Here is a 111,973-nt window from a genome sequence, read left to right on the forward strand (position 1 = left end):
CCTTGTTCAGTTCGAGTTCTTGGCGGAACCCGAAGATGATCAAGCGGTGGCCGTGCCCATGTCAAAGCCCAGGCGCCTCCTGGTTAAAACACCAGGTGGACGAAAGCGCCGTTCATCGTTTTCGGAGCGTGCAACCCTGGTCGGGCTGACCGCGTATTGAACGCGAAGCAGCACGAGCTTGGGGGACCGGAGTGCGACGGGACGAGGAGTTCTCGGAGTTCTTCACGAGCAGGTTCGACTGGGCCAGGCGCACGGCGTACGCGCTGTGCGGCGACTGGTCGGAGGCGGAAGAGCTCGCGCAGAACACGTTCGTGAAGGCGTACGCGAAGTGGTCGAGCGTGCGGCGGGAGAGTGCGGACGCCTACGTCCGCACGATCCTCACGCGGTTGTTCCTGGACACCAGGCGGCGGGTGCGCGGACGTGAGCACCCGGTCGCCGACGTGCCGGAACACGGCGTCGGCGGCGGCTTCACCGAGCAGGACTCCCGGTTGCACGACGCGTTGCAGCGGGTTCCGCCCAAGCAGCGAGCTGTGCTCGTGCTGCGGTATGTGCACGACCTGTCCATCGAGCAGACGGCCGCTGAGCTGGGCTGTTCACAGGGCAACGTGAAGAGTCAGACAGCCAGGGGACTGGCGACGCTCCGCGAGGCGTACGGCAGCCCGGTCAACTCGGAGAGTGTGCGATGACTGTGGAAGAAGAGCTGCGCGGGGCTCTCGACGTTCCCGTGCCACCGGCCACCACGACCCTGGAAGGCGTGCTGAGGCGGGGAAGGCGCCGGCTGTTCGTCCGGCGTGCGGGCGCGGTGCTCGGCACGCTGGCGGTCGTCGCGATCATGGGTTTCGGCAGCGTCGTCTGGAACTGGAACCAGGCCAGACCGATGACACCGGGCGGCAGTCCGGGGGACTGGCCACGTGCGTCCGGGCTGGTGCGGAAGCCTGCCGACCCGCAGCACACGAACGGCGAGTGCGACCCCCAGATGCCGACCGCGCTGATGGCTCGCGGGTTCGGCGCGGAGAGGTTCAGCACCGACCAGCTCCGCACGTGGCGGGACAAGGCGCAGGAGGTGCTTCCGTCGCTGGCGCTCGGTGCACAGGCCGTCCGGGACGACCTCAACATGTACGAGTACGAGGTCACCGATGAGGGCGGCACCGGCAGCCTGCGGCTGTCCGCCGGGTTCTTCGCCGGCAGCCCGAGCAAGGCGGCGGACGAAGCGATGTGGGTGGCGGGGGGCTGCCAGGCGCCGCGTCGTGTGACCGCTCGGGACGGCACCGTCTACCAGCTGTACGACGTGGTCTCCTCCACGCTGTGGGACACGACTTCCCAGAAGTCGGCGCCCGCGAAGATGCAGACCCTGCACGTCTACCGGCCAGACGGTGCCGCCTTCCGGATCGACCAGCTCAGCGTGGTTCCGACGAACCTCGACAAGAGGCGGGAGTCGCTGCCGCTGACCGAGAGCCAGCTCGTGAGGCTCGGGCCCGCCATCGCGGGGGTGGCCTGAGGGTGGGCCATGCCGGAGGTTCACGTCCGTGCAACCTGCGGCATGGCACCATCTACGGCGTGACTGTTCCAAGCGTGGAGATCGCCGACGTTCCGGCGCAGCTGCCCGAGGACGCCGTCCTGCTGGACGTGCGCGAGCAGGACGAGTGGGACGCGGGCCATGCGCCCGGCGCGCTGCACATCCCCATGAGCGAGATCGGTGCGCGGCTCGACGAGGTGCCGAACGACGTGCAGCTCTACGTCGTGTGCCGCGCCGGTGGCCGCTCCGCCCGCGTGACCCAGTACCTCAACGAGAACGGCTGGGAGGCCGTCAACGTCGAGGGCGGCATGCAGCACTGGGAGGCCTCCGGTCGCCCGCTCGAAGGCGGCGTCGACGGCATGGAACCCGAGGTCATCTGATCGTGCAGCCGTTGCAGCCGATGCGCGTGGACTGGGTGGCGACTGCGCCGCCCGGTGCGTACCCGCAGCCCTCGCGGCGGTCGCAGCGGCTGTCCTACAGCGGTCCGCCGAACTACCCGGTCCCGCCGCGCTGGGGTTTCCCGCTGCTCGCGTGGCGCTGGCCGACGGCCGTGCCGGGCACCGTCGAGCAGTCCGACTCGGTCGACGGCGTGCGCCGCCTCGGCCGGACCGCGCAGAACTCGCTCTGGCTGCTCGCCGCCGTCGCGGTGTGGGGCGTGTTCGCCGAGAGCTGGCGCTACGTCCTGGTCGCGATGAGCCGTTACGGCGCGCTCTCCGCCGGCGTGGTCAGCGCGTCCGACGCGATGGTGGTGACCGCCTCGGCGATCACGCTCGTCGGCTGCCTGCTGTCGTTGGTGCTCACGCTGCTGTGGGTGCGGCGCGCGCGGAACGTGGCCGCGACCCTCGTGGGCTACGGGCCGTCGCGCTCGGACGAGCAGGCCCTGATCGGGTTGATCGTGCCCGGCGTGAACCTCGTCGTGCCGGGCTCGGTGCTCGCCGAGCTCGAACACGCCGTCGCCCGCAGGCCCGCCGACGAACGGCCTCGGCCGTCGAAGCTCCTGCGCTGGTGGTGGGGCCTGTGGGTGGCGTCCGGCCTGCTGTTCGTGACCACGATCCTGTGGTCGTTCCGCGGCAGCACCCAGGCGCTGGCCGACGGGGTGCTGCTGCACGCGTTCAGCGACCTGGTGCTGGCCGGGGTCGCCGTGACCACGGCGCTCGTCGTCCGGAGGATCACCACGCTGCTGCTGCCGGTGGACGCCGCGTCGGTGCGGCTGATGCGCGTTCTCGAGGTGAAGGACGCTCCCGAGCCGCCGCTGCGGTCGTTCCGTGCGTCGGGCTCGCCCCGGTAAGCCTTTCGCGTGATCTTTCGTGAGATTCTCACTTCAGCGATCTCACTGACGATCATCGAAGGATGCGCAAGCGTCAGCCGCCTTTCCGCCGCCGCAAGCTGGCCAAGAAACTGCGGAAGATGCGCCTTGATGCCCGGATGAGCATCCAGGAGGCGGCGAAGGCTCTCGACAAGGACGTCCAGGCGCTCTACCGCATCGAGGCTGCGGAGACCCGCGTCGACGTGCACCTGGTGCGGTCGATGATGGATCTCTACGACTCATACGAGCCCGATCTGCTCGACCAGGTGCGCGACGCGCTGAAGGCAGGCTGGTGGCGTGCCTTCGGTGTGGACGACCAGGGATATCTCGATGTCGAGACCGAAGCGGCGATGATCAGAGAGATCGCCCTGCTGACGATCCCCGGATTGCTCCAGACGGAGGCTTACACACGGGCGCTCTTCGACGCGTACCACCGCGAGCACAGCAAGGAGTGGCAGGACAACCAGGTCGCGGTTCGGCAGTTCCGGCAGCGGCGGCTCACCGATCCCGACAATCTGCTGGTACTAGATGCCGTCATAGACGAGGCGGCGTTGAGAAAGCTCGTCGGGGGGCCTGTTGTGATGCGGGCACAGCTTCTCCACCTGATCGACATGGCTGCGTTGCCCAACGTCACGTTGAGAGTGCTTCCGGCCGATCTGGGCGCCCATGACGGGATGAGTGGCGGATTCACCCTGCTGAGCTTTCCCGACCAAGATGATTCCGACCTCCTTTACATCTCCTACGCGACCGGTGCGATGCATATTGAGAACGAGGAGGAGCTGAAGGCGGCTAGGCTGACGTTCGACCACTTGGCGGCCAGGGCGTTGTCGCCCGCCGAATCGGTGGCCTTGATCGAGCGGACGCTGGCCGAGTGAAGGGTGTCCACTGTGGACTTTTCTGGTGCCGAATGGCGCAAGAGCAGCCGAAGCGGTGCCGCGGGCAACGACAACTGCGTCGAGGTGGCGTTCGCCGGCCCCGCCGTAGGTGTGCGTGACTCCAAGAGCCCCGACTCCGGCGTCCTCGTGTTCTCGGCTGTTCAGTGGGCGTTCTTCCTCAGGGGCTTCCAGGCCTGACCCATCGGTGCCAGGTTGGGTGGATGCGGACACTCATCGGGGCTCTGGTGATCGCAATGGCCACACCGGGCGCCGCTCAGGCCCATCACCGGGATTTCGACCTGCAGGCCCACCGCGGAGGCATCGGTCTCACGGTGGAGAGCACGCTCAAGGCGTTCGGCAAGGCGCTCGAACTGGGCGTGACGACGCTGGAGCTCGACCTGCAGATCACCAGGGACGGCCGCGAGGTCATCACCCACGACCGGAAGACCAATCCGGCGAAGTGCCTCGACACCTCGCCCGCGTTTCCCGGTGACCCGGAGTTCCCCTACGCCGGCAAGTACGTGAAGGACCTGACGTTCGCGCAGGTCCGCACCCTCGACTGCGGCAGCACCAGGTGGTCGCAGTACCCGGACCAGGAGCTCTCGCCCGGTGCGAAGATGCCGACGCTGGCCGAGCTGTTCGACCTGGCGCGCAGGCACCACGCGTGGGGGATCCGCTTCAACATCGAGACCAAGGTCGAGGCCGCCGCGCCGGACGAGACGGCGCCGCGCGAGCAGTTCGTGCAGCGCGCGGTCCGCGAGATCCGGCGCAGCGGCTTCCTGGCCAACGTGACCATCCAGTCGTTCGACTGGGGCACGTTGATGAGGATGCGCGAGGTCGAGCCGCGGTTGTCGTTGGTGGCGTTGACCCAGCCGGAGTTCCTGCGGCCCGGCTCGCCGTGGACCGGTGGCCTGAACCTGGACGACTTCGGTGGCAGCGTTGCCAGGGCAGTGAAGAGCTTCGGCGCGAAGGCCCTGTCCCCGGTGCACACGATGACCACGAAGGACCTGGTCACCGAAGCCCACGGACAGGGCCTCGCGGTGGTTCCGTGGACCGTCGACGACGAGCCGCGGATGAACGAGCTGATCGACACCGGGATCGACGGCCTGATCACCGACTACCCGGACCGGTTGCGGAAGGTGCTCGGGGAGCGCGGGTTCAAGCTCCCCAAGCGGTATCCGAGGCGTTAGTTGATCGCGACCGGGTTGGCGGAGTGGTTGCCGGTCTGGAGACCACCGCGCTGTCCGGTCGTGATGCCGCACAACGCCGCTTCGCTCAGCCCCGCGGTCGAGGCCTGCGCGGAGGACAGCGAGTTGCCCGCGGCCTGGCCGTCGATCGTGACCCCGCTCGGGTAGAGCTTGCTGTCGGCCTCACGGCAGACGAGCACGATCACCTTGAACGTCCGCGGGTTCGTGAACGAGAGGTTCTTCGTCTCGCCTCGGGTGACGGTGAAGGTGTACGGCAGCGTCGCGTCCTTCACGTAGCCGGTCGGGGTGGTCGTCTCGTCGATCGTGTACGTGCCGGCGGGCAGGTTCGCGAACGGCGGCTGGCAGACACCGGCGGCGTCGGTGGTGCACGAGCCGATCGTGGTCGTGCCCTGGTACAGCGTGAAGACCGCGCCCGGTACGGCTGCTCCGGCGTCGTCCTTCTTCTGCACGTTCACGGTCGCCGGACGGGCCGGGTCGGTGTACGTCACCGTCTTGTTCTCACCGGCGGCGATGCTGAACGTGTCCGGCAGGTTCGCCGGCTTGTCATAACCGGCCGGAACCGTTGTCTCGTCGAGGGTGTAGGTGCCGACGGGGAGGTTTTGGAACGTGGGGTCGCACGAGCCGTTGGCCTGCACGGTGCAGGTGCCGACGACGGTGCCGCCCGTGCCGGTGCCGTTGTACAGCGTGAAGACGGCGCCTGCCTGGCTGCCGCCGTCGCTGCCGAGCTTGGTCACGGCGACGGAACCGCAGTTGCGGATGTTGACGTTGCCCGGACCCACGAGGTCCTTCATCTGCGCGGTCGACGACTGGCCCGAGCTGCGGCTCACGGCGTAGGCCTTGCCGAAGCCCTCGCACACGCCGGGTGCGAAGACGCCGGCGGCGGTGAGGTTGATGCCCGCCTCGCCGAACTCGTGCAGGCCGAGCGTCTCGGTGGCCGGTGCGACGGTGTCCTGCGCGGTGGAGCCGGTGTTGACGGCTGCCTCGGCGACGCCGCTGGACAGCGTGGTCGCGACGCCCCAGCACGGCGCTGTGTCACTGCCGACCTCGCACGCGCCGGAGGTGATCCAGCGGGACAGCTTCAGTGCCGGAGTGCCGCCGCCCTCGAAGTCGTAGACGATCAGCATGTCACCCGCGGTCCGCTGCACGAGACCTCCGGACCCGGTGCCGCAGGACGTCACGCCCTTGTTGAACTCGAACGCCACGTGAGCGGACGGCGACGTGGTGTTCTGCGGAATGCGGACCCACGCGAGGGTCAGGAACACGTCGCTGCCGACGGTCTTGCTCGCGACGTAGACGCGCTTCAGGTCGTCCTTGTTGGACGCCTTGGCCGTGATGACGGACGGACAGATGTCGTCCTGCTTGGTACCACCGGCGAAGCCGGAGTCGGTGGTGGTCGCCTGCCGGTCCTCCAGGCCGGTGAAGGCCCAGCCGGAGACGGTCTTGTTCGCGGTTCTCGTACCCGCGGTCCCTGTCCAGGTGGTGGGCGAGAAGCTGTTCCAGTCGAAGTTGACGGGTGCCTGCGGGGCGAGGTTCGCGTCGTCGTCCTCGAAGCCGGCGGCGGTGCCGACCGGGCCGGCTACGGCGACCCCGGCGGGGCCCAGCAGGCCGAGAACAAAGGCGGACACCGCAGCGCCCGCGATCATCAAACGTCTGCGCATGGGGTTCTCCAGCGCGCGGGGACGCGGGCCCGGTCCCCGCACCGCGCCGACGTCCAGTGGACGGGTTGGCGGCCGAGCGGGAGAGTTGGTGCGGCGATCAACGGTCGAGCGGGGCCGAATCATCAGGGTAAACACGCGGATCGGCAACTGCTCCGCCGCTGACTCATTCAAGGCCGATGTACTGGCCGAAGTGCTCGGGTCGAGCGGCTACTTTCCGTTACTGAGCGGCAGGGATCGCAGGCCGCGGATGACGAACTCCGCACGCCGGGTCGGTTCCTCTGCCAGCACCGCGCCGGGCAGCTTGCGGTGCAACGACGACAGCGCCGCCTCCACCTCGATCCGGGCCAGCGGCGCGCCCAGGCAGTAGTGGATGCCCATGCCGAACCCGAGGTGCTGGTTCTTCTCGCGGCCGACGTCGAGCGTGTCGGGGTTCTCGAAGACCAGCGGGTCGCGGGCGGCGGCACCGAGCAGCGCGGCGATCTTCTCGCCCGGCTCGACGACGTGACCGGCGATCTCGACGCGTTCGGTGGCGGTGCGCTCGAAGAGCTGCAACGGCGAGTCGTAGCGGATGAGCTCCTCGACGGCCGTGGGCATGATCTCCGGAGAAAGGCGTTCCCACTGCGAACGGTGCCGCATGAGCGCGAAGACGCCGTTGCCGATGACGTTGACGGTGGCCTCGTGGCCCGCCATGAGCAGCAGCACGGCGGTGGCGACGAGCTCGTCCTCGGTGAGTCTGGCGCCGTCGGTGTCGGTGACGGCGACCAGGTCTGACACGAGGTCGGAGCCGGGGTTCGTGCGGCGCAATGCGATCAGCTCGCGCAGGTAGGCGACGAACTCCGCGGCGGCGCGCTCGGCGGCTTGCTGCTGTTCCGGAGGCAGGCCGTACTCGTACATCTTCACGATGGCGTTCGACCACGGCTGCAGCAGGTAGCGGTCCTGGCCGGGCACGCCGAGCAGTTCGGCGATCACCTCGACCGGCAGCGGCGCGGCGACGTGGGCGAGCAGGTCGGCCTGGCCCTGGTCGTCGATCTTCGCGACCAGCTCGTCGACCAGCCGGTCGGCGAGCTCGGCGACCCACGGGCGGAGGCGTTCGACGTGACCGCGGCCGAACGCGGCCGCGACCAGCCGGCGCAGGCGGGTGTGCGTGGGCGGCTCGTTCTCCAGCAGTGAGTTGCGGTGCAGGAGGTTGAACGCCATGAACTGTTCGACCGGCTTCACGTCCGACCAGATCCGGCCCAGCGAGCGGTGCCGCAGGACGGCGGAACAGGCGGCGTGGGACACGGCGACGGCGACGCCCATCTGCTCGTGGTGATGCACCTCACCGGCTTCGCGCAGGGCGGCGAAGACCGGGTACGGGTCGGCGATGAACGCGGGATCGCGCTGGTCGAACGTCACAAGGCGGGACGGTAAGTCGCGTTTCGCGTTTCGTCCACGTCCGTTTGATTGATGACTCAAATTGTTGCGCAGGAACTATCGTTCGGCTTGTGCAGCAGCTGCCATCGATCGTCGCGCACCGCGGCGCGTCCACGGACCGTCCCGAGCACACCATCGGCGCCTACGAGCTGGCCTTGAAGGAGGGTGCGGACGGGCTGGAGTGCGACATCCGGCTGTCGAAGGACGGCGAAATCGTGTGTGTGCACGACCGCACGCTCGCGCGCACGTCCAACGGCCGTGGCACGGTCAGCGCTCTCACTCTGAGCGAGCTCCAGCAGTTCGACTACGGCAGCTGGCACCGGCACGGCCAGCCGGCCGAGCTGCTCGTGCTCGACCAGCTGCTGGAGCTGGTGAAGGGCACGAACGTGCAGCTCTTCATCGAGACCAAGCACCCGGTCCGGTACCGCAACGAGGTCGAGCGCAAGCTCGTCGAGGCGCTGAAGAAGCACGGGCTGGACAGCCAGATCGTGATGATGTCGTTCTCGCCGACCGCGGTGAAGGCGTTCCGCGAGCAGGCCCCGGACATCCGCACGGTCCTGCTGCTCGACCGCCTCGGCCGCTACCGCAGCGGCGCGCTGCCGTCGTTCGCCGACTACACCGGACCCGGCGTGCACGTGCTGCGCAACGACCCCGGTTACGTCGACCGGGCACGCCGGGCGGGCCACGAGACCTACGTGTGGACCGTGGACCGCGCGGAGGACGTCGCGCTGTGCCGTGACCTGGGGGTCCGCTACCTCGCGACGAACGCCCCGGCGAACAGCCGCCGCCTGCTGACGGCTAACTTGGCGACCTGACAAGCCTGGAACACGAGGAGGGCCAAAGGTGGCCAAGCGGACCGCGGTCAAGGACGCCCCGAAGGACGGGATCAACCCGAAGCAGCCCTGCCCGTGCGGCTCCGGCAAGCGCTACAAGGCCTGCCACGGCGCGCCCGGCGGTGCGACCGACGTGATCGTGTCCCGGCCGTTCGAGGGCCTGGCCGCCGAGTGCGAGCTGATCGCGCTGCGCGAGTTCGTCCCGTCGGCCGTCGCGAAGCTGCCGGTCAAGGACGGCCGCGAGGTCACGCTGGCCACGGTGCTGCCGATGGCCGCCGCCGGACTGATCCGCGGCGACGACGTGCCGTTCGTGGGCCTGCAGGTGCAGACGCGGTCCGGCGACATCAGCCGCGACCTGGCCCGTGCGCTGCAGTGGGCGCAGCAGGCGAAGACCGGTGACGTGCTCCCGGTCGTCGGTCCCGACAACGGCGAGAACCCCGGCCGCCTGCAGGACCTGCTCGACGCCGAGGCCGAGATCGTGCCCGAGCTGCACACCGACTTCCTCTGGTGGATGCCGGAGGGCACCGAGCCGACCGGTGACGTGGCGCTGTCGCTGGAGCGCGCGAACGCCGCGATCCTGCCGACCGAACGCCTCGACGCCCCCGGTGTGAAGGCCGCCTACTGGGTCGACGCGGGCGACAAGGCGCACCTGCGCTGGGTCCGCCCGGAGCCGGAGGAGAAGCTGCTGCCCGCGATGGCCCGGCTGGCCGCCCGCGGCGAGCTGGACCTCGGCGAGGGCTCCCGCTACGCCGGTTCGTTCCGCGCGCACGGCCTGCTCGTGCCGGTCTGGGACCTCGACCGCGAGATGCACGCCCGCGAGTGGGCCGAGCCGGCCGAGGCGCTGGGCAAGCGCTTGCTGGAGGCGCTGGCGTCCGACGAGCCGCTGACCGACGCCGAACGCCGGGCCCGTGACGGCCTGCGCGGCCGCCAGATCACGCTCCGGTGACGTTGTCCACAGGGTTGTCCACAAGGAGCTGTGGATAAGTGCTGTTGCACATCATCTCGAAGGCCGACTGGGCCGCTGCCCAGTCGGCCGGCTCGATCGCGCCCGCCGGTGAGGGGTTCGTGCACTGCTCCGACCGGGGCGTCGCGCACGTGACGGCGAGCAAGTTCTTCCACGGGCAGAGCAGGCTGCTGCTGCTCGAGATCGACCCGAAGCTGCTCGGCGTGCCGGTGCGGTGGGAGGCGGTGGCGGACTCGCCGCTGTGGTTCCCGCACGTCTACGGCCCGGTTCCGGTCGACGCCGTGGTCCGGACGCACGACTTCCCCTGTGCACCGGACGGTTCGTTCGTTCTGCCCGAGGCCGTTGCGGTTCTGTGATTCAGTAAGGCAACCGTTCTGTCCACTCGGGCGTGAACCTCCCGAAGCCAGTTGTTGCTTCGGGGAGGGGGCGTGCCGTGGCGGCGGTGCTGCAGCTGGAGTTGGCCGTCGAACGCGGCGGGGGAAGAGCGGAAGCCGTGGGGGACTTCGCGGAGTTCGTGAGCATGTCCATGCCCGGACTTCTGCGCTACGGGCATGCCCTGACCGGAAAATCCGCACGATGCCGCCGACCTCGTGCAGTCGGTGCTGGAGAAGGTCGGATCGCGCTGGGGGACGGTGCAGCGCAAGGGGGACGACCCGCTCGCCTACGTCCGCAGGGCCATGGCCAACACGCACATCAGCATCTGGCGCCGCCGTCGCCGCGAGAACCTCGTGGCCGAGCTCCCCGAGAGTCCAGCCCTGGCTCCCGAGCTGAGCAGGCTCGACAACGAACCGCTCTGGCAAGCACTGCGCGACCTGCCGCCGCGGCAGTGCGCGGTGATCGTGCTGCGCTACTACGAGAACCTCTCCGAAGCCGAGATCGCGAACGCGCTCGGCATCTCGTGCGGCACGGTCAAGAGCCAGAGCAGCAAGGCGATGGCGAATCTGCGGACACGCCTGGGAAAGGACTGACCGGTGGACGACGACCTCGACGCGGAGTTGCGCAGGCTCTTCAGCGACGATCGACTGGACGTCCACGTGACTCCGGACGCGGTCCTCCGCGGCGCGAATCGCCGACGACGCCGCCGCACGAAAAAATCTTGAGACGCCGATGTCGAGAAGTGGCGAACGGCTCCGTCCCCGTGGTGAAAGCGGCCAAGATGGGTCGCAACAGGACCGAGGGAGACACCCGAGATGGCCAAGTACCTGCTGCTCAAGCACTACCGCGGCGCCCCGGCGGCGGTCAACGACGTGCCGATGGACCAGTGGACGCAGGACGAGATCACCGCGCACGTCCAGTACATGCGGGACTTCGCCGCCAAGCTGGAGGACACCGGTGAGTTCGTCGACGGCCAGGCGCTCGCGATGGAGGGCACGTGGGTCCGCTACGACGGTGAGGGCAAGCCGCCGGTCACCGACGGGCCGTTCGCGGAGACGAAGGACCTCATCGCCGGGTGGATGATCGTCGACGTCGACAGCTACGAGCGGGCGATCGAGCTGGCCGGTGAGCTGTCGGCGGCGCCGGGCAAGGACGGCAAGCCGATCCACGAGTGGCTCGAGGTGCGTCCGTTCTACGGCACTCCGCCGACCATCCCGGAGGTGACATGGACTGGGCACTGCTCAGGAGCCTGACGCCGAGTGTGATCGGGATCCTCGTCCGCCGCGGAGCCGACTTCGCGGCGGCCGAGGACGCCGTCCAGGACGCGCTCGTCGAGGCCGTCCGCGTGTGGCCGGACGATCCGCCGCGGGATCCGAAGGGCTGGCTGGTCACCGCGGCGTGGCGCAAGTTCCTCGACGCGACCCGGGCCGAGACGGCCCGCAGGCGCCGCGAGGAGCACGTCGAACCGGAAGCGGGACCCGTACCCGACACCGACGACACGTTGCAGCTCTACTTCCTGTGCGCGCACCCGTCGTTGACGCCGTCATCGGCGGTGGCGCTCACCCTCAGGGCGGTCGGCGGCCTGACCACCCGGCAGATCGCGCAGGCCTACCTCGTGCCGGAAGCGACGATGGCCCAGCGCATCAGCCGCGCCAAGAAGACGGTCGGCGACGTCCGGTTCGACCAGCCCGGCGACGTCGCGACCGTGCTGCGCGTGCTCTACCTGGTGTTCAACGAGGGCTACTCCGGCGACGTCGACCTGGCCGCGGAGGCCATCAGGCTCACCCGGCAGCTCGCCGCGGTGATCGACCACCCGGAGGTGGCCGGCCTGCTCGCACTCATGCTGCTGCACCACGCCCGGCGGGCCGGCCGGACCGCGGACGACGGCAGCCTCGTCGCGCTCGCCGACCAGGACCGCGCGAAGTGGGACACCCGGCTGATCGCCGAGGGCGTCGAGATCCTGCAGAACGCGCTGGCGAAGGACCAGCTCGGCGAGTTCCAGGCCCAGGCGGCCATCGCGGCACTGCACGCGGACGCGCAGACGCCGGAGGAGACCGACTGGGTGCAGATCGTCGAGTGGTACGACGAGCTCGCGAAACTGACCGGCAGCCCGATCGTGCGGCTCAACCGGGCGGTGGCGGTCGCGGAGGCGGACGGGCCGCGGGCCGGTCTGAAGGCGCTGGCCGAACTCGACGACTCGTTGCCCCGCTACACCGCCGTGGCCGCATACCTCCACGAGCGCGACGGTGACGAACAAACGGCGGCGCGGCTCTACGTCGAGGCGGCCGGGAAAGCGGCGAACCTCGCCGAGCGCGAATACCTCACGCGCCAGGCCGCGCGGCTCAACAGAAAAAGCCCGCCTCACCGGTGAGGGCGAGGCGGGCTCGGAAAATCAGGCACTCGAGCGTGCGGGAGAAAAACTCAGAGGGCGCCACCCGCGGCGGTCGGGGCGCTGGAGTCGCCACCGGTGTCGCCCACGGTTTCGCGAGTGAGGAACGTCTCCACGTAGAACATGTTGCCGTCCGCGCGGTCCATGATCGTGAGCAGCGTCTTCATCGAGGAGACCTCCTCGACCTGTTCCTTGAGGAACCACTGCATGAACTGCTCGCCGATGTAGTCGCCCTCCTCGCGGGCGGCCTTGGCGAGCGCCACGATCTGGTCGGTGACCTGCTGCTCCTGGTGCAGGGCGAGGTCGACGAGGTCGCGCGGCGCCTTGAAGTCGTTGATCGGCGTGTCGGTGCCGGGAATGGCGACCGGGATGTCGTTGTCCATCAGGAACTGGACGATCATCATCGCGTGGTTGCGCTCTTCGAGAGCCTGCTTGTAGAAGTGCGCGGCGAGGCGCGGCAGGTCCTCGTTGTCGAACCACACGGCGAGCGCGATGTACTGCTGCGAAGCGGAGAACTCGTTGCCGACCTGAGCCTGCAGGAGCTCGTGGAACTTCGACTTCTTCAGGGCAATCTTCTTCACGTTCGAGGCCATGCGGAGTACGTTAACCCAAAGAGAGCACACCCGCATTCCAGGAAAAGCTAACCTTTGTTTGGAAAGGTAATCCAAACAAAGGTTAGGCGTCCCTAACGCTTTCGTGCTTCAAACGAGGGGTGCGCGGTCGATCGGGCACGACATGCACCGCGGCCCACCGCGGCCGGAACCCAGTTCCGAGCCGGCGATCCGCAGCACCTCGATGCCGGCCGCCTCCAGGCGCTCGTTCGTCTCGACGTTGCGCTCGTACGCCACGACCAGACCGGGACCGACCGCCAGCGTGTTGTTGCCGTCGTCCCACTGCTCGCGCTCGGCCGTGACCGGGTCGAGGCCCGTGTCGATCACGCGCAGCCGCTCGATGCCCATCGCCTCGGCCGCCGCCTCCAGGAACGGCACCGGACCGCCGACGCGCACGCCGCCGTCACCGTCCAGGCGCATCGGGTACGCGGACAGGCTGTCGCTGATCGCCGGGTACATCACCACGGCGTCGCGGTCGACCATCGTGCAGACGGTGTCGAGGTGCATCGTGGCGCGTTCCTGCGCGATCGGCACCGCCAGCACCGTGTGCGCGAGGCCGTCCGCGAGCGCGGAGCGGGCGAACGACTCCGCGCCCGCGGGGGTCGTGCGCTCACCGACGCCGATGGCGATCACGCCCGGCGCGAGCAGCAGCACGTCGCCGCCCTCCAGCGGGGCCGAGTGGGCGCCGTACGCGCGCCCGGTGCGCCGGAACCGCGGGTGGTAGGCGTAGATCAGGTCGGTGAGCGTCGTCTCGCGGTCGCGGGCGGGCAGCGCGAGTGACGTGATGGCCACGCGGTCGCCGACCCACACCGACGAGTCGCGGGTGAAGAGCAGGTTCGGCAGCGGGTCGACGGCGAAGTCGATCGGCAGGTGCATCTTGCGCACCAGGGACGCGCCCTCGGCGGCGGGCAGCTCCTCGAACGTCATGCCGGTCATCAGCGCCTGCGCCAGCTGCGGGGCCGGCAGCGACGTGAGGTGGCTGCGCAGCGCGTCGGCCAGGTCGATGCCGAGGCGGCGTTCGTTGACCGCGCTGTGGATGCCGGCGATGCGCGCGCGGTTGTCCTCCAGCGCCTGCGTCAGCACGTCCGCGAGCAGCAGGACCTCGACACCGCGGGCGGTCAGCGTCGCGGCGAACGCGTCGTGCTCCTCCTGCGCGCGGCCGACCCACGGCACGCCGTCGAACAGCAGCTGGTCGTTGTTGCGCGGGGTGAGCCTCTTGAGCTCGTTGCCCGGCCGGTGCAGCAGCACCGTGCGCAAGGGGCCGACTTCGCTGTCCACGCGGGGCGAAGCGTCGGGGAGTGCTTCCGTCTCGGCGATCGTGTGCGCAGTCACCGGACGAGCGTAACCCTGAACAGCACAAATCGCCGCTGCGGAGCCTTAACTCGCAACGAATGGTGTGGAATATCGGCGTCTACGATTGAATCATTAAGGCAACCAGCTGACTTTGCCGCGCAACATTGTGTAGCCGATGAACGCAACGACGTCGAGGATCGTGTGAGCGATCACCAACGGCCACAACCGCCTCGTGCGCTGCCAGTGGAAGCCGAACACCAGGCCCATCACCAGGTTGCCGATGAATCCGCCGAAGCCCTGGTAGAGGTGGTACGACCCGCGCAGCACGGCGGCCGCGAGCAGTGCCGTGTACTTCCTCCACCCGAGCTGCTCCAGCCGGGTGATCAGGTACCCGACGACGAGCACCTCCTCCGCCCACGCGTTGCCGGCGGCGGCGAGGATCAGCGCCAGGCTCATCCACCACTGGCTGTCCAAAGTGGACGGCTGCACGGCGAGGTTCAGCCCGAGCCCCCACGCGGCGAAGTAGAACGCGAGACCGGGGATGCCGATGATCGCCGCCAGCCCCAGTGCGCCGAGGGAGTCCGCGAGCTTGCGGGTGCCGTCCAGGCCGATGGCCCTGAGCTTGATCCCGGTGCGCCACAACAGGTACAGGCCGATGCCGCCCCACGCGGCGAGCTGCAGCACACCGAGCAGCTGGGCCACCAGGTCGAGCAGGTCGGCGCGCGCCTGCGGGACGTTGATCGCGACCGACTGCTGCTTGAGCGGGGTCGGCTGCAGCAGGCTGTCGATCAACCGGACGAGGCTGCGCAGACCGGACAGCCCGAGCGTCATGCTGAAGACGATCAGCAGTTCGAGCTGGTAACCGCGCTTGTCCTCGGCAGGAATCAAGGTCACCCGCGCGAGGCTACCTCCGCGTCGGAGGGAACGCGGGGCCCCCGCGTTCCCCTAGCGCTGGTGCAGGAACGGGCAGCCCATCAGCCGCCGCAGCTCACCGGCGAGTTCCCCCGGCGTGCTCACCGGCCTGGCGAACGCGATCCGCACGTCGTGGTCGTCGCACTCGGCCTCGACCCGCAGCCGCAGCCCGAACCGGTCGAGCCCGAGCGGCCGCACGTGACCGTCCCGCAGCTCCTCCGGCAGGTGCCTGGCGAGCTGGCCGACGACGTCGCGGTGTGCGAGCTCCAGGTGCCGCAGCCAGTGGTCCTCGTTGCGGCAGAACGGGTCCGGCGTCGCGCTCGCGAACTGCTCGGTGCGGATCGACGACGTGCCCTCGGCGTCCGCGATCACCATCGACGCCGGGGTGAGCCTGAGCACCGAGGCGCCGTGGCCCGCGTCCAGCAGCCGGTGGTCCGGGCGCGCGTCGGCGACCGCGAGGATCTCGTCGCGCGCCTCCTGGCCGTCCAGCGCGGTGACCCAGCCGGTGAGCCACAGCAGGCCGCGGACGGGTTCGCGCAACGGCAGCGGAGCCTGGTCGGCGATCTCCAGCATCGCCGTCACCTCGGCTCGCGGGGTCTGCCGCAACTGCCCGACCAGCGGGTGTTCGTCGGCGAGCAGCAGGATCGCGGTGCCGCACGGGTGCAGGTGGTGGAACAGCGGACTGGTGCGGGTTCCGGCCTGGGGGAGCAGGGCGGCGACACCACCGCGAGCCGCGATCGTGCGGGCGCGCTCGGCGGCGTGCGGCGCGGGCGGGCGCCTGGTCTGGGTGTCGGTCACCGCTCCACCTCCTCGAAGGTTAGGTAAGCCTAACTTGATTTTGCCCCCGATGGGAAGCGTCACCTGTACGGTGGACGCGTGGTCGCGCCCAACAAGCCGTCCACCGAGGTGACGGCGTTAGACGATCGGTGGACCCGGCACTGCCTCGACCGGGCGAGCCGTCGTGCCCTGACGTGGACGGTGCTGGCCGGCTCGGCGTTCGTCCTCCAGTTCGTGCTGGTACTGGTGTGGTCGTGGTCCTCACCGGTGGCGCTGGTCCTGCTCTTCTTCGCCGCGGCCGTGCTGTGGGTGGTGACGCGTCGCCGTCCGGTGCGTTTACCGGAAGGTGAACCGTGGCATTTCGCCCATGTGCAGTGGGAAGGAGGGCGTCTGGTCGTGCTGTCTTCACCGCCGCTTCTTTTGACTCTCCGCGTCGGTCCTCTTCTGCGTGGACGGATCGCGCGCCATCGGCGCGTGTGGTTCGTTCCGCCGGACTCCGCGGGGAACACGGTCGTCACGTTCCGCGGGGTGCCGCAGCTGATCCCGGCGCGTGTGCAGAGATGATTCCGAAAACGGGCGTTGAGAACTGGACCGAGCTCTGCCTGGCGCGGGCGGACCGCCGCGCGGTGGGGCACATCATCTTCGCCCTCGTGGCGTTCGCTCTCGTGTTGATGATCGGCTGGCTGTGGCTCACCGTGCTGTCCGTCCCGGTGGTGCTGGAGCTGGCGACGCCGGGGTTGCGGCACTTCTTCACCCGGCACGGGACCCTGCAGCTGATCGAGCGGTTCCCGTTCCGCCCGGTGTCGGTGAGCTTCGTGCCCGGCCGGCGCATCGGGCGGCAGGCGTACCTGAAGGTCGACGGCTCGGAGAACAACCTGCGGCTGCCCGAGCTGCCGGAACGGGCGCGCGTGCTCGTGCGGCACACCGGCCGGATGTGGATCGCCGGACCCGACGAACGCGGCCGCCTCGTGGCGATGACGCGTGGACTGGCGTTCTTGGTTCGCGGACGGGTCGTGGAGCGCTAACGGCCCGTTGCGATGCCCTCGGACTCGGCCCACTGCGTGAGGTCGTCCTTGCGCAGCGCGGCCGCCAGCAGTTCGGGGAACTTGTCCGGCGTGCAGGCGAACGCCGGTGCGCCGAGGGCGTGCAGCTTGGCCGCGAGCTCGTGGTCGTAGGCGGGCGTGCCGGAGTCGCTGAGCGCCAACAGGTTCACGACCGTGACGCCGCTCGCGACCAGTTCGCGGACCCGGCGTTGCAGTTCGGTCTCCGAACCGCCCTCGTACAGGTCGCTGATGATCACGATGACCGTGTCGGTGGGCCGGCGCACCAGGGTCTGCGCGTAGGCGACCGCGCGGTTGATGTCCGTGCCGCCGCCGAGCTGGGCGCTGAACAGCAGGTCGACCGGGTCGCTGAGCTGGTCGGTGAGATCCGCGACCTCGGTGTCGAACACGACGAGCTTCGTGGAGATCGAGCGGATGCTCGCCAGCGCCGAACCGAGCACCGCCGCGTGCACCAACGAGTCCGCCATCGAACCGGACTGGTCGACCAGGAGGATCACGTCCCGCATCGCCGCCGTGCGGCTGCGCCTGCGGTGACCGATCAGGTCCTCGACGATCACGGTCTTGTGCTGCGGCTGGTAGTTCTTGAGGTTCGCCTTGATCGTCGTCGCCCAGTCGACGTCCGGCAGCTGCGGGCGGTGGGTGCGCTTCGATCGGTCGACCGCGCCCCGGACGGCCTCGACGAGCCGGTCCCTCAACCGCCTCTCGATGTCCTCGACCACCTTGGCCACCACGGCTTTCGCGGTGTCGCGGGTGCGGGCGGGGATGGCTCTCGACAGCTGCAGCAGGGTGCTGACGAGGTTGACGTCCGGCTCGACGGCCTGCAGCAGTTCCGGTTCGAGCAGGAGCTGCTTGAGACCGAGCTTCTCGACGGCGTCCCGTTGCATCACCTGGACGACGGACGTGGGGAAGTACTTGCGGACGTCACCGAGCCAGCGGTGCAGCTGCGGTGAGCTGGCACCGAGACCGGCGCCTCGGTCGCTGCCACCGCCGTAGAGACCCGTCAGCGCGCCATCACGGCGTTGGTCGTCATCGCCGAGCTGCGCCACGTCCTCCGCGCTCGGGCCGAGGAGCAACCGCCAGCGGCGCAACCGTTCGTCACTCATCTGAGGGCGGCCGCCACTTCTTCGGCCGCACGCACGACGTGTGGACCGACCACGTCCGCGTCGAGCTTTTCCAGCGCCACGACGCCAACGGAGGCGCGGAGTCCCGGGACGCCGCGCACGGGTGCCGCGACGCCGTACGCGTTCGGCTGCAGCTCGCCGGTGGAGACGACCCAGCCGTCCACGGGCTGCGAGATGGCCTTGCCGGCGGCCCCGCGGTGCACCGGGTGACGGGAACCCACCCGGTACGCCACGTGGAAAGCCGTCCACGACGGTTCGACGACGGCGACGGCCTGGGCCTCGCTGCCGTCCGCGACGGTCAGGTGCGCGGTGGCGCCGACCTTCTCGGCGAGCTCCCGCAGCGCCGGGTTGGCGGCCATCCGCAGCTGCGGGAGGACGTTGGAGGCGAGCCGCAGCACGCCCAGGCCCAGCCGGACCTTCGACCCCTCCCGGCGCACCAGACCGCGCGCCTGGAGGGGAACGAGGAGCCGGTAGACCGCGGCCCTGGACGCGCCGATGGCCGTGGCGAGCTCCGAGATCGACGGTGCCTCGGACTCCGCCTCAGCGACAGCCTGGAGGAGCGCCAGACCCCGTTCCAGGGTCAGCGAACTCTCCTTCGTCGCTCCGACCATCACGCACTCCGAACTGTGCCCACCACCTCGGCCAGGCCCACCACCGAGCCGCCTTCGCCGGGAGCCGTCGCGGTCAGCCTGACCGTGTCGCCGTCCTCCAGGAAGGACCTCGTGGAGCCGTCGTCGAGCTTGAACGGTTCCTTGCCGCCCCAGCTGAGTTCGAGGAACGAGCCGCGCTCGTCCTTCTCCGGTCCGGAGACCGTGCCGGAGGCGAACAGATCACCTGGGCGCACGGTAGCGCCGTTCACGGTCATGTGCGCCAGCTGTTGCACAAATGACCACGACATCTCGCGGAACGGTGGCCGCGCGACGATGGTGCCGTTCAGCTCCACCGTGATCGTTATGTCCAGGCCCCAGGGCTGGTCGGTGGTCAGGTAGTCGTGCAGCTTGTTCGGCAGCGGCGGCGTCGGGACGCGTGCAACTGAGAACGCTTCGAGCGGCGTGATCCAGGCGCTGATCGACGTGGCGAACGACTTGGCGAGGAACGGGCCGAGCGGCTGGTACTCCCACGCCTGGATGTCGCGGGCGGACCAGTCGTTGACCAGCGCGACGCCGAAGACGTGCTCGGCGGCCCGGCTCGTGGACACGTTGGCCGCCGGCGGGCCGCCGCAGACGAACCCGACCTCGGCCTCGATGTCCAGCCGCTCGGACGGGCCGAACTTCGGGCCGTCGCTGCCGCGCTTCTGGCCGTTCGGGCGGACGACGTCCGTGCCCGAGACGTACACCGTGCCCGCGCGGCCGTGGTAGCCGATCGGGAGGTGCGTCCAGTTCGGCGTGAGCGCATCACCGTCGGGGCGGAACATCTTCCCGACGTTCTCCGCGTGGTGCCTGCTCGAGTAGAAGTCCACGTAGTCGCCGACCGTGAACGGCAGCTTCGCGGTCTCGATCCCGACGAGCTCGGCGCCCTTCGGTGCCGAGGTCGCGGTGACGATCTCCTTGAGCTTGGCGCGCAGCACGCTCCAGACCGGCCGGCCCGCCCGCAGCAGCGGGTCGAGCGAGTCGCCCTGGACGTACTCGCTGCACTTGCCCAGTGCCAGGCTCTTCAGCAGCAGAGCCTGGTCGCCGACGCGGACGGCCACGCCCCCGTCGACGACGCCGTAGGGGAGGGTCTGCGGTCCGAACGGCTGGTCTTCGGTGAAGTTCGGGTCGCTGATCCAGCTCACAGCAGTCCAAGCTCCTCGAGGTCGGCGATCGGTTCGGCGAGCGAGCACGAGCCGTAGCTCGCGAAGACGCCGCGGACGGCGTGCGCGGCCTGGTCGCTGAGCGCCTTGGCCTCGGCGGTGAGCGCCTCCGCGTCGGTGCTCGCCAGCGCCTCGCGGACGTCACGGCCGGAGAGGCTGCGCGCCGTGGCGACGAGGAGGTTCAGGAAGCCGTGGTGGGTGAAGTTCTGCTCGTCGGTGTAGCGGACGGCCTTGTGCAGACCCGCGGTCGCCTTGAACGCGACACCGCCACCGCTGACGACGGACAGGAAGTCCGCGACCTCGTCGACGCTGGGGAAGTTCTCGGTGCTGAGGCCACCGCAGCGCAGCTTGGGCCAGCTGCCGTGCTCGATCACCCGGCGGACGCCGTCGAGCCACTCGGGCCCGCCGCGGCGTGGTTCCACGACGCGGATGACGTCCTCCGGCACGAACTCGGACACGCGCTCGAGCCACACCTCGTCCACATCGGACGGTGCGGGCATCTCGACCATGCGCAGCGCCAGGAGCTCGCTCCGGCTCTCGACGATGGACACGGCCTTCGGCACGCCGCCGAGGCCCGTGTCGATCACGAGGCTGAGCGCGATCGGCTTCGGCGGCTTGACCTTGATCAGCTCGGTGATCAGCTCGGCGAGGCGGGACGCGGGACACAGGAAGAGGCCCATGACGCCGGACCACTCGCCGACCCGTCCGTCCAGGTGGCCGCGCACCGCGTCGGGCATCGACGCGTTCCCCGGAGGGAACAGCGCGGCATCGTCCACAAGCCTCGCGAGCAGGGGCGGAGTACCGCGCGGACCGGGCGCACGGAGTTCGACAGCGCTTGACACGGCTGACACGCTAGCTGGGTATCGGTAAGTGAACAAAGATGTCCGATAGTCGAACGCCCCAAGAATGGTTCCGGAGACGTCATGGCCTACTACCGCCAGGTCGGGGAGATCCCCCGAAAGCGCCACACCCAGTTCCGCAAACCGGACGGTGGGCTCTACGCGGAAGAGCTGATGGGGGTCGAGGGGTTCTCGGCCGACTCGGCCCTGCTCTACCACCGGTACCTGCCGACCGCGATCGTGAACGCGGAGACGGTCAAGGACGAGCGCGGGACCGTCGCGCCGAACCTGCCGCTCAAGCCCAGGCACTTCAAGACTCAGGACCTGACCTGGGCTTCTGACGAGGTCGACGCGGTCACCGGTCGGCGGAAGCTGTTCGGGAACCCGGACGTGACCATCGGTTTTGTCGTCGCTTCCGTGCCTTCTCCGTTGTACCGCAACGCTTTCGGCGACGAGCTGCTGTACGTGCAGTCCGGTGCCGGGGTCATCGAGACGATCTACGGTGCGCTGTCCGTCGGTGACGGCGACTACGTGGTGATCCCGACCTCGTGCACCTACCGGGTGGTGCCGTCGTCGCCGATGTCGTTGCTCGTGCTGGAGGCGACCGGGCACATCGGGCCGCCTCGCCGGTACCTGTCGGCGAAGGGACAGTTCCTCGAGCACTCGCCGTACTGCGAGCGCGACATCCGCGGTCCCGTCGAGCCGTTGCTGGTCGACGGTGAGGACGTCGACGTGCTCGTGCGGCACCGTGCGGGGCTGACGCGCTTCACCTACGCCAACCACCCGTTCGACGTCGTCGGCTGGGACGGCTGCCTGTACCCGTGGGCGTTCAACATCCGCGACTTCGAACCGATCACCGGCCGCGTGCACCAGCCGCCGCCCGTGCACCAGACGTTCGAGGGCCCGAACTTCGTGGTCTGCTCGTTCTGCCCGCGCAAGGTCGACTACCACCCGCTCGCCGTGCCGGTGCCGTACAACCACGCGAACGTCGACTCGGACGAGCTGATGTTCTACGTCGGCGGCAACTACGAGGCCCGCAAGGGGTCCGGCATCGGCATCGGCTCGATGTCGTTGCACCCCTCGGGTTGCACGCACGGCCCGCAGCCCGGCGCGGTCGAGGCGTCGCTGGGTGTGGACTACTTCGACGAGACCGCGGTCATGGTCGACACGTTCCGGCCGCTGGAGCTGGGCGAGGCCGCGGAGGCCTGCGAGGACCCGTCCTACGCCTGGACGTGGGCCCGCCGCGGTCCGGCCTGATTTTTTGTCAGAGGTCCTCGCTACCGTTGGTTCCTGTGAGGACACGAGCCGTTCCGACGCGCTGGCAGGGCCTGGGCAAGGCCCTGCCGGTGCTGTGGGGCCTCTACACGGGCTCGGGTCCGGTGCCGTACCGCGTGTGCGTCGACCTGGCCGCCGGCTCCGCGAAGTGCACGTGCCCGTCCCGCAAGTTCCCCTGCAAGCACGCCGTGGGCCTGCAGGAGCTCGATCTCCCCGACGCCCCGCCGCCGGACTGGGTGCAGGAGTGGACCACCCGCCGCGCGGCCCGCGAGCTCGACACCTCACCGGAAGCCGTGGCCCGGCGGCAGCGGGCGCGCGAGAAGACCGCCGACCGCAGAGCGCTCGCCATGTCGTCGGGCATCGACGGCCTGCGCGACTGGCTGCGGGACGTGGCGTCCGCCGGCGTGGCGTCGCTGCCGGGCCGTCCCGCGTCCTGGTGGCAGGCCTTCACGGCCCGCATGATCGACGCCCAGGTCCCCGGCGTCGCCGCCGCGGTGACCGAGATCCAGGAGATCGTCGCCCGCTCCGGCCCCCGCTGGACCGCCGACGTGGCCGACCGCCTGGGCGGCCTGCACCTGCTGTGCGCCGTCCAACCGCGCACCCGCCTGGGCGTGACGATCCCCGAGGAGACCGTCCGGGCGTCTCCGGGCATCACCGACCGCTGGGTGGCGCTGCTCCGGCTGGAAACCGACGACGGCCGAGTCCGCACCGTCCGCCAGTGGTGCTGGGGCCGCCAGACCGGCCGCTGGGTCGTCGCCATCCGCCACTCGGCCGTGGGCGCCCCCGTCCCGCTCCTCCCGCACGGCCAGGAGTCCTCGGCCCTGGTCCACCCGTACCCCGGCTCCGACCGAGTGGCCCTGGGCGAGCTCTCCGGCTCCCGCACCCCGGACCCGGTCCCGGCCCCGCAGTCCTGGCGCGCCTCCCTGGCAACGCTGGAACCGATGCTGATGGCCGACCCGTGGCAACGCCTCTTCCCGCTCGGCTGCAGCGCCGTCCGCCTCCACGGGACCGCCCTGGCCGACCAGTCCGGCCACGGCCTCCCAGTCCGCGACGACAGCGGCCTCGACCTGGCCCTCGCCCTGACCGGCGGCGCCCCGTTCGACGCGTGGGGCCTCTGGGACGGCCACGCCCTCCGCCTGGGCGCAATAGCGCTCGACGGCACCCTGGAGGTGGTCGCGTGACCACAACCCCTCCACGGCCCGCTCAGCGCCCAGCACACACCACCGCGACCCGGCCCGCGCCCGCCGTCTCGCCCGCCCAACCCCACCCGCCCGCCGCGGCCGCGCTCGCCCGCATCCCCGAAAGCTCGCACTCGGTCCCGCCTCCCGCAGGCTCCCGGCCCACCCTCCACCGGCTCACCGAGCCCCGCGGCATCCCCGAACAGGCCCCGGAGGCGGTGGCATGAAGGCCGACTGGTCCAAGACCGTCCAAAACCTCCTCATCGGCACCACGAGAGGCGGCGGCGACCCGACCGCCCTGCTCGCCGACTGCGCGGCTCTGGGGGTGGCCGCGTTCGGCGCCACCCTCCCCCAGGAGGTGACCGCGGAGCCGCTGCCCCCGGCCCCGCCCGAACCGGCGGCCTTTCCGCGCCCCGCTGCCAGGGCCGTGCTCGAAGCGATCATGAGCGTTGACGACGAGGTGCTCCTCACCGAGTGGTGTGCTCTCGCCAAGGCCAACCACGTCGTCGCCGAGCACCGCGTGCTCCCGGCCCTGCTGGCCCTGGGCACCGCCCGTCCCGGCCTGCGCGCCGCCGTGGTCGAGGTGCTCGGCACGCGCGGCCGCTGGCTCGCCACCACCCGCGCCGGTTGGTCCTGGGCTTCGGGGGCCGCGCCGCTGGTGGACGAGGTTCCGCTGGCCGAGGTGCTCGACCTGCCCAGCGCGCAACGGGTTCGAGCCCTCCGCCGCAGGCGCAGGACCGATCCCGTTGCGACCAGAGCCTTCATCGCCGCCGAGTTCGAGGCTTCCCGGCGCTCCGCCGACCGGCAGGTTCTGATCAGCGCGCTCGAAACGGCACTGGGCCCCGCCGACGAGGACATCCTCGAAGCCGCCCTCGACGACCGGGCGTCGGCCGTCCACGACGAGGCGCTTCGCCTTCTGCGCAAGCTCCCGGCCTCGGCCCTGGCGGCGCGTGCGGCCGAACGGCTCGGTCAGGGCCTTTGGCTCACCGACGACGGTTTCGACGTCCAGTCGGACGAGCTCTGGACCGCCCAGCCCACCGCGGAAGAGGAGCGCGACCTCATGCGCGACGGGTCCGAGAAGGGCGTGGCCGGCCGGATCCGGGGCGCGGCGGCCAGTGTTGCGCCCGAGTACTGGACGACCCGCCTGCAGACCGACGACCGGGGCGCGGCCCGCGTTCTCCGTCGCGGGCCTTGGGCGGGTGCTCTGCTGCGCGGCATCGCCGACCAGTTGGCCGCCGCCGCCGATCCCCGGCCGTGGGCGGTGGCCGCGGCCGAGACCCTCACCGGCATGGAACAGCTGGAGATGCTCGCCGCCCTGCCCGCCTCCGTGGCGGAGCAGGCGGTCGTGGCCGTGTCGGTGAACTGGCACTACGACCTGCTCGACCACGCCTGCGCCCAGCTGCCGGCGCCGTGGTCGCCGGAGACCACCCGCGCGCTGCTGCACCGGTATGCCGCGCTGCCGGATCCGCGGTGGCGTGCGGGGCGACCGCCGGCCGTGCTGCTGGCCAGGGGTGACGCGGACCTGCTCGGCGCCAACTGGGAGGGGCTCACTCGCCGGTGGCCGGAGAACTCGCTGGAGCTGGAGGTGCTCCGGCTCCGCATCCGCCTGCGCGAGTCGTTCGCCCCAGCCGACGGCGACCTCCCGTGACCGGGCACACTTCGAACCAAGGCAACGCAATCGCAGGAGGCCCAGTGACCGCCGTGCTCAGGCCGACGGCCGAACAGCAGTACGCCGCCGAGCTGGCAGCCGTCGCGGCCCAGGACGACCGTCAGCGGCCGCCCAACTGGAACCTGTCCCCGCAGGCCGTCGTCACGTACGTCCTCGGTGGCACGTTGCCCGACGGCACCGTCATCACGCCGAAGTACGTGGGCGCCAGGAGGCTCGTCGAAGTCGCGGTGGGCACGCTCGTCACGGACCGCGCGTTGCTGCTCGTCGGTGTGCCCGGTACGGCCAAGTCGTGGCTGTCGGAGCACCTCGCCGCGGCGATCAGCGGTGACTCCACGCTCGTCGTGCAGGGCACGGCGGGCACGAGCGAGGACCAGGTCCGCTACGGCTGGAACTACGCCCGTCTCATCGCCGAAGGGCCGAGCGAGAAGGCGCTCGTGCCGAGCCCGGTGCTCAAGGCGATGCAACAGGGCGCGGTGGTCAGGGTCGAGGAGCTGACCCGCATGCCGTCCGAGGTCCAGGACTCGTTCATCACGATCCTGAGCGAGAAGTCGCTGCCGGTTCCGGAGCTCAACACGCAGGTCCAGGCGGTTCCCGGCTTCACGGTCATCGCCACGGCCAACGACCGCGACCGCGGCGTCAACCAGATGTCGAGCGCGCTCGCCCGGCGCTTCAACACCGTCGTGCTGCCGCCGCCCGCGACCGAGGACGCCGAGGTCGAGATCGTCGTGACGCGCGCCCAGCAGCTCGGCAGGGCGTTGCAGCTGCCTGCCGAGCCGCCCGCGCTCGACGAGGTGCGGCGGGTCGTGCGGATCTTCCGCGAGCTGCGCAACGGTTCCACTGTGGACGGTCGCACGCAGCTGAAGAAGCCCAGCGGCAGCCTGTCCACGGCGGAGGCGATCTCGGTCATCGCCAACGGCATGGCGCTCGCCGGCCACTTCGGCGACGGCACGCTGGGTGCCGACGAGCTGGCCAGCGGGCTCATCGGGTCGATCATCAAGGACCGCGTGTCGGACGCGACGGTGTGGCAGGAGTACCTGGAGACGGTGCTGAAGGAGCGCGCCGAGTGGCGTGACCTCTACCGGGCCTGCCTGGACGTGAGCGGTGCCTAGAAATGGACACTGATCCGGTCCTGCTGGGCATCCGGCACCACGGCCCCGGCTCGGCCCGGATGGTCCGCAGGGCGCTCGAACAGATCCGGCCCGCGCTCATCCTGATCGAAGGGCCGCCCGAGGCCGACGCGCTCCTCGACCACGTCCACGCCCTCACCCCGCCCGTGGCGATCCTGCTGCACGACGAGGCGGAGCCGGAGAACGCCGCCTTCTGGCCGTTCGCCGAGTTCTCCCCGGAGTGGCAGGCCCTCCGCCACGCGAGCGAAAACGGCGTCCCGGCGCGGTTCTTCGACCTCCCGGCGGCGGCCTCGATCGGTGACGACGGCCCGAGCGGCAACGTCGACCCCATCGGGCTGCTGGCCGAGGCCGCGGGCTTCGACGACCCGGAACGCTGGTGGGAGGACGTCGTCGAGCACAGCGCGAGCGACCCGATCGACCTGGCCGGCGCCATCGCCGAGGCCATGGTCGCCGTGCGCAGCGAGTTCGAAGACGAAGTCGGCGAGCGCACGCTTAGGCGAGAAGCGTTCATGCGCCAGACGATCCGGAAGGCGCGCAAGGAAACCGACGGTCCGATCGCCGTGGTCTGCGGTGCCTGGCACGTCCCCGCGCTCCTCGCCAGGCCCACCGTCGCGGCCGACACCGCGCTTCTCAAAGGCCTGCGCCGCCGCAAGATCTCCGGCACCTGGGTGCCGTGGAGCCACGGCCAGCTGGCTGCGGAGTCGGGCTACGGAGCGGGCGTCGACTCGCCCGGCTGGTACGCGCATCTCTGGCAGCACCAGGACGACGTGGTCCCGCGCTGGTTCGCCAAAGCCGCCGCCGTGCTGCGCGAAGAAGACCTCCCGGCCTCCACGGCGAGCGCGGTGGAAGCCGTCCGCCTGGCCGAAACCCTTGCGGCACTGAGGGAACGTCCGTCAGCCGGCCTGAGCGAGGTGAACGAGGCGGCGCTGGCCGTCCTCTGCGGCGGCGACGAGGTCCCGCTGCAGCTGGTGCACCGCAAGCTGGTCGTGGGCGAACGTCTCGGCGAGGTGGGCGAAGCGGTTCCGCGTTCGCCGCTGGCCGCGGATCTCCAACGGCTGCAACGGAAGCTCCGCCTCCCCGCGGACGTCCAGCCCAAGCAGCTCAGGCTGGACCTCCGCAAGGACACCGACCGCGAACGCTCGAAACTCCTGCAGCGGCTGGAAGTCCTGGGCGTGCCCTGGGGCAGGCCGGACCGCTCCAACTCGCTCGGTACCTTCGCCGAGGTCTGGCAGCTCCGCTGGGACCCGGTCTTCGCGGTGTCGGTGGCGGTGGCGGCCCGTCACGGCACCACCGTCCACACGGCAGCCGGGAACGTCCTCACGCAGGCAGCGCAGGACGCGACCAGGGTGGCCACGGCCGCGGCCACCCTGAGCAAGGCGGTCGGCTGCGAACTCCCGAAAGCCGTCATCGAGTCCCGCAACGCCCTGGACCGTTGCGCCGCCATGGCCACCGACGCGCTGGAACTCCTCGCGGCCCTCCCGGATCTGGCCAGAACGGTCCGCTACGGCTCGGTCCGCGGCACCGACCCGGAGCTGCTGCGCGTGGCGTTGCACGGTCTGCTGACGCGAGGCTCGGTGGGCCTCCCGCTCGCCTGCCGCAACGTCGACGACGAAACGGCCGAGAACGCACTCGCGATCCTCGACGGCGCCCACGAGGCCACCCGCCTGGCCGCCGACGAGGACCACCAGAAGACCTGGTGGCGAGCCCTGCACGCGCTGGTCAAGGCGGAGGCGCACGGCCTCCCGACCGGCAGGGCCACCCGCCTGCTCTGGGAAGCGGGCGAGCTGACCAGCGACGACGTGGCCGCCAGACTGCACCGAAGTGTCGCCACGGCCTTCGTCGCCGGCTTCCTGCGAGGCTCGGCCACCCTGCTCGCCGCCGACCCGAGGTTGTTCGGTCTCATCGACGAGTGGCTGACGGGCCTGCGCGGCGAGGCGTTCGACGACGCCCTGCCTCTGCTGCGCCGCGCCATCACCGACTTCACGCCCGCCGAGCGGCGCCTGCTCGGCGAACGCGTCGTCGCGGGCGAGACCCCTCAGCCCGCCTCCGACGACGAGTGGGACTCTCGGATCGCGCAACGTCTCGCCGCCCACGTCCGGAGCCTGCTGGCGTGAGTTTGGCGATCGGCGAATCCGCCGATCCCACAGCCGTGACCGCACCGGACGAACAGCGCCTCGACGACTCCCAGGAGCTCATCGACGAGGCCAAGAAGATCGCCCACGACCTCCGCGAGCAGGTCCCGGACACCGCACCGGAACCCCCGGAGGAGGGCTCACCCGCGAACTAGTGGCGAGCCACACCACTAGAGCGACCAGGGCGGCGTGACCTCGGTCCCGTCGGCCAGCGTCCCGATGATCCCGACCGAGGTCGCCACCAGCACCCGAGCCGGCCCGCCGGTCAGCGACAGCTCGGTGTTCGGCTGCACCACGATCGCGTCACCGGGCCCTGCGGTGTGCCCCTGGATCGTCACCGATCCGGACAGCACGTAGAACACCTCCTCCTTCGAGACGGTGTGCGTCTTCCCGTCACCGCCTTCCGGCACGTCAACGGTCCACAACGCGATCTCGGTGCTGCCGCGTGACGGCACGGCCATCGGCCTGAACTCGAACCCGCCGAACTCGTACGGCTCGACGGAATCCCCCGTAACCAGCAAGACAACCTCCCAAGTAGTCAATCAGGTTGTCTAACCATAGAATATGGTCAACCTGGTTGTCCAGTGAGAGGTGCAGATGGAACCGGTGCCGATGTTGCTGGTGATGGCCTACCGCGCCATGGGGGACCAGTTCCACGATCGCCTCAGGCAGATCGGCCTGGAACCGCTGCGGCCCGCACACGGCTACGTCTTCCGGTTCCTCAAGGCGAAGCGCGCCACGACCGTCGACATCGGACAGCACCTCGGCGTCACCAAGCAGGCTGCCGCGAAGATCGTCAACGAGCTCGACGAGTGGGGCTACGTCCTGCGCGAACCGCACCCCACCGACAAGCGGGCGCAGTACGTCACGCTGACGACGAAGGGCCGCGACTACCTGAAGTTCGCGGACAACCTGTGGTCGGACCTGGAGGGTGAGATGGCCGACGCGATCGGCAAGCCGACCGTCGACGCCATCAAGACCGGCCTCACCGCCTACCTGCAGCACGTGCACGGCGACGACCAGCCGGGAATTCGCCCGGTCTGGTGAATGTGATGACTGAACTGTCCCCAATTTGGTGTCGGTGACTCGTGTCAGACTGGCGGTGGCCAACAGGGGAGGCGTGGTGACCGCGCAACCGGAACGGCCGCATCTGTTCACCATTCAGGAATACGTGCAGCTCGGTGAGACTGAAGAGCGCACTGAGCTGGTGGAAGGCCGTCTGATCGTGGCCCCTCGCCCCAAGCGCAGGCACAACCGCGTCTCCTACCTGCTGGCGGCCCAACTGGAGAACCAGCTGCCCAGCGGACTGGAGACTGTGCAGGACGTCGACGTGGACCTGGAGCTGGCTCCTGCCGGCAAGCCGGGGTTCTCCCGCTGCCCGGACTTGCTCGTGGCCACCGAAGCGGCGGGTGAGCGCGTTGATGCCGATCGTCTCCGCCGGCTCTCGTTACACGGACAACGTGACCAAACGGGCCGAGTATGCGAAAGCCGGCATTCCGCATTACTGGATCGTTGACACCACGCCACCTGTTTCGATGATCGTCTGCCATCAAGCAGGGCCGTTCGGGTACCAGGATCCGGGTGACGTCACCGGCAGGTGCCGGATCACCGAGCCGTTCGAGGCAGTCATCGATCTTGAGCAGCTCAACGAGCTCGCCTAGAAGACCTGGGTCAGCGCGATCACGCCGAACGCCGCGAAGATCACCCCGGCCACTCGCTGAATCCAGTGCGTCGGCAACCGTCCGGCGAGCTTCCGCCCCACCAGCACGGCCAGCCCGGCCACCGCCACCAGCGCCAGCCAGGCACCGAGCCCGACGGCCAACGGCGCCTCGTACCGGGCCGTGATCCCCGCCGTCGCGAGCTGCGACGCATCACCCCACTCCGCGGCGAACAGGACGCCGAACGACGTCAGAGCCGCCCGCCAGAACGGCACGTCGGCGCGCACGCCGGCCTCGTCGGCGGAGTCGGAGTCACGTGAGAACCCCTCGCGGAGCAGCATGAACGCGCCCACGCCGAACAGCAGGGCGACCACTCCGGCGACCAGGCGGTCCGGCAGCAGGGTGATGGCCGAGCCGAACGCCGCGCCGACCACCGTCTGCACGGCGAAAGCGGCCGCGACGCCGACGAACACCGGCCAGGCGCGGTAGCGCGTGGTCAGGACCAGGGTCGCGACCATGGTCTTGTCGGGGAGCTCGACGAGGAACACCACCGCGAAGGCGGTGACGAAGGCGAGCAATGAGGTGGCCAAGAAGTCCTCCACGTCCGAGTACGAGCCCGGACGGAGGCGCAACAGACCCCGACCAGGCGTGTTGCAGCCTGGCCGGAGGTCTCGTTCGCCCGCAAAACGGGTGTGGGACCGGATCTGCTCGAAGGCGGATCAGTATGTCGATCACCACGCCACCGGCTGACGACTCCGGTGGGAACTACTCCCCTCTGGCGCATCCATCCTAACCGACGCTTGTCACCCGACCGGGGTGACTTCGCGCACGGGACCTTGGTCCCGAGCCTGGACGGGACCGTCGTACCTGATAGCCGCCGTGATCCACACATACGCTCGTTGACGTGGACGTACTCGAACTCGCGCGGTGGCAGTTCGGCATCACCACCGTCTATCACTTCCTGATGGTGCCGCTGACGATCGGCCTGTCGCTGCTCGTGGCAGCGATGCAGACCGCGTGGGTGCGCACGGGCAACGAACGCTATTACAAGATGACGAAGTTCTGGGGGAAGCTCCTCCTGATCAACTTCGCCATGGGTGTCGTCACGGGCATCGTGCAGGAGTTCCAGTTCGGCATGGCCTGGAGCGCCTACTCGAGGTTCGTGGGTGACGTGTTCGGTGCCCCCCTCGCGATGGAGGGGCTCGTCGCCTTCTTCGTCGAGTCGACGTTCCTGGGGCTGTGGATCTTCGGCTGGGACAAGCTGCCCAAGAAGGTCCACCTCGCCTGCGCCTGGGCGTTCAGCCTCGCCACGATGATCAGCGCGTACTTCATCCTCGCCGCCAACTCGTGGATGCAGCACCCGGTCGGCATCGTCCTGCACGACGGCCGCCCGCGCCTGACCTCGATCTGGGCCGTGTTGACGAACAACACCGTGCTCGCCGCCTTCCCGCACACCATCGCGGGCGCGTTCGCGGTCGCCGCCACGTTCCTCGTGGGCATCGGCGCCTGGCACCTGTGGAAGAAGTCCGACGAGACAGGGGTCTGGCGCAGCTCGCTCAAACTCGGCACGTGGGTCGGCGTGGTGGCCTTCGCGGTGCTCACGATCAGCGGTGACGTGCAGGGCAAGCTGATGTTCCAGCAGCAGCCGATGAAGATGGCCGCCGCGGAAGCGTTGTGCCACACCGAACAGCCCGCGAGCTTCTCGATCTTCGCGATCGGTGACGTCACCAGGCCCGACTGCGAGAACGTCAAGAGCATCACGGTGCCCGCGCTGCTGTCGTTCCTCGCCAACAACGACTTCAGCAGCGAGGTCAAGGGCGTCCAGGACCTCGTCCCGCTCTACCAGCAGAAGTACGGCACGAACTACCCGGTCGACGAGCGGCTGGGTGAGCTCAGCGGCAAACCGATCGACTACGTGCCCGCACTTCCCGTGACGTACTGGGGATTCCGCCTGATGATCGGCTTCGGCGCGATCTCGGCCGCGCTGGGCCTCGTGATGCTGTGGCTCACCCGTGGCGGTCGGGTGCCGCAGGGCAGGTGGTTCCCGATCACCGCGCTCGCCGGCATCGCGACTCCGTTCCTCGCCAACAGCTTCGGCTGGATCTTCACCGAGATGGGACGGCAACCGTTCGTCGTGGCGCCCAACCCGTCCGGTGTGGACGGTGTCTGGATGTTCACCGCGCAGGCGGTCTCGAACAGCGCACCGGGCGAGATCCTCACCTCGCTGATCGCGCTGACCCTGACCTACGGGGCGCTCGCGTGCGTCGAGGTCTACCTGATCCGCAAGTACGTCCGCGGTGGTGTCGCCGGGGTCATCCCCGCGAAAACCGACGACGGCGCGCTGGCGTTCGCGTACTAGGGGAGAAGCTGTGGAAACGCTCTGGTTCTGCGTGATCGCCCTGCTGTGGCTGGGCTACCTGTTCCTCGAAGGATTCGACTTCGGCGTCGGCATGCTGCTGCCGTTCCTCGGCCGCGACAACACCGAGCGCCGGGTGCTGATCAACACCATCGGTCCCGTGTGGGACGGCAACGAGGTGTGGCTCCTCGTCGCGGGCGGTGCCACGTTCGCGGCGTTCCCGGGCTGGTATGCGGCGCTCTTCAGCGCCGCGTACCTCCCGCTCACCCTGTTCCTCCTCGCGCTGATCGGACGCGGTGTCGCGTTCGAGTACCGCGGCAAGGTCGACTCGGAGCGGTGGCGCAAGGTCTGGGACGCGGTGATCTTCGTCGGGTCCTGGGTGGCCGCGCTGGGTGTCGGACTCGTCATCGCCACGACCGTCACGGGTCTGCCGATCGACGCCGCCGGTGACCGGGTGGGCTCGCCGTTCGCGGCGATCCGGCTGGAGACGGTGCTCGGCGGGCTCGCGATCGCCGGCTACGCGCTGGTCCACGGCGCCATCTTCGTGGCGCTCAAGACCGAGGGCGAGATCCGCGAACGTGCGCGTCGGATGGCGTTGACGATGGCACCGGTCGCACTGCTGCCGCTGGTGGCGCTGCTGCTCTACGTCGCGGGGCTGTGGGCGCTTCCGGTGCTGCTGTTCGCGGGGCTCGCCCTGTGGCGGCTCTGGGCAGGCCGCGAAGGACAGTCGTTCGCGTTCATGGGGCTCGCGGTCGCGGCGACCGTCACGGTGCTGTTCGCCTCGCTGTACCCGAACGTGCTGCCGTCCACTTTGGACCCGGCGTACTCGCTCACCGTCGCGGGTTCGGCGTCGAGCCCGTACACGCTGACCGTCATGACGTGGGTGGCGGCGTTCGGCACGCCAGCCGTGCTGATCTACCAGGGCTGGACCTACTGGGTGTTCCGCAAGCGCATCGGCGTGCGGCACATCCCGGCGCACTGAGATGGCACGAGGCCCGCTGGGCGCACTGCCCCAGCTCTCGAAGAACGCCAGGCGCGCCCTCGCAGGGGTGGGCGCCCTGGCGTTCCTCAACGCACTGGCGCTCGTCGCCCAGGCCGTCGCACTGGCGTCGGTGATCACGACCCGCGAGGGCCTGCCACTCCTCGCGGTGGCGGTCGTGGCGCGCGCAGGTCTGTCGTGGGCCACGGAAAGCGCTGCCGCCCGTGCCGCCGCCGGGGCGAAGGAGGAGCTGCGGACCAAGCTGCTCGCCAGGTCGTTCGAACGCGGTCCCGGCTGGATCGCCGACCGCGGCACGGCCGAGCTGTCGGTGCTCGCGACCAAGGGTCTCGACGCGCTCGACGCCTACTTCACCCGCTACCTGCCCGCGCTGGTCACCGCCGTGGTCGTGCCGCCGCTGGTGGGCGCGTGGATCCTCTTCACCGACTGGCCGTCGGCGGTGCTGATCGCGATCACCGTGCCGCTGATCCCGGTCTTCGCCGCGCTGATCGGCTGGTACACCGAGAAGCGCGTGCAGAAGGCCGCCGACGTGACCGAGCTCCTCTCGGCTCAGCTCCTCGAACTTCTCCGCGCGCTCCCGGTTCTCACGGTCTTCGGCCGCGCCAAGCAGCAGGCCGCGGCGGTCCGTCAGATCGGCGAGCAGCACCGCAAGGCCACGATGGGCACGCTCAAGATCGCCTTCCTGAGCGCCCTCGTCCTGGAAATCGCCGCCAGCCTCTCGGTGGCCCTGATCGCGGTGGGCATCGGCATCCGCCTGGTCAACGGCGACCTGACCCTCATGACCGCCTTGGTCGTCCTCATCCTCGCCCCGGAGTGCTACCTCCCGCTCCGCGCAGCGGGCGCCGCCCACCACGCCAGCGAAGACGGCCTAGAAGCCGTCCGCCGAGTAGCCGCCGTCGTTGACGGACCGCACGCGGGGCCCCCGCGTGCGCCAGGAGTGCACGAAAGCTCCCCGCGTGCGCTCAGCGGGAGGGTGTTTGTCGACAATTTGCGGGTGTTGCGGCGTGGTGGGTTCGCGCCGGACGGGGTCAGCTTCGATGTGCGGCCCGGCGAGATCCACCGGTTGGAAGGCGCGAGCGGGGCGGGCAAGTCGACGACGTTCCAGGTGTTGCTCGGGTTTGTGGAACCGACGGACGGCATAGCGTTCGTCGCCGGGGACATCGCGTACGTGCCGCAGAAGTCGGCGTTCGCCGCGGCCACCCCGCGGGCTGAACTGGAGCTGACGGTTCCCGGAGCGGAGGACATCGAGGAAGTTGCGCGTGAGGTCGTGGCCACGCATCTGCTCGACCGGCAGATCACCGACCTCTCGACCGGTGAACGCCAACGCGTCGCAATCGCGCGCGCCCTGCTGAGGGTTCGTCACGGCGCCACGGTTCTGCTGCTCGACGAACCGACCGCGCACCTCGACCCGGTGACAAGTCGCGAAGTCGACAAAGCGATCAAGAAAGCCAGCGCCACGGCCGCCGTCGTCCTCGCCTCGCACCGAGACAAGGCGTCGGACGAGGAGGAGACGTTCTCCAGGGTCGTCACCGAGGAGACGCAGCCCGAACGCCCGAAGCGCCTGCCGATCCCGTGGAAGGGTGCCGGGTTGGGCGTGCTGGCGACGGTCGCGGGCATCGCGCTGACCGCGCTCGCCGCCCACCTGATCGCCCGCGCCGCCGAGATGCCGCCGATCCTGACGCTGTCGGTGCTGGTCGTGGGCGTGCGGACGTTCGCGCTGAGCAAGGGTGTGCTCCGCTACGTCGAGCGCTTGGTCACGCACCACGAGGCGTTCCGGCTCGCGACCGATCTGCGTGCCGAGCTGTGGTTGCGACTCGTTCGCACACAACGCCGTGATGGCTTGCAACGGCTCGTGGAGGACACGGACACCGTTCGCGATCTTGTGCCGCGCGTGCTCGTGCCGCCCGTCGTGGCGATCGGTGCGGGCGTCGCGACGACGATCCTGTTCGCGTTCATCGATCCGATGGCAGCTGTGACGCTGGGCGGTCTGCTGCTCGCGGCCGGTCTGGCCGCCCCGGCCGTCGCCGTCTGGACCGAGCGCCGAGCCAGCACGAAGCTCGCCCGCGGCCGCCGCAAGGTCGCCGCCGACACGATCAACGCGCTCGCCGCGGCACCGGACCTCATCGCGCACGACGCCCACCACCGCGTCCTCGCGCAGCTCCACCGCGAAGACGTCGAGCTGGCGGCACAGACCCGCAAGCAAGCGTTTGGCACGGGCGCGGCCACGGCGATCGTCCTGCTCGCGACCGGTGTCGCTGCCCTCGTCTGCGCCACGACCGGCAACCCGGTGCTCGGCCTGGTCCCGCTCGCCCTCGCCGAACCGCTGGCCGCCCTGCCGCTCGCCGCCCAGCAGCGCAAAGCCCTCCAGGAGGCGAGCGCGCGGCTCCAGTTCGACGCTCCGGAACGCCAGGAGCCGCGCAGGGGCAAGCGGATCAGGCTGGAGAACGTCGACGTCCGCTGGCCCGGCGCGACCGAGCCGACGTTGCGCGACCTCCGCCTCAACATCGAGCCGGGCACGCACGTCGCGATCGTCGGGCCGTCGGGCAGCGGCAAGTCGACGCTGTTCGCGCTGCTCCTGGGCTTCCTGCCGCCGGAACGCGGGATCGTGGAGCTGCCCGACGCGACCTGGTGCCCGCAGGAACCGATGCTGGTCAGCACGACCGTGCGGGAGAACCTGCGGATGTCGGGCCCGCACGACGACGAGCAGCTGCGAAAGGCGCTGGAGCAGGCGTGCCTGCCGGAGTGGACCGACCGGCTCGACACGGTGATCCGGCCTGACCAGGTGTCGGGTGGCGAGGCGCAAAGGCTTGCGCTGGCACGGGCGTTGCTGCACGACGCCGATGTGGTGCTGCTCGACGAGCCCACGGCCCACCTGGACGAACCAACCGCGCGGAAGCTCCTCGACCAGCTCAGGCAGGACCGCAGGACGATCTTGCACATCACCCACCGCCCCGACGAGGCGGCGAGGGCGGACCTCGTGCTGGACCTCGGCGCGCCCGCATACCGTTGAGGACCATGGACCCCTCCCTGGCGCGGCGCGTGCTCGTCGCGTCCACCGAGATCACGTCGGCGGCGCTGGAAGACCCGGAGAACGTGTTGCGGCTCGTGGTGGAGGCGGCCGCGGAGATCGCGGACGCCGACCTCGGGCTCGCCATGCTCGCCACCGGCGACGACGACGGCACGCTCACGGTCGAGGCGTCCAGCGGCGAACCGGTCGTGGCGACGCTGAGCCCGCGCAGTGCCGCCGCGAAGGCCGCGCGCACCGGGGTTCCGGTGATGGCCGACGACGTCACGAGCGACCCGCGCACGGCCCCGTACGTGCCGCAGGCGCTGCGGAGCTACGGGCCGTTCGCGGTGGCGCCGTTCGGCACCTCGGACCGCAAGATCGGCGCTCTGGCCGTTTATCGCCGTAGAGACAAATCGCCGTTCACGCAGGAGACCGTGGACGTGCTGACGGCCTTCGCGGCCCAGGCAGGCCTCGCCGTCGTGCTCGCCGAGGGCTTCACGGCACGGCAGCGCGTCGCGGTCTACGAGGAGCGCGAACGGATCGCCCGCGACCTGCACGACGTGATCATCCAGCGGCTCTACGGCGCCGGCGTGCAGCTCAGCCTGCTGGAACGGCGCCTGGGCAAGAAGCTCGACGCCTCGCAGCGCGCCCGCATCGACGAGGCCGTCGAGCTGGTCGACGACACGATCGCCGAGGTCCGCGCGACCGTCCGCAAGCTGCGCAACACCGACCCGGCCGACTCGGCCGACCTGCTCGACTCGATCAACGCCGAGGTCCGCACGGCCGGCGAGCTGCTCGGATTCTCGCCGCGCCTGCACGTGGCGGGTGATCTGGCGAACGTGCCGCGCCGTCACGCCGACGACGCGCGGGCGGCGTTGCGGGAGGCGTTGTCGAACGTCGTGCGGCACTCAGGAGCAACGCACGTGCAGATCGACGTACGGCGTGATGAGAAGCATCTGCTGCTGCGGGTCGCCGACAACGGGTGCGGCATCCCGTCCGGCGTGACTCAGCGCGGATTGCGGCATCTCGCCGAGCGGGCGAAGTCCGCGAGTGGCGATTTCCGCGTGGTGAGTTCACCGAACGGTACGACGCTCACCTGGTCCGTCCCCGTTTAGCCACCCAGGCGGCGGCTTGCGTGCGCCGTTCCATGCCGAGTTTGGCGAGCACGGACGTCACGTAGTTCTTCACGGTCTTCTCCGCGAGGAAGAGCCGTTCACCGATTTGGCGGTTTGTCAGGCCCTCGCCGATCAGCTCCAGCACGCGCTGTTCCTGATCGGTGAGGCCGACCGGGGCGGGATTGCGCATCCGTTCGAGCACGCGCGCCGTCGTCGCGGGGTCCAGAAGGGACCGTCCAGCCGCGACTTCCCGCACGGCCGTGACCACGTCCTGGCCCCGGACCTGCTTGAGCAGATAGCCGGACGCACCGGCCATGATGGCCCCCACCAGTGCCTCCTCGTCGTCGAACGCGGTCAGCACGAGGCAGCGGATGCCGAGATCGCGCAGCGACCGGCAGAGGTCGACGCCGCTGCCGTCGGGCAGCTGAACGTCCACGACGGCCACATCGGGCGGGGTGTTCTGCGCCCGTGTCACCGCCTCGTTCACCGATCCGGCTTCGGCTATGACCGAGATGTCCGACTCGTCGTCCAACATCTCGCGCAGCCCTCTGCGCACCACTTCGTGATCGTCAACCAACAAAACGCGCACTGGCACGAATCCACCGTACGTCGAATGGCTGTTCCTGAGTACGCCTCGGATTGGCACAGTTCTTGTCATGGCAGAAGGCTCGGTACGACCGGTCGAGGAAGCAGATCGCATAGTTGTCGCCCGATTGGTACTCGAGCTATGGGGAGCACACACAGCCGTCGCGCACGGCGAGGTGTTCTTCCCGGCGAGTCTGCCGGGCTTCCTCGTGGAGAAGCAGGGCCACGTGCTCGGCCTGCTGACCTACGCGGTGGCGAACCACCAGCTGGAGATCGTGACGATCGACGCGCTGCGGCGGGGCCGCGGCGTCGGCACCGCGCTGGTCGACGCCGCGGTTCGCCAGGCGCGCACACTCGGGTGCACTCGGGTGCGGCTGACGACCACGAACGACAACCTCGACGCGTTGCGGTTCTACCAGCGGCGCGGCTTCAAGCTGGTGGCGTTGCGGCCGGACGCGGTGCGCGAGGCGCGCAAGCTCAAGCCGGAGATCCCTGCGGTTGGGGATTACGGCATCCCCATCACAGACGAGTTTGACCTGGAACGATGGGTCGCACCACGCCAGTAGTCCACAGGTGTCCACACCCTTGTCCACAGGGTTGTGCACAAGTCAGACGTGCAGCGGGTTGAACGCCTCGTCCCACGCGGCCGCGACCTGATGCGCGCACGTGGACGGCGCGACGCCTCCCACCCCGGTGCCGAGTCCCGGCATCGCGATGGTGCGGACGGCGTCGCGCACCGGCGTACCGTCGTCGAGGCGACCTTCGAGCCAGAGCCTGAGGACCGCCCTCGCCGCCAGGTACGGGTGCACGGTGTCGACCGGCAGCCGCTCACCGGGCCGCCGCACGGTCGGCGCGCTGATGAGCCACGCCGGTTCGGTCTCGCCGGTCGCCACGATCTGCGCGTCGCCCACCGGCAGCTCACCGCCGTGCAGTGCGAGGACCGCGCTGCGGACGTTGTTCTCGACCTGGGGGAACGCCGTGGCGTAGATGGCGTCGATGCCGCCGCGCATCCAGCCCTGCGAGTTGGCCGGGCTGACGACGGCCTGCGCGGGGATGTCCAGCACGGACCCGCGATGCACCCGCACTCCGGTGCGTCCGTCGGCGACGGCGCGCCAAGCGTTCGCCATCGGTTCGTCGACCGCGCACAACACGAGTTCAGGCGCTAGAGCGGGCACGCCCCAAGCATTCCAGTTCGAACGGTCCTGGCGGAACCCAGGTTTGGCCGCTGACACAGGCGTGATTCGCGCCTCTACTGTGTGCGGGTGCCTCGCATTGCGTACTTCGGACCACAGGGGACCTTCACCGAGCAGGCCGCGCTCCGGTTCGGCTCCGATCTCGTCCCCTTCGAAACGATCCCGCTCGCCGTCGCCGCCGTGCGCAAGGGCGAGACCGACTTCGCGTGCGTGCCCATCGAGAACTCCGTCGAGGGCGCCGTGCCCGCGACGCTCGACGTGCTGATCCGCGACGAGCCGGTGGTCGCCGTCGCCGAGACGGTGCTGGACGTCCGGTTCAGCGTGCTGGTCCGTCCGGGCACGACCGAGATCAGGACCGTCGCCTCGCACCCGCACGCGCTGGCCCAGGTGCGCGACTGGATCGCCGCCGAGCTGCCCGGCGTCACGTCGATCGCCACCTCGTCCACCGCCGCCGCTGCCGCCGCCGTGGCGCGCGGCGAGTTCGACGCCGCCGTGACCGCTCCGGTGGCCGTGAACCACTACGAGCTGGACGAGTACGCCACCGACGTCCTGGACGTGGCCGACGCGCGCACCCGCTTCCTGCTGCTGCGCCGTCCTGGCGCGCTGCCGGAGCCGACCGGCGCGGACCGCACCAGCGTCGTCGTGACCACCCCGAACCGTGTGGGCGTGCTGTCCGAACTGCTCACCGAGCTCGCGTTGCGTGGCATCAATCTCACCGGCCTCGAATCGCGCCCCCAGAAGGGCAAACTGGGCACGTACCGCTTCTACATCGACGTCGAGGGGCACATCGCAGAGCCGAGGATCGGTGACGCGCTGGCCGCGCTGCACCGACACTCGCGCGAGATCCGGTTCCTCGGGTCCTTCCCGAAGGCCGATCACGAGCCCGTCGAGGCTCACAACGACGAGTTCGCCGCAGCAGCCGCTTGGGTCGATGCTGTCAGAAAGGGCGAGCGCGGGTGAGGTTGCTGCTGGTCAGGCACGGTGAAACGGCGTCGAACATCGACCGCAAGCTGGACACGGCCATGCCGGGTCCCCCGCTCACCGAGCTCGGCCACAAGCAGGCCCGCGAACTGGCCGACACCCTCGCCGACGAGAACCTGGTGGCCGTCTACGCCAGCATCGGCCTGCGCGCCCAGCAGACCGCCCTGCCCACCGCCGAACGCTTCGGCCTGCCTGTGCAGATCCTCCACGGCGTCCACGAGATCCAGGTGGGGGCGCTCGAAGGCCGCAACGACCCCGAGGCCTACCAGACCTACCTGGACACCGTGATCAAGTGGGCAGAGGGTGAGCTGGAGGTGCCGTTTCCCGGTGGCGGTGAGACCGGTCGGCAGGTGCTGGACCGCTTCCTCGGCGCCATCGACTCGATCCGGCAGGACGGCACGGTCATGGTCGTGACGCACGGCGGCGCGGGGCGGATGGGCGCGCTGGCGCTGGCGTCGAACGTGCCGGTGGAGCTGGCCGAGAACCTGCTGCCGAACACCGGTGTCGTGGTGCTGGAGAGCGAGGGCGAGGGCTGGGCGTGCCGGTCGTGGGCGGGCGTCGAGATCTAACCCCAGCCCAGCTCGTGCAGCCGCGCGTCGTCCACCCCGAAGTGGTGGGCGATCTCGTGCACCACGGTGATGGTCACCTCCTCCACGACGTCCTCCTCGGAGTCGCAGATGTCGAGGATCGCCTCGCGGTAGATGAAGATGTGGTCGGGCAGCGCGCCGCCGTAGTCGCTGTTGCGCTCGGTCAGCGCGATGCCCTGGTACAGCCCGAGCAGTGACGGTTCGTCCGGGTTTCGGTCCTCGACGAGCACCACCACGTTGTTCATCGCGTGCGTGAACTCGGGCGGGACCAGGTCCAGCGCCTCCTCGACCAGCTCGTCGAAGCGAGCCCGCGTCATCTCGACGGTCATCGGTTCTCGGTGGTCGTGGTGGGTGCGCTCGACGACGAGGGCTTGTCGGGCTTGCCGGACTCCGAGGGCTTGCCGGACTCCGACGGGGGCTTGCCCGACTCGGAGTGCAGCGGGGCGCCGGTGGGCTCGTCCTGCGGCTTGACCGCGGTGGTCTGCGGCGGGTTCGCGGTGGTCAGCGGGGCGCCGTTGGGGTTGCGGACGCTGCCGTTCCACGCCACCAGGTTGTTGCCCTGGGGGACGGCGCCGATCTTGCAGTTGGCCTTGCGGGAGCCGACGGCCCAGCTCTTCTCGGAGCGGGTGTCCCAGGTGACGAGCAGGCCCTTGGCCTTGAGGTCGGCGCCGCCGGTGTAGTCGTTGGCGATCGCGGCGCACTTCTCGGACATCGCGGCGTCCTGCTTCTCCACCGGCATGAACTCGCCCTCGGGGTGCTGGACGACGCCGATGATCTCGAACGCGTGCGGCTGGGCGCAGTCGACCGGGTCGCTGACCGTGTTGTTCTCGCCGAGCGCGAGGCAGACGCCGGGGTCGTAGACGTTCGACTGGTCCTGGGTCTTGGCGCTGCCGAACGACGGCAGGGCCGCTCCGGACGGTGCGGTGACCTGCAGGCCGCAGCGGATCTGGCGGTAGCCGTCGGACCAGCGGTGCTCGTCCGGGTTCAGCGTGCTGACGCCGTACTTGCCCTCCGGGTCGAGCTTGCCGGACATGTAGCTGTTGCCGGTCTGCGCGCACTGCTCCTCCGCGATCTTCTCCCAGGCCTGCGCGTTCGGGAACGGCGCTTCCCTGGGGTACTTCGCGGTGATGTCGGCGGTGCCGGTGACCTCGAACCGGTGCGCGGCGGAGCAGTCGACCTTCTGCGCGTCGGAGAGATCCTTCTTCTCCCAGTTCAGGCACTCGCCGGCGACCGCCTGGTAGGCGGCGTTGACCAGTTCGCGCTTGGACCCGAGCGGGCCTCCTGCCAGCACGGACGTGAACGCTGACAACATCAACAGCACGAACGCGCCCAGGAATGCCCCGAGCATCACAAGCCGCGTGTCGCGGATGTGACCAGCTCGACTCAACCAACGGGCGTTCGCAGACATCTCATCCATGATGCCCGTGCTGTGTGAGACGGCTGTGCGCCGGGTTGGGTGGAGTGTTGCTATTAGGACACTCGTCACTCGATCGACCGTGTTTCAGCTGCTTCGCTCGGTACCTTGCCCGCGGGAGTGGTGATGACTGACAACAACCTGCCAGAACCTGGCCAGCCGACGCCCCAGTCAGGGCAACCGCCGGAGCCGCCCGGTGCACAGCCGCCGCCGTACCAGCCGGCGCCGCAGCCGGCCCCGCAGCCGGGCCCGCCCGTCAAGGGCAGCATCCGGCAGCAGCAGGCCGGTGTGACGCAGCCGCGCCCGCCGTCGGTGGCCGAGCAGCGCGCCCGTGCCGCCGCGGTGAAGGCGCAGGAGGAGCGGTTCGCCGCCGAGTCCGCCGCGTTCGAGAAGAAGCGCAAGACGCGCAAGCGCCTGCTCATCGGTGGCGGTGTCACCGTGGGCATCGTGGCGCTGGTCGCGATCTGGTACGCGGCCGCCAGCCCGTCGAACGTCACGGCGCAGTGCACCGACCAGAACAACGTGATCGTCGACGACGACTACTGCTCCGACACCTACTACCGCAGCCACGGCGGGTACAGCAGCGGCGGCTTCATCTACATCGGCGGCAGCTCGTACCGCTACAACTACGGCGGCTCCGGTGTGGTCGGGCAGAAGGTCACCGGCGGCAGCTACACGATTCCCAAGGGTGCCAACGTCAGCACGAAGTCCGGCACGTCGATCCAGCGCGGCGGCTTCGGCATCAGCAGCGGCTCGTCCAGCAGCGGAGGCTGACCCAGTTGCGTCGTGAAACCTCCCAACCGCGACCGAACTGGCAGCGCACGGTCTCGGACCAGGGCCTGGTCTTCGGCCTGCCCGCCAAGTACGCGAACGGCACCGACCGGCCCTACTGGGACGAGTCCGTGCACTACGTGTTCGAGATGAGCGAGATCCTCTCGCTCGAAGCCGACGTCGAGCTCCTCCACTCCATGTGTCTCGACGCGGTCGACAACGTCGTGCTCACCGAGCGCTACCGGGACTTCGGCATCCCCGAGTGGGTGTGGCCGCACATCGCCGAGTCGTGGCGGCGCCGCGACCCGCACGTCTACGGCCGCTTCGACCTGCGCTACGACGGTTCCGGACCGGCGAAGCTGCTCGAGTACAACGCGGACACGCCCACGTCGCTGCTGGAGGCCGCGTACATCCAGTGGTACTGGAAGACCGACGCCTTCCCGGACGACGACCAGTGGAACTCGCTGCACGAGCGCCTGGTCGAGCGCTGGACCGAGATCGGTGCCAAGCTGCCGTCCGGTGAGCTGCACTTCAGCTGGTCGAGCGCCGACCCGTCCGGCGAGGACCACCTCACCGCCGCGTGCCTGCAGGAGACGGCCGCCGAGGCCGGCCTGAACACCGTGGGCATCGCGATGGAGGACATCGGCTGGGACAGCCTGCTCAACCGGTTCGTCGACCTCGAGGAGGCCCCGATGAACACGGTGTTCAAGCTCTACCCGTGGGAGTGGGTGGTCGAGGAGCAGTTCGGCCGCCACGCCGTCGAGTCGCTGCCCGGCACCCTGTGGATCGAGCCGCTGTGGAAGATGCTGCTCTCCAACAAGGCGCTGCTCGCGATCCTGTGGGAGATGTACCCCGGCCACCCGAACCTGCTCCCGGCCTACCTGAACAACCCCGGCATGCTCACCGAGTACGTGCGCAAGCCGCTGCTCGGCCGCGAGGGGTCGAACATCCAGATCGTCGCCCCCGGCTACGAGACGCAGACCGGTGGTGTGTACGGCAAAGAAGGTTTCGTGTACCAGCTGTTCGACCCGCTTCCGGAGTTCGACGGCTACCGCCCCGCGTTGGGCGCCTGGGTCGTCGGCGACACGTCGGCAGGCCTCGGCATCCGGGAAACGGTCGGTCTCGTGACCGACGATGGCGCGGCGTTCGTGCCGCATCGAATTGTTGAGTAAGTCTCCGAAAGGGAACAGCACATGACGACCACGCTGCTGGCGTTGGATCCCGGTTTCGGCGCGACCCTCGGCCGGAACATCGGCGCGATCGCGCTGTACGCCGTCGTGGGTCTCGTCCTCATGGTGTTCGGCTTCTACGCGATCGACTGGACGACGCCGGGCAAGCTGTCGGCCCTCGTCCGCAACGGTTGCCCGAACGCCGTCATCGTGACCGCCTCCGGTCTGCTGTCGATGGCCTTCATCGTGGTCGTCGCGATCACCAGCTCGGTCGGCAAGCTCGACGAGGGCCTGCTGTCCGCGCTGATCTACGGCCTGGTCGGCATCATCGTGCAGGTCGCCGCGGTGCGCCTGCTCGAGTTCGTGACGCGGCTGGACATCGGCTCCATCATCGAGTCGGACCGGTTCGCGCCCGCCTCGGTCGTCGTCGCGACGGCGCACGTCGCGCTGGGTCTCGTGGTCGCCGTCGCCATCAGCTAGTTCGTCCGCAACGCTTTTCCGCATCCTGAAAGTAACGCGGGGGCCCCGCGTTCCCACTGGGTAACGCGGGGCCCCCGCGTTCCGGATATCCGGATGAGAGGTGCAGCGGGCGGGGACTACCCTTTTCAGGGTGATTGACCTCAAGGTGTTGCGCGAGAACCCGGAGATCGTGCGCGCTTCGCAGCGTGCCCGCGGCGAGGACGAGGGTGTCGTCGACTCCCTGCTGTCCGCGGACGAGCGCCGGCGGACCGCCATCTCCCGCGCGGACACCCTGCGCGCCGAGCAGAAGGTGCTCGGCAAGGAGGTCGGCAAGGCCAAGGGCGACGAGCGCACCGCGCTGCTGGCGAAGGCCAAGGACCTGGCCGCCGAGGTGAAGGCCGCCGAGGCCGAGCAGAACGCCACCGCCGCCGAGGTCGACGAGCTGCTCGCCAAGATCCCGAACCTGGTGCACCCGGACGCGCCGATCGGCGGCGAGGACGACTTCGTGGTCGTCAAGACCGTCGGCGAGCCGCGCGAGTTCGACTTCGAGCCGCAGGACCACCTGGACCTGGGCACCAAGCTCGGCGCGATCGACATGGAGCGCGGTGCCAAGGTCAGCGGCTCGCGGTTCTACTTCCTCAAGGGCGTCGGTGCGCAACTGGAGCTCGCGCTGCTCAACATGGCGGCGCAGCAGGCCACGGCCAACGGCTTCCAGCTCATGATCACGCCCACGCTGGTGCGACCGGAGATCATGGCGGGCACCGGGTTCCTCGGTGCGCACTCCAGCGAGATCTACCACCTGCCGGGCGACGACCTGTACCTGGTCGGCACGTCGGAGGTGCCGCTCGCGGGCTACCACGCGGACGAGATCCTCGACGGAGAACGCCGGTACGCGGGCTGGTCGTCGTGCTACCGGCGCGAGGCCGGGTCGTACGGCAAGGACACCCGCGGCATCATCCGCGTGCACCAGTTCAACAAGGTCGAGATGTTCTCCTACGTGAAGCCGGAGGACGCCGAGGCCGAGCACGCCCGGCTCCTCGCGTGGGAGGAGGAGATGCTCGCCAAGGTCGAGGTGCCCTACCGCGTCATCGACACGGCGACCGGTGACCTCGGCATGTCGGCGCACCGCAAGTTCGACTGCGAGGCGTGGGTGCCGACGCAGCGGAAGTACCGCGAGCTGACCTCGACGTCGAACTGCACCACGTTCCAGGCGCGGCGGTTGAACGTGCGCTACCGGGACGAGAACGGCAAGTCGCAGATCGCCGCGACGCTCAACGGCACGCTGGCGACGACGCGGTGGATCGTGGCGATCCTGGAGAACCACCAGCAGGCCGACGGCTCCGTGGTGGTGCCGCAGGCGCTGCGCCCGTGGATGGGCGGCCTGGAGGTGCTCGAACCGAGGTAGCGGGGGACGACCTCCGGCAAGACCTGCGGCGGCGGCTGCAGCCGACTCGGAGATGACTTGACCGTCATCGACGCGGTGTTTTCGGCTGCGGCCGTCGCGTTGTTCACCGGCTCCACCGCGATCGCGGCCCCGCGCCGACTCGAAGTGCTCCGATAACGGATTGGCCAAGAGCTGTACTCGGGCCGCGATGCTCACCTCTTTTCAAACGACATCCGCATCAGGGGGAAATCGGAGTACGTCGCAGGGAGGCAACGGTGGCATTCGAAGCAGCGGTGGGAGAGGCTGACATCACGCCGGTGTTCCCGCCGTACCCGAGCCTGTGGATGGGCGGATACGGCTGGGGCCCGCGCGGCGACCACGGTGCGATCGCGCGCAGGTTGCGAGCGCAGTGCCTCGTCATCTGGGACGACGGCGCACCCAAAGTGCTGGTGCGTGCGGACCTCATCAGCATCCCGAGGGACGTCCACCAGCTGATCAGGGAAACCCTCGTCGACGAAGGGCTGGTCGCGGCTGCGGACCTCATGCTGGCCGCGAGCCACACGCACTCGGGCCCTCTGTACGGCGACACCCGGCCGAACCCGTTCGTGCTGATGAACCTCACAGATGCCGACATCGCCGCCGTCAACGGCACGACCTCGCTCATCACCGACGCGTTGATCCAGCTGGTCCGCGACACGCTCGCCCTCGACCGGGTCGGAGTCGCGCTGTCCTACGCCGAAGGGGCCGCCACCATCGGCTACAACCGGGTGGGGTTCGACACCGTGCTGGACACCGTGCCGGTGCTGCGCGTCGACACCGTGGACGGCGACCTGTTCGCGGTGGTGTTCGGAGCCGCGTGCCATCCGGTCTCGCGCGGCGACGACGAGGTGTTCGACGGCGACTTCCCGGCTGTCGCGTCGGAGTTCGTCGAACAGGAGCTGGGCGTGCCGGCGCTGTTCCTGCAGGGCGCGTGCGGCGACCAGGAGGCGCTCGACCCGCACTCCCCGTCCATGACCGAACAGCTGGGGGCCGTTCTCGGCCAGGCGGTCGTCGACGTCCTCGAGGAAGGCGAGTTCGGCGATGTCACGGGACCCGTGTCGACAGCGCTGATCGAGGTCGACCTGCCGTTCCAGGTGGACCTCGCCGACCCCGACGTGCAGGGCGTGGTGCGCGCGAAGTACGAGGCCCGTCGAAACGAGCTGGGCCCGCTGGATCCGAACTCGCGGCACGCCACCGTGATGATGCAGCTGATCGACAACGGTGAGCTGCCGACGTCCGTGCCGGCACCGATCCAGCGCTGGCGATTCGGAGGACTGACCATCCTCGCGCTCTCGCACGAGCCGTTGTCCGCGTACCACGTGAAATTGCACAACGCGTTCCCCGGAAACCTGTGGGTCGTGGGCTATGCCAACGAATGCGAGGGCTACATCCCGGACAACGCGACGCAGCGTGCGGGCGGGAGCCTGCACGGCGGCTACGAGGCCGGGTGGAACGAGGGCGATGACACCATCGCCGGTTTGGGGTGCTCGACCATCTCCTACGCGTGGCCCAGCCCGTTGAAGTTCTCCGACAGCGACACGCCCGAGGCCGGCACGACCGAGCGGATCGTCATGGACGCCTGCCTGGGCCTGCTCAACTCCTAGCCGGTCAGGCCCTGTCCCGCCCGTGAAGTAGAGTGACCTACCGGCCCCGTCCCGGTGGAAGCGCCGTGGTGACGCGGGTTACACCATCAACTCACGGGCAGGGCAGATCAGGTGGCGAACCGCATTCACGAGACCGCGATCATCGGCGCGGACGTCGAGCTCGGTGACGACAACGTGATCGGACCGTACACGGTGATCGCAGGGCCGTGCCGGATCGGTGACGGCAACTTCATCGGACCGCACGTCAGCATCGGCGGCCCGGCCGAGTACCTCAGCGCGCCGCACCTGGCCGGCTGGGACGGCGAGAACGACGGCCCCGGTGTCGTGATCGGCGACCGCAACCGCATCCGCGAGTTCGTCACGATCAACCAGGGCGCCAAGGACGCGACCAGGATCGGCAGCGACAACTACCTGATGGGCCGCGCCCACGTCGCGCACGACTGCGTCATCGACAACAGCGTCGTGATCACGAGCGCCGTGCAGATCGCCGGTCACTGCCACGTGTGGAGCGGCTCCAACATCGGCCTCGGCACCGTCGTGCACCAGGGCGTGCAGATCGGGCCGGGCGCGATGATCGGGCTCGGATCGGCCATCCGCAAGGAGGTCGGCGCGTTCACCATCACCCTGGGCAACCCCGCCCGCACGACCGGTGTCAACGTCATCGGCCTGTCGCGCCGCGGCTGTGACGAGGACGCGATCGCCGCTCTCACCGGTTTCCTGACCGGCAAGGAGCCCGAGGTTCCCGCAGGCCTGCCGGAGGAGCTCGCCGCGCTGCTCAAGGCGTGGACCGAGCGTTCGACCGAGCACTGACCCCCAAGTCCCGAGCACCGTCCGAGAGAACGAGAGAAGCATGTCCCTGAACGACCGTCTTCGTGGTGTCTTCGTGGACGCCCTCCAGCTCGACGACTCCGTCGACGTCGAGAACCTGAAGTACCGCGACATCGAGGAGTGGGACTCGGTCGGCCACATGGCGCTCGTCGCCGCCATCGAGGACGAGTTCGACGTGCAGTTCGAGACCGAGCAGGTCATCGACATGAGCAGCTTCAAGGTCGCCGTCGACATGCTGAAGGGCTTCGGCGTCGGTGAGTGACTTCTCCGGCAAGGTGGCGGTCGTCACCGGCGGCACGCGCGGCATCGGCTTCGCCACCGCCGCGGCGCTCGCCGAAGCCGGTGCGACCGTCGTCATCACCGGCCGCGACCGCGAAGCCACCGAGAAACGTGCCGCTGAGCTGGGCGAACGCGTCCACGGCGTGGCGCTCGACGTCACCGACTCGGCCGCCGTCAAGGACGTCTTCAAGACGATCGCCAAGGAGCACGGGCGCATCGACGTGCTCGTGGCCAGCGCGGGCATCCTCGAGGGCGGCCTCATCGGCATGCTCACCGAGGACCACGTGAGCAGGACGCTGAACACCAACGTCGCGGGCACGATCAACACCTTGCAGGCCGCGGCCCGCGCCATGATGCGCAAGCGCAGCGGCTCGATCGTGCTGCTCGGCTCGATCGTCGGTGAACGCGGAAACGCCGGTCAGACGGTGTACGCGGCGTCCAAGGCCGCACTGGTCGCGACGGCGAAGTCCGCGGCGAAGGAACTGGGCCGCCACGGGATCAGGGTCAACGCGGTCGCGCCCGGCGTGATCCAGACCGACCTGATCTCGGAGCAGTCCGACGAGGTGCTGGAGCGGGTGAAGGGCGACACCGCCCTCGGCCGGCTCGGCACCGCAGAAGAAGTCGCCAAGGTGATCCGGTTCCTCGTCGGTGACGACGCCTCGTTCGTCACCGGTCAGGTGCTCGGGATCGACGGAGGTTTGGTGCTGTGACGCTGCTGCACGCTCAGGCTCGCCTGCGTGACGCCGCGACCGGTGAGCTGCTCGGCGGCGCCGAGCTCGCCGGTCGCGTGTCCGAGGTGGCGAAGGAACTCGCCGATCTGCCGTCCGGGGTGTTGTTCCTCCGGGTCGGCCTGGACCTGACGAGCGTGCTGCGGTACCTGGGTGCGTTCGAGGCGGGCCGCGCGGTCGCGCTGCTCGACCCGGCGCAGGACCGCGAGGTGCTGGACGGGCTCGTGGCCCGGTTCCGGCCCGCGGCCGTGCTGGGCATCGACGACGAGCCCGCTCCCGGTTACTCGCGGGACTGGGTGCGTGAGGACGCGGACGGCGTCGACCCGCACCCCGACCTGGCCGTGATGCTGCCGACCAGCGGTTCCACCGGCAACCCGAAGTTCGTGCGGCTGTCCCGTTCGGCGATCCTCGCGAACGCCGACGCGATCGCCGAGGTGCTCGGGATCGACGAGAACGAGATCGCGCCGACCAGCCTGCCGCTGCACTACAGCTACGGCATGTCCGTGCTGAACAGCCACCTGCGCAAAGGCGCGACCGTGCTGCTGGAGGGCTCCGGCGTCGTCGCGCGGCCGTTCTGGGACGCCGTGACGAAGTACGGCGTCACGTCGCTCGCAGGTGTTCCGTACCACTACGAGATGCTGCGCAGGCTGCGGTTCGACCCGGCCAAGTACCCGTCGCTGCGCACGCTGACGCAGGCGGGCGGCAAGCTCCGCACCGAGCTGGTCAGCGAGTTCAACGACAAGATGCGGGCCGTCGGCGGGCGGATGTTCGTCATGTACGGCCAGACCGAGGCGGCGCCGCGGATGGCCACCGTGCCGTCCGACCGGCTCGCCGAGAAGCTGGGTTCGGCCGGTCCCGCGCTGCCCGGCGGCACGTTCTCGATCCGCGACGAGGACGGGAACGAAATCGCGGAGCCCGGTGTTGCCGGTGAGGTGGTGTACCGCGGTCCGAACGTGATGATGGGCTACGCCGAGTCCGAAGCCGAGCTCGCCGCCGGCGACGAGACGGGCGGCGTGCTCGTCACAGGTGACCTGGGTTACCTCGACGAGGACGGGTTCCTCTACATCACCGGCCGGTTGAAGCGGATCGGCAAGGTGTTCGGCAACCGGGTCAACCTGGACGACCTGGAGCAGATCGTGAAGGGCTTCGGCGCAGCCGCCGCCGTGCCCGCCGGCGACAAGGTGGTCGTCTTCCTCGACAGTGCCGACAAGGACACCTGCAAGCAGGCTGCGAAGACGTTGTCCGAGACGCTGCACCTGCACGTCACGGGCTTCGACGTGCGTCCGGCGGAGGGTTTTCCCCAGCTGCCCAGCGGCAAGATCGACTATCGGTCCTTGGAGGCACAGGTATGAGCGTCTTCGGACGCAGTCAGGCCGAGCGCGAGACCGCGCTGTTGGCGGAGCTGACCGAGCTGACCGAGCACCACCGCGCGAACTCCGAGCAGTACGACCGCATCCTGTCGTCGCTCGGGATCAAGTCCGGCGAGCAGTTCGCCACGCTGAACGACCTGCCGTGGCTGCCCGTGCGCATGTTCAAGACGCATGAGCTGAAGTCCATTCCGGACTCCGAGGTCTTCAAGGTCCTCACGTCGTCGGGCACGACCGGCGGTGGCGCGTCGCGGATCTACCTCGACAAGGAAGCCGCCGCGGTGCAGACCCGCCAGCTCGGCGCGACGCTGCAGGAGGTGCTCGGCGGCAAGCGGCTGCCGATGCTGATGGTGGACACCATCGGCATCATCAAGAACCGCCGCTCGTTCTCTGCTCGCGGCGCGGGCGTGCTGGGCATGGCGACGTTCGGTCGCAGCCACGTGTACGCGCTGGACGAGAACGACCGGCCGGACGTCGAGGCCGTCAAGGAGTTCCTGGCCAAGCACGGCTCCGAGCCGTTCCTCATCTTCGGCTTCACGTTCATGGTGTGGCAGTACCTCTACGAGGTCGCGCGTGAGCACAAGCTGGACCTGTCGAACGGCATCCTGATCCACTCCGGTGGCTGGAAGAAGCTCATCGACATCGCGGTCGACAACTCCGAGTTCCGCCGGCGCTTCGCCGAGAACACCGGACTGACCCAGATCTACAACTACTACGGGATGATCGAGCAGATCGGCACGGTCTTCCTGGAGGGCAAGTCCGGGAACTCGCTGTACTGCCCGGACTTCGCGGACGTCATCATCCGCAACCCCGACACCTGGGAAGAGCAGCCCGTCGGTGAGCCCGGCGTCATCGAGGTCGTCTCGACGTTGCCGCGCAGCTACCCGGGTCACGTGCTGCTGACCGAGGACCTCGGTGTGGTGCACGGCATCGACGACGGCGACTGGCCGGGCAAGCGGTTCTCCGTGCTCGGCAGGCTGCCGCGCGCCGAGGCCCGCGGCTGTTCGGACACCTTCTCTGGAGCTGTTGCGTCATGAAGCGCCGTTTCCCCGCCGGAGCTGACGTCTCCTCGGTCGACGAACTCCTCGCGAGCATCTCCGGTGAGCCCACCGGTGGCCGGCTGAAGGTCGGTGACGAGCGGATCGTCGACTTCCTGGTGAAGTTCGCGCGCAAGCTGCTCGCGCCGCAGATGGCCCGCCGCTACCCGGAGCTCGCGTCCCTCGGCTTCTTCCTGCGCCGCGGCGAGATCAACAAGGTGCTGAAGCAGCTGGAGACCCCGCCGGGCGTGCTGCGCTTCGGGCGCGGGCTCGTCTTCCACATCCCGCCCGCCAACGTGGACACGATCTTCGTGTACTCGTGGGCGCTGTCGGCGCTCGCCGGAAACAGCAACGTCGTGCGCATCTCGCCGCGTTCCGCCGGTGCCGCGGAGGCTGTCGTCGAGGCGCTGAACGACGCGCTGAAGGACGCGCACCCGGTCGTCGCCGAGACCCAGGTCATGGTCACCTACGACCGCGACGACAAGGTGACCGCCGCGCTGTCCGCCGCGTGCGACCTGCGCGTCATCTGGGGCGGCGACCGTGCCGTCAACGAGGTGCGCAAGCTGCCGTTGGCGCCGCACGCCCGCGACGTCACGTTCCCCGACCGCGCCTCGTTCGCGCTGATCTCCGTCGACGGCTGGCACAAGGCCACGCCGGAGCAGAAGCGGGAAGTCGCCGTCGGTTTCTACAACGACTCCTACTGGTTCGACCAGGCCGCCTGTTCATCCCCGCGCGCGCTGTTCTGGGTGGGCGACGAGGCCGCGGCCCAGCGGGCGCGGGGCGAGTTCCGCGCCGAGCTGAGTGCGGTGCTGGAGGCCAAGCACCACGTCGTCGAGCCCGCGATGGCCGTGCAGAAGCGGGTGTCCGCCTACGGTGTCGCCGCCGACGGCCACGCCAAGTCGATCTCGTTCGACGGCAACGCCGTGGCGACCCTGGAGCTGACGGAGGCGGCGGACGTGCCTCGCGAGTGGCTGGGCGCGGGCACCTTCCCGTTCGCCACGTTGCCGACCCTGTCCGCGCTCGTGCCCATGGTGCAGCGCAAGGACCAGACGCTGTCGGTGTTCGGCTTCTCGCAGGAGGAGCTTGAGGGGCTGGCGCACGAGCTGGCCGGCCGCGGCATCGACCGCATCGTGCCGTTCGGCAACGCGCTGACGTTCTCCGACCGCTGGGACGGCTTCGACCTTCCGGCGGAGTTCACCCGCCTGGTGACCGTGCAGGCGTGAGACACGACGAAAAGCGGCCGGCACCCAAGTGCCGGCCGCTTTTCGTCGCGGTCACTTGCCGAGGTAGGACCAGGTGCGGTTGAAGGGGTCGCCTGGCTTGGGTTGCCAGGTCTTCTAGGTCAGGTCGGCCACGTGCTTCGCGATCTCCAGCGCACCCGTGGCGGCGGGCGAGGGGGCGTTCAGGACGTGCACCTGGCGCGGCGCGGACTCGATGAGGAAGTCGTCGACCAGCGAGCCGTCCGGCAGCATCGCCTGCGCCCGCACACCGGCCTCGGCGCGCACCAGGTCGTCCTCGCCGATGGCGGGCACCAGCCGGGCGAGGCTGGCCGCGAAACGCTTGCGGGACAACGACCTCAACATCTCGTCGACGCCTGTCCTGCCGAACCTGCGGGCCAGCTTCCACGTGCCGGGGAAGCGGACGACGTCGGCCACGTCGCTCAGGGAGACGTCGCGCCACCGGTAGCCCTCGCGGCGCAGCGCCAGCACCGCGTTCGGGCCCGCGTGCACGCTGCCGTCGATCATGCGGGTCAGGTGGACGCCGAGGAACGGCAAGGCCGGGTCGGGGACCGGGTAGATCAGGCCGCGCACCAGGTCCCTGCGTTCCGGCCGCAGCTCGTAGTACTCGCCGCGGAACGGGACGATCGTCGCGGGCGGCCGGAGTCCGGCCAGCCGGGCGACCCTGTCGCTGTGCAGGCCCGCGCAGTTGACCAGGACGTCACCGCTGACCACGCCCTGCGGTGTCGCGACCTCGACCCGTTCGCCGCGGGTGCGGATGGCCAGGGCGGGTGACTTCAGGCGCAGGTCGTGGCCGTCGAGGTCGCGGACGAGCGACGCGCAGACGGCGGGGAAGTCGACGATGCCCGTGCTCTCGACTCGGAGCGCGGCGACGCACGAGACCTCGGGCTCGTGGTCGCGCGCCTCGGCCGCGGTGATCAGCTTGGCCGGTACGCCGTTCGCCTCGGCGCGTGCGGCGAGCGCGTTCAGACGGGGGATCTCCGCGGAGCTGGTGGCGACGACGAGCTTGCCGCAGATGTCGACCGGGATGCCGTTGTCCTCGGCGTACCTGGCCATGGACGCGTTGCCCGCCACCGACATCCTGGCCTTCAGCGATCCCGGCTTGTAGTACAGGCCCGCGTGCAGGACACCGCTGTTGTGGCCGGTCTGGTGCTCCGCCCAGCCGGCTTCCTTCTCCAGGACGATGATCGCGTTGCCGCGCAGCGCCAGCTCACGGGCTACAGAGAGCCCTACGATCCCGCCCCCGATGACGATCACCTGACGCACTCGTCACGCTCCTGTTCTCGTGCGGTCGTCTGAGAATAGCCAGGTCGGTGGGGTGCGAACGACAACGCGCACGTGCCGTTGAGCCGGCACGTGCGCGTCGTGGTGCTGCTGGGTCGCGCGGCGCGTCAGCGACCGTGCGTCTTGCGGTGGAGCTTGCGGATCTTGAACAGGCCGATGCCCATCGTGTACGCGTCGTGGAACACGCGGATGGTGCTGCCCGCGCCGGTGTGGATGCGGCGCAGCTTCACCGGCACCTCGACGGGGTGGTTGCCCTCGAGCTCGGCGAGGTAGACCAGCTCGGTCGTGAGCAGGAAGCCGGGTGCCGTGAGCTTGCCGACCACGCCGCGCGCCCACGTGCCGTCGAGCACGAAGGTGCCCTGCGGGTCGCGGGTCTTCATGCCGAGGATCAGCCAGCGCAGGACCAGGAAGCCGGTGCTCAGCACCGCGCGCAGCAGCGTGCGGTCCATGTCCGACTTCGGGTGGGCCTTCGAGCCGATGATGACCTTGTACTTGTTCAGGCCGATCTTCTGTGCCTCGTCCAGGTCGTCGAACCCGAACGGCAGGTCGTCGGCGCTCAGCACGACCGACGAGCCCCGCGAGGAGCCGATGCCCTTCTTCAGGGCGTGGCCGAGGCCCTTCTCCGAGTGCAACACGCGCAGCTCGACACCGTCGAACTGCCAGTCGCGCTCGAGCCTCGCGAGCAGTTCCGGCGAGCCGTCGGTCGACCCGTTCTCCACCACGAGGATCTCGGAGTGGGTCCCCTGAAGCCGGTCACCCAGCTCCTTGAGCGTGGCCTCGATCGCGTCCGAGCTGTTGTACGCGGGGATGACGTAGCTGAGCACGAGCTGATCGGTGGGCTCTGGTGTTCCCACAGTTTCTCCCTGGCAGACTGTGTCCGGGCGGTCTTACACGACCGTAACGGCGAGCAACTTTAACGTGACCCCGGAATGCCCATTGGCTCGGGCATGCCCCTCGGCGGTGCCGCACCTGAAAGGATCTTGATTGTGACTCTCACGGAACCCAGAGCCGCTGATCGATCTGGGTCGGCGGATCCGGGAGAGGGTGTGCGGGCGGGGTCGCGGGGCCGCTGGGCAGGAATTTTCACGGTCGCCGGAATTATCGCATTTGTCGCAGTCGTTGCCCAATTGCCTCTGATTCGCAACCGGATCTTCTACTACTGGGACGACTCGGCCGCGGCGTTCCTCCCGCACTGGTTCCGCATCGGTGAGCTGCTGCGCCAGGGCAACTGGCCCACGCTGATGCCCGAGAGCTGGATGGGCGGCAACTACGCCAGCGAGGCCATGCTCGGCCTGTGGAACCCGGTGTCGCTGGGCAACTACGTGATCGTCTCGCTGCTGCCGGACGTCGCCGTCGCCGCGACCTTCGTCAAGGTCGAGTTCCTCGTGCTGCTCGCCGTCGGCGTCTACGTCCTGGCCAGGGAGTACGGCGCCAACCGCGGTGCCGCCGCCGCCGTCGCGACCGCCCTGCCGTTCTCCGGCTACACGCTCTTCTTCGACGCCTCCGCGTGGGTGGCCGGCCTGATGGCGTTCGCCTGGCTGCCGTGGGTCTGGTGGGCGGCCCGCCGGTTCGCGACCGGCAAGTCGAACCCGATCTGGCTGCTCGTCTTCGGCTACCTGGCGATGACCGTCGGCAACCCCTACGGCGCGCTCGGCATCGTCTTCATCCTGCTCGGCGTCGCCCTCGAGCTCGTCGTTCGCAAGAACTGGCGCAAGCTCGGCCACCTGGTCGTCAGCGGCGGTCTGGTCGGCGCCTCGTCGCTGGTCGTGTTCTTCCCGCTGCTCGGCAGTGCCGCCGTCACCTGGCGCACCGACAACTCGATCCGCAACGACGGCTTCCTGGTGCCCAACCTCGCCGACCTGATCGGCATGAGCGCCCCCACGTACCAGGCGCAGTTCAACACCTGGACCGGTAGCCTGATCAGCTTCCCGATCACCTACCTGGCGTGGTTCGTGGTGCCGCTGGTGCCGTGGCTGGCCTGGTCGGTGCTGCGCGACCGCTGGCGCGACTACCTCGGCCTCTACGTGTTCGCGGCCATCTACGTGCTGCTGCTCATCGGCCCGTCGAACCTCTGGCTGTTCCGCTGGCCCGCACGTCTGCTCGAGTACGTCTACCTGCCGCTGTCGGTGGTCGTCGCGGTGCTCCTGACCAAGGGCTTCCAGACGTCGGCGTGGCGCGTCCGGATGGTGCTGTCCGGGGTCCTCGTCGCCCTCGGTGCCTACCTGTCCGTGGCCTCGACCCCCACCGCGTGGCGCTGGCACGCGCTCGCCGCGGTCGTGGTGCTGGTGCTGCTGGCCGCTCTGCTCTACGTTGCCCGTTCCCGGCCCAAGCTGGTCGCGCTGACGCTCGTGCTGGGCACCGCAGCCACGCTGGGGCTCCAGGTCGCGCACTACCGGGGCAACCTCAACATCAACCCGTGGAACTTCCCGCACAACGTGGCGGAGATGAAGAAGAACTTCGACGAGCGGTACCACGGCAACACGCTGCTGGTGGCAGACCTCGGTGTGCTGGAGAAGAACTCCGGTGGCATGTCGCCCGAGACCTCGTGGAAGTACGCGCTGTTCGGCTCGCAGTGGGAGATCGCGGGAGTCGAGGCGCTCAACTCCTACACCGGGCTCGGGTACTCCGCGTTCTCCGAGACGTTCTGCATGAACTACTTCGGCGGCACCTGCCCGGCGGCCTACAACGCGCTGTGGAAGCACGCCGGGTCGTTCGACGTGCCGCTGGCCGACGCCGTCCGGCTCCAGACCGTCGTGGTCGCCAACGGGTACGTCAAGGAGAACGGGCCCGAGCGCGTTCCCGCCGGGTGGTCGGTGCAGGAGCGCAACTCCGTGGTGACGGTGCTGAAGCGTGACGCGCCCCTGCCGTACGCGGGCTCCCGGTTGTCCTACACGTCGCCCGGCGTGCACGTGTCCTCCGCGGCTTCCACCGGCTTCGAGGGGGAGCGGGTCACCTACCGCGGGTCCGGCAAGGTGCTGTTCGCCGCGCTCGCGTGGCCCGGGTGGACGGCCACTGTGGACGGCAAGGAGGTCGAGGTCGAGCAGGGGCCTGCCGGCTTGATCCAGCTCGACCTGCCCGCCTCGTCCGGTGAGTCCACCGTGGAGCTCAGCTTCTCGCCACCCGGCCTCGGGTTCGGGTGGAAGTTGCTGATCGGGTCGTTGGTGCTCGGGTTGCTGCACGCCCTGTACCTGGCGTTCGCCTCTCGGCGACGCTCTCGGATGTCCGCTTCGGAGTGATCGACGGAAAGAAAACGCCGAGGGCCGGTCGTCTGATCGGCCCTCGGCGTTTTCGCCGGGTCACTTGCCGGGGTAGGACCAGGTGCGGTTGAAGGGGTCGCCTGGCTTGGCCCGTGAGCTGAGCGCCGTGCGTACGATCAGCTGAGGCCGAAGATCGGGGTAGGGCGTGCAGCGCAGAACCGTGGTCGTGATCGTGATCGTCGTGCTGCTGGTGGGCCTCGTCGTGGCAGACGTGCTCACGTCGTCACGCAAGCTCGACGACTACTCCTCGACCGACTCGCCGGCGGCCCGGGCCGCGATCACCCGCCTGCTCGGCGGCGACGGAGAACGCGCGGCGCAGTTCGAACTCCAACGCGTCCCCGCACGACCTGGACTCGCGGACTCGTTCGGCATCGGCGGCACGGACGGGCACGTGGTGCTGTCCGGGTCGAGCGACGTCGCGCTCGTGTCCGCGTTCGGGTGGTGGCTGAAGTACGTGGCGGGCGGGCACCTGTCGACCAACGGCGACCGGATCGCGTTGCCGGACGCGGTGCCCGCGCCCGCGAAGCCCATCAGCAAGCACACCAAGCTCACCGACCGGTACGCCTACAACTTCACGGTCTTCGGCTACACCATGCCGTACTGGACGTGGACCGAGTGGGAGCGCGAGATCGACTACCTGGCGGCGAGCGGGGTGAACCGCGCGCTCGTGCTCGTCGGTCAGGAGGCCGTCTGGTACGACACGTTCCAGTCGTTCGGATTGTCCGAGTCCGAGGTGCGGGCGTGGATCGCGCAGCCGTCGTTGCAGCCGTGGCAGTGGTACGGCTCGACGACCGGCTACGACCCCAGCGGCGGCGTGCACGCGGGCCCGGTGAGCAAGGAGCTGATCGAACGACGCGCCGAACTGGGCAGACTGATCGCGGATCGCATGCGCAGCCTCGGCATCACGCCGGTTTTCCCCGCGTTCATCGGTCACGTGCCGGACAAGGTGTTCGCGCAGCGCAACCCGGACGCGCACGTGATCCCGCAGGGCGGCTACTCCGGTCAGCCCCGGCCGTACTGGCTCGACCCGACCGGCGACCTCTACAGCAAGGTCGCCGCCCGGTTCTACGAGGTGCAGCGCGAGCGGTTCGGCGACACCACGCACTACTCGAACGATCTGATTCACGAGGGCGGCGAGCTGAGCGGCGTCGACCTCGGCGACGCGGGCCGCGCGGTGCAGGACGCGCTGACGGCCGCGCACCCCGGCGCCATCTGGGTGCTCCAGGCGTGGCAGGACAACCCGATGCGTGAGCTGATCGACGCGATCGACCGCAAGCGGGTGCTGGTGCTCGACCTGGACGCCGACGACGGCCCGTTGTGGAAGCGCAAGGACAAGTTCTGGGGTGCGCCGTGGGCGTGGGGGACGATCCAGAACTTCGGCGGCAGGCTCGGCATGTTCGGCAACCTGTACGAGCCGGGCCGGACGTTGCCGGAGATCCGCAAGATGGGCACCGGCACGCGGGGCAACCTGGTCGGCACCGCGATGGTCATGGAGGGCACGCACCTCAACCCGGTGGTGCAGGACCTGTTCGGCGAGATGGTGTGGCGCGAGAACCCCGTCGACCTGGACTCGTGGATCACCGACTACGCGAAGCGCCGCTACGGCGTCGACGACCCCAACCTCCGTGACGCGTGGAAGACGCTGCTGAAGACCGCGTACTCGTTCCGCGCCACCAACCACGAGAGCGGTGAGGGCCCTCACGAAAGCCCGTTCGTCGCGCCGCCGTCGTTGAAGATGACGTCGGCGTCGAACTGGGGGCCCAAGGAACCCCGTTACCCGGCCGAGGAGTTCGAGCCCGCTCTGCGGCAGCTGCTGGCAGCGCCCCCGTCGGTGCGGCAGCTGGAGACCTACAAGTACGACCTGGTCGACGTGACGCGGCAGGTGCTCGCCGATCGAGGACGCGCCAAGCTCGTCGAGATCGCTCGGGCGTACGAGGGCAAGGACGTCCCGGCGCTGGACCGTTCGACCGACGAGTTCCTGACGTACATGACGCGCAGCGAGGAGCTGCTCGGCACCCAGCGCGACTGGTTGCTCGGCTCGTGGCTGCGCTCGGCGCGGGCGTGGGGGAGCACCGACGCCGAGAAGGCCGTGCTGGAACGCGACGCGCGCGGCATCATCACCATCTGGTCGGAACAGGCGTGCGGTGTGCTGCGCGAGTACGCCAACCGCGAGTGGAACGGCATGATCAGCGGTTACTACAAGCCCCGGTGGGAGCGCTACTTCACCGAGCTCGCCGCCACCGTGGAGGCGGGAAAGCCGCCCACCATCGACTGGTGCGCGGCCGGACGGGAGTGGACGTCGCAGACGACCGAGTACCCCTCGGCACCCGTCGGGTCGAGCTACGACGTGGCGGCACGCATCGCCGACGAGCTCGGTCTCTGACCTGCCGGGGCATTCGTCTCGATGGCGTGGGGGCTGCCCGGCAACGGCGGGTGGCCATCGCACCACCTACCCGTACGAGGCGGGGGCGGAGCTGTACGCGCCGCTGCGTGAGCCTGCTGGAACCCTGAACGGGCGAGTGTGCGAAGGGGCCACCGAACGCTGGTCCGGTGGCCCCTTCGGTTGCGACGGGATCAGGCGAGAGCCGACTCCGTGGCCTCGTGCACGACCTTGTGCGCCGGCAGGATCGCGTTGCGCTCAGCGATCACCTCGTCCGAACCGGCGCCCAGCTCGAGCAGGTTCAGGAAGTGGTTCAGCTGCGCGGCCAGCGGCTCGGCGCTCTGCAGGATCGTCGGCAGCTCGATGACGGTCTGCGACTGGTAGCCGACGCCGTCCGCCGCCGGCGAGTCCGCGACGTGCTTGTAGATCGTGATGTCGCGGCGCAGCAGGTCGATCTCGATCAGCCGGTCGATCTCCAGCACCGAGATCTGCCGCACCTTGCGCTGGCTGATCCGGGACGCGGAGATCGTCGCGAGCGCACCGCTGTCGAACGACATGGTCGCGTCCGCCGAGTCCTCGGCGCGGTTCTCCTTCGACTGCTCGTGGAAGAAGCCGAACGAGCCCTTCACGGCGGCCGGAGCGGTGCCGACGAAGCGGATCGCGAGGTCGACGTCGTGGATGAGCAGGTCACCCGCGACACCGGTCTTGATCCGCGGCACGAACGGCGAGTGCCGCATCGCGTTGATCTGCACGACCTCGCCCACGAACTGCTTCGCGGTGAGGATCGCCGGGTTGAAGCGCTCGAGGAAGCCGCAGACGAGCGGCAGGCCGCGCTTCTCCGACTCGGCGACGAGCTCCTCGGACTGCGCGTAGGTGGCGGCGAGCGGCTTCTCGATGAGCAGCGGCTTGCCGAGCTCCAGCACCTGCTTGGCGATGGTGTAGTGCGCCTCGGTGGCGGCCGCGATGACGACGGCGTCGACGTACTTCAACGGCTCCAGCGAGTCCGTGTACTCGGCGCCGAAGCGGTCCGAGATGGCCTTGCCGGTCTCGGCGTTGTGCTCGACGACGTAGGAGAAGTCGACGCGGTCGGACTGCGACAGCACGCGGGCGTGCAGCGAGCCCATCGTGCCCGCGCCGACGAGGGCGACCTTGGGACGAGCGCTCACGCGCCGAACACCTCCCGGACGGAAGAGACGATGGTCTCGAGGTCGGCGTCGGTCAGCTTCGGGTGCACCGGCAGCGACAGCGCCTGCTCGGCGACCTTCTTCGCGACCGGCACGTCCGACGCGATGACCTGCGGGTTGTCCCGGTAGCAGTCGTAGTCGAAGACGAGCTTCGGGTAGTAGATGCCGTTGCCGATGCCCTTCTCGGTGAGCTTCGCCGCGAGCTCGTCGCGGGTCACCGGGGCGTCGTCGCCGACCAGGATCGTGTACTGGTGCCACACGTGCTCGCGGCCCGGCATGACGGCCGGCACGGTGAGGCCGGTGACGCCGTCGAGGCCCTTCGAGAGCGCCTCGGCGTTGCGCCGGCGGGCGTCGGTGAGCTGCTGCAGCTTCTCCAGCTGCGGGATGCCCAGCGCCGCGTGCAGGTCCGTGAGGCGGTAGTTGTGGCCCGCCATCTCGTACTGGTAGCGGGCGCGCATGCCCTGGTTGCGCATGACGCGCAGCTTGTCCGCCAGCGCGTCGTCCGACGTCGTGATGACGCCGCCCTCGGCGGTGGTGATGTTCTTCGTCGCGTAGAGCGAGAAGCAGCCGATGCCGAACGAGCCGGCCGGCTTGCCCTCGTACGTCGCGCCGACGGCCTGCGCCGAGTCCTCGACGATCGTCAGGCCGTGCTGCTGCGCCAGCGGGACGAGGCGGCCCATGTCGGCCATCTGGCCGTACAGGTGGACCGGCATGAGGACCTTGGTGCGCGCGGTGACCTGCGCGCCGACCTTCTCCGGATCGATGTTGAAGTCGACGGCGCTGATGTCCGCGAAGCGCGCGGTGGCGCCTGCCTCGAGGATCGCGTTCAGCGTGGCCACGAAGGTGAACGGCGTGGTGATGACCTCATCACCCGGCTGCAGGTCGAGCGCCTGGATGGACGCGACCAGCGCGGTCGTGCCGTTGTTGACGGCGACCGCGTGCGGCACACCGGCAACGGAGGCGAAAGCGTCCTCGAACCGCTTGACCATCGGGCCCTGTGCGATGACACCGGAGCGGAGCACTTCCAGCACGAGCGGCTCGGCGTCCTGGACATCGACGACGGTAATCGGAATCATGCAGCAGACTTTCCACTTCCGGAGACGGTTGGATGCGTCCGGTACAGTTACCCCGGTGTTACTGCCAGGTGTAGACCAGGCGCGGACCACAGGCTACCTGCCTGATGGAGTGATCTTTTTCAGGGTCCGTTGTGGATCCGCAGCGCAGGAGCAACGACTTTCATGGACTCCCAGCCCGCCGTGCCCGGCCCGCTGCTGGGAAGCGAAGCAGGAAGCGGAGAACCGATGACCGTCGAGTCCGACGTGGTTGACACCGACGCCCAGCAGGTTGCCCCTCCGGCTCCGGCCAAGACGCGCAAGGCGGTCGTCATCGCCTGGGCGAAGCGAGTGCTCATCGTCGCGGTGCTGGCCGCCGCCACCTACTCGGTCTACTCCCAGTGGGACGAGGTCTACCCGACTCTGGTCGGACTGCCGTGGCAGTCGCTCGTGTGGTCGATGCTCGCGGTCTTCGCCGGCGTCTTCCTCGGCCCCCTGGTGTGGAAGATCGTGCTGTCCGACCTGGGCGCTCCGGTCCGCTTCATGGACGCGTCGAAGTTCTACCTGGTCGGTCAGCTGGGCAAGTACATCCCCGGCGCCGTCTGGGCCGTCCTGCTCTCCATGGAGCTGGCTCGCGAGGCGGGCGTCAACCGCGCGCGGAGCTTCACCGCGGGCCTGGTCGCGACCGGCATGGGCGTCCTCGCGTCGCTGATCGCCGGCCTCGCCGCGCTGCCCGTCATGCTGAACGGCCGCCCCGAGGCGAACCAGTTGCTGTGGCTGTTCCTGCTGCTGCTCGTCGGCCTGCCGTTCCTGCACCCGCGCCTGCTGACGTGGTCGGTCAACCTGGTCCTGAAGGTGCTGCGCAAGGCGCCGATCGAGCGCCGCTTCACCGGGGTCGAGATCCTCAAGGCGCTCGGCACGGCCGTCGCGATCTACTTCTGCTACGGCGTGCACCTGTGGCTGTTGGTCGACTCGCTCGGCTCGCCGCGCTGGGACACGCTCGTCCTGTCCGCCGGCGCGATGGCCCTCTCGATGACCGCGGGCCTGATGGCCTTCTTCCTGCCGTCCGGTCTCGGCGCTCGTGAGCTCGTCATCACCGCCACGATCGCGACCGTGCTGCCGTCGGGTCAGGCCATCGCGCTGGCGCTGGTCTCGCGCCTGATGTTCACCATCGCCGACCTGGCCGCCGCCGGTCTGGCGGCGCTGCTGGCGTACGTGCAGAAGCGCCGTGGCGTTCCGGTTCCGGTCCCCGCCGAGGACTGAGCAGGTAGCCAGAAGTCGTGTTCGCAACTCGCCGCCCGGTGAGGTGGATGAAGGGTTCCTTCCTCCACGTGGTGTGGATGAAGGAGCCCTTCATCCACGTAACTGCCCAGGGCCCCGCTAGAACCAGCGCTCCAGCACCTGGGCGACACCGTCCTGGTCGTTGGTGCCGGTGACCTCGTCGGCCACCTCCAGCAGTTCCCGGTGGGCGTTGGCCATGGCGACGCCGTGGCCGACCCACCGCACCATCGGGATGTCGTTCGGCATGTCCCCGAACGCGATCACGTTCTCGGCGGCGACCCCGAGCCGCTCGGCCACGTCGGCCAGTCCAGTGGCCTTGGTGACGTCTCGTTCGGACACCTCGATCAGCCCGGCGTTGGTCGAGTAGGTGATGGCGAACTCGTCGCCGAGCACGGCCGTCGTGGCGGCCGCCATCTCGGCGCTGGTCATGCCTTGGTGTCTGACCAGCAGTTTCACCGCCGTGTGACCCAGCACCTCCGCCCGCGGGGCGACATCGTGCCCGTCCGGCCACGCGTGCCGGTACGACTCCTCCGCCACGAACGACTTGATGTCGTCCGCGCGCGCACCCACCCGTTCCACGGCCACCGCACAACCGGGGATTGCCGTGTTGAGGGCCTCGTACAGATCGTGCAGCCGCACGGGGCTGATCCCGCGCTGCCAGATCACCCGGTCCTCGCCGACGTCGTAGAGCACCGCGCCGTTCGCGCAGACCGCGTACCCCGTGGCTCCCACGGCGTTCGCGACGCGCGGGATCCACCGCGGTGGGCGGCCGCTGACCAGCACGAACGGCGTTCCCTCCGCGAGGACCCTGCCCACGACGCGTGTCGTGTACTCGCTCACCTGCTCGTTCGTGCCGAGAATCGTGCCGTCCACATCCGATGCCACCAGCGCTGGTTTCTCCACGAATCCATCCTCGCTGACGCGGGGTGGCGGATTCGTCGTGTTGCGGAACACGTCGCTAGTGTCAGGTGGTGCGAGTTGGTGTGGTGATCCTGCCCGAATACCGGTGGTGGGTGGCGGAACCCAAGTGGCGAGCGGCCGAGGAGTACGGTTTCTCCCACGCTTGGACGTACGACCACCTCGGTTGGCGCACGCTCGTCGACGGTCCTTGGTTCTCCGCGGTTCCCACGCTCGCGGCCGCGGCGGCGGTCACGTCCAGAATCCGGCTCGGCACGCTTGTCGCGTCACCCGTCTTCCGGCACCCGGTGCCGTTCGCCCGCGAGGTGCTCACGCTCGACGACCTGTCCGACGGCCGCCTCAACCTGGGTCTCGGCTCGGGCGGCACCGGCTCGTACGACACGACCGCGATCGGCGGGCAGGAGCTCACCGCCGGGCAGCGCACGCAGCGGTTCAGCGAGTTCGTCGAACTGCTCGACCTGCTGCTGACCAGGGACAAGACGACCTGGAAGGGCGAGCACTTCGCCGCGGACGAGGCCCGCGGGTACCCCGGCTGCGTGCAGCGGCCGCGGGTGCCGTTCGTGGTGGCCGCCGACGGCCCGAGGGCCATGAACGTCGCTGCCCGCTACGGCACCGGCTGGATCACCACGGGGTCGCCGAAGCTGGAGAACCCGAGCTACGAGGACTGGTGGCGCGGGGTCGCCGACGTGACGAAGCGGTTCAACGAGGAACTGGCCTCGATCAACCGCGCGAAGGGCACCGTCGACCGCTACCTCAACCTCGACTCGGCGCCGGTCTACTCGCTGTCGAGCGTCGAGGCGTTCCGGGACGCCGCTGGCCGCGCACGTGAGCTGGGGTTCACGGACCTGATCGTGCACTGGCCGCGCAGCGAGGGCGTCTACTTCGGGCACGAGACCGTGCTGGAGCAGGTGGCGGGCGACGTCTTCCCCGGCCTCGCCGACTCCGAGGTCAGGGGCTGACGGGCCGGACTCGCGTGACCCGGCGAGGCCACCGCCACCTGCCGAATGGGCTCCCAGCGGCATGTCGTGCGCGTTTTACCTGATCAAGGGCAGTACGATTCGAAGAGGGGGCGTTGGGGCCGTGTCGTACGGCACAGGTACCCTCCCCATTCGTGAGCTTCGCTGGCTATGACCTGATCGTCGTCGGATCCGGATTTTTCGGTCTCACGGTCGCCGAGCGCGCCGCGTCCCAGCTGAACAAGCGGGTGCTGGTGCTCGAGCGTCGTGCCCACATCGGCGGCAACGCCTACTCGGAGGCTGAGCCCGAGACAGGAATCGAGGTGCACCGCTACGGTGCGCACCTCTTCCACACCTCGAACAAGCGGGTCTGGGAGTACTGCAACCAGTTCACCGAGTTCACGGGCTACCAGCACCGCGTCTTCGCGATGCACAAGGGCGTCGCGTACCAGTTCCCGATGGGTCTGGGCCTGATCACCCAGTTCGTCGGCAAGTACCTGTCGCCGGACGAGGCCCGCGCGTGGGTCGCCGAGCAGGCCTCGGAGATCGACACCAAGGACGCGAAGAACCTCGAGGAGAAGGCGATCTCGCTGGTCGGCCGCCCCCTCTACGAGGCGTTCATCCGCGACTACACGGCGAAGCAGTGGCAGACCGACCCGAAGGAGCTGCCGGCCGCGGTCATCAGCCGCCTCCCGGTCCGCTACACCTTCGACAACCGCTACTTCAACGACACCTACGAGGGTCTGCCGGTCGACGGCTACACCGCGTGGCTCGAGAAGATGGCGGCGCACGAGAACATCGAGGTCCGCCTCGACACGGACTTCTTCGACGTCAAGGACGAGATCCCGGCCGGCACGCCGATCGTCTACACCGGTCCGGTCGACCGCTACTTCGACTACTCCGAGGGCTGGCTGGGCTGGCGCACGCTCGACTTCGAGCAGGAAGTGCTCCCGACCGGTGACTTCCAGGGCACCCCGGTCATGAACTACAACGACGCGGACGTCCCGTACACCCGCATCCACGAGTTCCGCCACTTCCACCCGGAGCGCGAGTACCCGACGGACAAGACCGTCATCGTCCGCGAGTTCTCCCGCGCCGCGGAGAAGGACGACGAGCCGTACTACCCGATCAACACGCCGGAGGACCGCGCCAAGCTGGAGCGGTACCGCGAGCTCGCCAAGAAGGAGGCGGCCGAGAAGAACGTCCTGTTCGGCGGCCGTCTCGGCACGTACAAGTACCTCGACATGCACATGGCGATCGGCGCGGCGCTCAGCGCGTTCGACAACAAGATCGCACCGCACCTGACCGACGGCACGCCGATCAACGGCGACCTCGACTGATCAGGTCGAAATGTGAAACATCGCCCGGCCGTGCAACCAGTGCGGTCGGGCGATCGTCATTTGACAATGGGTACTATGGCGCGAGATGCGCCGAGCCACGACGTCCACCTGTGGCATCTGGTAGCCAATCCATGAAGCTGACCCGAACCGAAGCCGTTCGGTTCGCCGGAGGAAGCACGTGACCGAGCAGGCCAACGCCGCAAGCGCCACCAAGATCGACCCGACCCAGGTCCTGCAGCGGGTGATCATGCCGCGGGACGAGGACCCGTTGGACGTGCGTCCGCTCTACCTCGACGAGCCGGAGAACGTCCACAGCCATGTGTCGGGCCGCCGCGCGGTCACGATTCCGACCTCGGCGAAGGTGTCGTTCGCCTCGTACTTCAACGCGTTCCCCGCGAGCTACTGGAAGCGCTGGACGGTCATCGAGGACGTCGTGCTGCGCATGCGCGTCCGCGGCGCCGGTCGCATCGACGTGTACCGCTCGAAGCCCAACGGCGACATCATCCACCTCGACGGCCAGGTCATCCGCAGCGCGAAGTCGTGGATCGACGTCGCGCTGAAGGTGTCGCTCAAGCCGTTCGAGGACGGCGGCTGGATCTGGTTCGACGTCTTCACCGACGACACCACGATGGAGATCGACGAGGCGGCGTGGACCACGGAGCAGGAGCTCCCCGCGCAGACCGTCGCCATCGGCATGACGACCATGCGCCCGGTCGACGCGGTCATCGCACTGCGCGCCCTCGGTGAGGACCCGGCCGTCCTCGCCGTGCTGAAGAAGGTCTTCGTCGCCGACCAGGGTGCGGTCAAGGTCCGCGAGACCCCCGGTTACGCCGAGGCCGTCAAGGCCCTCGGCGACAAGCTGGAGGTCATCGAGCAGGACAACCTCGGTGGCTCCGGTGGCTTCACCCGCGGTCTGTACGAGGCGATCGAGCACACCGACGCCGACCAGATCATGCTGATGGACGACGACATCCGCCTCGAGCCGGACGCCGTCCTCCGCTCCAACGCCTTCGCGCGCGCCGCCGCGAAGCCGGTCATCGTCGGTTCGCACATGCTGAACCTCCAGGCCCGCGCCCGCCTGCACAGCATGGGCGAGGTCGTCGACCTGGGCACCTGCTACTGGCGTGCCGCGCCGGGGGCGGTCACCGACCACGACTTCGGCACCGAGTCGCTGCGCGAGACCGAAGAGCTGCACGCCCGCATCGACTCCACCTACAACGGCTGGTGGATGTGCCTCTTCCCGCGCGAGGTCGTGCAGCGCACGGGCTACCCTCTGCCGCTGTTCATCAAGTGGGACGACGCGGAGTACTCGTTGCGCGCCCTGGAGCGCGGTTACCCGACGGTGTCGCTGCCCGGCTCGGCCGTGTGGCACATGCCGTGGACGGACAAGAACGACGCCACCGACTGGCAGGCGTACTTCCACACCCGCAACCGGCTGATCCTGGCCGCGCTGCACAGCCCGTACGACGTGCGCTCGACCCTGCTCAAGCAGGGCCTGAAGCTGTCGCTGCGGCACCTGCTGTCCATGGAGTACTCCACGGTCGTGGTGCAGCAGAAGGCGATCGAGGACTTCCTGGCCGGTCCGTCGAAGCTGTTCGACTCGCTGCGGACCGCGCTGCCTGAGATTCGCGAGCTGCGCAAGAGCTACGCGGACGCCCAGGTGCTGCCGTCCGCCCGGGAGTTCCCGCCGCCCACGTTCGACATGGTGCGCGCGGAGCAGATGCTGACGCCGCCCACGAACCCGGTGACGATCGCGTCCGAGGCCGCCAAGGCGCTCATGCACAACCTGCGGGAGCCGCAGGCTGCCACGACTGAGCGGCCGCAGATCAACGTGCCGGCGTCGAACGCCCGCTGGTTCCTGCTGGGCAACCTCGACAGCGCGACGGTCTCCAACGCGGACGGCAGCGGTGTCGCGTTCCGCAAGCGCGACCCGAAGGAGTTCCGTCAGCTCATGAAGCGGGCGGTCCGCAACTACCGCCGCCTGTCGTCGGAGTGGCCGCGGATGCAGAAGATGTACCGCGACGCGCTGCCGGAGCTGACCTCGGTCGAGTCGTGGCGCAAGGTGTTCGAGAACAACTGATCCTGGTGTGAGCGGAAGGGCCCTCGGTCCGCCGTTCAGTGCCGCCGTCGGCTGACGCGCGTGCGCGAGGTCGTCTCGCGCACGCGCGTCAGGAGCGAGCCTTCGGAAGCCCGCGGGCTCAACTTCCGGTCCGGCGGAGAAGTCCGCCCAGCCCGCGTTGATCAGTCCTTGATGCCCGTCTCCACCACGCTGCGCACGAGGAACCGTTGCAGCGCAACGAAAACCACCACGAGCGGTGTGATGGAGACCGCGGCGGCGAAGAACAGCTGCACGACGTCGATCGACTGAGCGGTGAGGAACGTCGACAGAGCCACCTGGACGGTCCACGAGTCCTGGTCCTGCGCGATCACCAACGGCCAGAGGAACTGGTTCCAGCTGGTCACGAACGCGATCACGCCCAGTGCGGCGAAGAAGCCCTTCGAGTTCGGCACCACCACTCGCCAGTACGTGCCCCAGTGGCCGAGTCCGTCGATCCGCGCCGCCTCCTCCAGCTCACGCGGAAAGTTCCGGAAGTACTGCCGGAACAGGAAGGTCGTGAACCCGCTGAAGAGTCCGGGGACCACCAGCCCGCGCAGGTCGGACAGCCAGCCCAGCGTCGAGACGACCACGAACGTCGGCACGAACGTCACCGCGGCCGGGATCATCAGCGTCGCGATCACCAGATAGAGCACCACGTTCGCGTACCGGTAGGGGATCCGCGCGAGTCCGTACCCCGCCAGGCCGCACAGCAACAGCTGTCCGAACGTCTGCGACACCGCGATGACCAACGAGTTCGTCATGCTGCGGACCATCGGCACGGCAGGGTTGCCGAAAAGCTCGGTGAAGTTCTCCCAGTGGATCTCGCTGGGCCAGAACGTCCAGGTCGGAGAGGCGATCTCCTGCTCGGTCGCCAGCCCGTTGCGCAGCAGCAGGTAGAACGGGAGCAGGAACAGCACCGCGGTGATCGACAGGGCGAGGTACCGCAACCACTTCATCGTGTGATCACCCTGCCCTGCAGCAACGTCGCGCCCGCGATCACGAGTGTGAGGATCACCGCACCCGCGGTGCCGTGGCCGAAGTCCTGGCCGCCTGATCCCAGTGCCGTGTAGTAGAGGTAGATCAGCGGTGGTCGTGCGAACGGCGGGTAGCCGTGGTCGGTGCCCAGCACGTTGTAGAACTCGTCGAACGCCTGGTAGGCACCGATCAGCAGCAGCAGCAACACCGCGATCGAGGTGGTGCGCAGCTGCGGCAGCGTGACGAACCGGAACGTCTGCCACGACCGTGCCCCGTCCAGCGCCGCCGCCTCGTACAGCACGTGGGGGATCCGCTGCAGACCCGCGAGGAACAGGATGAGGTAGAACCCGAGCTGCAGCCACAGCCGCAGCGTCACGAGCACGAGCCAGTACCAGGGCGGCGACGTCGAGACGGTCCAGGCGACGGGGTCAGCACCGAACCAGCCCAGCACCGTGTTCGCGAGGCCGGAACGCGTGCCGTTGAAGATCGACAGCTTCCACACCAGCGACGCCACGACGTAGGAACACGCGGTCGGCAGGAAGAACACCGACCGGAAGAACGTCTGCATGAAGCTGATCTGGCTGAGCAGCAGTGCCAGTGCCAGCGCGAGCACGAACGTGAGCGGCACGATGAACGCCGCGAACACGCTGAACGTGCCGAGGCTGCGCAGGAACGGCCCGTCGGTCAGCATGTCCGCGTAGTTGCGCAGGCCGACGAACTCGCTGGGCGTCACCGTGTTGCGGGCGTCGAAGAACGACAGCAGCAGGCTCCACCCGATCGGCACGTACACGAACACCAGCAGCCCGATCGCGAACGGCCCGACGAACAGCCAGAACGCGCGTCCGTGCCTCATCCGTAGAGACGCTTCAGCTCGTCGCGCACGGTCCCGGCCGCGCCCTTGAGCTCCTGATCGGCAGGAGCGCCGTCCCGGACCACCCGTGACACCGCGTCGTTGAACGCCGTCCGCATCACCGACGTCCAGTCCGGCGGGTTGGACGCCTTCGCGTTGTCCCGCACGAACTTCACCGCGTCGGCCGCCGCACCTGAGGCCAGCTTCGACGCCTTCTCCGCGATGCTCTTGCGCGGCGGGATGTGGAACCCGTAGCTCAGGTTGAAGTCCTCCTGGTAGTCAGTCTTCTCGATCCACAGCCACCGCACGAACTCCTTCGCCTCGTCGACCCGTTTGGACCTGGCGTTGACCATCGCCCCGTACGCGCCGACCGGCACGCTCGGCCTGCCCGTGGAGGTGAGCTTCGGGAACGGCAGCACGCCGAAGTCGTCGCCGAGGGCCTTCTGGATCGCCGGCACCGTCCACAACCCGGTCCACTGCATGGCGACGAGTCCCTGCGTGAACGCGTCCGGTTCCGCCCAGTCCTTCACCGCGCCGAGCAGCAGGCTGCCGCTGGTGTAGAGCTCACGCAGCTTGCCGATCGCCTGTGCCGCAACGGGGTCGTCGAACCCGACCTGGTGGTCCCGCACGTAGTCGAGCCCCGCCGACCACAGCGCGGGCCCACCCAGCACCGCGCCGCCACCGTCGTTGCCGGCGAACAGCCCCTTGACGCCGTTGCGCGTCAGCCGCTTCGAGGCGTCGACCAGTTCGTCCACAGTGGACGGCTGCTGCACGCCGGCGGCCGCGAACATGCTCTTGCGGTAGAACAACATCTGCATGTCCACGGCCTGCGGGACGCCGTAGACCTTCCCGTCAACGGTGTGCGTCGCGAGAATCGACTCGGCGAAGTCGCTCCTGGCGGCGCCGAAGACGTCGTCGAGCGGCACGACCTGACCCGCCCTCACCGAGCTGATCTGCAGGGTGGACTCGAAGACGTCCGGTCCGCCGTCGGACAGCAGGCTCGTCGCGAGCTTGGAGTCGTAGTCGCCGGGGTTCCACTGCACGTCGACCGGGGTCTTCGAGTACGCCTTGGCGTACCTCTCCACGGCCTGCTGCACCCCGGGCTCGCCGTAGGCGTGGTACCACTGCTTCAGGGCCTGGCCGTTGCCGCCCCTGCCGGTGTTCGAACCGCACGCCGCGAGCAGTGCGGACGCGCCCGCCAAAGAGAGAAGTCTGCGTCGGGAGATCACCCATCACGTCTTACTCCGATCACCTCAGGTGCGCGAGCGGTTACTCGAAGTGCGCTACCACGACGTTGGAGAAGTTCACGACGTACTCACGACCGTCCGGGCCCGCGATCGGCTGCGTGTGGCCGTTTCGGACGATCTGGGTCAGCCGGGGCGCGAGGTCTTCCCGCGTCTCGGCGGTGACCGTGAGGGTGATGGGGTTCGGGTTCGCGGTGAGGAACAGCACAAGTCGGCTCATGTCATGCAGCAAACCGCGGTCCGGGGGTGTGCTGAGGGCGGTTCCGCTACCAGCGATTCCGCCCTCAGCAGATCACTTGCGGAAGAAGCGTTCCCGCTGACCGAGGCGCACGAGCTTGAGCCACTCGACGAACGCCTTCGGGTCCCGCTTCACGGCGAGGAAGTACAGGCCGAACCGGAAGACCTCCAGCGCGCCCAGCTTCCGCATGCCCGGCTGCGACAGCAGGTAGCCGCGGTTGCGGTAGGTGTAGTAGCGCTTGACCGGGTTCTCCGGGTCCTGGGCGTGGAACTTGCCGCCCAGCATCGGCTTGAACTCGTCGGAGCCGTCCGGGTGCACGTACGCGACCCGCAGCGACGTGCCGAACGGCAGGCCGGAGCGGACCAGCCTGCGGTGGATCTCCACCTCGTCGCCGCGGAAGAACAACCGGTAGTCCGGCACGCCGATGACGTCCAGCGTGGACGCGCGGAACAGCGCGCCGTTGAACAGCGAGGCGATGCCGGGCAGGAAGCTCGTGCCGAGCTCGGCCGCCGAGCGCTTCCACGTCAGCCCGCGCCGCAACGGGAAGGCGAGCTTGTCCGGGCTGTCGATGTTCGTGACGACCGGCGAGATCTCCGCGAGCTTGCGGCGGTCGGCCTCTTCGAGCAGCACGGCCAGCACGTTCTCGTCGGCGGGACGACCGTCGTCGTCGGCCAGCCACACCCAGTCCGCGCCGAGCGAGAGCGCGTGCAGGATGCCGAGCGCGAAACCGCCGGCGCCGCCGAGGTTGCGGTGCGACGGCAGGTAGGTCGTGGGAAGCGGGCACTGCTCGACGAGGTCGTCGACCGGCTGGTCAGGGCCGTTGTCGACGACGACCAGGTGGTCGGGGACGCGGGTCTGGGTCGCGAGCGCTTTGAGAGACTCGGCCAGCAGCTCGCGGCGGTGGCGGGTGACCACCACCGCGACGACGGAGCCCTTGGGCAGTGCCTGGAGGTTCACGGTCTACTCGCCGCCATTTCCGCTGAGGACGGGGGCCTCGTCGTGCTGGTGCATCCGCTCGAGCGGGTCGAAGCCCTTGTACGCGGTCAGCACCTCACGCAGTCCGCCGTGCATCTTCACATGGCCCTCGTCCATCCAGATCGCGGTGTCGCAGAACTCCGCCAGGAACTCGTCGGAGTGGTTCGCGAACACCAGCAGGCCGGAGCGGGCCACCAGGTCCTTGAGCCGGTCGCGCGCCTTCGCCATGAACGCCGCGTCGACCGCGCCGATGCCCTCGTCCAGCAGGAGGATCTCGGGGTTGATCGAGGTGACCACACCCAGGGCCAGCCGGACGCGCATGCCGGTCGAGTACGTGCGCAACGGCATCTGCAGGTAGTCGCCGAGTTCGGTGAACGCCGCGATGTCGTCGACGCGCGATTCCATCTGCTTGCGGGTCATGCCGAGGAACAGGCCCCGGATCATGATGTTCTCGTAGCCGGAGATCTCCGGGTCCATGCCGACGCCGAGGTCGAAGACCGGCGCCACCTTGCCGATGATTCGCGAGTGGCCGCGGGTCGGCTCGTAGATGCCCGCCAGCAGGCGCAGCAGCGTGGACTTGCCGGCGCCGTTGTGGCCGACCAAGCCGACGCGCGCACCCTCCTTGAGCGACAACGAGATGTCGTGCAGCGCCTCGATGATCGGCACCCGGCCTTCGGAGCCGATCTTGCCGCCGACCTTGCCGAGCGCGAGTTTCTTCAGCGACCTCGACTTCGCGTCGAAGATCGGGAAGTCGACCGATGCGTTCCAGACGTCGATGCTGACCATGGTTGTGAGTCGACCTCCTTCTCAGACCCAGTACGAGACGCGGGCACGGTAGTTGCGCAGAATCAGCAGCGCGAGCAACCAGCCGACGACGGTGAAACCACCGACGATCGCCCAGTGGCGCCAGTCCACCGCGTGGCCGAGCAGCGGCGCCCTGACGATCTCCACGAAGTGGAACACCGGGTTGAGCTCGGCGATGAGCACGCGCCACTTGGCGTTGTCGCCGGCGACCTTCTGCAGCACGCCCGCGTCCCAGACGATCGGGGTCATGAAGAACACCAGGTTGATGAAGCTGTTCACCACCGGCGGGATGTCGCGGAAGCGGGTGCTGATGACGCCGAACAGCAACGAGATCCAGACCGCGTTCACCGCGAGCAGCACGAAGCCCGGGATCGCGAGCACGATGGTCCAGCTCAGGCCGGGGTGCACCGGTCCGTCGGCGGTGATCTGGTACGGGTGGTCGAGCGCGGGGAAGAAGATGGCGAGCACCGCCGCGTAGACCACGAGGTTGTGCAGCAGGAACAACACCTGGCGCCACACCATGCGCATCACGTGGACCGTGATCGGTGCCGGCAGGTGCTTGATGATCCCCTCGTTCGCGATGAACACGTCGGTGCCCTCGGTGACACAACCGACGATGAAGTTCCAGATGATGAAGCCGACCGTCACGTAAGGCAGGAACGTCGGGACGTTCGCCGTGAACAGCACGGAGTACAGCAAGCCGAGGGCGAGCGCTGTCGTGGCCATCGAGATGGTGATCCACAACGGACCGATGACCGAGCGGCGGTAGCGCTGCTTGATGTCCTGCCAGCCGAGGTGGCCCCACAGCTCGCGGTGGTCCCACGCCTCCCGCACGTCGGCGAACGCGCGCTTGAAGCTGCGCGACTTGACGGCAGGCGGCGCCTCGGGGTGGTCGAGGGTACTGGTGGCTTGCACGAGTACTGAGCGTACCGGCGTCCGTTCGACGACCTGGACGCCGGTACGTCACGGAGTGGTCAACGCTCGGGGATGTTGGTCACCCGCATCGTCACCTGCTCGTTGTCATAGGTGAACGCTTCATAGCTGAACTCGATCCCGGTCTGGGCGACGTACTCGCTCCACGCCTTGTGCTCGTGGTCCTGCCAGCCCGGGAAGTTGAAGTACTCGTCGAACACGATGACGCTGCCCTCGACCAACCGCGGTCCGACGAGCTCGAGCACCGTCTTCGTGGAGGAGTAGAGGTCGCAGTCGACGTGCAGGAACGTGACCGGGCCCTCGTGTGATCGCAGGAACCCCGGCAGCACCTCGTCGAACCAGCCCACGACCAGTTCGGCTCCCGGCACCTCGGGCAGCCCTTCGACGTTGAAGGCGCCGGCGGGGAAGCCGTTGCGCCAGTTCTCGGGCAGGCCCTCGAACGAGTCGAAGCCGTAGACGTCCTTGCCCTCACGAGCAGTGGCGATGATCTTCAGCGTGGTCCCCGTGTAGACGCCGAACTCCAGAGCCAGTCCGCCTTCCGGAGCCAGCGACAGCGCGTGCTCCAGCGTCTTGTGCGGGTGGCTGAACTGGCGGGCGTGCGGCATGTGGTCGCGCACGAAGTTCGCACTCTGCAGCGCTGCTTCCTGCTCACCCGCGAACACGAGGTCACGGCGGGTGCGGACCTCCAGCTGACGGGTCTGGTCGACAGTCCGGTCACCCTGGTGACGGATCTCGTCGGCCATCTTGCGGCCCAGGTCGTCCACTTGGCGCTGCAGGTCGTCGATCTGCACGCGAATGGGGGCCACGGCGTCCGCCACGATCTCGATCGCCTTCACGCGCAACTTGTGGCGCAGCTGCTTCGCCGACAGGGCGCGGCGCACCTGCTCGAGCACGATGGCTCCTCTCCAGGAAGTTCAGCGCATAGTAGAGCCCTGCACGGCAGCTGGGTCAGAGGTACTGGCCCGTTCCCTTGCCGGTCACACCGCCGTCGTGCCCCTCGGCGCCACCGCCCGCGGGAAGCGCCCGTCCGCGCATCTGCTCGAGCTGGGCCCGCGCGGCCATCTGCTGCGCGAACAGGGCCGTCTGGATGCCGTGGAACAGGCCTTCCAGCCAGCCGACGAGCTGGGCCTGCGCGATCCGCAGCTCGGCGTCGCTCGGGGTGCCCTCCTCGGTGAACGGCAGCGAGAGGCGTTCCAGCTCCTCGCGCAGCTCGGGCGCCAGGCCGTCCTCGAGCTCCTCGATGGACCGCTTGTGGATCTCCTTGAGGCGGTTGCGGCTCGCCTCGTCCAGAGGCGCCGCCCGCACCTCCTCAAGCAGCTGCTTGATCATCGTGCCGATCCGCATGACCTTCGCCGGCTGCTCGACCATGTCGGTGATGTCACCGTCCTGGCCGCCGACGATGACGACTGGCTGCTCCTGGTTCATGGTCTCCATCCTGGCCTCTTGTGCTCAACGGGGGTTATCCGGGTGGGGGCTGGCCGACACCGTGTTTGCCTTCATACGTACGGTGTGGGGCATGGCGTTCGACGTCGCACGGGTACGAGGGCTCTTCCCCGCGCTCGGCGACGGCTGGGTCCACCTCGACGCACCGGCCGGCATGCAGGTGCCAGAGCAGGTCGCCACCGCCGTCTCCACCGCGCTGCGCGCCCCGGTCTCGGGACCGGGCGGCATTTTCCCTGCCTCGCAACGGGCACAAGGCATCGTGGACGCTGCCCGCAGGGCCGTCGCGGACCTCGTCGGCGGTGATCCGGCGGGTGTCGTGCTCGGTCCGTCGTCCGCGGTGCTGCTGCAGCGGCTCGCTGACGCGATGACCGACGACTGGTTCATGGGCGACGAGGTGCTCGTCTCCCGGTTGGACCACCCCTGGAACATCGCGCCGTGGCTGCGGGCGACCCAGCGCACCGGCAGCGCGGTCAAATGGGCAGAAATAGACATCGAGACCTGCGAGCTGCCGAGCTGGCAGTACGACGAGCTGGTCACCGACCGCACCAAGCTCATCGCGATCACCGCGGCGTCCGGTGTCGTCGGCACCCGGCCGGACCTCGGCAAGATCTCCGCGGTGGCCCGTGCGCACGGGTCGATGATGGTCGTGGACGCGTCCTCGGCCGCTCCGTTCGTGCCGCTGGACATCGTTGGCATGGGTGCTGACGTGGTGGCTCTTTCCGCTGGTCAGTGGGGTGGCCCTCCGGTCGGCGCACTGGTGTTCCGCGACCCGTCGGTGCTGGAGCGGCTGCCGTCGTGCTCGGTCGACCCCACGGCGCGGGGACCCGAGCGGCTGGAGCTCGGTCCGCACGCCTACCCGATGCTCGCCGGGCTCGTCGCGTCCGTGGAGTACCTCGCGGACCTGGACGACGCGGCGTCGGGCACGCGCCGTGAGCGGCTCGTCACGTCTCTGAGCTCGGTGAAGGCGTACCAGGCCGGGCTGCTCGCTAATCTCATCAACGAACTGCGTTCGCTGCGACACGTGATGGTGATCGGCGACGCCATGCGCAGGGTTCCCGCGCTGGCGTTCACGATCGCCGGGGTCAAGGCGGAGGACGGCGTGGAACACCTCGCGTCACGAGGCGTCTGCGCGTTCGCCGACCCCGGCCAGCACGGGGTGTTCTCGGTGCTGGGCGTCGGCGAGGTCGGCGGCGCCATCCGCGTCGGGCTCGCCCACTACACGAACGCCGTCGAGGTCGACGACCTGGTGAGGGCGGTGTCCGAGCTGGGCTGAGGGACATGGGAGATCTTGCTTGGACGACTCGCTGGCTCGCGAGCTCGCCGATCTCTCGGCCCTGCAGCGCATCGGATCGCTCAACACCGAGTACCTGCCGCAGCTCTCCGGCGACCTGCGTCCGGCGGCACTGGTCGCCGTGATGGACGAGGTCGTCCTCGGCGCCAGGACGGTCCTGGTGGAGCTCGGCTGCGGCAGCTCGTCGGTCCTGCTCGCGCGGTTGCTGCGGCAGCGCGGGTTCGGGCACCTGTTGTCCATCGAGCACGACGAGCGCGTGGCCGCGTTCGTGGCCTCGCAGCTGCGGCGTGAGGGGCTGGGGTCGGTCGCGCGCGTGGTGCACGCGCCGTTGTCGCGGCATCCGGCGGCGTTGTCGCGCCACGGCCAGTGGTATGCGCCGCAGCTCGTGCACGACGAGGTGCTCGGGTACGTCGAACGGTTCGGGCTGGTGGACCTGCTGCTCGTGGACGGGCCGGGGTTCGGCGACTCGCGCTATCCGGCGCTGCCCGTGCTGCGGGCCGTGCTGGCGCCCGGCGCGACCGTGCTGGTCGACGACGTGGACCGGCCGGACGAACAAGCCGTGCTGGCGCGGTGGTCCGAGGAGTTCGGGCTGGCGTTCCGCACCGCTCCCCGGACCTCGCTCGCCGGTGCTACCGCTCTCGCGTGAGCAGCACCTTGCCGAAGACGTCGCCCTCGTCCAGCAACCGGTGTGCCTCGGCCGCGTTCGACATCGGCACCGTCGCTCCGACGATCGGCTTCACCGCACCGCTTTCGACCAACGGCCAGAGGTGCTCGCGCACCTGCGCCACGATCGCGCCCTTGCTCTCGACGGACCGGCCGCGCAGCCCGGTCGCCATCACGGACGCCCGTTTGGCCAGGAGCTTGCCGATGGGCAGCTCACCCTTCACCCCGCCCTGCATGCCGATGATCATCAACCGGCCGTCGAGCGCGAGGACGTCGATGTTGCGGGGCAGGTAGGAGGCGCCCATGTTGTCGAGGACGACGTCGGCCTGCTTCACCTCGGCCACGAAGTCCTGGGTCTTGTAGTTGACCGTGATGTCCGCGCCGAGCTCGGCGCACTTGCGCAGCCGCTCGTCGGAACCCGCCGTCACCGCGACGGTCGCGCCGAGCGCCTTGGCGACCTGGATGGCGTGCGTGCCGATGCCGCCCGCGCCGCCGTGCACGAGGAACGTCTCGCCGAGCTTGAGGCGGCCGTCCATCACGACGTTCGACCACACCGTGCACGCCACCTCGGGCAGTGCCGCGGCCGTGACGACGTCGACGCCCTGTGGCAGCGGGAGGACCTGGGGTGCCGGGACCGCGACCTTCTCCGCGTAGCCGCCGCCGGCCAGCAGCGCACACACCTCGTCACCGACGTGCCAGCCCGTCACGCCCTCGCCGAGCGCCGCGATCGTGCCGGAGCACTCCAGTCCGATGATGTCCGGCGCGCCAGGCGGTGGCGGGTAGAAACCCTGACGCTGCAACAGGTCCGCGCGGTTGACCGCACTCGCGGCGATGTCGATCAGCACCTCGCCGGGGCCGGGCACCGGGTCGGGAACCTCGGTCCACTCGAGCACTTCCGGGCCGCCGGGCTCACGAACAGTGATGGCACGCATGCGACCGACCGTAATACCGTTCGACACGTCCGGCACCATCGGATCATGGACGCCTGGCCGCTACGACATCTGGTCCTCCGCACCCCGCGCCTCGAACTGCGCCCGGACGACGACGAGGGCCTGTTCGAGCTCGTCGAGGTGGCGAAAGAGGGTGTGCACGACCCGGCGGAGATGCCGTTCAGCGTGCCGTGGACCGACAGGCTTCCGGACGACCACGGCTTCAGCATGCTGCAGCACTACTGGCGTCTGCGGGCGAAGTTCGCGGCGGACGACTGGATGATCAACTTCCTGGTGCGGTTCGACGGGAAGGTCATCGGTTCGCAGGGGATCGGTGCGCGCGACTTCGGCATGCTGCGCGAGGTCGAGACCGGTTCGTGGATCGGCAAGCGGTTCCAGGGCAGCGGTCTCGGCACCGAGATGCGGGTCGCCGTGCTGCAGTTCGCGTTCGACCACCTGGGCGCGCGCATCGCACGTTCGGGGGCGTGGCTGGGCAACCACGCGTCCAACCGCGTCAGCGCGAAGCTCGGCTACGTGCACGACGGCACCATCAGCGTCGCACCGCGCGGCGAGCGCCTTGAGCACGTGCGACTTCGTCTGGACGAAGCGAACTTCGTGCGCCCGGAGTGGAACGTCGCCGTCGACGGCCTGGACGAGTGCCTTCCGCTGCTCACGAGCTGAGATACCGACGACCGACGGTTGTGGCCCAGATCTCCTTCTTGTGAGGGTTCAGTGAGTCTCGAACGAAGGGGAACGTTCATGTCCGGCAGATCCAAGCTGGCGACTCTGCTTGCTGTTTCCGCACTTGTCGCCGTCCCGACCGCCACCGCGTCCGCCGCCGCCGAACCAGATGGCCCCGCACTCGCCAAGAAGCTCGCCAAGAAGGTGACCGCCGAGGGGATCAACCGGCACCTCATCGCGTTGCAGCGCATCGGTGACCGCAACAACGGCACCCGCGCCGCCCTCACCCCCGGCTACGACGCGAGCGTCGACTACGTCGCGGGCAAGCTCCGCGACGAGGGCTTCATCGTCTCCACACCCACGTTCAACTTCGACATCCAGGTCGTCGACGCCAAGGCCGCGAGCGTCGGCGGCGTGAACTACGAGGCGCTCGTGATGACCGCCTCGCCGCAGACCCCGGTCGGTGGCGTGACCGGCCCGTTGCGCGTGGTTCCGGAGGACGCCACCACGGGCTGCGAGGCGTCCGACTTCGCGGGCCAGGACTTCACCGGCTCGATCGCCCTGATCCGCCGCGGCGGCTGCACGTTCGCGCAGAAGCACCTCAACGCCTTCGCCGCGGGCGCCATCGCCGTGCTGGTCTCGAACAACGTCGACGGCCCGCTGTCGAACGTGACGCTGACCAACCCCGGCAAGATCCCGACCGGCGGCGTCTCGAAGGCCGACGGCACGACGCTGGCGGGCAAGGCGGGCGCCACGATCACCGTCGACATGCGCTACCACCTCGAGACCCGCACCCAGCGCAACGTCGTGGCCCAGACCCGCACGGGCCGCACCGACAACGTCGTGATGGCGGGCTCGCACCTCGACTCCGTCGAAGCGGGCCCCGGCATCAACGACAACGGCTCCGGTTCGGCCACCCTGCTGGAAACCGCCCTGCAGCTGGGCGCCAGCCCGAAGGTCGGCAACGCGATCCGCTTCGCATGGTGGGGCGCCGAGGAGCGCGGCCTGATCGGCTCGACCGAGTACGTCCGCTCGCTGACGTTCGAACAGCAGCTGGACATCGCCCTGTACCTGAACTTCGACATGGTCGCCTCGCCGAACGCCGCCTACTTCATCTACGACGGCGACGACTCCGACGGCGTGGGCGCGGGCCCCGGCCCGTACGGCTCGGCGCAGATCGAGAAGGCCTTCGCGAGCTACTTCGCGGCCAAGGGCATCCCGACCGAGGGCACGGACTTCACCGGCCGCTCCGACTACGGCGAGTTCATCGCGCAGGGCATCCCGGCCGGCGGCCTCTTCACCGGCGCGGAAGGCGTGAAGACCGCGGCCCAGGCAGCCAAGTGGGGCGGCACCGCAGGCACCGCCTACGACCCGTGCTACCACTCGAAGTGCGACAACCTCGGCAACATCGACCGCGTCGCTCTCGGCCGCAACGCCGGCGCCATCGCGTTCGTGATCGCCGCCTACGGTGTGTCCACGGAGGACGTCAACGGCGTGCCGCCGCGCTCGAAGCGCGCCGACGCCCGCGGCTCGGCCAAGATGTCGCCGGCTGCGCACGACGACCACTCGCACGCGGCCGTCGCGTAGCTCTCGCTGACGCAGGGGCCCCGCCAAGGCAGGGCTCCGGCAAAGTCGCTCGGCCGTCAACCAGGTTGTGAGGTTGGCGATTCGATCAAGAGTCGGAACTGAGCCCTTGTTGGGGTGGATGAAGGGCTCCTTCATCCACCCCAGGTTCAGGAAGGGTCCCTTCATCGACGACGCTCGCCGCGTGGGCACGCTCTCATCGGGCATATCGGGCGGGGCTGGACGACTTCGCCGGGACCCTGCCCGCCAAGGGGACCCCTGCTTTCGTTTTTCCAGAAGGGTCTGACAATTTCGGCGGGACGACCGGTCAGCCCAGGTTGTTCGTGTCGAACGTGTTGCAGCGGGCCGGATCCCCGGTCTGCAGCCCGGTCGTGAACCACTTCTGCCGCTGCGCCGAGCTGCCGTGGCTGAACTTGGTCGTGTCGACCCGCCCGCCACCGAGCTCGCGCTGGATGAAGTCGTCACCGATGCGCGACGCCGCGTCGAGCGCCGCGTTGACGTCGTCCTGGGTGATGTTCGTGATCAGCGGCTTGCCGTTGGACGCCGGGGCGGTCGTCGCGTGGTTGCCCCAGGCACCCGCGTAGCAGTCGGCCTGCAGCTCCAGCCGCACCGAGTCCGAGGTGGGGCCGGTGCGCGAGCTGACGCGGTCGGAGGTGCCGAGCAGGTTCTGGATGTGGTGGCCGTACTCGTGGGCCAGCACGTAGGCCTCGACGAACGGGCCGCCCTTCGCGCCGAACTTGGTGCGCAGCTCGTTGAAGAAGTCCAGGTCGATGTACACCTGGGAGTCGGCGGGGCAGTAGAACGGGCCGACCGCCGACGTCGCGTTGCCGCAGCGGGTGTTCACGCTGTTGCGGAAGAAGTTGGTCTTGGTGACCTTGTACGTGCGGCCGGACCGGGAGAACTGGTCGGTCCAGTAGCTCTGGATCGAGTTGATGATGGCGACGACCCGGCAGTCGCTGTCGCGGTTCGCGTCGGCGCCGGTCTTGCACTTCTCGGCCAGCTGGCTCGACTCCACCTGCGAGTTCGGGCTGAGGCCGCCGTTCTGCAGGGCGCCCGCGGGCAGCTGGACGCCGGTGAACTGCTGGATCAGGAAGTAGACGATGAGACCGACCACGCCGAGGCCACCGCCGACGCCGGCGACGCGTCCGCCCACGCCACGCTGGTCCGAAACCTGGGAAAGATCGAGATCCGCGCCTTCGTTGAACTGCACCGCAATCCTCCTGTTAAGGACCCCATGGGTGCCGCAAACGATAAAGCACCAAACACGCCTCGGTGCGGAGCCCGACGTCGGGGCACCGCACCGAGGCTTTCCCATTTGGTTGTGACGACTACGGCCCACGAAGGTTGGCGTGGGGCTCAGCCGGTGGCGCCGTGAGACGACACCGAAGCCGAGCTCAACAGCGTCGAAGTGCGCCGAGCGACGCCGAAGGCGCCTGGGCACCCGAAACCTCGTGCCCGTCGCTACACAGTCGCGACCGGACCGTTCACGTCCGATCCACTCGCGGGGATGCGACAGACCGCGTTTCGCCACAGCGAGGAGTTACCTGCACGGCACCACCTACCCCTTCTGGGCGTGGCATCCGGTGGTCTAGTTCAGTCACCTTCCGGTTGCCAGCTCGTTACCGAGCATGCGCTTGATCACGGCATATCTCAACACCTCACCCGGAACCTGAATTGGTGAAGTCAGACGGGTGACCTGCGGAGATCGACTGTGCGGACAGCAATCGCCCGGCGAGAGAACACTCGCCGGGCGATTGTGAGAATCAATCAGTTTTCGGGAATCAGGCGTTCGAACGGCGGCGCGCGCCACGACGGGCCATCACGCCCGCCGTCATCAGGCCGAGAGCGGTCAGCAGGAACTCGAGCGGGTCGGCACCGGTCTTCGCCAGGTTCGGGATCGGCGACGCCTGGAGCGACGTCTTGGTGCCCGTCTGCGGCACACCGGCGCCCGAGTCGTCACCGCTGTTGCTGCCGCCGCCGGAGTTGTTGTTGTCGCCGTTGCCACCGCCGGGCTGCTGGCCGCCCGGCTGTCCCGCTCCGGGCTGCTCCGGCTGGGGCTGCGGCTGGGGCTGCGGCTGCGGCACCTCCGGCTGCGGCTCCTCCGGCACGTCGGTCTTGCCGCAGTCACCGCTCGCGGTGCCGAGCACGGCCGCGCTGGTGCCGCAGACCGTCACTGGGGCCTCGACGCTGCCGTTGGGCTTCTCCGGCTTGGTGTCGCCGCAGCTGCCGGAGCCGCCACCGGCCACACCGACCGCGTTGCCGCACACCGTGACCGGCGCGGAGACGAGCGCCTTGTCGGCCTGGGTGCGCGCGGCCGGCTTCTCCTCGCACGTGGCGTCGCTGGTGCCCAGCACGTTGACCGCGTTGCCGCAGATCTTGACCGGCACGCTCACCAGGTTGCCGACGCGGACCTCGTCGTCGACGTTGATCGGCAGCGGAACGGCCTGGGCGAAACCGGCGGTCGCGACCATGATGCCGCCGGTCAGGAGGGCGGCGGACATGGTGCGGTTGAGGTTCTTGCGCATGACTTTTCTCCCTGGGGTGGAATGACGGATCCCTGTGCACGACTTGACGAGCCGAGGGATCAGTCGGGGGAGAACGTCGGTTCCTCCGCGCGCGCGGTGCGCGGCACGTCCTGCTGCTCGGTGCTTACGAGAGACGTAGTGGTGGTGGGTGGCCGCATCACGTGCGGCAGCGTGCCCACCGGCATCATCTGACCGCCTGCGGACGCCCCTGCGCCGCTCTGCGGGAGCGTGCCGGTGATCGGCGGCTCCGCGTGCGGTTGCGGCTGCTGCGGGGCGGGAGCGGGGTTCGTCGGCTCTGTCGTCGTCGACGGCGGCGGCGCGGGCAGCGGCTGTTGCTGTGACGGCGCCCCGGCCCGCACGGGTGCCTCCACGACCGGCGGCTGAGGTGCCACGGGTGGTTCTGGCGGCTCTGTGCGGGGGGCCGGCGGCGGAGGCAGCGGGGCTTCCGGCTGCTTCGTCGGGACCAGTCCGGTCTCGACCTTGAGCCCGAGGTCGGCGACCGGGAGCCGAACCTCGATCTCGAGGTGGTCGATCTCGACCTTGACGTCGGCGTGGGCCTCGCCCGCGCCGCCCAGCAGCCAGGCGCCGGTCACCAGACCGGCGAGCAGCAGAAACCGACGCAACCAGGACATCGGCCCTCACCCTAGATCAAATGGAGCAGCCGGACACGCGAAAAGGCCATCTCGACGACTTTCGTCGCCGAGATGGCCTTCATCCGCGTTCTGCGGTTACGGGATCTGGGTGATGCGGTCGGTCGCCGGAGCCTTCTCACCGGGGTGCGCACCGAGCCACGCGACGAACGCGTCCAGGTCGATGCCACCGCCGGTCACGTTCGTGCCCTTGATGAACTCGCTGAAGCCGTCACCGCCGCCCTGCAGGAAGCTGTTGATCGTCACGCGGTAGCTGGCCTTCGGGTCGACAGCGACGCCGTTGAGCGTGATGCCGGAGACCTTCGAACCGAAGGGCGCGGAGGCCGACCACGTGTACTTCAGTCCGGCCGAGGACTGCAGCACGAACGTCCTGGCAGCGGTGAACTGCTGCTCGAGCACGTTCTTGAGGTCCGTGCCGGTCAACGTGACCGTCTGCAGGATGTTGTTGAACGGCTGCACGGCGGCGGCTTCCTCGAAGGTCACCACGCCGTCGCCCTCGCCCTTGCTGTCCTTGTAGACCAGGTCCTGGCGCACGCCGCCGGGGTTCATCAGCGCGAGCACCGCGCCGTTGGACTTGGTGGCCTCCAGCTGCGCGTCGGCGATCAGGTTGCCCAGCGGCGACTCACCGGCGGCGTTCTGGAGCCTGACGATGTCCTCGGCGATCGTGCCGACCGGCTTGTTCGCGATCGGGGCGACCTTCTGCTTGGCCAGGTCGATCACGGCCTGGACGTCCGGGTCCGGCGTGACGGTGCGGGTGACGATCTTGTTCTCGGCCTTGGTCTCGCCGCGGATGACGTCGCGCGTCCTGCGGTCGATCTTGAGGTCGAGGACGCTGAGCTCACGCCCGAACGCCAGACCCTCGATGAACGGACGCGGGTTGCCCGCCGGGTCCTTGATCACGCAGTTGTAGTGCTGGTGGCTGTGGCCGGACAGAACCGCGTCGATCTTCGGGCTGACGTTCGCGGCGATGTAGCTGCCGGGGTTCTGCGGCGCCACGTTGCACGCGTTGGGCCCGCCACCCGGCGTGGTCACCTGGTCGCCCTGGTGCACGAGCAGCACGATCGACTTCACGCCGATCGCGTCGAGGAAGTTGGCGTACCTGTTGGCCGCCTTGATCTCGTCACCGAACCTGATCTCCTGGATGCCGTGCGGGTCGACCAGGATCGGCACGTCCTTGAGCGGCATGCCGATGAAGCCGATCGGAATCCCGTCGCGGATCTCGACCCAGAACGGCGGCAGCGCCGGCAGCCCGGTCTTGGCGTTCGTGACGTTCGCGCCGAGGATCGGGAAGCGGGCACCCTCGTACCTGTCGCGGAACTGGCAACCGTCCGTCGGGTGGCAACCGCCCCGCTGAATGCGCAGCAGCTCCTTGTACCCCTCGTCGAACTCGTGGTTGCCCGCCGCGGTCGTCTTCATGCCGATCTTGTTGAGCACCTCGATCGTCGGCTCGTCGTGGAACAGCGCCGAGACGAGCGGAGACGCGCCGATCAGGTCACCCTGCCCGACGATCACCGAGTTCTTGACCTCCTTCTGGAGGTTCTTGATGTGCGTCGCGTTGTAGGCGGCACCACCGGCGTTGACGGTCGTGCCGTCGGCCAGCGTGACCCGTCCCGACGACCCGGTCGGCGGCTCGAGGTTGCCGTGCAGGTCGTTGAGGCCGATCAGACGCACGTCCACCGTGCCCCGACCGCGCAGTGACTGGACGTCGGCCTGGGCAGGCCCGGTCGTGCTGATGACAGTGGCCGCGGCGGCGGTGATCGCCAGAACGGAAAGCCGTCTGAACGAACTCATGGGTGAGAGCCCTCTCGAAGGCGAGGTTAACGCGCGTGTACGGCGCAGCAGTCTGCCTCCCGGACGCCACGTTTGCCAGAGGAATGACTCGATCGTCATGCTCGGGTTTAGCCTTGTTCGCGTGACGTCTAGTGAGCAGGAGCCGCGCTGGCTCGACGAGGGCGAGATGCGTGCGTGGCGCACCTACGTGAACGGTTCCTCCATGCTCATGGACCGCCTGCATCGAGAGCTGCAGGACACCCACGGTGTGTCACTGGCCGACTACGAGATCCTCGTGCGCCTGTCCGAACAGCCCAACCACCGCATGCGCATGACCCAACTGGCAGAAGACGTCGCCTCCTCGAAGTCGCGCGTCTCCCACCAGGTCGCCCGCATGGAAAAAGCAGGCCTCGTCATGCGCCGCGAGTGCACCGAGGACGGCCGGGGCGTCCTCGCCGAACTGACCCAGAAGGGCATGGCCCAACTGGTCGAAGCCGCCCCGACCCACCTGCGCGGCGTCCGCGCACACATCGTCGACCTCCTCACCCCGGAGGAGGGCGAAGTGCTCGCGAAGGTGTTCGACCGGGTCATGACACACCTCCGCGAGTCGAACGGCTAGGCTTCTCGGCGGACGCCGCCGGCGTCGAGGAAGCGTGGCAGAGCGGCCGAATGCACCCGCCTTGAAAGCGGGAGACGGGCAACCGTCCGGGGGTTCAAATCCCTCCGCTTCCGCTCATGACCTCTGAACTGCCAAAACGCAGCGCAGGGCACTCCGTGCAGTACACGGTTGAGCGCGTATAGCGTGTCCAGTACACACGCTTTCGTCACTTCTGACGAAGAGCGACCTACGCTGGCGCACGGGCACAGACCAGGCACCCTATGCGGATGACCGCGACGACCTCAGGAACGCTGCCCACGCATCTGGCCCGACCTCAAGAAGGTTGAGTGCCGAGCCCTTGGAGTCGCGCACGCGCACACCGTCGCGGGCGAATGCGACCTCGACGCACTGCTCTGGGTTGCCGACGCTGTAGCTCGACTTGCGGAACTGCATCTGTTCCATGGGTTACTTCTCCTCCTGCGACGGAATGTCGTCCACCTGTGCAGCGGCGGCGGCTGATGCTGCCTCCGCACAGCGAACGAGGATCTTGCGCGCCTTGTCTCCCTCTGCCGCGACGGTCCACAGCTGGTCCATCAGGCGGTTGTAGGTCTCAAGGTCGGTAGGTGTCTCCGTGTTGATCTCGGTGTCGACGGTCTCGATCAGGACCCGATCGCCGACGATCCAGAAGCCGTTCGGTGGCACCGTTGGAAGTCTCGTCCCCAAGGGGATGATGCCGAATCGCACGCGAAGCCCGAGGAGCGCTTGCAGCCGGTCGATCTGCGCGACCATCACCTCGGGTGGGCACACGTAGTACATCAGGGCCGACTCGCAGATGAGCAGTTCAATGCTCTTCGCGCTGTCGTAGAGCGCTCGCTGCCGCTCGATGCGGATGCTTACGGCGTCGTCGGTGTCCATCGGCGTCTGCTGAAACTGCGCAGCGCTGATGAAGATGTGCCGGGCGTACTCGGCGATCTGCACCAGTCCCGGCACGACGATCACCTCGAACACGCGGATGATCGAGACGCTGCTCTCGATCTGCCTGCTGTAGTTCTGCCTGTCAGCGTGGCCCTTGTGGAGCTGGTGCTTCCATGAGGCACGGTCTATGTCGATCGAACGGAGCCACTCGCGCATCCGCTCAACCTCGGACTCCGGCGCCTCGACCGCGGTCATCCAGTCGAGGACGTCGGAGTCCGTAGGGTCTTGTCGCTTGTTCTCGATCTTGGAGACCTTCGACGCCTGCCAACCGCACCGTTCCGCAAGCTGCTTGCCGTTCAGTCCGGCCTTCTTGCGGATGCGGATCAGCTCGTTGGCGAACGCGATCCGGCGATCGTCTGGCGTGCTCACGGTCTCCTCGTCGGTGGCTAGGTCTTCACGAAATCGTCGAACGGAACTGCGGCGGTCCAAGCAAGATTGCGCCAGGACTTGTACTGCGCAACCGTAGCGGGTTCCGTAACGATCTCGGCTCCTGTCAGGCCCTCAGGGCCGAACTGAAGTACAGCGACCTTGCCGCCATCGAAGATCCAGAAGTCGTGATCAGGCAGACCTAGCTCTCGCGCCACCCGATCGGGCAGGAGACGGATCTCCTCACCGGCCTCGACGTTGGCTGGGGTTACCTCCATCTGCCATCGCAGGTACTCGGTCAACGGATCGGTGAGCTTCCGGACTCGCTGAAAGGCCCTGCCGGCCCTGGTGGCTGACTGGACGTCGTCCAGCCACCCGCTCAACCAGGCGAGATCGTCGGCGACTGGCACGCCATCACGCCACCTCTGCCACGGCTCGACCTCGTCCGCTTGGTGGTATTCGCCCTGGGCTTCCCATCGCCACGCCGACCGCTCAAACGTGCGAAAGAGGTCGGCGAACGCAGTTGGACTGATCAGTTCGGCCATCAGACCCCCGTCGGCGCGAGGTCCAGTGAGGCGACCGTGATCTCGATCAGCGTCTCGGTGTCCGGCAGGCCACGCTCGTAGGCAGTCGCGAGGGCCTCGGCGTCGGTGACCGTATTGCCCTGCATGACGTAGGTGTTCCGGCCGGTTTCGTACACGTGCGGGTACGAGTCGCTGTTGATCGTGGTCGGAGCAAAGTCGAGCAACGCGACCGGGATCTCGACGAGCGTCTCGGTGTCGAGCATGTTCCGGTCGCGAGCTGCGGCGAGGGCGTTGGGGTCGGTGACCTTGTAGCCCTGCACGACGTAGGTGCCTCGGTCCGTCTCGTAGAGGTTCGGGCAGGAGCCGCTGTTGCTCGTAGTGCCGAGGAACTTCAGGTTCATGATCATCTCCCAAGATTGCGCACTTCATTGCATGGTGTTGCGCAATCCATGCCGACGTCAACGGCACGCTGGGTGACCAGCGCGTTCAACTCTCGCTCTCTGTAGTCATCGAGTCAGCCAGCCGGAGTAAGAATGAGCAAGATTGCTCAGATTGCTTGCTTTGCTTGGGCTGGTTCGGGATGGTGTGTGGGCGGAACTGGCGCGTTCTCCCCGACTTCGCGCCAGTTCCGTGCTCCACCGATGGACCTCGAACCCACCCGCAGGCGACGGATCGAACTGTGGCCTTCAGCACCACGGATCAAGAACAGGAGGTGAGGACTGATGAGCGTCACGATCGGCGAGGTCGTTGTCGCGGTCCTGGCAGGACTGACGTTCGTCGCGCGCTTGGTGTTCGCCCTTGACCAGGCGAAGCGTGACGAGCGTGTTGCGGTCCTGCGCCGAGGACGGCTGTGACGATGCACCCGGATGTGCAACGCATGACGCGGGCTGGCTTCGACGTGCTGCCGATGCACGATCACCACGGCCGAGACGACGGGCTGTTGTTCTGGCGGTGGCCCAACGGGCGGCCGTACCTCGACGTTGCGATCGTCTTCAGCGAAGGCCCGGCGGTTGCTTCGCGTCTGCCGCCTGGCCCGGACTGGTCCGCCCCGTTCGGTCTCGTCGGAAGCACGTTGGCTCACCCGACGACGTTCGCCTCGCTCGCCGTCGAGTTCGAGCGTCGCGCTATCGCGGCGGCCGGATCTGCGTCCCGCCCAAGAACTTGGACCGTGCTGGTCGCTACGAGCGGAGCCGGTTCGCCCCAATGCACCACCTTGACCCCTGCACAGAACGGAGTTGCGACGATGGCCGCCGACGCACTGATCTTCACCGGCTCGTTCGTCTTGTTCATGCTGTTGTTGGCGGGAATCTGCCTGCACTGGTTCTTCGTCACGATGCACGGTCAGCACGCCGACGCTGACGAGGGCGCCCTCACGGTCGCCATGTTGGAAAGTCAGCTCGATGACGAGGTGCGGGGGCTGATCGAGTCGCCTGTGTTGTTCGCGCCACGACAAGGTGTGTTGTTCGAGCCACCTCAACAGGTGGTGCAACCGGTATGGACGCCGCCTGAGCTGGTTGCGGCGTAAGCGATGGCTACCCCAATCAGCGATATCGACCGCTGGCACAACGCATCGATCAAGGACGGGGACTCTCACCGGGCAGAGTCGATCGTCGACGGGGTGGTCACGCCGAGGTGCGACCGCGCGCCGTTCGAGCCGATCAGCTCGCCGCCGAAGCCGACCGATCCGGCCCATGCATGTCCCGCCTGCCTCGCGACAGAGCGCGGCCGTTGATCGGAACTCCACGACGTCCAACCACCGGGAGAGGCTGATGCACGCGCTCATCGCAAGTCCGTTCCTGAATGACCACCTGGTGTTGAAACCGGACGATCAGCGGGCGGTGAAGATCGGTTCTGGCAGGTTCGAGGAGCTGCTCGCACTATCGACGCACGCGGACAGCGCGTGTCCACAGTGGCTGGTCGATGCAGCCCAGCGGCGTTGGGGCATCGACATCACGGGCAGGCCGCTTGCCGATGCGGTGAAGGTCCGCGAGCCGTCGGAGCACGGGTACGGCCGCGCGTCGTATGAGTTGAACCTCGGATGCAACTACGACTGTCCGCACTGCTACCTCGGGGTGAAGGAGTTCGACGGGCTCGAATGGAGCGACCGTGAGCAGTTGCTGCACACGATGCGCGACGCCGGGGTGCTGTGGGTGCAGCTCACCGGCGGCGAGCCGACGATCGACAAGCTGTTCGCGCCGGTCTACGCGACCGCATGGGACCTCGGGATGATGGTCACCGTCTCGACGAACGGGTCGCGCCTGCACTCGCCGCCGATACTCGACTTGCTGACCGCACGACGCCCGTACCGGATCACGGTCAGCGTCTACGGAGCCAGCGCCGAGGTTTACGACGCGGTAACGGCACGGCGCGGCTCACACAAGGCGTTCACGACGGGAATTACGGCGGCCCACGAGCACGGCCTGCCGTTGCACTTCAACCTCGTGATCACCGATCAGAACGAGCACGAACTCGCCAAGATGACGGCGTTCGCAGAGAACCTCGGTGTCACCTACAACGTGTACTCCAACATCTCTCCCACGATCAACGGCGGTGCGGACACGCTGCCGTCGCAGTCGCCCAACTTCCTGCGCGCCCGCCGACCGTTCACCGGGTGCGGCGCCGGACACACGCACTTCCACGCTGACCCGTACGGCATGGCGAGCATTTGCAAGGTCGGTCGCGACGCACAGTTCTCGCTCGTCGACCACGGCCTCGACGCCCTGCGCCAACTCGCCGGAGTCGCTGACTCGCTGATGGGACGTACCGGCGGCTGTTCCGGCTGCGCGCTGTCGGGCACCTGCTGGACCTGTCGCCCTCTGGCCAAGCTGTACCAGACGGCGAAGGCACCCCTCGAGCGCTACTGCCAGCACGGGGGGAGGTGATTACGCATGTCCGTGGTGATGCTCGATCTGTTGCCGCCGTCGGCTGCTGTCGCAGTCGGCGAAGTGGTCGAACAGCCGGTCGCGGCCGACGCCGTTGTGATGGTCGACGACGTCGAGGTACTTGGCGCCTACAACCGGTGCAACTGCGCCGCATCGGACGACAACCCGTACTGATTGGTTGTCACCGAACCAGGTGGCCGGACGCGCGTCGCGTCCGGCCACCTTTATCGTGTCGGCTAGCCTCGCCCCGTTCACGGGCTGACGACGATGGTCGAGGAACATGCAAGAACGCATCGAGTGGAGCAGCCTGCCAGCAGGTTTGCGTAACGCGATCGGCGCACAGGTCGGACAGATCACGGCGGCACGAACCCTGTCGCAGGGGATGAATTCGGCGCTCGCCGCAGTCCTGGACACCCCCGGCGGGCAGGTGTTCGTCAAGGGCATCCGCACTGACCACGCTGGTGTCGTCGCGCAACAGCGCGAAGCGACGATCAACCCGCACGTGCAGCCGCTCGCCCCGGCGCTGCTGTGGCGGCTCGACGACGCCGACGGCTGGGACGTTTTGGCGTTCGAGTACATCGCCGGGCGCCACCCCGACTACGCCCCAGGCTCGCCGGACCTCCCGGCCGTCTTGGCGGCTGTAGACACGCTGACGTCGCTTCCGGTGCCCGACCTGCCGTTGAAGGACGCGCGGAAGCGGTGGCGCGGGTACCTCGACGACTCCGAGGCCGAGCTGCTCGGCGGCGAGACGCTGCTGCACACCGACTACAACCCGGACAACATCCTGATCACGCAGGATGGCACGCCCCGCATGATCGACTGGGCATGGCCGACTCGTGGCGGCGCGTGGATCGACCCGTGCTGCCTCGCCCTGCGGCTGATCGCCGCCGGGCACACCGCCGCACAGGCCGAGCAACTCGTGAGCCGCACGCGCGCATGGGCCTCTGCCCCTCGAACCGCGCTCGGCGTGTTCGCCCGCGCCAACGTCGACATGTGGACCGACATCGCTACCAGCGACCCACAGCCGTGGAAGCAGCGTATGGCGGACGCCGCCCGCCAGTGGGCCGACGGCCAGCTCGCCTCAGTCTGACCCCTCAAACGAGAAGAACCCTAGCGTGATCAACTTAAGTGCACACGCTTTGCCGACCTACGCTCGCTGCTAGGGTACGTTTGTCCTGCAAAGACCTGGCGATGCACAGAGCTAAGCAGCGCTCAGCTTGAAAGCGGGAGACGGGCAACCGTCCGGGGGTTCAAATCCCTCCGCTTCCGCTCGGGGTGACGTGTGTCGACGGAGAGCGTCGACCATGCCTCGCTCCAGGTGTCTTCTGGGGGCCGAGCCCCCAGACCCCCAGCCGGGGCTGCGCCCCGGACCCCCTTCAGGGCTTCGCCCTCGGAGAGCGCCCTGGGCTAGCGCTTGCTGGAGAAGCGGATCATGTTGCCGGACGGGTCGCGGAAGGCGCAGTCGCGGACGCCGTAGAACTGGTCGATCGGTTCCTGCAGCACCTCGCCGCCGGCCGCGCGGACCTGTTCGAACTTCGCGTCCACGTCGTCCACCTCGAAGATGAGGCCCTGCAGGGATCCCTTGGCGAGCAACGCGTTCAGGGCCTCGTAGTCGGTGGGCGGGACGGGTGGGCCGATGCGCGCCAGGCCGATCTCCAGGTCCGGCTGGTCTGCTGGGCCCACGGCGAGCCAGCGGTAGTCCTCGACCGTCTCGTCGGCGCGGACCTCGAGGCCGATGACGTCGCGGTAGAACTTCAGGGCGATGTCCTGGTCGTGGACGTAGAGGAAAGTGTGCGAGAGCTTCATGGGAAGTGACCCTAGGGACGCCGGGGGCGCGACGCTTCTCGAAATCTGCTCGGTCTGGTCAGGCCCTTCAGGTGGCATCCGGGCACGACGGCCAGTGCGGTGTGGGAGCGTGCGCGGTAGGCGGACGGGGTCTCGCCGACCAGTTCGGTGAAGCGGGCCGAGAACGAGCCGAGCGAGGTGCAGCCGACCGCTACGCAGACTTCGGTGACCGAGAGGGTGCCGAGGCGCAGCAACGCCTTCGCGCGTTCGATGCGGCGGGTCATCAGGTAGCCGTACGGGGTTTCGCCGTAGGCCGCGCGGAACTGGCGGGCGAAGTGCGACGGGGACATCAGGGCGGCGCGGGCCATCGCGGGGACGTCCAGCGGCTGGGCGTAGTCGCGGTCCATCAGGTCGCGTGCCCGGCGCAGGTGGGCGAGGTCCTCCGGTGTCACCGGACCAGCATGCCACCGGGGCGCAGTTGTCGGAGGGGTCTGCCTCGGCTGTGGCACTCGCGCAGGACGACCCCACGGGCACACCGGGGGCCGGTTCGTCTTCCGCGACCTGTGTCATCAGCACCACACCGCGCTGTCCCGAGTGGAGTGTTAGCGTCGCTAACCATCGGGTATTTGGGGGTGACATGACGGTCTGGGAAGCAATCGCCGTGGTCATCGCGGGGGTGTTCGCGGGCGGCATCAACACCGTCGTCGGCAGCGGCACGCTCGTGACGTTCCCCGTGCTCCTCGCCGTCGGCTACCCGCCCGTGGTCGCGAACGTCTCCAACAGCCTCGGTCTCGTGCCCGGCTCGCTCTCCGGTGCCTGGGGCTACCGCGAGGAGCTCAAGGGCCAGCGGTCACGCATCGCGAAGCTGCTGCCGGCGTCGATCCTCGGCGGCATCATCGGCGCGATCCTGCTGGTGACGCTGCCCGCCAAGGCGTTCCAGGCGATCGTGCCGGTGTTGATCGTGATCGCGCTGGTCCTCGTGGTGATCCAGCCGTGGCTCAACCGCAAGCTCGCCCACCGCAGGGGCCACAACGACGGTGGCGTGCTGCTGTGGCTCGGGGTCTTCGCCGCGGGCATCTACGGCGGCTACTTCGGGGCCGCGCAGGGCGTGCTGGTCATGGGCATCATGGGCGTGCTCGTCAACGAGCACCTGCAGCGGATGAACGCGCTGAAGAACCTGCTGACCGCGTTCGTGAACCTGATCGCCGGCGTGTTGTTCATCTTCATCGCCGACGTGGCGTGGGAGGCCGTGCTGCTGCTCGCCGTCGGTTCCGTGGTCGGCGGCCAGATCGGGGCCAAGATCGGCCGCAAACTCCCACCGGCCGTGCTGCGCGGCGTCATCGTGGTGGTGGGAGTCGCGGCGATCGTTCAGCTGCTCATGAAGTGAACGCGCGGGCGGCGGCCAGGAAGGCGTCGTTCTCCTCCGGCTCACCGATCGTCACGCGGGCACCCTCGCCCGCGAACGCGCGCACGACGACCTTGTGCGCCAGGCAGTGCTCGTTGAACGCGGCCGTGCGCTCGCCCAGCGGCAGCCACACGAAGTTCGCCTGGCTCTCCGGCACCTCGTAGCCCAGCGCGAGCAACTCTCCCCGGACGCGGGTGCGCTCGGCCACGATCGCGCGGCAGCGGACCATCAGCTCGTCCTCGGCGTCCAGCGAGGCCATGGCGGCGACCTGGGCGAGGGCGTTCACCGAGAACGGCACGTAGACCTTGCGCAGCGCCTCGGCGACGACGGGCGGTGCGACCGCGTAACCGACCCTCAGGCCCGCGAGACCGTACGCCTTGGAGAACGTCCGCAGCACCGCGACGTTGTCGTGGCCCGCCGCCCACTGCTGCTTGGCGAGCTCGACGCCGTCCGGGACGTGCGCGTCCTCGACGAACTCCTTGTAGGCCTCGTCGAGCACCACGAGCACGTCGCGCGGCACCTTCGCGATGAAGGCCTCGATCTCCTCGGTGCGCAGCGCGGTGCCGGTCGGGTTGTTCGGGTTGCAGACGAAGACCATCCGGGTGTTCGGGGTGATCGCCGCGGCCATCGCGTCCAGGTCGTGCACGTGCTCGGAGGTCAACGGCACGCGGATCTGCCGTGCGCCCGCCACGTGCGTGACGATCGGGTAGGCCTCGAACGACCTCCACGCGAACAGCACCTCGTCGTTCTCGGTGCAGGTCGCCTGGACGAGCTGCTGGCACAGGGTCACCGAGCCGCAGCCGAGGGCGAGGTGGTCGGCGGGGACGCCGAGCTTGTCGGCGAGCCGCCCGGTGAGTTCGACGGAGCCCGAGTCGGGGTACCTGTTGACACCGGTGGCTGCTTCCGCGATCGCCTTGACGACGCTGGGCAGCGGTCCGGCGGACACCTCGTTGCTCGCGAGCTTGATGGCGCCGGGGATGGACTTGCCGGGCACGTAGGCGGGCAACGACGCCAGGTCAGCACGGGTTCGCACGGTCATGCCACCGATCCTCGCATTGCTCCGTCCGATTGGTCACGTTGACTGGAGTTCACCCCGGCGTGGAAGGGTAAGAAACATGACCACTACCCGCATCGAGACGCTTTCCCTCACCGACGGCCGTGAGCTGCGGGTGACGATCGCCGAACCCGACAGCGCCGTGCGCGGCGGGCTCGTGGTGCTGCACGAGGCCCGTGGCATCACCGCGGGCGTTCGCTCGCTGGTCAGCAGCCTGGCCGCGGAGGGCTGGCTCGCGATCGCGCCGCACCTCTACGACGCGGACCGCGTGCACGGCGACGACATCCGGGACCAGGTCAGCAAGCTCTCCGGCGACCGCCTGCTGGAGGACACCGACGTCGCGTTCGTCTGGCTGGGCCAGCAGGGCGTGAGCGCGGACCGCATGGGCGTCGTCGGGTTCGACATCGGCGGCACGGTCGCGATGGTGGTCGCGGCGAGTCGCACGATCGGGGCAGCCGTCACCGTTGCGGGGCCCGGAATTCTGGAGCCGTTGTCGGAAGGGTTGCCCGCGCTGGTGGACGTCGCGTCCGACCTCACGTGCCCGTGGCTCGGCATCTACCGCGACGACGACTCCGAAGAAGTGAGCAAGCTTCGAGATGCGGTGATCAGCTCGGAAACCGCGTCGGATGTGGTCCGTTTCGACGTTTCCAGTGACGAAGCGTGGACTCGTGCGTTGAACTGGTTCGACGCACACATGAGGTAAGAGTCTTTACGGCGGATTGGAACCGAACCGTCCTCCAGGTACATCTAAGGGATGCTTCGGACGGCTGACTGGGTGTAGCTGCGAGTAACACTCAGTGCTGCGGTGACGAGTAAGCAGTGCAGGGGGTTGTGAGGATGGCTGAAGGCACTGGGACAGGCACTGAGACACCCGCGGTCTCGACGGCGACCACCACGCCGATCACCGCGGAGCAGCTGGCGGCGGTGAAACCTGTTCTCCAGCAACAGATGCTGGTGGACAAGGCGGAGGCGAGCCATGCCGCGGCGAAGCTGGACCAGGCCGCGGACAAGGGAAAGCTGACGCTCGACGAGGACGCCGCCGATGCGTTGATCAAGGCGGTCGAGCACGCGCGGGACCAGGTGATGGACCTGTGGAAGCGCACGAGCGACCAGCTGGCGACGCCGCTGCAGTTCGGTGAGAACCCGGTGGCGAGGGCGATCAGCGCGCGGTTCGCCGAGCTCGCCGTCGGCGAGGACTCGGGCGCGGCGAAGGCGTTGCTGGACCTGTTCAAGGTCCTCGACGACATCAGCGCCGCGCTGAACAAGAACCGCGAGAACACCCGCAACGCCGACGACGAAGCCAAGCAGGGCTTCAACAAGGCCGGGGGGTCCTGGTGACTCAGGGATCGCACGACAACAAGGGCAACGGCAACAGCGGCAAGGACAAGCCGCCGCCCTACGACGACCACAAGTACGACCGCGAGAAGCTGCACGAGCCGATCGACTGGATGGTCTACTCGCACGAGGACCTCTACAACATGGTGCACAACGGCGTGAACCTCGCCGGTGCCCAGGCCGCGGCGACGAACTGGCAGAAGATCGGCGAGGACATCGCCGGTGTGCGGGAGCACCTGCTCAAGGCCGTGGAGGACTCCACCGCCGGCTGGGACAGCGAGTCCGCCCGGCTCGCCCGTGACGGTCTGACCCAGGTCACCAACTGGGTCGACGACACGTCGAACTACGCGCACAAGGTGGCCGCCGCGATCACGACCGAGACCAACAACGTCGAGGCCGCCCGTGCCGCGATGCCGCCGCCCCCGGCCAAGGTCGAGTCGCCGGCCACGGTGACGGCGACGGCTCCGGCGGTTCCTCCGCGCCCCGCGCTCGTGCGGGACCAGCTGACGATGATGGACTCGGCCGCGGGCCTCGTGGGCATCGAGACGGACCGTGCCGCCCTGCTGCGCCAGCCCACCACGTCCAGCGCCTTCCAGGGCTTCGCGACCCTCGGCACCAGCCCGGTCGAGACCCTCGCGGCCAACGACGCCTCGCACCGCCGCGCGGCGGACGTGATGGCGGCGTTCCAGCGCAACTCGGCCGCGGTCGACCAGACCGTGCCGGCGCAGTTCACGCCTCCGGTGAACCCGGTCAACCCCAACCCGACGCTGGGTGGCGGCGACCTCGCGGCGCGCAACAACACGACCGCGGACGGCGGTGCCGGTGGCGCGGGTGGTGCCGGTGCTCCCGTCACGACCACGGCCGCCGCTGCGAACCGCGGCACCACGAACACCACGTCGTCGTCGCGCGGCTACGGCGGTGGCGCCGGTGTCCGCGGTGGCGGCAGCGGTGACGGGTTCGGCGGCATGGGCATGGGCCTGTCCCGTCCGTTCAACTCCGGCTCCGGCAACCAGAGCGGCCCTGCCGGTGGCGGCGGTGCCGGTGGTCCTGCCGGTGGTGGCGGTGGCTTGGCCGGTGTGAACGAGCGTTCCGTCGCCGGAGCCGCCTCGGCGGCCGCGTCGCCGTCCACCGGTGGCCAGACCAAGGCGTTCCAGAACCCGCTCGCGATGGGCGGCGCGCCGATGGCCGGTGCCCCCGCGGCGGGCCAGGGCCGTGACGACGCGCGCGAGCACAAGAGCGCGAGCTACCTGGAAGAGGACGACAACGTCTTCGGTCTGGACCGCAAGGCGGCCCCGCCGGTGATCGGTCAGTGAACGAACGCCAGTTCACGGTGAGCTCGCAGGAGTTCTTCCTGCTGTGGCAGGCCGTGCACGGCGAGGATCGCGTCGTGCCGCTCGGCACGCCCCACGTGGGCGCCACCCGAGCGGCGCGGCAGCGTCTCGTCGAGGAGAGCTCGCAGACGCTCTACGCCCGCGGGCTGGGCACCGTGCACCGTCCGGACCCGGACCTGCGTGCGCTGGTGAGCGGCCTGGGCGAGTTCGACCGCGCGCTGGAGATCGCGTACTTCAAGGGAGCGGAACTGGCCCGCGGCATCGCCTGCGCGGGCTGGGGCGGCGCGTTCGCCGCGCGAGTCAACAACGACGTGCACCTGTTCCCGTTCCGCCCGACCTCGCTGGCCTCGGCCACGGTGTCGTCGTTACCGGGCCTCGCGCCCGGCACCGGCCGTGCCGTGAACGTGCGCTGGGACGACTACGTGCGGGCGGGCAAGGCGGGGGAGCAGGACGGCAAGCAGGCGTTCCTGGACGTCCTGCGCGACGCCGGCATCCGCGAACCGGAGGCGCACACGTTGCTGCGCGCCGTGACGTCCCGGATCGGCGGCGGAGAGCTGGGCCTCACCGCCCGCAACCGCGACGGCGTACCGCGCCCGACTGGCCGTTCGGTGTCGTGGCTAGACACCCGAGAGGGCCGTTACCTCCTCCGCAAGCAGGACGGCTGGCTCGTGCTGGCCCCGGCCGACGCGGCCCGGCTGACCAGCGCGGTCGACGAGCTGCTGGCGGCGGGGTAGTTCCACACCGGTGGTGGACGTCCTGTCCACCAATCACACATGGACGTGCGGTTCCGCCTCAACTAGACATGGGGCATGACCGACACCGACGTCGAACTGCTGTGGCGCCCCGACCCCACGAGGGACAACGGGATGACCGCCTTCCGGTCATGGCTCCGTTCGGAGCGTGACCACGACTTCCCCGACTACGAGTCGTTGTGGGAGTGGTCCGTCTCAGACCTGGAGGGGTTCTGGGGCGCCATAGCTGCGTATTTCGACGTCAAGTTCCACACCCCGTTCGACCGGGTGCTGGGGTCGTCCGAGATGCCGGGCGCCCAGTGGTTTCCGGGTTCGACGCTGAACTACGCCGAGCACGCCCTGCGCCGGGGCGCCGACGACGACCTCGCCGTGATCTTCCACCGCGAGGACGGCGCCGCCTCGTCGCTGACGTTCGGCGCCCTGCGCTCCCGGGTGGCCGCTTTCCGGGCCGCGCTGGCCTCCCTGGGCGTCTCCGCGGGCGACCGGGTGGTGGCCCTCGTCCCGAACGCCCCCGAAGCCCTGATCGCCTTCCTGGCGGCCGCCTCGCTGGGCGCCACGTGGTCGTCCTGCTCCCCGGACTTCGGCGCCCGCGCGGTAGCCGACCGCTTCACCCAGATCTCGCCGGTCGTGTTCGTCGCCGTCTCCGGCTACGTCTACAACGGACGGTCCTTCGACTGCCGCCCGGTCGTCGAGGAGATCCGCTCGCAGATCCCGTCGCTGCGCGCCACGGTCCTGATCGACTACCTGGACAACGGCGCCTCGCTGCCGGACACCCACTCCTTCACCGACCTGGTCGACTCCTTCGCCGGTGCCGCGCTGGAGTTCACGCCGGTGCCGTTCGACCACCCGCTCTGGGTGCTCTACTCGTCCGGCACCACGGGCCTGCCCAAGGGCATCGTGCAGGGCCACGGCGGCATCGTCCTGGAACACCTGAAGATGCTCGCCCTGCACAGCGACCTCGGCCCCGGCGACCGCTTCTTCTGGTTCACCACCACCGGCTGGATGATGTGGAACTACCTGGTCGGCGGCCTGCTGGTCGGCACCACGATCGTCCTGTACGACGGCAGCCCGGCCTACCCGTCGCTGAACACGTTGTGGCACTTGGCGGAACAGCACCGAGTCACCTACTTCGGCACCTCGGCCCCCTACGTCCAGTCGTGCCTGAAGGAGGGCCTCACCCCGTCGTCCCGCTACGACCTGACGGGCCTGCGCGTGGTCGGCTCGACCGGCGCACCCCTGACCCCGGAAGGCTTCCGCTGGATCGCCGAGGCCGTCGGCAAGGACGTCCAGATCGCCTCGGTCTCCGGCGGCACCGACCTGTGCACGGCCTTCGTGGCAGCCTCCCCGGACCGCCCGGTCTGGCTGGGCGAACTCTCCTGCCGGGCCCTCGGCGCGTCCGTCCACGCGTTCGACGAGGCGGGCAACGCCCTGAACGACGCCGTCGGCGAGCTCGTGATCACCAAGCCCATGCCGTCCATGCCGGTCTTCTTCTGGGGCGACACCTCCGGGGAGCGCCTGCGCGACGCCTACTTCGACACCTACCCGGGAATCTGGCGCCACGGCGACTGGATCCGCATCACCCCGCGAGGTTCGGCCGTGATCTACGGCCGCTCCGACTCGACCCTGAACCGAGGCGGTGTCCGCATGGGCACCTCGGAGTTCTACCGCGTGGTCGAGTCCGTCCCGGGCGTCGTCGACTCCCTGGTGATCGACACCTCCGGCGTGACCGAGGGCGAACTGCTCTGCTTCGTGGTCCTCGACGGCGTTTCGCTGGCCGACGTGGAACCGTTGCTGCGAAAGGAACTGCGCTCGTCCCTGTCCCCGCGCCACGTCCCGAACCGCTTCGTCGCCGTCGCCGAGATCCCCAGAACCCTGAACGGCAAGAAGTGCGAGGTCCCGGTGAAGAAGATCCTCGCCGGCGCCGACCCGGAGAAGGCCGTCAGCCGAGGCGCCCTCCGCAATCCCGAGTCCCTCCAACCGTTCCTGGAACTCGCCTCGGGATGATCTAGGTCACTTCATCTCGCGTGAACAGGCGTTTAACGCCCCTCTCAAGCCGTCCGCACGTGCCCTGACCAGCACGTTTCGCGGTTAGAGGGGGGCGTTTTGCAACTCGGTTGGGGACCTGTGTAACCTATGCGTCGTGGCCAAGGATGGTCCCGGGAGGCTTCGCCTAGTCTGGTCTATGGCGCCGCACTGCTAATGCGGTTTGGGGTAACCCCCCATCCCGGGTTCAAATCCCGGAGCCTCCGCAAGGCCGAGCCTCTAGGGGATCGGTTATAATTGAAGACCTGCGCTCGTAGCTCAACGGATAGAGCATCTGACTACGGATCAGAAGGTTACAGGTTCGAATCCTGTCGAGCGCGCGACGAAAGATCCGGGAGATCCCTGTCTGCGGAAAACGCAGACAGGGATCTTTCGTTGTGTTTTCTGGGGGCCGAGCCCCCAGACCCCAGCCGGGGGCTTCGCCCCCGGACCCCCGGTCATGTGGCGCTTCGCGCCTACATGACCCACCTGTCGCGTCGTGCCTGGGTCAGGTGTGCGGTCAGGCGGTTCCTGGTGCCGGGGTGCCTACAGGGAGGCCGCTGCTCGCCTTTGCGACGTTCCAGATTCGTTGGAGTTCCGCGACCTTGATGCGGCGGCGGGCTCGCACCGTCCGGCCGTCCTTCAGCGAGATGCGCAGCTCGATCGTGGACCTGCGGTTGCCGTTGATCAGGTTCCAGCCGGCGCAGATCCGTTCGAACTCGGCCGCGTCGAGGTACCAGTTCTCACTGTCACCGGACTTCAGCAGGTGAGGGAGTTGTGGCCAGGTCGTTCTCACTGCCGGGATGTGCGTGTCGGCTTTCGAGGTACCTGCGACGAAGACGGCGGAGACGTACAGGTCGGAGCGGCCCACGTTGTGCACGGTGACGCCGAGCACCGGCGTGGACGGGCCTTTGCCGGACAACTGGGACAGGCGGTCGAGCGGATCGTCGCGGCGTTTGATCGAGCTCAGGATCAACGAGTCGTCCTCAGCTCCTCGCCAGCCGATGGAGACGTAGGCCCTCACCTTCCGGCCGGAAGCGGAGAAGCTGAAGATCTGCCAGGCGAAGGACAGGCAGGACACCAGCAGCGCGAGGATCGCGATGGCCAGGGTTGCGACCTGCATCGTTTTCTCGTCCCTACTCGCGCTCGCGCCGGATGCTGATGTCGCCGTGGATGTTGTCGACTTGGACGACCGTGCCGTGGACCATCCCGCTGATCGTGTTCGAGACGACGGCCCCACGGGATTTTGAGTCCGGCGGCTCTGCGGCACTGTCGGCGATCTCCTCCAGCGTGGAGACGAGGCCGTGGAGCTGCATTGCCCACTCGCGGTCGGCCATGGCCATGGACAGGGCGGAAATGAGGTCATGCCTGGTGCGCGGGCGCAGCTCCGTCGTCTGGCTGACCTCGGTCCGCACGCGAGAGATCAGTGAGTCGTCGTCGAGCTTCTCGGTCACGACGCGGGCGAGCTCTTCCAGGTGCCGGTCGATTGCGCGGTTGCGGGACTGTCCTTTGAACCGCTCCGAGTCACGAATGATCCACGTGATGAGGAATCCGACCACGGTGTTCACGTCGTCCAGGTTGATCACCGCCTTCTTCGGAGTTCGAGGGTAGCGGGTTCGTGCGCTGCCGAACGCTCTCTTTCGCGTGCACCATGACTTCATGGTGGAGATCAACTTCTTGGACGAGGCCGATCGTGACGGCTGGGAACCGCTGATTCGTGGCAAGGACGCCTACTTCGAGACCGAGCGCACTGACGAGGACTACGAGCGCGCCTGGCGGCGCCTGCTCGGCGGGGAGACGCGCGGAATCGGAGCGTGGCTCGACGGCAGGATGGTCGGCGTCGCCCACTACGTGTTCCACGCGAGTGTCTGGGGTGTCTCCGGACGGTGCTATCTGGCTGACCTGTTCGTCGACAGCGGTGTTCGACGCCGAGGCGTGGCCACGGCCATGATCAGGTGGGTGGCGCGGGACGCTGAGGAGCACGGCTTCCGCAGCCTCTACTGGAACACGCTGGAGGACGCCGAGGCCCGCTCGCTCTACGACAAGCTGGGCACGTACCTCCCCGGCTTCATCCACTACAGCTACCGGCGAGGCGAAGCTCCCTGAAGAAATCGCGTCGACAGGCGAACCTCCGTGCGGGCAGCATCGCCGCATGCGCACGTTGCGGGTGATCAAGGGGGATGCGACGAGCCCCCAGGCCAAGGGGCCGAAGATCATCGCGCACGTCTGCAACGACCTGGGTGGCTGGGGCAAGGGGTTCGTGCTCGCCCTGTCGAAGCGGTGGCCGGAGCCGGAACGGGCCTACCGCGAGTGGCATCGGGGGCGTGCGGGCAACGACTTCGGGCTCGGTGCGACGCAGTTGGTTCAGGTGAGGCCCGACATCTGGGTTGCGAACATGGTGGGGCAGCGTGGCACCCGCACGGGCAGCAACGGACCGCCGGTTCGATACGAGGCGATCGAGCGGTGCCTGGTGGCGTTGGCCGGGCACGCGAAGCAGTTGAAGGCGAGCGTGCACATGCCGCGCATCGGTTGCGGGCTGGCCGGCGGGCGGTGGGAGCGAGTCGAGCCGATCATCGTCCGGACTCTGCTGGAGCAGGACATCGACACGATCGTGTACGACTTCGATTAGTGAACTTTCTACTGAGGACGAGCCGTCAGCGCAATCGATTCCACAGTGGTTGATCTGCGGAAACCGGTTGAGAAATCCGGCTGACCGGTCGTCGTTCCACATACGCCGTTCGGCGCGGACAGCGGCCACTCGCCGACCTGACTGACCGCTCAGTGAGCCCGTTTGGCCACACTTGAAGTATGGCGATTCTGGCGGGCAAAGCCGTGGTGGTCACCGGTGCCGGGCAGGGTTTGGGACGCGCGTTCGCCACCCACGCGGCCAACAGCGGGGCCGCTGTGGTGATCAACGACGTGGACGAGCCGCTGGCCAGGCAGGTCGCCGAGCTCATCACCCTGCAGGGCGGCCGGGCAGTCGTCAGCGCGGGCAGCGTCACGGATCCCGAGCAGGCGCAGGCCGCGGTGGACACGTGCACGGCCGCGTTCGGGCGGATCGACGGGCTCGTCAACAACGCGGGCATCCACTACCAGGCCGCCATCGGCCAGGACGATCCCGCGAAGATGCGTGAGCTCATCGAGGTCAACGTCCTGGGCACGCTCTACTGCACCAACGCGGCCGCGCAGAGCATGCGGCGGGGCTCGATCGTCAACCTCGGCTCGATCGCCATGGCCGGGCAGCCGACGGCGCTGGCCTACAGCGCGTCCCAAGGTGCCGTCGCGAGCATCACGGCCGGTGCGGCGAACGAGCTGCAGGACAAGGGGATCCGGGTCAACGCCGTGTGCCCGGTCGCCTGGACGCGGATGGCGGCGGCGGACAGCGAGGCCGGGCCCAGTGGGCCGCCCGAGACGATCGCGCCGCTGGTCACGTACCTGCTCAGCGATCGGGCGGCGAAGGTCACCGGGCAGCTGATCCGGTTCGCCAACGGGCGGTTGCACGTCATGGGGCAGACGAGTCCGAAGGAGCCGGTGATCGAACAGGCGGAGTGGGACGTCGAGTCGATCGCGGAGGCCTTCGAACGGCAGCTGGTTCCCGAGGACCCCGCATGGGTGCGTTGGGGTGTCGCGCGGTGACACGACAGGGCAGAGTTGGCGTGTGGACCAGCGGGAGATCATGCAGCGGGCGCTCGGCGTCCTGACGCTCACCTACGACGCCGACGAGTCGGGCGACTACCTGCGCACGGCCCTCAAGTCGTTGCAGGAGGGCGTGTTCAGCTACGAGGTCAAGGTCGACGGGGACCTGAACGAGGCCGGCGCCCAGGCTCTCAAGCAGGCCATGGACCAGGTGCTCGGGCAGTTCGGCTGGTTCACCGCGGGACTGCTCTACGCCTTCCACGGCGTCGCGCAGGCGTACGAGAACGACTGCGAGGACGCCGACGTCAAGGAAGTGCTCCGGCAGCTGGCGCTCAGGCTCGCTGACTGAGCTCCGCGCGGACGCCGTCGGAGAACGGCGTCCACGCCTCGACCGCCCACGGTCCGAAACGCAGGTCCGTCAACGCCACGCAGGCCGCGGAAATGTCCGGGTCGACCCACAGGAAAGTGCCGGACTGGCCGAAGTGCCCGAACGTCCGCGGCGAGAAAGAAAGCCCGGTCCAGTGCGGTGACTTGCCATTCCGGATTTCGAAGCCGAGGCCCCAGTCGTTCGGCTTCTGCATACCATAACCAGGTAGAACGCCGTTCAGTCCGGGAAACACGACCGAGGTCGCCTCGCGCACCAGCTCAAGGGAGACCAGTTTCGGTGACAGCAGCTCAGCGGCGAACAAAGCCAAATCTGCGGCACACGACTCGGCGCCCGCTCCGGCTGAGCCGACCAAAGCCGAGGAATTCATGCCCAAAGGCGCGAAAACAGCCTCGTGCAGATAAGTGGCGAACGGCATTTCACAGGCGTCCGAAACGAAATCGGCCAGCACGTCGAAGCCCGCGTTCGAGTAGATCCGGCGGGTGCCCGGCGCGGCCTGCACCTCGGGCTTGTCGAACGCGTACCCGGCCGTGTGCGCGATCAGGTGCCGCACGGTCGCACCGGGAGGACCGGCCGGCTGGTCCCACTCGACCGCGCCCTCCTCGACGGCCACCAGCACCGCGTAGGCCGTGAGCAGCTTCGTCACCGACGCGAGCGGGAACACGCGCTGCTGATCGCCCAACGAGCCCACGACGGCACCGCCGGACACCACGGCCACCGCGACGTTCGAGGCGGGCCACGACGCCGCCACTTCCACGCTCTGCATGGGACAGACGTTAACGTCAGGGGGTGACAGTCCGGGAACTGATCGTCCTGGGAACGGCCAGCCAGGTTCCCACGCGCCAGCGCAACCACAACGGCTATCTGCTGAGGTGGGACGGCGAGGGCTTCCTGTTCGACCCCGGCGACGGCTCCCAGCGGCAGCTGTTGCGCTCGGGCGCGGCTGCGAGCGACATCACCCGGATCTGCCTCACGCACTTCCACGGCGACCACTGCCTGGGCGTGCCGGGCATCGTGCAACGGCTCAGCCTCGACCGGGTCCCGCACACCGTCCACGCCCACTACCCGCGGTCCGGCGCCCACTTCTTCCAACGTCTCCGCTACGCCAGCGCCTTCTACGACGCCGCGGACATCGAGGAGGTGCCCGTCGACGGAGACGGCGAGATCGCCAGCGGCAAGTTCGGCACGCTGGAGGCCTACCGGCTCGACCACGGCATCGACAGCTTCGGCTACCGCCTGGTCGAACCCGACGGCCACCGCATGCTCCCGGAGAAGCTCAGGGAGCACGGCATCCAGGGCCCGCAGGTCCGCGTGCTCCAGCACCAGGGCGAGCTCAACGGCGTCAAGCTCGAAGACGTCAGCGAACCCCGCAAGGGGCAGAAGTTCGCGTTCATCATGGACACCCGCCTGTGCGACAACGTCTACGAGCTCGCCGACCAGGCCGACCTGCTGGTGATCGAGTCCACCTACCTCGCCCGCGACACGAAGCTGGCGGGCGACCACGGCCACCTCACCGCCCAGCAGGCGGCCCGCGTCGCGAAGGAGACGGGCGTCCGCAAGCTGGTGCTCACCCACTTCTCCCAGCGCTACGAGGACCCCGCCGAGTTCCACGCCGAGGCGGCGCGGGAGTTCGACGGCGAGATCGTCATCGCGAAGGACCTCGACCGGGTGCCGGTGCCGAAGCGAGCCACTGGTCCTTGACGATGTCGGTGAGCGACGAGTGCGAGGGCTGCCACCCCAGCGCTCGCAGCCGTGACACGTCCGCCCGCTGCATCCGCACCTCACCGGGGTGCGCCGGTCGCCACGTCACGTCCACCGGCCGCCCGCTCACCTCGGCGACGGCGTCGAGCACGTCCCGGACGGACGCGGGCGTGGCGCCGACGTTGCAGACCGCCGACTCGCCGACCGAGCAGGCCTCCAAAGCGATCACGAACGCCGAAGCGACGTCCCGCACGTGCACGAAGTCGCGCACGGCCGTGCCGTCGCCGTAGACCTCCATGCCGTCGACGGTCCCGGCGGCCGCGGCCACGGCGCGCGTGATCACCCGAGTGGTGTCGGTGTCACCACCTCCAGCGACGTTGAACAAACGCAGCGTGGTCGCCCCGATGCGCCCGGACCGCGCAGCCCACGCCACGAGGTCCTCGGCGGCGGCCTTGGTGGCCGCGTACGGCGAGGAGGGTTCCAGGGCCGAGTCCTCGGTCAGCGGGACGTCGGACGGCCGGTACACCCCGGCGGTCGACGCGAGGAGGAATCGCTGCCCCTCCAACGCCTTCAGCAGGTTCAGCGTCCCGCCCACGTTCACCGCGTAGTAGTGAAGTGGATCTTCGAACGACTCCCGGACGCGGGCGGCACCGGCCAGGTGGATGACCGCGTCGGCGTCGATCGGCCCGAACGGCTCGGAGAGGCGCTGATAGGACACGACAGGTTCATGTCCATGAACCTGCAGCTCACGCACTACAGCACGTCCGACATAGCCAGTGGCGCCGGTCACCAGAACTCGCACAAGTTGACCCTAAAGGTCGACCCTCACTGCGCCGATAACACACGAGTGAGTTACCCCCATCGCGCTGTGCACACGAGCATCGCCGGACTCCTGCACGACGTAGCCGTGCACGAGTTCAAGCGGCAGGAGTTCCTGCGCAACGTGGCCGAGATCGTGGGAGCCGCACCCACGCCCGGTCCAGCAGAGCTCACCGCCCCGCTGCCCGCGATCAACCCCAAGCGCAGCTTCCTCAACCGCGTTGACCAGGTCCTTCGGGACGCGGCACGCGCCTAGGGCGCACATAGATCATCAATTGATCCACTTGTCGAAGGGCCTGTTCGGACAGGCCCGTCGCAAGATTCATCCGGCCGTTGCCGGACCGTGCTTCGACACACATACCGGGTGGCTCTACGCTACGCGTCACCCGGCGATCGCCGGTCGCATCCTTCTGCTTCTTCTCAAAGCGGGTTCTCGGCGATGGATCATGTCTTCGCGGCGCTCAACGAGCGCTTGGGCAGGTTGTTCGGTGACCGGTTGGTCGTGCTGGCCGGTGGCACGCGTCTGGCGAAACGTGCGCATGAGCTTCATGCGCTCGGTGCTCGCCATACGCTCGTGCTGGATACCGACGACCATGCCCCGCTGCATGATTCGGAGATCGCCCGCTGGGTGTCGCTGGGCATCAAGGGCGGCTTCGTCGCGGTCGAGCAGCGCCGCCTGGGCAAGCTGCTGACCAAGCCGTCGGCCGAGGTCCGCAGGATCCTCAGGGAGTTCGACCCCGCGGCCGAGGCCCTCGTGATCAGCACGCCCTACAACGAGATCGGCTCCTTCCAGGGCCGTCCCGTGCTCAACGCGCGTGAGCACAAGTGGGTCGAGCTGGAGAACAAGACCACCATCGACGCGCTGTGGGACGAGCTGTCCGCTCGCCGCGCGCCCGCGATGGTGTTCGACCTCGACTTCGAACGTCTCTGGGGCGCCTCGGAGATCCTCGACCGCGGCGCCGGCGTCGTCTGGTCGGGTGACGGCCCCGCGATCAACGGCGGTGCCAACTTCGTGCGCCGCGTGCGGTCGTACGAGGAGGCCAAGGAGGCCTTCGAGGTGCTCGCCCCCAAGTGCGAGCAGGTGCGCGTCATGCCGTTCCTGGAAGGCATTCCGGTGAGCGTGCACGGCATCGTGTTCCCCGACGGCACCGCGGTGCTGCGTCCGATCGAGATGGTCGTGCCGCGCCGCCAGGGCCAGGCCAAGTTCCTCTACGCGGGCTGTGCGTCCTACTACGACCCGCCCGTGTGGATCCGCGACGAGATGCGCAACCTGGCCCGCCGGGTCGGCGAGCACCTGCGCGGCACCGTCGGCTACCGCGGCACGTTCACGCTGGACGGCATCGCGACCGAGGACGGCTTCCTGCCGACCGAGATCAACACCCGCTACGGCGGCGCGATGGTGTGCTTCGAGGACGCCGTTCCGTCGCTGCCGCTCGCGCTGGTGCAGGTCGCCCTGGTCGCCGGCTGGGACCTCGGCATCTCCTCCATGCAGTTCGAGGAGCTCGTCCTGCAGGCCGCGGACAACATCCGTTCGGGTGCGGTGGGCGCCAACGTGCGTGCGGTGCAGCCGACCCAGGTCGACGAGCGCCGGGTGATCTTCACCGGCTGGGCGTGCCGGCTGGCGCACCCGGACGAGCCCGCGCACGCGACGCTGCGGCTGAGCCCGTCGCCGATCGGTGGCCGCCTGGACCTCGACCTGCACCGCGAGAACATGCCCGTCGGGGCGCCCGTGGCCGCGCTGACGGTCGCGGCGTTCGCCCTGGCGGACCAGGAGTGGGGGACGGGACTGGGTGCCCTGGAGCCCGCGATCGCGGTCGAGGACGAGGCCCAGGCCGAGCAGGAGTTCATCGAAGAGGCCGTGATCGCTTAGAGCGAAGCGCCTGCTGCTCGATGAAGGGCGCCTTCATCCACCTGACGTGGATGAAGGCGCCCTTCATCCACAGCGAACACATCCGGGACTACCAGGCGCCCTCGTCGCCGTACGCGGAGATGAGAGCGAACCGGTAGCCCATCAGGGCCGCGGCGACCTCGCGTGGCTGGTGCGCCGGACGCACCAGCCCTTCGCCGAGCACCTTCGGCCGCGGCAGGTCCACGCCCAGTAACTCGGGCGACCGCCTCAACAGCGCCACGGCGATCTCGGCGGCGTCGGCGAGCATCTCCTCGCCGGGCAGGTCGGTCATGTCCTGGATCAGCCCGACGACGAACGAGGGCAGCTTCTCCGGCACGGCACAGGCCAGCGCGACGAGGCACGCCACCCGTTCCGACGCCAGCGCCTCGAAGATCTTCGGCGCGCCCTGGGACACGGCGTGCCGGGTCTGCGTCAGCCAATCGGGTGCTGTGCGGGGGAGTTCGCGGCCGAGCGCGTTCCACCGGCGGTGCGTGCGCCGGCCGTCCTCGGTGAACCCCTTGCCCGCCAACGCCATGGCGGCCAGCAGGAAGATCACCCGATCGCGTACGTCACCGGCGACCTTGTACGACGCCCCCAGCTCCACCAGGAACGGCACGGCGCAGAACGAGGCCTCGGAGACCGTGTCGTCGGTCAGCAGCCGGTCGGCCAACGAGCTGAGCGCGTCCAGCCGCACGTCGGCGCAGGGGTCCATGAGCGAGCGGAGCAGGCGTGGCACGCGACCGGCGCCACCCCGGCCGTCGTAGACCTCGGCCCAGGAAATCCTGTCGAGTCCACGCAACGGGTCCGGCCGTTGCCAGGCACGCGGCAGCTCCATAGGGCGGAAAGGTACGGGATGTCACGGAAGGCGCCTTGGAGCCTCGCCCGTACGATCTCGTGGTGTCCTTCTCGGTGGCCGACATCTTCTCGGGTGCGGGCGGCATGAGCTTCGGCTTCCACGCCCACCGCGACTTCCGGGTCGTCGGTGCCGCCGACGCGCAGATCGGCAAGCCGTCGTCCCGCCTGGGTTCGTTGCGCTGCAACGACACGTACCGCGCGAACATCGGCGTCGACCCGTTGGAGGTCGACCTCTCGAAGGTGTCGCCGGCGGCGTTGCGCGAGGTCTGGGGCCTGCGCCGCGGTGAGCTCGACGTGCTGCTGGCGTGCCCGCCGTGCTCGGGCTTCAGCCGCATCACCGCGCAGAACCACCTGCGCGACGACCCGCGGAACTCGTTGGTGGGCCGGATCGCCGTCTACGCCGAGGAGCTGCGCCCGAAGGTCGTGCTCGTCGAGAACGCCCGCGAGCTCGTGAAAGGCAAGCAGCGCCACCACTTCGACAGCCTGGCCGAAGAACTCACCCGAATCGGTTACTCGGTCGCGGGCGGCACGCACATGCTGTCCAAGTTCGGCCTGCCGCAGCTGCGCGAGCGCACGCTGATGGTCGCGGTCGACGCGGGCCTGCCGTTGCTCACCATGGAAGACCTGTGGGAGGGCCGGGTCGTCCGGCCGTCCGCGATCACGGTCCGGCGCGCGATCGGCAAGCTGCCCCGGATCGAGGCGGGCCTGGCCGACCCGGACGACCCCATTCACGTGTCGCCGACGTTTTCTCAGGACCGCAGCCTGGAAAGAATGCGTGCAATTCCCGCGAACGGCGGTTCGTGGGCGGATCTGCTCCGGTCGCCGGAGACCGCGGAGTTGCTGAACCCGGCCCAGCGCAAGATCGTCGAGCAGCAGAACTGGGGTTCGCACCCCGACGTCTACGGTCGCATGTGGTGGGACGAACCGGCGCGGACGATCAAGCGCGAATGCGGTCACGTCGGCAACGGCCGTTATGCCCACCCCGAGCAGCACCGCCTGTGCACGGTCCGGGAGATGGCGCTGCTGCAGGGCTTCCCGCGGCAGTTCCGGTTCGACGTGTCGATTCTCGGCAACGCCTACCGGCACGTCGGCGACGCCGTTCCACCGCTCATCGCCTACCAGCTGGCCGGGCTCACCCGGTGGATTCTCACCGGCCGCCGCCCGGAGCCCCGCGAGATGTGCCTGCGCGGCACTTCACTGCGTCCCGGCGACATTCGACCGGTGGAAGTTACCGA

General features: G+C 68.8%; 118 protein-coding genes, 3 tRNA genes and 3 pseudogenes (1 of these 124 cut by a window edge). 77 read left to right on the forward strand and 47 right to left on the reverse strand.

The window, feature by feature from the left end:
* Positions 1-191 precede the first annotated feature (191 nt).
* The 7 genes from ABZV40_RS25280 to ABZV40_RS25310 all read left to right on the forward strand — a co-directional run bounded on the left by ABZV40_RS25280 (position 192) and on the right by ABZV40_RS25310 (position 4,887).
* Complete coding sequence (locus ABZV40_RS25280; protein ID WP_355446174.1) at positions 192-686, forward strand: SigE family RNA polymerase sigma factor; 495 nt, start codon at positions 192-194, stop codon at positions 684-686.
* Positions 683-1,498 (forward strand): hypothetical protein, encoded by an 816-nt coding sequence (locus tag ABZV40_RS25285; RefSeq protein ID WP_355446177.1) that lies wholly within the window; start codon positions 683-685, stop codon positions 1,496-1,498. The genes ABZV40_RS25280 and ABZV40_RS25285 overlap by 4 nt, the downstream gene beginning before the upstream one ends.
* Positions 1,499-1,557: 59 nt before the next feature.
* Positions 1,558-1,896: a rhodanese-like domain-containing protein gene (locus tag ABZV40_RS25290; RefSeq protein ID WP_355446180.1), complete on the forward strand. Its 339-nt coding sequence runs from the start codon at positions 1,558-1,560 to the stop codon at positions 1,894-1,896.
* Between the two features lie 2 nt (positions 1,897-1,898).
* Positions 1,899-2,804: a DUF4328 domain-containing protein gene (locus ABZV40_RS25295; RefSeq protein ID WP_355446183.1), complete on the forward strand. Its 906-nt coding sequence runs from the start codon at positions 1,899-1,901 to the stop codon at positions 2,802-2,804.
* Between the two features lie 62 nt (positions 2,805-2,866).
* Entirely contained in the window at positions 2,867-3,697 is an 831-nt protein-coding gene (locus ABZV40_RS25300; protein WP_355446185.1) for a helix-turn-helix transcriptional regulator, read from the forward strand.
* A 12-nt stretch (positions 3,698-3,709) separates the two neighbouring features.
* Entirely contained in the window at positions 3,710-3,895 is a 186-nt protein-coding gene (locus ABZV40_RS25305) for a DUF397 domain-containing protein (RefSeq protein ID WP_355446188.1), read from the forward strand.
* Between the two features lie 23 nt (positions 3,896-3,918).
* Positions 3,919-4,887 (forward strand): glycerophosphodiester phosphodiesterase, encoded by a 969-nt coding sequence (locus tag ABZV40_RS25310; RefSeq protein ID WP_355446191.1) that lies wholly within the window; start codon positions 3,919-3,921, stop codon positions 4,885-4,887.
* Here ABZV40_RS25310 and ABZV40_RS25315 read toward each other — a convergent pair.
* Both ABZV40_RS25315 and ABZV40_RS25320 read right to left on the reverse strand, forming a co-directional pair.
* Positions 4,884-6,563 carry a SpaA isopeptide-forming pilin-related protein gene (locus tag ABZV40_RS25315; RefSeq protein WP_355446194.1) on the reverse strand — a complete coding sequence of 560 codons (1,680 nt, stop codon included), beginning with the start codon at positions 6,561-6,563 and terminating at the stop codon, positions 4,884-4,886. The two genes, ABZV40_RS25310 and ABZV40_RS25315, sit on opposite strands and share 4 nt — an antisense overlap.
* A 207-nt stretch (positions 6,564-6,770) precedes the next feature.
* Positions 6,771-7,958 carry a cytochrome P450 gene (locus ABZV40_RS25320; protein WP_355446198.1) on the reverse strand — a complete coding sequence of 396 codons (1,188 nt, stop codon included), beginning with the start codon at positions 7,956-7,958 and terminating at the stop codon, positions 6,771-6,773.
* Positions 7,959-8,047: 89 nt separating this feature from the next.
* Between ABZV40_RS25320 and ABZV40_RS25325 the strand changes: the two genes are divergently transcribed.
* The 7 genes and pseudogenes from ABZV40_RS25325 (at position 8,048) to ABZV40_RS25355 (ending at position 12,519) form a co-directional block, all read left to right on the forward strand.
* The gene (locus ABZV40_RS25325) at positions 8,048-8,791 is read left to right on the forward strand and encodes a glycerophosphodiester phosphodiesterase family protein (RefSeq protein WP_355446201.1); all 744 of its coding nucleotides are present in this window, start codon (positions 8,048-8,050) and stop codon (positions 8,789-8,791) included.
* A gap of 28 nt (positions 8,792-8,819) precedes the next feature.
* On the forward strand, positions 8,820-9,755 hold the full coding sequence (locus tag ABZV40_RS25330) for a DUF5926 family protein (protein WP_355446204.1): 936 nt from the start codon (positions 8,820-8,822) through the stop codon (positions 9,753-9,755).
* Positions 9,756-9,793: 38 nt separating this feature from the next.
* Positions 9,794-10,129 carry a DUF952 domain-containing protein gene (locus ABZV40_RS25335; protein WP_355446207.1) on the forward strand — a complete coding sequence of 112 codons (336 nt, stop codon included), beginning with the start codon at positions 9,794-9,796 and terminating at the stop codon, positions 10,127-10,129.
* 164 nt (positions 10,130-10,293) lie between these two features.
* A pseudogene (locus tag ABZV40_RS25340) lies at positions 10,294-10,741 on the forward strand (SigE family RNA polymerase sigma factor).
* 3 nt (positions 10,742-10,744) lie between these two features.
* Positions 10,745-10,873, forward strand: a complete 129-nt coding sequence (locus ABZV40_RS25345; RefSeq protein ID WP_355446210.1) for a hypothetical protein — start codon at positions 10,745-10,747, stop codon at positions 10,871-10,873.
* Positions 10,874-10,963: 90 nt separating this feature from the next.
* Entirely contained in the window at positions 10,964-11,401 is a 438-nt protein-coding gene (locus tag ABZV40_RS25350; protein WP_355446213.1) for a YciI family protein, read from the forward strand.
* Positions 11,374-12,519: a DUF6596 domain-containing protein gene (locus ABZV40_RS25355; protein ID WP_355446216.1), complete on the forward strand. Its 1,146-nt coding sequence runs from the start codon at positions 11,374-11,376 to the stop codon at positions 12,517-12,519. Before ABZV40_RS25350 ends, ABZV40_RS25355 begins: the two co-directional genes overlap by 28 nt.
* A gap of 50 nt (positions 12,520-12,569) precedes the next feature.
* Here the strand turns inward: ABZV40_RS25355 and ABZV40_RS25360 are convergent, their stop codons facing one another.
* From ABZV40_RS25360 to ABZV40_RS25375, 4 genes are all read right to left on the reverse strand, one after another.
* Positions 12,570-13,130 carry a ferritin gene (locus ABZV40_RS25360; protein ID WP_355446219.1) on the reverse strand — a complete coding sequence of 187 codons (561 nt, stop codon included), beginning with the start codon at positions 13,128-13,130 and terminating at the stop codon, positions 12,570-12,572.
* Between the two features lie 108 nt (positions 13,131-13,238).
* On the reverse strand, positions 13,239-14,426 hold the full coding sequence (locus ABZV40_RS25365; RefSeq protein WP_355446555.1) for an arginine deiminase: 1,188 nt from the start codon (positions 14,424-14,426) through the stop codon (positions 13,239-13,241).
* A 147-nt stretch (positions 14,427-14,573) separates the two neighbouring features.
* The gene (locus ABZV40_RS25370) at positions 14,574-15,335 is read right to left on the reverse strand and encodes a CPBP family intramembrane glutamic endopeptidase (RefSeq protein WP_355446222.1); all 762 of its coding nucleotides are present in this window, start codon (positions 15,333-15,335) and stop codon (positions 14,574-14,576) included.
* 51 nt (positions 15,336-15,386) lie between these two features.
* Positions 15,387-16,151 carry a DUF2470 domain-containing protein gene (locus tag ABZV40_RS25375; RefSeq protein WP_355446225.1) on the reverse strand — a complete coding sequence of 255 codons (765 nt, stop codon included), beginning with the start codon at positions 16,149-16,151 and terminating at the stop codon, positions 15,387-15,389.
* Between the two features lie 78 nt (positions 16,152-16,229).
* On the opposite strand from ABZV40_RS25375, the gene ABZV40_RS25380 reads away from it, so the two are divergent.
* The gene (locus tag ABZV40_RS25380) at positions 16,230-16,694 is read left to right on the forward strand and encodes a hypothetical protein (RefSeq protein WP_355446228.1); all 465 of its coding nucleotides are present in this window, start codon (positions 16,230-16,232) and stop codon (positions 16,692-16,694) included.
* Positions 16,691-17,155, forward strand: a complete 465-nt coding sequence (locus ABZV40_RS25385; RefSeq protein WP_355446231.1) for a hypothetical protein — start codon at positions 16,691-16,693, stop codon at positions 17,153-17,155. Before ABZV40_RS25380 ends, ABZV40_RS25385 begins: the two co-directional genes overlap by 4 nt.
* Here the strand turns inward: ABZV40_RS25385 and ABZV40_RS25390 are convergent.
* From ABZV40_RS25390 to ABZV40_RS25405, 4 genes are read right to left on the reverse strand one after another with little or no spacing between them, the layout of a single operon-like run.
* Positions 17,152-18,294: a VWA domain-containing protein gene (locus ABZV40_RS25390; protein ID WP_355446234.1), complete on the reverse strand. Its 1,143-nt coding sequence runs from the start codon at positions 18,292-18,294 to the stop codon at positions 17,152-17,154. The genes ABZV40_RS25385 and ABZV40_RS25390 overlap by 4 nt on opposite strands.
* Entirely contained in the window at positions 18,291-18,923 is a 633-nt protein-coding gene (locus ABZV40_RS25395; RefSeq protein WP_355446237.1) for a helix-turn-helix domain-containing protein, read from the reverse strand. The genes ABZV40_RS25390 and ABZV40_RS25395 overlap by 4 nt, the downstream gene beginning before the upstream one ends.
* Positions 18,923-20,086: a fumarylacetoacetate hydrolase family protein gene (locus tag ABZV40_RS25400; RefSeq protein ID WP_355446240.1), complete on the reverse strand. Its 1,164-nt coding sequence runs from the start codon at positions 20,084-20,086 to the stop codon at positions 18,923-18,925. The genes ABZV40_RS25395 and ABZV40_RS25400 overlap by 1 nt, the downstream gene beginning before the upstream one ends.
* Positions 20,083-20,946 carry a hypothetical protein gene (locus tag ABZV40_RS25405; protein WP_355446243.1) on the reverse strand — a complete coding sequence of 288 codons (864 nt, stop codon included), beginning with the start codon at positions 20,944-20,946 and terminating at the stop codon, positions 20,083-20,085. The genes ABZV40_RS25400 and ABZV40_RS25405 overlap by 4 nt, the downstream gene beginning before the upstream one ends.
* A gap of 81 nt (positions 20,947-21,027) precedes the next feature.
* Here ABZV40_RS25405 and ABZV40_RS25410 point away from each other — a divergent pair, with 81 nt between their 5' ends.
* The 7 genes from ABZV40_RS25410 to ABZV40_RS25440 are packed head-to-tail and all read left to right on the forward strand — an operon-like array spanning position 21,028 to position 28,479.
* Entirely contained in the window at positions 21,028-22,200 is a 1,173-nt protein-coding gene (locus ABZV40_RS25410; RefSeq protein WP_355446246.1) for a homogentisate 1,2-dioxygenase, read from the forward strand.
* A 35-nt stretch (positions 22,201-22,235) separates the two neighbouring features.
* On the forward strand, positions 22,236-23,399 hold the full coding sequence (locus tag ABZV40_RS25415; protein ID WP_355446249.1) for an SWIM zinc finger family protein: 1,164 nt from the start codon (positions 22,236-22,238) through the stop codon (positions 23,397-23,399).
* Positions 23,396-23,623, forward strand: a complete 228-nt coding sequence (locus ABZV40_RS25420; protein WP_355446252.1) for a hypothetical protein — start codon at positions 23,396-23,398, stop codon at positions 23,621-23,623. The genes ABZV40_RS25415 and ABZV40_RS25420 overlap by 4 nt, the downstream gene beginning before the upstream one ends.
* Entirely contained in the window at positions 23,620-25,044 is a 1,425-nt protein-coding gene (locus ABZV40_RS25425; RefSeq protein ID WP_355446254.1) for a DUF5691 domain-containing protein, read from the forward strand. Before ABZV40_RS25420 ends, ABZV40_RS25425 begins: the two co-directional genes overlap by 4 nt.
* A gap of 44 nt (positions 25,045-25,088) precedes the next feature.
* A complete protein-coding gene (locus ABZV40_RS25430) occupies positions 25,089-26,174 on the forward strand; it encodes an AAA family ATPase (protein ID WP_355446257.1) in 1,086 nt (361 codons plus the stop codon).
* A 2-nt stretch (positions 26,175-26,176) separates the two neighbouring features.
* Positions 26,177-28,306 carry a DUF5682 family protein gene (locus ABZV40_RS25435; RefSeq protein ID WP_355446260.1) on the forward strand — a complete coding sequence of 710 codons (2,130 nt, stop codon included), beginning with the start codon at positions 26,177-26,179 and terminating at the stop codon, positions 28,304-28,306.
* On the forward strand, positions 28,303-28,479 hold the full coding sequence (locus ABZV40_RS25440) for a hypothetical protein (RefSeq protein WP_355446262.1): 177 nt from the start codon (positions 28,303-28,305) through the stop codon (positions 28,477-28,479). The genes ABZV40_RS25435 and ABZV40_RS25440 overlap by 4 nt, the downstream gene beginning before the upstream one ends.
* 15 nt (positions 28,480-28,494) lie before the next feature.
* On the opposite strand, the gene ABZV40_RS25445 is transcribed toward ABZV40_RS25440, so the two are convergent.
* A complete protein-coding gene (locus ABZV40_RS25445; RefSeq protein ID WP_355446265.1) occupies positions 28,495-28,845 on the reverse strand; it encodes a cupin domain-containing protein in 351 nt (116 codons plus the stop codon).
* 76 nt (positions 28,846-28,921) lie between these two features.
* Between ABZV40_RS25445 and ABZV40_RS25450 the strand changes: the two genes are divergently transcribed.
* From ABZV40_RS25450 to ABZV40_RS25460, 3 genes and pseudogenes are all read left to right on the forward strand, one after another.
* Positions 28,922-29,371: a MarR family winged helix-turn-helix transcriptional regulator gene (locus ABZV40_RS25450; protein WP_355446267.1), complete on the forward strand. Its 450-nt coding sequence runs from the start codon at positions 28,922-28,924 to the stop codon at positions 29,369-29,371.
* Between the two features lie 160 nt (positions 29,372-29,531).
* Positions 29,532-29,784 (forward strand): annotated as a pseudogene (locus ABZV40_RS25455) (Uma2 family endonuclease); the annotation flags it as partial.
* Between the two features lie 75 nt (positions 29,785-29,859).
* Positions 29,860-29,985, forward strand: coding sequence for a hypothetical protein (locus tag ABZV40_RS25460; protein ID WP_355446565.1), 126 nt, complete (start codon positions 29,860-29,862; stop codon positions 29,983-29,985).
* Here ABZV40_RS25460 and ABZV40_RS25465 read toward each other — a convergent pair.
* Positions 29,982-30,572 (reverse strand): TMEM165/GDT1 family protein, encoded by a 591-nt coding sequence (locus tag ABZV40_RS25465; protein ID WP_355446270.1) that lies wholly within the window; start codon positions 30,570-30,572, stop codon positions 29,982-29,984. The genes ABZV40_RS25460 and ABZV40_RS25465 overlap by 4 nt on opposite strands.
* A gap of 314 nt (positions 30,573-30,886) precedes the next feature.
* Here ABZV40_RS25465 and ABZV40_RS25470 point away from each other — a divergent pair, with 314 nt between their 5' ends.
* The 4 genes from ABZV40_RS25470 to ABZV40_RS25485 are packed head-to-tail and all read left to right on the forward strand — an operon-like array spanning position 30,887 to position 37,457.
* The gene (locus tag ABZV40_RS25470; protein WP_355446273.1) at positions 30,887-32,341 is read left to right on the forward strand and encodes a cytochrome ubiquinol oxidase subunit I; all 1,455 of its coding nucleotides are present in this window, start codon (positions 30,887-30,889) and stop codon (positions 32,339-32,341) included.
* A 10-nt stretch (positions 32,342-32,351) separates the two neighbouring features.
* The gene (cydB, locus tag ABZV40_RS25475) at positions 32,352-33,320 is read left to right on the forward strand and encodes a cytochrome d ubiquinol oxidase subunit II (RefSeq protein WP_355446276.1); all 969 of its coding nucleotides are present in this window, start codon (positions 32,352-32,354) and stop codon (positions 33,318-33,320) included.
* A gap of 1 nt (position 33,321) precedes the next feature.
* Complete coding sequence (gene cydD, locus ABZV40_RS25480; RefSeq protein ID WP_355446279.1) at positions 33,322-36,345, forward strand: thiol reductant ABC exporter subunit CydD; 3,024 nt, start codon at positions 33,322-33,324, stop codon at positions 36,343-36,345.
* Between the two features lie 5 nt (positions 36,346-36,350).
* Entirely contained in the window at positions 36,351-37,457 is a 1,107-nt protein-coding gene (locus tag ABZV40_RS25485; RefSeq protein ID WP_355446282.1) for a GAF domain-containing sensor histidine kinase, read from the forward strand.
* On the opposite strand, the gene ABZV40_RS25490 is transcribed toward ABZV40_RS25485, so the two are convergent.
* Entirely contained in the window at positions 37,435-38,052 is a 618-nt protein-coding gene (locus ABZV40_RS25490; protein ID WP_355446285.1) for a response regulator transcription factor, read from the reverse strand. The two genes, ABZV40_RS25485 and ABZV40_RS25490, sit on opposite strands and share 23 nt — an antisense overlap.
* Before the next feature lie 61 nt (positions 38,053-38,113).
* Here ABZV40_RS25490 and ABZV40_RS25495 point away from each other — a divergent pair, with 61 nt between their 5' ends.
* A complete protein-coding gene (locus ABZV40_RS25495; protein WP_355446288.1) occupies positions 38,114-38,608 on the forward strand; it encodes a GNAT family N-acetyltransferase in 495 nt (164 codons plus the stop codon).
* 42 nt (positions 38,609-38,650) lie between these two features.
* Here the strand turns inward: ABZV40_RS25495 and ABZV40_RS25500 are convergent, their stop codons facing one another.
* Complete coding sequence (locus ABZV40_RS25500; protein ID WP_355446557.1) at positions 38,651-39,169, reverse strand: macro domain-containing protein; 519 nt, start codon at positions 39,167-39,169, stop codon at positions 38,651-38,653.
* A 135-nt stretch (positions 39,170-39,304) separates the two neighbouring features.
* Here ABZV40_RS25500 and pheA point away from each other — a divergent pair, with 135 nt between their 5' ends.
* Together pheA and ABZV40_RS25510 are read left to right on the forward strand one after the other, a co-directional pair.
* On the forward strand, positions 39,305-40,195 hold the full coding sequence (gene pheA / locus ABZV40_RS25505) for a prephenate dehydratase (protein WP_355446291.1): 891 nt from the start codon (positions 39,305-39,307) through the stop codon (positions 40,193-40,195).
* Positions 40,192-40,785, forward strand: coding sequence for a histidine phosphatase family protein (locus tag ABZV40_RS25510; RefSeq protein ID WP_355446294.1), 594 nt, complete (start codon positions 40,192-40,194; stop codon positions 40,783-40,785). The genes pheA and ABZV40_RS25510 overlap by 4 nt, the downstream gene beginning before the upstream one ends.
* On the opposite strand, the gene ABZV40_RS25515 is transcribed toward ABZV40_RS25510, so the two are convergent.
* Both ABZV40_RS25515 and ABZV40_RS25520 read right to left on the reverse strand, forming a co-directional pair.
* Positions 40,782-41,132, reverse strand: coding sequence for a metallopeptidase family protein (locus ABZV40_RS25515; protein WP_355446297.1), 351 nt, complete (start codon positions 41,130-41,132; stop codon positions 40,782-40,784). The genes ABZV40_RS25510 and ABZV40_RS25515 overlap by 4 nt on opposite strands.
* Positions 41,129-42,151 (reverse strand): septum formation family protein, encoded by a 1,023-nt coding sequence (locus ABZV40_RS25520; protein WP_355446300.1) that lies wholly within the window; start codon positions 42,149-42,151, stop codon positions 41,129-41,131. The genes ABZV40_RS25515 and ABZV40_RS25520 overlap by 4 nt, the downstream gene beginning before the upstream one ends.
* Positions 42,152-42,343: 192 nt before the next feature.
* Between ABZV40_RS25520 and ABZV40_RS25525 the strand changes: the two genes are divergently transcribed.
* From ABZV40_RS25525 to ABZV40_RS25575, 11 genes are all read left to right on the forward strand, one after another.
* Entirely contained in the window at positions 42,344-42,991 is a 648-nt protein-coding gene (locus tag ABZV40_RS25525) for a hypothetical protein (protein WP_355446303.1), read from the forward strand.
* A 5-nt stretch (positions 42,992-42,996) separates the two neighbouring features.
* A complete protein-coding gene (locus tag ABZV40_RS25530; protein WP_355446306.1) occupies positions 42,997-44,160 on the forward strand; it encodes a glutathionylspermidine synthase family protein in 1,164 nt (387 codons plus the stop codon).
* Between the two features lie 21 nt (positions 44,161-44,181).
* A complete protein-coding gene (locus ABZV40_RS25535; protein ID WP_355446309.1) occupies positions 44,182-44,637 on the forward strand; it encodes a DUF350 domain-containing protein in 456 nt (151 codons plus the stop codon).
* A 130-nt stretch (positions 44,638-44,767) separates the two neighbouring features.
* Positions 44,768-46,021, forward strand: coding sequence for a serine--tRNA ligase (serS, locus tag ABZV40_RS25540; protein WP_355446311.1), 1,254 nt, complete (start codon positions 44,768-44,770; stop codon positions 46,019-46,021).
* Positions 46,022-46,275: 254 nt separating this feature from the next.
* Complete coding sequence (locus ABZV40_RS25545) at positions 46,276-47,643, forward strand: hypothetical protein (RefSeq protein WP_355446314.1); 1,368 nt, start codon at positions 46,276-46,278, stop codon at positions 47,641-47,643.
* A 111-nt stretch (positions 47,644-47,754) separates the two neighbouring features.
* A complete protein-coding gene (locus ABZV40_RS25550) occupies positions 47,755-48,453 on the forward strand; it encodes a UDP-N-acetylglucosamine acyltransferase (protein ID WP_355446317.1) in 699 nt (232 codons plus the stop codon).
* Between the two features lie 40 nt (positions 48,454-48,493).
* Positions 48,494-48,733, forward strand: coding sequence for an acyl carrier protein (locus tag ABZV40_RS25555; protein WP_355446320.1), 240 nt, complete (start codon positions 48,494-48,496; stop codon positions 48,731-48,733).
* Positions 48,726-49,460, forward strand: coding sequence for an SDR family NAD(P)-dependent oxidoreductase (locus ABZV40_RS25560; RefSeq protein WP_355446322.1), 735 nt, complete (start codon positions 48,726-48,728; stop codon positions 49,458-49,460). The genes ABZV40_RS25555 and ABZV40_RS25560 overlap by 8 nt, the downstream gene beginning before the upstream one ends.
* Entirely contained in the window at positions 49,457-50,830 is a 1,374-nt protein-coding gene (locus tag ABZV40_RS25565; protein ID WP_355446324.1) for an AMP-binding protein, read from the forward strand. The genes ABZV40_RS25560 and ABZV40_RS25565 overlap by 4 nt, the downstream gene beginning before the upstream one ends.
* Positions 50,827-51,882, forward strand: a complete 1,056-nt coding sequence (locus tag ABZV40_RS25570; protein WP_355446327.1) for an acyl-protein synthetase — start codon at positions 50,827-50,829, stop codon at positions 51,880-51,882. Before ABZV40_RS25565 ends, ABZV40_RS25570 begins: the two co-directional genes overlap by 4 nt.
* A complete protein-coding gene (locus ABZV40_RS25575) occupies positions 51,879-53,105 on the forward strand; it encodes an acyl-CoA reductase (protein ID WP_355446330.1) in 1,227 nt (408 codons plus the stop codon). The genes ABZV40_RS25570 and ABZV40_RS25575 overlap by 4 nt, the downstream gene beginning before the upstream one ends.
* A 114-nt stretch (positions 53,106-53,219) precedes the next feature.
* Here ABZV40_RS25575 and lhgO read toward each other — a convergent pair whose 3' ends face one another.
* Positions 53,220-54,386: an L-2-hydroxyglutarate oxidase gene (gene lhgO / locus ABZV40_RS25580; protein ID WP_355446333.1), complete on the reverse strand. Its 1,167-nt coding sequence runs from the start codon at positions 54,384-54,386 to the stop codon at positions 53,220-53,222.
* Positions 54,387-54,511: 125 nt separating this feature from the next.
* Positions 54,512-55,258, reverse strand: coding sequence for a glycosyltransferase (locus ABZV40_RS25585; protein WP_355446336.1), 747 nt, complete (start codon positions 55,256-55,258; stop codon positions 54,512-54,514).
* Positions 55,259-55,531: 273 nt separating this feature from the next.
* Here ABZV40_RS25585 and ABZV40_RS25590 point away from each other — a divergent pair, with 273 nt between their 5' ends.
* Together ABZV40_RS25590 and ABZV40_RS25595 are read left to right on the forward strand one after the other, a co-directional pair.
* Entirely contained in the window at positions 55,532-57,640 is a 2,109-nt protein-coding gene (locus tag ABZV40_RS25590) for a hypothetical protein (RefSeq protein WP_355446339.1), read from the forward strand.
* 166 nt (positions 57,641-57,806) lie between these two features.
* Entirely contained in the window at positions 57,807-60,044 is a 2,238-nt protein-coding gene (locus ABZV40_RS25595) for an alpha-N-acetylglucosaminidase (protein ID WP_355446342.1), read from the forward strand.
* Positions 60,045-60,235: 191 nt separating this feature from the next.
* Here ABZV40_RS25595 and ABZV40_RS25600 read toward each other — a convergent pair whose 3' ends face one another.
* Positions 60,236-61,207 (reverse strand): Gfo/Idh/MocA family oxidoreductase, encoded by a 972-nt coding sequence (locus ABZV40_RS25600; RefSeq protein WP_355446345.1) that lies wholly within the window; start codon positions 61,205-61,207, stop codon positions 60,236-60,238.
* On the reverse strand, positions 61,204-62,301 hold the full coding sequence (locus tag ABZV40_RS25605) for a DegT/DnrJ/EryC1/StrS family aminotransferase (protein ID WP_355446348.1): 1,098 nt from the start codon (positions 62,299-62,301) through the stop codon (positions 61,204-61,206). Before ABZV40_RS25605 ends, ABZV40_RS25600 begins: the two co-directional genes overlap by 4 nt.
* Before the next feature lie 225 nt (positions 62,302-62,526).
* Here ABZV40_RS25605 and ABZV40_RS25610 point away from each other — a divergent pair, with 225 nt between their 5' ends.
* Positions 62,527-63,540 (forward strand): lysylphosphatidylglycerol synthase domain-containing protein, encoded by a 1,014-nt coding sequence (locus tag ABZV40_RS25610; RefSeq protein WP_355446351.1) that lies wholly within the window; start codon positions 62,527-62,529, stop codon positions 63,538-63,540.
* A gap of 117 nt (positions 63,541-63,657) precedes the next feature.
* Here ABZV40_RS25610 and ABZV40_RS25615 read toward each other — a convergent pair whose 3' ends face one another.
* Positions 63,658-64,461: an HAD family hydrolase gene (locus ABZV40_RS25615; protein ID WP_355446354.1), complete on the reverse strand. Its 804-nt coding sequence runs from the start codon at positions 64,459-64,461 to the stop codon at positions 63,658-63,660.
* Between the two features lie 68 nt (positions 64,462-64,529).
* On the opposite strand from ABZV40_RS25615, the gene ABZV40_RS25620 reads away from it, so the two are divergent.
* The 3 genes from ABZV40_RS25620 (at position 64,530) to ABZV40_RS25630 (ending at position 68,852) form a co-directional block, all read left to right on the forward strand.
* Entirely contained in the window at positions 64,530-65,435 is a 906-nt protein-coding gene (locus tag ABZV40_RS25620; RefSeq protein ID WP_355446357.1) for an LLM class flavin-dependent oxidoreductase, read from the forward strand.
* 152 nt (positions 65,436-65,587) lie between these two features.
* Positions 65,588-66,772: a UDP-galactopyranose mutase gene (gene glf, locus ABZV40_RS25625; RefSeq protein ID WP_355446360.1), complete on the forward strand. Its 1,185-nt coding sequence runs from the start codon at positions 65,588-65,590 to the stop codon at positions 66,770-66,772.
* A gap of 178 nt (positions 66,773-66,950) precedes the next feature.
* Entirely contained in the window at positions 66,951-68,852 is a 1,902-nt protein-coding gene (locus ABZV40_RS25630) for a glycosyltransferase (protein WP_355446363.1), read from the forward strand.
* 161 nt (positions 68,853-69,013) lie between these two features.
* On the opposite strand, the gene ABZV40_RS25635 is transcribed toward ABZV40_RS25630, so the two are convergent.
* From ABZV40_RS25635 to ABZV40_RS25675, 9 genes and pseudogenes are all read right to left on the reverse strand, one after another.
* The gene (locus tag ABZV40_RS25635) at positions 69,014-69,826 is read right to left on the reverse strand and encodes a carbohydrate ABC transporter permease (protein WP_355446366.1); all 813 of its coding nucleotides are present in this window, start codon (positions 69,824-69,826) and stop codon (positions 69,014-69,016) included.
* Positions 69,823-70,698: a sugar ABC transporter permease gene (locus ABZV40_RS25640; protein WP_355446369.1), complete on the reverse strand. Its 876-nt coding sequence runs from the start codon at positions 70,696-70,698 to the stop codon at positions 69,823-69,825. Before ABZV40_RS25640 ends, ABZV40_RS25635 begins: the two co-directional genes overlap by 4 nt.
* Positions 70,695-71,897 (reverse strand): sugar ABC transporter substrate-binding protein, encoded by a 1,203-nt coding sequence (locus ABZV40_RS25645; RefSeq protein WP_355446372.1) that lies wholly within the window; start codon positions 71,895-71,897, stop codon positions 70,695-70,697. The genes ABZV40_RS25640 and ABZV40_RS25645 overlap by 4 nt, the downstream gene beginning before the upstream one ends.
* A 67-nt stretch (positions 71,898-71,964) precedes the next feature.
* Entirely contained in the window at positions 71,965-72,159 is a 195-nt protein-coding gene (locus tag ABZV40_RS25650; protein ID WP_355446375.1) for a hypothetical protein, read from the reverse strand.
* 72 nt (positions 72,160-72,231) lie between these two features.
* Complete coding sequence (locus tag ABZV40_RS25655) at positions 72,232-73,134, reverse strand: glycosyltransferase family 2 protein (protein ID WP_355446377.1); 903 nt, start codon at positions 73,132-73,134, stop codon at positions 72,232-72,234.
* A gap of 3 nt (positions 73,135-73,137) precedes the next feature.
* Complete coding sequence (locus ABZV40_RS25660; RefSeq protein ID WP_355446381.1) at positions 73,138-73,938, reverse strand: ABC transporter ATP-binding protein; 801 nt, start codon at positions 73,936-73,938, stop codon at positions 73,138-73,140.
* Positions 73,939-73,959: 21 nt separating this feature from the next.
* On the reverse strand, positions 73,960-74,871 hold the full coding sequence (locus tag ABZV40_RS25665) for an ABC transporter permease (RefSeq protein WP_355446384.1): 912 nt from the start codon (positions 74,869-74,871) through the stop codon (positions 73,960-73,962).
* 59 nt (positions 74,872-74,930) lie between these two features.
* Complete coding sequence (locus ABZV40_RS25670) at positions 74,931-75,782, reverse strand: class I SAM-dependent methyltransferase (RefSeq protein ID WP_355446387.1); 852 nt, start codon at positions 75,780-75,782, stop codon at positions 74,931-74,933.
* Positions 75,783-75,837: 55 nt separating this feature from the next.
* Positions 75,838-76,266, reverse strand: a pseudogene (locus ABZV40_RS25675) (bacterial proteasome activator family protein); the annotation flags it as partial.
* Between the two features lie 139 nt (positions 76,267-76,405).
* On the opposite strand from ABZV40_RS25675, the gene ABZV40_RS25680 reads away from it, so the two are divergent.
* Together ABZV40_RS25680 and ABZV40_RS25685 are read left to right on the forward strand one after the other, a co-directional pair.
* Complete coding sequence (locus tag ABZV40_RS25680) at positions 76,406-77,605, forward strand: cysteine desulfurase-like protein (RefSeq protein ID WP_355446390.1); 1,200 nt, start codon at positions 76,406-76,408, stop codon at positions 77,603-77,605.
* 19 nt (positions 77,606-77,624) lie between these two features.
* Positions 77,625-78,269, forward strand: a complete 645-nt coding sequence (locus ABZV40_RS25685) for a class I SAM-dependent methyltransferase (RefSeq protein ID WP_355446393.1) — start codon at positions 77,625-77,627, stop codon at positions 78,267-78,269.
* Here ABZV40_RS25685 and ABZV40_RS25690 read toward each other — a convergent pair.
* Positions 78,253-79,218 carry an NAD(P)H-quinone oxidoreductase gene (locus ABZV40_RS25690; RefSeq protein WP_355446396.1) on the reverse strand — a complete coding sequence of 322 codons (966 nt, stop codon included), beginning with the start codon at positions 79,216-79,218 and terminating at the stop codon, positions 78,253-78,255. The two genes, ABZV40_RS25685 and ABZV40_RS25690, sit on opposite strands and share 17 nt — an antisense overlap.
* A gap of 45 nt (positions 79,219-79,263) precedes the next feature.
* Here ABZV40_RS25690 and ABZV40_RS25695 point away from each other — a divergent pair, with 45 nt between their 5' ends.
* Positions 79,264-79,896, forward strand: a complete 633-nt coding sequence (locus tag ABZV40_RS25695; RefSeq protein ID WP_355446399.1) for a GNAT family N-acetyltransferase — start codon at positions 79,264-79,266, stop codon at positions 79,894-79,896.
* A 78-nt stretch (positions 79,897-79,974) separates the two neighbouring features.
* Positions 79,975-81,483 carry a M28 family peptidase gene (locus ABZV40_RS25700; RefSeq protein ID WP_355446402.1) on the forward strand — a complete coding sequence of 503 codons (1,509 nt, stop codon included), beginning with the start codon at positions 79,975-79,977 and terminating at the stop codon, positions 81,481-81,483.
* A 304-nt stretch (positions 81,484-81,787) separates the two neighbouring features.
* Here the strand turns inward: ABZV40_RS25700 and ABZV40_RS25705 are convergent, their stop codons facing one another.
* The 4 genes from ABZV40_RS25705 to ABZV40_RS25720 form a co-directional block, all read right to left on the reverse strand.
* Positions 81,788-82,690 carry a neutral zinc metallopeptidase gene (locus ABZV40_RS25705; RefSeq protein WP_355446404.1) on the reverse strand — a complete coding sequence of 301 codons (903 nt, stop codon included), beginning with the start codon at positions 82,688-82,690 and terminating at the stop codon, positions 81,788-81,790.
* Between the two features lie 571 nt (positions 82,691-83,261).
* Complete coding sequence (locus tag ABZV40_RS25710; protein WP_355446407.1) at positions 83,262-84,005, reverse strand: hypothetical protein; 744 nt, start codon at positions 84,003-84,005, stop codon at positions 83,262-83,264.
* 59 nt (positions 84,006-84,064) lie between these two features.
* Positions 84,065-84,637 carry a hypothetical protein gene (locus ABZV40_RS25715; protein WP_355446410.1) on the reverse strand — a complete coding sequence of 191 codons (573 nt, stop codon included), beginning with the start codon at positions 84,635-84,637 and terminating at the stop codon, positions 84,065-84,067.
* 96 nt (positions 84,638-84,733) lie between these two features.
* The gene (locus ABZV40_RS25720; protein ID WP_355446413.1) at positions 84,734-86,446 is read right to left on the reverse strand and encodes a bifunctional metallophosphatase/5'-nucleotidase; all 1,713 of its coding nucleotides are present in this window, start codon (positions 86,444-86,446) and stop codon (positions 84,734-84,736) included.
* Positions 86,447-86,612: 166 nt separating this feature from the next.
* Here ABZV40_RS25720 and ABZV40_RS25725 point away from each other — a divergent pair, with 166 nt between their 5' ends.
* Together ABZV40_RS25725 and ABZV40_RS25730 are read left to right on the forward strand one after the other, a co-directional pair.
* Positions 86,613-87,044 (forward strand): MarR family transcriptional regulator, encoded by a 432-nt coding sequence (locus tag ABZV40_RS25725; protein WP_355446560.1) that lies wholly within the window; start codon positions 86,613-86,615, stop codon positions 87,042-87,044.
* Positions 87,045-87,072: 28 nt separating this feature from the next.
* A tRNA-Ser gene (locus ABZV40_RS25730) sits at positions 87,073-87,157 on the forward strand.
* A 145-nt stretch (positions 87,158-87,302) separates the two neighbouring features.
* Here ABZV40_RS25730 and ABZV40_RS25735 read toward each other — a convergent pair.
* From ABZV40_RS25735 to ABZV40_RS25750, 4 genes are read right to left on the reverse strand one after another with little or no spacing between them, the layout of a single operon-like run.
* Complete coding sequence (locus tag ABZV40_RS25735) at positions 87,303-87,485, reverse strand: DUF397 domain-containing protein (protein ID WP_030465451.1); 183 nt, start codon at positions 87,483-87,485, stop codon at positions 87,303-87,305.
* Between the two features lie 3 nt (positions 87,486-87,488).
* Complete coding sequence (locus ABZV40_RS25740) at positions 87,489-88,367, reverse strand: helix-turn-helix transcriptional regulator (protein WP_355446416.1); 879 nt, start codon at positions 88,365-88,367, stop codon at positions 87,489-87,491.
* A gap of 17 nt (positions 88,368-88,384) precedes the next feature.
* Positions 88,385-88,909 carry a DUF6879 family protein gene (locus tag ABZV40_RS25745; RefSeq protein ID WP_355446419.1) on the reverse strand — a complete coding sequence of 175 codons (525 nt, stop codon included), beginning with the start codon at positions 88,907-88,909 and terminating at the stop codon, positions 88,385-88,387.
* Positions 88,909-89,289, reverse strand: coding sequence for a hypothetical protein (locus ABZV40_RS25750; RefSeq protein ID WP_355446422.1), 381 nt, complete (start codon positions 89,287-89,289; stop codon positions 88,909-88,911). The genes ABZV40_RS25745 and ABZV40_RS25750 overlap by 1 nt, the downstream gene beginning before the upstream one ends.
* A gap of 321 nt (positions 89,290-89,610) precedes the next feature.
* On the opposite strand from ABZV40_RS25750, the gene ABZV40_RS25755 reads away from it, so the two are divergent.
* From ABZV40_RS25755 to ABZV40_RS25775, 5 genes are all read left to right on the forward strand, one after another.
* Positions 89,611-89,742, forward strand: coding sequence for a hypothetical protein (locus ABZV40_RS25755; RefSeq protein WP_355446425.1), 132 nt, complete (start codon positions 89,611-89,613; stop codon positions 89,740-89,742).
* Positions 89,739-90,413 carry a hypothetical protein gene (locus tag ABZV40_RS25760; protein ID WP_355446428.1) on the forward strand — a complete coding sequence of 225 codons (675 nt, stop codon included), beginning with the start codon at positions 89,739-89,741 and terminating at the stop codon, positions 90,411-90,413. Before ABZV40_RS25755 ends, ABZV40_RS25760 begins: the two co-directional genes overlap by 4 nt.
* Before the next feature lie 244 nt (positions 90,414-90,657).
* Positions 90,658-91,770, forward strand: a complete 1,113-nt coding sequence (locus tag ABZV40_RS25765) for a radical SAM protein (protein WP_355446431.1) — start codon at positions 90,658-90,660, stop codon at positions 91,768-91,770.
* Between the two features lie 6 nt (positions 91,771-91,776).
* Positions 91,777-91,944: a hypothetical protein gene (locus ABZV40_RS25770; protein ID WP_355446434.1), complete on the forward strand. Its 168-nt coding sequence runs from the start codon at positions 91,777-91,779 to the stop codon at positions 91,942-91,944.
* A 106-nt stretch (positions 91,945-92,050) separates the two neighbouring features.
* The gene (locus ABZV40_RS25775) at positions 92,051-92,860 is read left to right on the forward strand and encodes a hypothetical protein (RefSeq protein WP_355446437.1); all 810 of its coding nucleotides are present in this window, start codon (positions 92,051-92,053) and stop codon (positions 92,858-92,860) included.
* A gap of 317 nt (positions 92,861-93,177) precedes the next feature.
* On the opposite strand, the gene ABZV40_RS25780 is transcribed toward ABZV40_RS25775, so the two are convergent.
* Positions 93,178-93,576, reverse strand: coding sequence for a VOC family protein (locus ABZV40_RS25780; RefSeq protein ID WP_355446440.1), 399 nt, complete (start codon positions 93,574-93,576; stop codon positions 93,178-93,180).
* Positions 93,577-93,587: 11 nt separating this feature from the next.
* On the reverse strand, positions 93,588-94,007 hold the full coding sequence (locus ABZV40_RS25785; protein WP_355446442.1) for a helix-turn-helix transcriptional regulator: 420 nt from the start codon (positions 94,005-94,007) through the stop codon (positions 93,588-93,590).
* Positions 94,008-94,192: 185 nt separating this feature from the next.
* On the opposite strand from ABZV40_RS25785, the gene ABZV40_RS25790 reads away from it, so the two are divergent.
* Entirely contained in the window at positions 94,193-94,942 is a 750-nt protein-coding gene (locus ABZV40_RS25790; protein ID WP_355446445.1) for a sulfite exporter TauE/SafE family protein, read from the forward strand.
* On the opposite strand, the gene hisC is transcribed toward ABZV40_RS25790, so the two are convergent.
* Positions 94,932-95,999, reverse strand: coding sequence for a histidinol-phosphate transaminase (gene hisC, locus ABZV40_RS25795; protein ID WP_355446448.1), 1,068 nt, complete (start codon positions 95,997-95,999; stop codon positions 94,932-94,934). The genes ABZV40_RS25790 and hisC overlap by 11 nt on opposite strands.
* A gap of 76 nt (positions 96,000-96,075) precedes the next feature.
* Here hisC and ABZV40_RS25800 point away from each other — a divergent pair, with 76 nt between their 5' ends.
* From ABZV40_RS25800 to ABZV40_RS25830, 7 genes are all read left to right on the forward strand, one after another.
* On the forward strand, positions 96,076-96,717 hold the full coding sequence (locus tag ABZV40_RS25800) for a dienelactone hydrolase family protein (RefSeq protein ID WP_355446451.1): 642 nt from the start codon (positions 96,076-96,078) through the stop codon (positions 96,715-96,717).
* Between the two features lie 134 nt (positions 96,718-96,851).
* Complete coding sequence (locus ABZV40_RS25805; protein ID WP_355446454.1) at positions 96,852-97,352, forward strand: hypothetical protein; 501 nt, start codon at positions 96,852-96,854, stop codon at positions 97,350-97,352.
* Entirely contained in the window at positions 97,349-98,662 is a 1,314-nt protein-coding gene (locus tag ABZV40_RS25810; protein WP_355446457.1) for a PPE domain-containing protein, read from the forward strand. The genes ABZV40_RS25805 and ABZV40_RS25810 overlap by 4 nt, the downstream gene beginning before the upstream one ends.
* Positions 98,659-99,414, forward strand: coding sequence for an ESX secretion-associated protein EspG (locus ABZV40_RS25815; protein WP_355446460.1), 756 nt, complete (start codon positions 98,659-98,661; stop codon positions 99,412-99,414). Before ABZV40_RS25810 ends, ABZV40_RS25815 begins: the two co-directional genes overlap by 4 nt.
* A 75-nt stretch (positions 99,415-99,489) precedes the next feature.
* Complete coding sequence (locus ABZV40_RS25820; protein ID WP_355446463.1) at positions 99,490-101,436, forward strand: acetoacetate--CoA ligase; 1,947 nt, start codon at positions 99,490-99,492, stop codon at positions 101,434-101,436.
* Between the two features lie 155 nt (positions 101,437-101,591).
* A tRNA-Ser gene (locus ABZV40_RS25825) sits at positions 101,592-101,681 on the forward strand.
* 41 nt (positions 101,682-101,722) lie between these two features.
* Positions 101,723-101,795, forward strand: a tRNA-Arg gene (locus ABZV40_RS25830).
* A 179-nt stretch (positions 101,796-101,974) separates the two neighbouring features.
* Here the strand turns inward: ABZV40_RS25830 and ABZV40_RS25835 are convergent.
* Together ABZV40_RS25835 and ABZV40_RS25840 are read right to left on the reverse strand one after the other, a co-directional pair.
* On the reverse strand, positions 101,975-102,577 hold the full coding sequence (locus tag ABZV40_RS25835) for a hypothetical protein (RefSeq protein ID WP_355446466.1): 603 nt from the start codon (positions 102,575-102,577) through the stop codon (positions 101,975-101,977).
* Between the two features lie 13 nt (positions 102,578-102,590).
* Positions 102,591-103,040, reverse strand: coding sequence for a hypothetical protein (locus ABZV40_RS25840; RefSeq protein ID WP_355446469.1), 450 nt, complete (start codon positions 103,038-103,040; stop codon positions 102,591-102,593).
* 73 nt (positions 103,041-103,113) lie between these two features.
* Between ABZV40_RS25840 and ABZV40_RS25845 the strand changes: the two genes are divergently transcribed.
* The 4 genes from ABZV40_RS25845 to ABZV40_RS25860 all read left to right on the forward strand — a co-directional run bounded on the left by ABZV40_RS25845 (position 103,114) and on the right by ABZV40_RS25860 (position 105,439).
* The gene (locus ABZV40_RS25845; RefSeq protein WP_355446472.1) at positions 103,114-103,560 is read left to right on the forward strand and encodes a GNAT family N-acetyltransferase; all 447 of its coding nucleotides are present in this window, start codon (positions 103,114-103,116) and stop codon (positions 103,558-103,560) included.
* Between the two features lie 46 nt (positions 103,561-103,606).
* On the forward strand, positions 103,607-104,083 hold the full coding sequence (locus tag ABZV40_RS25850) for a macro domain-containing protein (RefSeq protein ID WP_355446475.1): 477 nt from the start codon (positions 103,607-103,609) through the stop codon (positions 104,081-104,083).
* Positions 104,084-104,262: 179 nt separating this feature from the next.
* Positions 104,263-105,090, forward strand: a complete 828-nt coding sequence (locus ABZV40_RS25855) for an SDR family oxidoreductase (RefSeq protein ID WP_355446478.1) — start codon at positions 104,263-104,265, stop codon at positions 105,088-105,090.
* Between the two features lie 22 nt (positions 105,091-105,112).
* The gene (locus ABZV40_RS25860) at positions 105,113-105,439 is read left to right on the forward strand and encodes a hypothetical protein (protein WP_355446481.1); all 327 of its coding nucleotides are present in this window, start codon (positions 105,113-105,115) and stop codon (positions 105,437-105,439) included.
* On the opposite strand, the gene ABZV40_RS25865 is transcribed toward ABZV40_RS25860, so the two are convergent.
* Positions 105,423-106,241 (reverse strand): serine hydrolase domain-containing protein, encoded by an 819-nt coding sequence (locus tag ABZV40_RS25865; protein ID WP_355446484.1) that lies wholly within the window; start codon positions 106,239-106,241, stop codon positions 105,423-105,425. The genes ABZV40_RS25860 and ABZV40_RS25865 overlap by 17 nt on opposite strands.
* Positions 106,242-106,264: 23 nt before the next feature.
* Between ABZV40_RS25865 and ABZV40_RS25870 the strand changes: the two genes are divergently transcribed.
* Positions 106,265-107,176: a ribonuclease Z gene (locus tag ABZV40_RS25870; RefSeq protein WP_355446487.1), complete on the forward strand. Its 912-nt coding sequence runs from the start codon at positions 106,265-106,267 to the stop codon at positions 107,174-107,176.
* Here the strand turns inward: ABZV40_RS25870 and ABZV40_RS25875 are convergent.
* Entirely contained in the window at positions 107,121-107,978 is an 858-nt protein-coding gene (locus ABZV40_RS25875) for an NAD-dependent epimerase/dehydratase family protein (protein WP_355446490.1), read from the reverse strand. The two genes, ABZV40_RS25870 and ABZV40_RS25875, sit on opposite strands and share 56 nt — an antisense overlap.
* A 66-nt stretch (positions 107,979-108,044) precedes the next feature.
* Between ABZV40_RS25875 and ABZV40_RS25880 the strand changes: the two genes are divergently transcribed.
* Entirely contained in the window at positions 108,045-108,251 is a 207-nt protein-coding gene (locus tag ABZV40_RS25880) for a hypothetical protein (RefSeq protein ID WP_355446493.1), read from the forward strand.
* 183 nt (positions 108,252-108,434) lie between these two features.
* A complete protein-coding gene (locus ABZV40_RS25885; RefSeq protein WP_355446496.1) occupies positions 108,435-109,865 on the forward strand; it encodes an ATP-grasp domain-containing protein in 1,431 nt (476 codons plus the stop codon).
* An 88-nt stretch (positions 109,866-109,953) separates the two neighbouring features.
* On the opposite strand, the gene ABZV40_RS25890 is transcribed toward ABZV40_RS25885, so the two are convergent.
* On the reverse strand, positions 109,954-110,718 hold the full coding sequence (locus ABZV40_RS25890; RefSeq protein WP_355446499.1) for a hypothetical protein: 765 nt from the start codon (positions 110,716-110,718) through the stop codon (positions 109,954-109,956).
* A gap of 62 nt (positions 110,719-110,780) precedes the next feature.
* On the opposite strand from ABZV40_RS25890, the gene ABZV40_RS25895 reads away from it, so the two are divergent.
* A protein-coding gene (locus tag ABZV40_RS25895; RefSeq protein WP_355446502.1) for a DNA cytosine methyltransferase crosses the window boundary here: on the forward strand, positions 110,781-111,973 show its 5' portion. It continues 13 nt past the right edge of the window; the window shows 1,193 of its 1,206 coding nt (coding positions 1-1,193); its start codon is at positions 110,781-110,783; its stop codon lies beyond the right edge, outside the window.

This window comes from Lentzea sp. NPDC004782, from assembly GCF_040609115.1.
GTDB lineage: Bacteria > Actinomycetota > Actinomycetes > Mycobacteriales > Pseudonocardiaceae > Lentzea.

Bases quoted from the DNA above. Each gene is read 5' to 3' on its own strand.
- ABZV40_RS25285 (WP_355446177.1), top strand. From the start codon at position 683: ATGACTGTGGAAGAAGAGCTGCGCGGGGCTCTCGACGTTCCCGTGCCA.
- ABZV40_RS25300 (WP_355446185.1), top strand. From the start codon at position 2,867: ATGCGCAAGCGTCAGCCGCCTTTCCGCCGCCGCAAGCTGGCCAAGAAA.
- ABZV40_RS25310 (WP_355446191.1), top strand. From the start codon at position 3,919: ATGCGGACACTCATCGGGGCTCTGGTGATCGCAATGGCCACACCGGGC.
- ABZV40_RS25315 (WP_355446194.1), bottom strand. From the start codon at position 6,563: ATGCGCAGACGTTTGATGATCGCGGGCGCTGCGGTGTCCGCCTTTGTT.
- ABZV40_RS25350 (WP_355446213.1), top strand. From the start codon at position 10,964: ATGGCCAAGTACCTGCTGCTCAAGCACTACCGCGGCGCCCCGGCGGCG.
- ABZV40_RS25355 (WP_355446216.1), top strand. From the start codon at position 11,374: ATGGACTGGGCACTGCTCAGGAGCCTGACGCCGAGTGTGATCGGGATC.
- ABZV40_RS25360 (WP_355446219.1), bottom strand. From the start codon at position 13,130: ATGGCCTCGAACGTGAAGAAGATTGCCCTGAAGAAGTCGAAGTTCCAC.
- ABZV40_RS25385 (WP_355446231.1), top strand. From the start codon at position 16,691: ATGATTCCGAAAACGGGCGTTGAGAACTGGACCGAGCTCTGCCTGGCG.
- ABZV40_RS25390 (WP_355446234.1), bottom strand. From the start codon at position 18,294: ATGAGTGACGAACGGTTGCGCCGCTGGCGGTTGCTCCTCGGCCCGAGC.
- ABZV40_RS25395 (WP_355446237.1), bottom strand. From the start codon at position 18,923: ATGGTCGGAGCGACGAAGGAGAGTTCGCTGACCCTGGAACGGGGTCTG.
- ABZV40_RS25410 (WP_355446246.1), top strand. From the start codon at position 21,028: ATGGCCTACTACCGCCAGGTCGGGGAGATCCCCCGAAAGCGCCACACC.
- ABZV40_RS25425 (WP_355446254.1), top strand. From the start codon at position 23,620: ATGAAGGCCGACTGGTCCAAGACCGTCCAAAACCTCCTCATCGGCACC.
- ABZV40_RS25435 (WP_355446260.1), top strand. From the start codon at position 26,177: ATGGACACTGATCCGGTCCTGCTGGGCATCCGGCACCACGGCCCCGGC.
- ABZV40_RS25450 (WP_355446267.1), top strand. From the start codon at position 28,922: ATGGAACCGGTGCCGATGTTGCTGGTGATGGCCTACCGCGCCATGGGG.
- ABZV40_RS25460 (WP_355446565.1), top strand. From the start codon at position 29,860: ATGATCGTCTGCCATCAAGCAGGGCCGTTCGGGTACCAGGATCCGGGT.
- cydD (WP_355446279.1), top strand. From the start codon at position 33,322: ATGGCACGAGGCCCGCTGGGCGCACTGCCCCAGCTCTCGAAGAACGCC.
- ABZV40_RS25485 (WP_355446282.1), top strand. From the start codon at position 36,351: ATGGACCCCTCCCTGGCGCGGCGCGTGCTCGTCGCGTCCACCGAGATC.
- ABZV40_RS25495 (WP_355446288.1), top strand. From the start codon at position 38,114: ATGGCAGAAGGCTCGGTACGACCGGTCGAGGAAGCAGATCGCATAGTT.
- ABZV40_RS25500 (WP_355446557.1), bottom strand. From the start codon at position 39,169: ATGGCGAACGCTTGGCGCGCCGTCGCCGACGGACGCACCGGAGTGCGG.
- ABZV40_RS25515 (WP_355446297.1), bottom strand. From the start codon at position 41,132: ATGACCGTCGAGATGACGCGGGCTCGCTTCGACGAGCTGGTCGAGGAG.
- ABZV40_RS25520 (WP_355446300.1), bottom strand. From the start codon at position 42,151: ATGCTCGGGGCATTCCTGGGCGCGTTCGTGCTGTTGATGTTGTCAGCG.
- ABZV40_RS25525 (WP_355446303.1), top strand. From the start codon at position 42,344: ATGACTGACAACAACCTGCCAGAACCTGGCCAGCCGACGCCCCAGTCA.
- ABZV40_RS25535 (WP_355446309.1), top strand. From the start codon at position 44,182: ATGACGACCACGCTGCTGGCGTTGGATCCCGGTTTCGGCGCGACCCTC.
- ABZV40_RS25555 (WP_355446320.1), top strand. From the start codon at position 48,494: ATGTCCCTGAACGACCGTCTTCGTGGTGTCTTCGTGGACGCCCTCCAG.
- ABZV40_RS25570 (WP_355446327.1), top strand. From the start codon at position 50,827: ATGAGCGTCTTCGGACGCAGTCAGGCCGAGCGCGAGACCGCGCTGTTG.
- ABZV40_RS25575 (WP_355446330.1), top strand. From the start codon at position 51,879: ATGAAGCGCCGTTTCCCCGCCGGAGCTGACGTCTCCTCGGTCGACGAA.
- ABZV40_RS25605 (WP_355446348.1), bottom strand. From the start codon at position 62,301: ATGATTCCGATTACCGTCGTCGATGTCCAGGACGCCGAGCCGCTCGTG.
- ABZV40_RS25610 (WP_355446351.1), top strand. From the start codon at position 62,527: ATGACCGTCGAGTCCGACGTGGTTGACACCGACGCCCAGCAGGTTGCC.
- ABZV40_RS25635 (WP_355446366.1), bottom strand. From the start codon at position 69,826: ATGAAGTGGTTGCGGTACCTCGCCCTGTCGATCACCGCGGTGCTGTTC.
- ABZV40_RS25640 (WP_355446369.1), bottom strand. From the start codon at position 70,698: ATGAGGCACGGACGCGCGTTCTGGCTGTTCGTCGGGCCGTTCGCGATC.
- ABZV40_RS25650 (WP_355446375.1), bottom strand. From the start codon at position 72,159: ATGAGCCGACTTGTGCTGTTCCTCACCGCGAACCCGAACCCCATCACC.
- ABZV40_RS25660 (WP_355446381.1), bottom strand. From the start codon at position 73,938: ATGGTCAGCATCGACGTCTGGAACGCATCGGTCGACTTCCCGATCTTC.
- ABZV40_RS25680 (WP_355446390.1), top strand. From the start codon at position 76,406: ATGGCGTTCGACGTCGCACGGGTACGAGGGCTCTTCCCCGCGCTCGGC.
- ABZV40_RS25690 (WP_355446396.1), bottom strand. From the start codon at position 79,218: ATGCGTGCCATCACTGTTCGTGAGCCCGGCGGCCCGGAAGTGCTCGAG.
- ABZV40_RS25695 (WP_355446399.1), top strand. From the start codon at position 79,264: ATGGACGCCTGGCCGCTACGACATCTGGTCCTCCGCACCCCGCGCCTC.
- ABZV40_RS25700 (WP_355446402.1), top strand. From the start codon at position 79,975: ATGTCCGGCAGATCCAAGCTGGCGACTCTGCTTGCTGTTTCCGCACTT.
- ABZV40_RS25710 (WP_355446407.1), bottom strand. From the start codon at position 84,005: ATGCGCAAGAACCTCAACCGCACCATGTCCGCCGCCCTCCTGACCGGC.
- ABZV40_RS25715 (WP_355446410.1), bottom strand. From the start codon at position 84,637: ATGTCCTGGTTGCGTCGGTTTCTGCTGCTCGCCGGTCTGGTGACCGGC.
- ABZV40_RS25720 (WP_355446413.1), bottom strand. From the start codon at position 86,446: ATGAGTTCGTTCAGACGGCTTTCCGTTCTGGCGATCACCGCCGCCGCG.
- ABZV40_RS25725 (WP_355446560.1), top strand. From the start codon at position 86,613: ATGCGTGCGTGGCGCACCTACGTGAACGGTTCCTCCATGCTCATGGAC.
- ABZV40_RS25735 (WP_030465451.1), bottom strand. From the start codon at position 87,485: ATGGAACAGATGCAGTTCCGCAAGTCGAGCTACAGCGTCGGCAACCCA.
- ABZV40_RS25745 (WP_355446419.1), bottom strand. From the start codon at position 88,909: ATGGCCGAACTGATCAGTCCAACTGCGTTCGCCGACCTCTTTCGCACG.
- ABZV40_RS25750 (WP_355446422.1), bottom strand. From the start codon at position 89,289: ATGAACCTGAAGTTCCTCGGCACTACGAGCAACAGCGGCTCCTGCCCG.
- ABZV40_RS25755 (WP_355446425.1), top strand. From the start codon at position 89,611: ATGAGCGTCACGATCGGCGAGGTCGTTGTCGCGGTCCTGGCAGGACTG.
- ABZV40_RS25765 (WP_355446431.1), top strand. From the start codon at position 90,658: ATGCACGCGCTCATCGCAAGTCCGTTCCTGAATGACCACCTGGTGTTG.
- ABZV40_RS25770 (WP_355446434.1), top strand. From the start codon at position 91,777: ATGTCCGTGGTGATGCTCGATCTGTTGCCGCCGTCGGCTGCTGTCGCA.
- ABZV40_RS25775 (WP_355446437.1), top strand. From the start codon at position 92,051: ATGCAAGAACGCATCGAGTGGAGCAGCCTGCCAGCAGGTTTGCGTAAC.
- ABZV40_RS25780 (WP_355446440.1), bottom strand. From the start codon at position 93,576: ATGAAGCTCTCGCACACTTTCCTCTACGTCCACGACCAGGACATCGCC.
- ABZV40_RS25790 (WP_355446445.1), top strand. From the start codon at position 94,193: ATGACGGTCTGGGAAGCAATCGCCGTGGTCATCGCGGGGGTGTTCGCG.
- hisC (WP_355446448.1), bottom strand. From the start codon at position 95,999: ATGACCGTGCGAACCCGTGCTGACCTGGCGTCGTTGCCCGCCTACGTG.
- ABZV40_RS25800 (WP_355446451.1), top strand. From the start codon at position 96,076: ATGACCACTACCCGCATCGAGACGCTTTCCCTCACCGACGGCCGTGAG.
- ABZV40_RS25805 (WP_355446454.1), top strand. From the start codon at position 96,852: ATGGCTGAAGGCACTGGGACAGGCACTGAGACACCCGCGGTCTCGACG.
- ABZV40_RS25820 (WP_355446463.1), top strand. From the start codon at position 99,490: ATGACCGACACCGACGTCGAACTGCTGTGGCGCCCCGACCCCACGAGG.
- ABZV40_RS25835 (WP_355446466.1), bottom strand. From the start codon at position 102,577: ATGCAGGTCGCAACCCTGGCCATCGCGATCCTCGCGCTGCTGGTGTCC.
- ABZV40_RS25845 (WP_355446472.1), top strand. From the start codon at position 103,114: ATGGTGGAGATCAACTTCTTGGACGAGGCCGATCGTGACGGCTGGGAA.
- ABZV40_RS25850 (WP_355446475.1), top strand. From the start codon at position 103,607: ATGCGCACGTTGCGGGTGATCAAGGGGGATGCGACGAGCCCCCAGGCC.
- ABZV40_RS25855 (WP_355446478.1), top strand. From the start codon at position 104,263: ATGGCGATTCTGGCGGGCAAAGCCGTGGTGGTCACCGGTGCCGGGCAG.
- ABZV40_RS25865 (WP_355446484.1), bottom strand. From the start codon at position 106,241: ATGCAGAGCGTGGAAGTGGCGGCGTCGTGGCCCGCCTCGAACGTCGCG.
- ABZV40_RS25885 (WP_355446496.1), top strand. From the start codon at position 108,435: ATGGATCATGTCTTCGCGGCGCTCAACGAGCGCTTGGGCAGGTTGTTC.
- ABZV40_RS25890 (WP_355446499.1), bottom strand. From the start codon at position 110,718: ATGGAGCTGCCGCGTGCCTGGCAACGGCCGGACCCGTTGCGTGGACTC.